This is a genomic window from Actinomadura geliboluensis (assembly GCF_043197915.1).
GTDB lineage: Bacteria > Actinomycetota > Actinomycetes > Streptosporangiales > Streptosporangiaceae > Spirillospora > Spirillospora geliboluensis.
In genome coordinates, this window is record NZ_JBICUA010000003.1 from 111,536 (window position 1) to 223,543 (window position 112,008).

The window sequence follows — 112,008 nt, forward strand, 5'->3', positions numbered from 1 at the left end:
CAGAAGGGAGCGGGGGGTGGAGTACGCGGCGCTGTGCGCGTGGATCCTCGCCGCCGCGGCGGGCGGCCACCTGCTGGTCATCTGGTTTCTGAACGGCGGTCGCTCGACGAAGGTGACGCGGTTCCCGGTCCTGGTCGTGGTGGGGCATCCGCTCGCGGCCGTGGCGGGCCTCGCCCTGTGGCTCGCCCATCTGGCCACCGGGGACGCCCGCTACGCGTGGGCCGCGTTCGCGGTGCTGCTGGTCGTCGTCCTGCAGGGCTTCGCGCTGTTCACCCGCTGGCTCGTCGGGCGGGGCGGGCGGCACGCGCGCGGCGCGGAGCAGGCGTTCCCGGCCGCCGCGGTCGCCGTCCACGGCGCGGTGGCGGTCACCACGGTCGTGCTGGTCTTCCTGGCCGCGCTCCAGGCCGCCGGCGCCTAGGGCCGCCTGGGGGCACCGCCTAGGGGAGCCTCCGCAGGACGAGGAGGGCGCGGTCGGTGACGCGCACGACGTCGCGGGCCTTGACCCGGGGGCGCTCGCCCACGGTGCCGGGCTCGGCGGTGTCGAGGGCGAACTCCCAGCGCTCGCCGTACTCGGCGCCGGGCAGGGTGAACTCGACCGGCTCCGACCCGGCGTTGACCAGCAGCAGGAACGAGTCGTCGCGGACGCGGCGGCCGCGCGGGTCGGGCTCGGTGATGGCGTCGCCGTTGAGGAACACCCCGAGCGACTTCGCGAAGCCGACGTTCCAGTCCTGGTCGGTCATGCTGTCGCCGGCCGGGGTGAGCCAGGCGATGTCGGCGGCGGCGCCGCTGCCCCGCCCGGTGAAGAACCGGCGGCGCCGGAACACCGGGTGGTCGTGCCGCAGCCGCGACAGGATCCGGACGAACTCCATGTCGTCGGAGTCCTCCCAGTGCACCCACGCGGTCTCGTTGTCCTGGCAGTAGGCGTTGTTGTTGCCCTTCTGCGTGCGGCCCAGCTCGTCGCCGTGGGAGAGCATCGGCACGCCCTGCGACAGGAACAGCGTCGCCAGGAAGTTGCGGCGCTGGCGCGCGCGCAGTTCCAGGACGGCGGGGTCGCGGGTCGGGCCCTCGGCGCCGCAGTTCCAGGAGCGGTTGTCGTCCGTCCCGTCCCGGTTGCCCTCGCCGTTGGCCTCGTTGTGCTTGTGGTCGTAGGAGACCAGGTCGGTGAGCGTGAACCCGTCGTGGCACGTCACGAAGTTGATGGACGCGAACGGCCGCCGCGCGCTGTGCTCGTACAGGTCCGACGACCCGGTCAGGCGGGACGCGAACTCCGGCATGGTCGCGTACGACCCGCGCCAGAAGTCGCGGACGGTGTCGCGGTACTTGCCGTTCCACTCCGTCCACAGCGGTGGGAAGTTCCCCACCTGGTAGCCGCCCTCGCCGACGTCCCACGGCTCGGCGATCAGCTTCACCTGCGACACGACCGGGTCCTGCTGGACGAGGTCGAAGAACGCGGCCAGCCGGTCGACGTCGTGCAGCTCGCGGGCCAGCGCCGAGGCCAGGTCGAACCGGAACCCGTCGACGTGCATCTCCAGGATCCAGTAGCGCAGCGAGTCCATGATGAGCTGCAGCGCGTGCGGGTTGCGGACGTTCAGCGAGTTGCCGCAGCCGGTGTAGTCGAGGTGGTAGCGCTTGTCGTCGTCGCGCAGCCGGTAGTAGGACGCGTTGTCGATGCCGCGGAACGACAGCGTCGGGCCCAGGTGGTCGCCCTCGGCGGTGTGGTTGTAGACGACGTCCAGGATCACCTCGATCCCGGCCTCGTGCAGGGCGCGGACCATCGCCTTGAACTCCAGCACCTGCTCCCCGGACTGCCCGGACGAGCTGTAGGCGTTGTGCGGCGCGAAGAACCCGATCGTGTTGTAGCCCCAGTAGTTGTCGAGGCCCCGCGCCACCAGCGCGTGCTCGGGCACCGACTGGTGCACCGGCATCAGCTCCACGGCCGTCACGCCGAGATCGAGCAGATGGTCGATCATCACCGGGTGCGCGAGGCCCGCGTACGTGCCGCGCTGCTCCTCCGGGATGCCCGGATGCAGCCGGGTCAGCCCCTTCACGTGCGCCTCGTAGATGACGCTCTCGTGGTAGGGGACCCGCGGCGGCCGGTCGTCAGCCCAGTCGAAGAACGGGTTGATGACGACGTTCTTCGGCATGTAGGGGGCGCTGTCGTCCTCGTTCAGCGCGTCGGGGTCGGCGAACCGGTAGGAGAACAGCGACTCGTGCCAGCGGACGCCGCCCTCCACGGCCTTGCCGTACGGGTCGAGCAGCAGCTTGGACGGGTTGCAGCGGTGCCCGTCCCGCGGGCTGAACGGGCCGTGCACCCGGTACCCGTACCGCTGCCCGGGCCCGACCCCCGGCAGGTAGCCGTGCCACACGAACCCGTCGACCTCCGGCAGCTCCCGCCGGGTCTCGGTGCCGTCGGCGTCGAACAGGCACAGCTCGACGCGCCGCGCCACCTCGGAGAACAGGGCGAAGTTGGTGCCCGTCCCGTCCCAGGTGGCGCCGAGCGGATAGGGGTCCCCGGGCCAGACCTCCCGCATGCTGTCCCCTTCCGGCCGGTGAATCCTGGTCCCGTCGATTGTCGCCTACCCCGCGCCGATCACTGTGTCACCCGCAGAGTGTCACCCGGGCGGGAGGCGCCAGACGAGTTCGTCGTCGCGGGTCTCGCCGGTCGCGACCATGCCGATCTTGGACGCGACGGCGGCGGAGGCGCGGTTGTCCGGGTGGACGGTCGCCACGATCTCGCCGACGCCGTGGGCGCGGAGCCAGTCCAGCACGGCGCGGGCGGCCTCGGTCGCGAAGCCGAAGCCCTGGTAGGGCATGCCGACGACCCAGGCGACGGACGCCAGGTGCCGGGGCGGGCCCGGCGTGACCGTCGACCCGGCGGAGGCGGGCCCCACGGTGAACCCCGGCGCGGCCGGCTGGACCGTCGCCTGGACGTAGCCGACGGCCTGCCCGTCCCGGACGCGGCGGACGATCCAGTTCAGCCACCACTCCTGGTGGAACGGCGCCGGGCCGGCGACCAGGTGCGCGTAGCGGGCGCGCAGCTCGTCCCGGGTGAGGGGCTCGCCGCCGATGTGGCGGTGCAGGCGCGGATCGTCCAGGACGGGCGCCATCTCGTCCGCGTGGTGGACCGCCAGCGGCTCCAGCAGGAGGCGCGGGGTCCGGATGGCGTCGGCGATCGGCCCGTACACCCGCCGATCGTATGCCGCCGGGCCGCCGCCGGCCCGGTTTCAGAGCCGCCGTGTCCAGACGCCGGCCGGGTGCTGCTTCGGGTCGAGCCACAGCCAGGGCTGGGCGTGCCGGAACGGCAGGTCGGTGCCGGGCTGCCAGGGGAACAGGCCGTCCCGGTTGGGCCAGACGACCTGGAGGATCGGCAGCGGCGGGCGCCGGTAGAACGCCACCGCCCCGCGGAACAGGCCGTCGTACCAGCGCGGGTCGACGTCCCGGAACGCGGCCTGCTGCCCCCGGACGACGCCGTCGCGGCGCTCGCCGTCCACCGGGACGCCGCCCTCGGCGGTCTGCCGGCCGAGCGCGTTGAGGACCTCCTCGGTCTCGTACACGTCGCCGCCGAACATCGCCAGCTCGGGCGCGCCGTGGCTGTGCCACAGGCCGATCGTGTACGCCCAGCCGGGCCCGTCGGCGTCGGGCTGCACGAGGACGACGCTCCACCCGTACTGGGTGATGTGGACGATGGTGCGCAGCTGGAAGTTGTCCAGGCGGTCGCGGTCGCCGTAGTCACGGCAGATCACGCAGGTGCACGAGGGGCGGTCGCCGGACATGACCCTCAGTTTACGATCAATCGACCCAGGGTCGGCGCCCGTCGCCCCCCTTTGCCGGTCATCACCGAAACGGCATGTGAGCGGCGCCTTTTCTACGACAGAATGCTCACCACGCGCGCATCGCGCGGGAAGGTCCGCCGCCGCGACCGAAGGGGAGCCCCCCATGACCGAATTCATCGACCCGGCCGCGCTCGACTCGGGGGTCCCGCACGCGGCGCGCATCTGGAACTACTGGATGGGCGGCAAGGACAACTACGCCGCCGACCGCGCCGCCGGCGACGCCGTGGCCGACGTGTACCCGCAGATCGTGACGATGGCGCGGCTGTCGCGGCGGTTCCTCATCCGGGCGGTCGGCCATCTCGCCGCCGAGTGCGGCGTCCGGCAGTTCATCGACATCGGCACCGGCCTTCCCACCATGCAGAACACGCATGAGGTCGCGCAGGGCATCGCGCCGGAGTCGCGCATCCTCTACGTCGACAACGACCCCCTCGTGCTCGTACACGCCCGCGCGCTGCTGGGCAGCACCACGGGGGAGGGCTCCACGACCTACGTCCACGCCGACTACCACGAGCCCGACCGGATCCTCGACGGGGCCCGCGAGACGCTCGACTTCGACCAGCCCATCGCCGTCATGTTCATGGGCGTGCTCGGCTACGAGCCCGACCTCGCGGTGGTCCGCGCCATCGTCGGCCGGGTGATGGACGCGGTGCCGTCCGGCAGCCACCTGGTCCTGTGGGACGGCACCGACACGGGCGCGGAGGTCGTCGACGGGGCCGAGAAGCTGGTGGAGAGCGGCGGCGTCCCGTACGTCCTGCGCAGCCCCGAGCAGCTCGCGCGGTGCTTCGAGGGCCTGGAGATGGCCGAGCCGGGGCTCGTCCCGATCAGCGAGTGGCGCCCGGACGTCACGCCCGCCCCCATCGACGCCTACGGCGCCGTGGCCCGCAAGCCCTGACGCCACCCTGGGGGTGGGCGGCGGCGGTGGCAGGGGTCAGTCGGCCGGCAGCCGGCCCAGGCCCGCGTACAGGGAGTCGGTCTGCGGGCCCGACGGGCCGTACTCCGGCCGCCACTTCCACGGCCGGGTCAGCCCCGGCTCGACCAGCTCGAAGCCCGCGAAGAACGACGCGATCCGCTCCGGGGGCCGGAACACGATCGGGCTGGTGGCCTTGCGGTACACCTCGACGACCCGCTCCAGCTCCTCGGCGGGCGTGCCGTCCGTGGTCAGGTGCGACAGCGCGAAGTACGAGCCGGGGGCCAGCCGCTCCCGGAAGGCCGCCACGATGCCGGCCGGGTCGTCGTCGTCCGGGATGAAGTGGAACAGCGCGATCGACAGGACCGCGACCGGCCGGGAGAAGTCGATGAGCGCGCGCAGGTCCGCGTGGCCGAGGATCGCCTCCGGATCCCGCGCGTCGGCGGTGATGACGGTCGTGGTGGCGTTGGTCGCCAGCAGCGCCCGCCCGTGCGCCAGCACGATCGGGTCGTTGTCGACGTAGACGACGTGGGCGTCCGGGACGACCTCCTGCGCGACCTCGTGCACGTTGCCCTGGGTGGGCAGGCCCGTGCCGAGGTCGACGAACTGGTCGATCCCCGCCTCGGCGAGGTGCCGGACGACCCGCTGCAGGAACCGGCGGTTCTCCCACACGGTGGCGTGGCACAGCACGTCGCCGACGGCCGCCTTGACCTGCTCGGCCGCCGCGCGGTCCGCGGCGTAGTTGTCCTTGCCGCCGAGGAAGTAGTCGTACATGCGCGCGGGCGAGGGCGTGCCCGTGTCATAGGAGGGGAGGACGCCGTCGCTGCCCATTCGAGCCACCTCGGTCGCGGAGCCGGAACGCCCCACATGATCGCACGCGGGCCCTCGGCTGCGAAGCCCTCGGGGACGGCGAAGATCCGGCCCGCCTCACGCCCGCCCGCCGGCGGCGCCGGCCGGTGAGGCGCTCCCGCCGTTCCCGTCCCCGTCCCCTCCCGCGCCGCTGGTCCCGCTCTCCAGGATGGAGACGATGGAGAACAGCGAGAAGCAGATGCAGCCGAGGCCCACCAGGACGCGGGCCGCGACGAGCACCGCGGGATCGGCCGACTCGAAGAGGAACGCCGAGAGGAAGAGGCAGAGCAGAGCCGTTCCGACCGGGATCAGCGGGACCCGGTTCGCCAGGGGGGCGTCGCGCCGCCAGACGAGCGCGAGCAGCAGCACCTTGCTGAGGATGCTCCAGCAGATGAGCCCCAGCCCGACCAGCACGTAGGCGGCGGCCAGTTGGGCGGACCGGGTGTGCACGGCGATGACGATCAGCGCCCACACGATGCCGATGGCCCCGAGGGCGGCGGCCGTTCCCGGCCAGAGCGTGCGCTCTCGCGGGGTGTAGGTGTTCTGGATCTGCCGCAGGATGCTGGCCACCAGTCCGATGAGGCAGGTGCAGACGAGCGCCAGACCGCTCATCACGTGCCCGGAGGTGAACCGCCCCGCCGCGGCTCCGCCGCCCCCGCCGGCGAGCAGGAGGAAGGCCCACGCCCAGGTGGCGAGGGCCGCGAGCACCGGCAGTGTCGTCAGGATCCGCGCGGTGAGCGGGCTGAACGGCGCCGGGGCGCGCGGCGGCGATCCCTCGGGCAGCGCCGAGTTCTCGCTGATCAGGAGGAAACGGGTGGAGACCGTGGCCACGCAGGAGACGCACGCGCAGACCATGCCGACGCCGAAGACCACATGCCCGGCGACGAAATCGGGCGGCGACGTCCGGGGGCCGCTGAGCAGGTAGAGCCCGTACCCCGTGGGGACGCAGCTGACCGCGAACCCGAACGCCGGGTAGAGCAGCCGGTCCAGCTCGGTGTAGCGGCCGATGAGCTGCCTGATGATCGTGGCCGCGGTGGCGAACAGGCAGAGGCAGATGGCCGCCAGGAAGATGAGCACCAGACCCGCGACGCGCGCGCTCGGACCGGATGCGTGCCCGAGCACGTAGCCGCCCAATCCCGCCGACACGGCACCCATGAGCACGGGTATGGCTCGGAACAGGACGCTGATTTCGTAGTTCATCAAGCCCCTGAGGAATGGTGGTGTGTCCCGGCCGAATACCCCGTGATTTCGCTACCGGTTTCGGGGTCTGGCGGCGAGTCGGCACCGACACGGTTCCCTGGGGCCGACCCGGCAAAAGGGCGTCCCGTCAAGGATCGATCAAGTTAGTGTCGGCTTCCATTTGCCGGGAATCCGCCGGCCTGCCTGGCCTGCGGCGTGCCTTGTCCGTTTGCGACATGCCCAGGTCGTCCTCTCGGGATCTCCTTCGCCGCCTGGAACAATTCACGGGTGCCCGAAGCCCGTGACCACGGACCGCTGCCTCCGTTGCTCGTCCTGCTCACGATCATGGCCGGGCTGGTCGACTCCGTCAGTTATCTGGTACTCGGCAATGTCTTCGTGGCGAATATGACCGGGAACATCATTTTTCTCGGTTTGGGGCTCGGCGGCGGCCAGGGCGTGGTGGGGAAGATCCTTTCGATCGCCCTGTCGGTCACGTGCTTCTGCGCCGGGGCCGCCACCGGCGGGCACGCGGCCTTCAACGGGATCACGCACCGCGGCCGCCTGCTCGGCGCGGCCACCGCCACGCAGGCGTGCGCCCTCGCCGCCACCGCGCTCATCGTCACCGGTCTCGACCATGTCGGCGATCCCCGCCGCCAGGTGGCCGTCGGCGTCCTGGCGGTCTCGATGGGCTGGCAGTACGCGATCGTCCGGCGACTCCAGGTGCCCGACTTCCGGACGGTCGTCGTCACCACGACGCTCACCTCGCTGGTCGCCGACAAGGCCGAGGCCAAGGAGCGGGTCGTGCGCCGGGGCCTGTCGGTCGCGGCCCTGCTCCTCGGCGCGGCCGTCGGCGCCGTGCTCGTCCAGAACGTCTCGATCGCGGCCCCGCTCTGGTGCGCGACCGGGGTGCTGGTCGTGGTCGCGTCGGCCGCCTTCATCACCGCGCGCCGGCCGAACGCCGACACGTGGCGGTGAAGGGCGTCGTAGCGGACGCGGGTCAACCGGCGATTCGTCCGGAGCGTCTCCTTTGTGGAGCCGTCGCGGGGGAGGCCATGGTCGCCGAACATCAGGTCGCGTTCTTCCTGCGGGAGCTGGATTCGCCCGATCCCGCGCGTCGCGCCGCCGCGGCGAAGGGGCTGAGCCGTGCCCCCGGGCATGCCGGGGAACTGCTCGCCCTCGTCACGGACCCCGCTCCGGAGGTCCGGGCTGCGGCGGCCCTGGGACTCGGCCGGCAGCGGGCGGCGGTACCGGCCGAGCCGCTGGTGGCGCTGTGCTCGGACCCCGACGCCGAGGTCCGGCGGCGCGCGGTCAACACGCTCGTCCAGCTCGGCGCGTCCGGGCCCGAGGTGGCCGCGGCGTTCGCCGGGCTGGTCGAGGACGCCGGACTGCGCAACCGGACGGTCGTCCTCGAGTGGCTGCTGCGGGCCGAGGTGCCCGTGCCCGCCGCGTCGCTGGTGCCGCTGCTCGGCCACCGCGACGACCTCATCTGGGCGCGCGCCCGGTTCCTGCTGCGGCTGCTCCCCGAAGCCGACGCGGTCTTCGCCGACCTGGCGCGGACCGCCTCGGGCAGGGTGCGCCACATTGCGCTGGACATGCTGGACACCCCGCAGGCAGGTGTCCCCGGCCTGAGCTACGGCGCCCCGGAAGAGGTGCACGTGGCGGCCTGGAAGCGGTTCTGGGAGCCTGAGCCGCGGGTCGTCCGGGCGCTGCTGGCCGCCCTCGCGGAGGAGACCGAGCCGAGAGCGCGGCACAACCTCTTCCGCGCGCTGGCCGGGCACCGCGTGCCGGACGCCGTCGGGCCGGCGGCGGCCTGGCTGGACGATCCCGCATGCGGTCCCGCCGCGGCTTCCGCGCTGGGCGCCGCCGGCACCACCGAGGGCATCGACGTGCTGCGGCGCTTCGCGGCGGGACGGCACGACGCCGCACTGCGCCGCGAGGCGCTGCGGGCACTGGGCGCGGCGGGCGGCATCGCGGAGGCCGAGTCGCTGCTCGGGCTGCTCGGCGCACGGTCCGAACCGGTGCGCCTGGGCGCGGCCGCCGGGCTGGCCGCCTTCTTCGAGCGGACCGGCGACTCCCCGCTCGGCCGGTTGGAGCGGTGGCGCGCCGGCCGCGTCCCCGGGGTGCCGGCCCCGCCCGCCGAGAACGCGGTCCGGGAGCTCGCGCGCCGGTCGGCCGTCCGACTGGTGCGCGAGCTCATCGCCGACGTGGAGCACACCGACGTCTATCACAGCGCACTGTGGTCGATCCCGGAGGTGCGCCCGATGCTGCCGCAGCTCCTCGAACACCGCGTCGGGCGTGTGCGTGCCACCGCGCTGTACCTCGCCCGTAGGTTCGGCGGCGTCGACCTCGCGACCAAGCTGCGGTTCTTGGACGATCCCCATCCGCATGTGCGCACGGAAGTGGTGTCCGACCTCCGGTCGCTGGCGGGGAGCCCGGACCTTTCGCCCGCCGATCGGCGTGCGGTGCGTGCCGGCCTCGAACGCGCGCGGGACGACGAGGATTCCTTCGTCCGCGATTGGGCGGCCGACGCCCTGGCGCGCCTCGACCAGTCCGCCGCCGGCCGGACGGCGTGATCGTCCGTTCTCAGTGCTCGCCGGGCCGGCCGTCGAGTCCCTGCCCGCGCAGCAGGAACCAGGCCGCGACGGCGGCGGCCAGGAGGACGGCCGCTCCGGCGCCGGCGGCGATGGCCAGTCCGTCGACGAAGGACTGGCGGGCGGCGTCCAGGAGCTGCGAACCGGCGCCGGGCGGCATGTGCGCGGCGGCGTCGACGGCCCCGCCCAGGGACTCGCGGGCGGCGTCCGGGGTGCCGGGCGGCCCGGTGAAGCCCCGGTAGGCGCCGGTCACCACGGAGCCGAGCAGTGCGATGCCGAGGGCGGCGCCGAGTTCGTAGGCGGTCTCGGACACCGCGGAGGCGGCGCCCGCCTGCTCCTTGGGGGCGCTGGAGAGGATCACGTCGGCGGTGACGGTGAACGAGAACCCGGCACCGAGGCCGACGACCAGCAGCGCGCCGCCGAGCACGGGGTAGCCGGTGGACTCGCTGATGGCGGTGAGCGCGGCGAGCGCCAGGGCGATGGCGGCCAGCCCGCCCGACACCACGGCGCGGACGGACAGGCGCCGGGCCGCGCGCCCGGCGATCAGCCCCGCCGCCACCGCGCCGGCGGCGGCGGGCAGCTCGGCCAGGCCGGCCTCCAGCGGCTGCCTGCCCTGGACCAGCTGCAGGTACTGGGAGAGGAAGAAGATCAGCCCGGACAGCCCCAGGACGGTCATCAGGTCGGCCAGCACCGCGCCGCTGAAGCCGCGGCTGCGGAAGAGCCGCAGGTCCAGCAGCGGGACCGGCAGGACCCGCTGCCGGCGGACGAACCCGTACAGGGCGGCGGCGCCGAGCAGGCCCGCCGCGAGCGGGCCCCATCCGAACCCGTGCGCGGCGGCCTCCTTGACCGCGTACACGGCACCGCCCATGCCGGCCAGCGACAGCACGACGCTGACCGGGTCCCACGGACCGGCGTCCGGGTTGCGCGACTCGGGCAGCAGCCTGGCGCCGACCACGACCAGGACGGCCATCACCGGCAGGTTGATCAGGAACACCGAGCCCCACCAGAAGTGCTCCAGCAGCAGGCCGCCCACGATCGGGCCGACCGCCATGCCGGCGGAGGCGGCGGCGCCCCAGACGCCGATGGCGAGGCTGCGCTCGCGCGGGTCGTGGAAGAGGTTGCGGATCAGGGCGAGGGTGGCGGGCATCAGGGTGGCGCCGGCGACGCCGAGCAGCGCGCGGGCCGCGATCATCAGTTCGGGCGTGGTCGCGTAGGCGTTGAGCACCGATACCGCGCCGAAGGCCGTGGACCCCACCAGCAGGATGCGCTTGCGGCCGATGCGGTCGCCGAGGCTGCCCATGGACACCAGCAGGCCGGCGATCACGAAGGAGTAGACGTCGCCGATCCACAGCAGCTGGGTGCCGGACGGCCGCAGGTCCTCGCTGAGGTAGGGGGTCGCCAGGCCGAGGACGGTCACGTCGACGGCCACCAGGAGCACGGCCAGGACGAGGACGGCGAGCGCCGCCCAGCGGCCGGGCCGCTTCACCGCCTCCGGCGTGCCGGGCGTGCCTGGCGTGCGCAGCGTCCCGGTCACGATCCCTCCTTCCGGGCGGCGCCGCCGAGCAGCAGCTCGACGATCATGTAGGTGATGTCGTTGCGGGCCACGCGGCCATCGCTCACCGCCCAGGCGCCGGAGGCCAGCAGCCCGTAGAGCGCCTCGGTGAGCCAGGCCGGGCTCAGGTCGAGGCGGAACTCGCCGTCCTCCTGGCCGCGGCGGAACAGCGCGGTCAGCCGGGCGTCGATGCGCTCCCAGCCCTGGTTCATCCCGTCGCCCTCGAAGAGCTGGTTCTCGGTGTAGAGGAAGGCGAGCAGGCCGGCGGACGGCTCGATCTCGCGGACCAGGCGGCGCACGGCGCCGGCCGCCGCGCCCTCGTCCAGGCGCGCCGCCGCCAGGGCGGCCTCGCACTCGGCGATGCCGAGCGCCTCCAGCGAGCGGATGAGGGCGTCCCGCCCGGGGAAGTGGCGGTTCAGCGTCGCCCGGCTGATCCCGGCGGCCCGCGCCACCTCGTCCATGGTCGCGGTGGACTTCCTGGTCAGCAGGGCAGCGGCGGCGCGCAGCACCTGGTCTCGATCGACAGCCATGAGACGAGTATATGTCAAATGAGACATCAATGTCTCAAACGATGCACCGACGGCTCATCCAGCGTCGTGCGGCAGAGGCACCGGCCCCGGTGAGCCTCCCTCGTCGCCGCCGCGTTCGCGGCCTGCCGCCCTCGAAGGCGGCAGGCCCGAAGCGGTTCAGTAGCCGGAGCCGCTGAGGAGGCCGCCGTCGACCAGGATCTCGGTGCCGGTGCAGTAGGCGGACTCGTCCGAGGCGAGGTACACGACGGCGCCGGCGACGTCGTCCGGCTCGCCCCAGCGGGGGATGGGCAGGGCCTTGAAGAAGGCGTCTCGATGGAGGAGGTGTTGACGATCGCGCCCCCGCCCGCGGCCTTCATCGGCTCGACGACCGCCTTGACGCCCGGCCACGGCCCGACGGTCCTACCGGCAGCACGCGGAGGGCGGCTTCCGTTGCGGGCGGCGGGTTCGTGGGCGACGGGTGGTGCGCGAGCCTCCCGCCGCGCCCCGGTCATCAGTAGTCGCGGCGCCAGAAGCGGCGTCCGGTGAGCAGGAGACCCGCGACTCCGCCCAGGGTGAGCCCGACCGTTCCGGTGATCATGGCGATGCCGGGGATGCTCCCGTCCCCATCGGACGAGTTCTCCGCCGCCGGTGCGGACTTCACGGTGGTGGCCGGCGTCGCCCGATGGTGGTCGTGGACGGCGGGTGCGCCGGCCGGGGCGGAAGCCGGCTTGTCGGCCCCGAGCTTCGCGGCGGGGTCGGACGGCCGTGTCGAGGGGGCCCCGGAGGCGGAGCCGGTTGCGGGCTTGGAGCGGGTGGAGGCGCCAGGGGCCGCCGCGGTGCCCTTCCCGCCGAAGACGACGTCGGAGCAGGAGTAGAACGCCTCCGGGCTGTCGCTGCGCTGCCAGATGGCGTAGATGAGATGGCGGCCCTTCTTCCCGGCGGGCAGCCGGCCCGGCAGCAGGTAGGTTCCGTCGGCGACCGCCGGGTCGCTCTTGGTCAGGAACGGCTTGCTCTCCAAGTCCGCCCAGGTGAGCGGCTTGCGGGGATCGTAGCCGTCCTTCGTGACGTAGAGCTGGAACGTTCCCCGGTGAGGCGCCGTCACCTTGTAGCGGAGCGTGCGGGCGGCGCCCGCCGCCAGTTCCGTGGCGGGCCAGTCGGCCCGGGGGAGGTCCAGCCCGCGGAAGGCGGGGGCGCCCGCACTGCACAGCCGGCCATCGGGGATGATCTGCCGGTGCCGCCCGGCCGCGTCGCCCAGCCGGACGCCGTTCCAGTCGTAGAACGCCTGGCGCCCGCTCGCCGACACGGCGGCCCGGCACGCCGCCGAACCGGGCGATTCGGGATTCTGCTGGTAGCAGGCGAAAACCCGGCTCACCGGCGACTGCATCGACCCGTGGGCCAGCGCCGGCGGCGCTGCCAGTGCCAGTGCCACCACGGGCACGGCGGTCACTCCGGCGGCGGTCGAGGCGCGACGGAGGGTCGCGGCGCAGGTCTTCATCGGGCTCCCATCGGAAAGTGTTGTTCGATGGGGGCAGACGCTACCGCCGCGAATGGCAGTCCATAACTCCTCTTCAGGCATTCTTAAGCGATGCATCAGCGAAATATAAAGTCGCCGCGCAAAATGGTCGTCCGTGTCGTTCGGACTTGCGGAAATCGGGCTTAGGGGGCTACTTTCCCGAGTGACTCGAATTCCGTGGCGCCGTGGGGGATATGTTGCTTGTTGCGAGGACGGGCGTGTTCCTTTTTCCAGTGTCCGGCCGGCTAGCGGCGGTGGCCGGCCCGATGCTTTCTCGACCGTCCCGAACGGCGGGGCGCGGACTTCTCGGCCGTGCGCAGCCACACCTGGATCTGCGCCCTGCCCAGGGGAGAGGTGCCGATCCGCAGCGAACCGCCGGTCGTCTCGGCGAGCCGGCGCGCGATGTCCAGGCCGAGGCCGGTGGAGCCCGCCCCGCTGGCCCCGCGCCGCAGCGCCGCCTCCGGTTCGGCGATGCCCGGCCCCGCGTCCCCGAACAGCAGGCCGGCGGCGTTCCGGCCGCGGTGGACGGTGACGGAGAAGGCCGTGCCGTGCGGGGTGTGCCGGAAGATGTTGCCCAGCAGGGCGTCGACCGCCGCGGCGAGGTCGGCGGCGGCCACCGGGACCGGCACCGGGTCGTCCGGCACGAGCACGTCGAGCGCGCGGTCCTGGTCGCCGGCCAGCGCCGACCAGAAGTCGAGCCGCTGCCGGACGACCTGCGCCGCGTCGCACCGCGCGGGGACGCGGTCCTGCCGCCGCGCGGCGTCGATGATCTCGTCGACGGCCTGCTCCAGCCGTCCGAGGGCGTCCTGGCTCTGGGCCATCCGCACCGGGTCCGCCGGGTTGGCGGCGAGGCCGCTGAGGTTCAGCCGCAGCGCGGTCAGGGGCGTGCGGAGCCGGTGCGACAGGTCGGCGGCGGCCTCGCGCTCGGCGGCCAGCAGCCGCGCGAGCTGGTCGGCCATGTGGTTGAACGCCTCGCCCGCCGCGCTCAGCTCGGCGGGGCCGGCGGGTTCGACGCGGGTCGTCAGGTCGCCGCCGGCGACCCGGGTGACCGCCTGCGCGAGCCGGTCGGCGACCTCGACCACGCGGACGGCGAGCCGGTCCGCCATGGCCACCGACACCAGGACCAGCGCCAGCGCCACGAGCACCAGGATCAGCCAGGACTTCAGCACGCCCCGGCTGAACTCCGCGTCCGGGACGAACACCTCGATCACCGCGTGCCGGCCGGGGCCCAGCGTGACCGGGCGCACCACGATGGTCCCCTCCCGCGCGGAGGTGGCGAAGGAGCGCTGCTGCGCACGGGCCCTGCGCAGGTCGTCGGCGGTCGCGCGGGGGACCCCGATCGGCGGCCCGGTGGGCAGGTGCAGGGCCATCGACCCCGCGGCGCCGGCCGCGGTCGACCCGACGGCCTCGTTCAGCGCCGCCGGATCGGTCGTGACCATCAGCGCCGGGACGAGGGACTCGGCCTGCCGCACCGCCGTGCTCAGGGCCCGGTCGCGGGCCATCTGACCGTTCAGCAGGCCCAGCGGCACCACGAACGACAGCGCGACCATCGCCGTCACGGCCGTGGCGATCCGCGCCAGCGCCCCTCTCATCCCCACCCCGTCCTGTTCTGTACCATCACGTCACCGGCGGCCGGTGTCCCTTTTAATTGCACTGGTCTGATAGAGAGCTGATAAATAGCGATGCGACGTATGCGGGTTCCGATTCGCTTCATTGCGGTCTGGGTCGCCGTCACCGCGACGGGCATGGCGATCAGCTGGGCCGGTGTGGGGGACGCCCTGCGCGGCACGGTGGTGGAGTCTCCCGATCTCGCCGCCGGAATTCCGGTCGAGACCGGGCGGCCGGCTGCCCTTCCGCCCGCGGCATCCGATACCGGGCCGTCCGTCGTCCCTCCTACGCGCGATCGGTCCACTCCCTCTCCCACTCCGTCAAGGCAGGCGGTGCGCCCTTCTTCTCCCGCCGCGTCGCCGGCGGAGAGAACGCGGACCTATGTGGTGAAGTCGGGACGTGTCATCTACGCGCTGAACGCCAAGACGGCACGCCTCGTCTCGGCCACACCCAAGGCCGGGTTCCAGACGAAGGTGTGGCGGACGTCCACCTGGATCCGGGTGGACCTGACCGACGGGACGCACGGCTCGACCGTGATCGCGGTCTGGAACGGCCACCCCCCGATCGTCCAGGTGAGCGAGTTCTGACGCGCGCGGGCACCGCCCCGCGCGGTCAGTCGACGCCCACTCCCGCGGGTTCGCTGAGCATCAGCCCGACGCCGCGCACCGTGTGCAGGTACCGGGGCGAGGCCGCGCTCTCGCCGAGCTTGCGGCGCAGCCACGACACGTGCACGTCGATGGTCTGGTCGTCCCCGTACGGCTGCTGCCACACCTCCGACAGCAGGTCGCGGCGCCGCACCACCCGGCCGGCGTTCTCCGCAAGGAAGGCCAGCAGGTCGAACTCGCGCCGCGACAACTGCAGCGGCACCCCGTTCAGCACGGCCTGCCGCCGCTCGACGTCGATCCGGAGCGCTCCGACGACCAGCGCCTCGCGGCGCGGCTGCGTCCGCATCCGCCGCAGCACCGCCAGCAGCCGCGCGTGCAGGTGCTCCGCGGAGAAGGGCTTGACCACGTAGTCGTCGGCGCCCGACTGGAGCAGCCGGATGATCTCCCGCTCGCCGTCGCGGGCGGTGGCCACCACGACGGGCACGTCGGAGACGGCCCGCAGCATCTTCAACGCCTCGCCGCCGTCCAGGTCGGGGAGCCCGAGATCGAGCACCACCACCTCGGGCGGATGGGACGTCACCTCGCGCAGTGCGTCCAGCGCCCGGCCCGCGCTCCGCACGGAATGCCCGAGCGCGGAAAGTTCCCGGACGAGCGCTCTCCGCACATGCTCGTCGTCTTCGACCATCAAAACACTGACCACGCGCCAACCATAAACCGTTCCGATGGCATTGCACCCGCACAAAACGTCCGACGCGGACGGCGGGGTTACGGCCGCGGAGTGCGTCAGCCCTCGTCACAGCCTCGCGGGCGGCATCTCTTAAGCAGATGTTAAGCGGACGCTGACGCGATTCTAAGGGGCTTGCGCCTACCGTCAACGCCATTCCGCATTCTCCGGAGACCGCCCGCCGAAGCCGGGGGCCCGGAGAAGTCTCTCTGTTCTCGGCGTGGCGCGACGCGCTCGTTGACCGTTGCCCGGAGGTCGTCATCGAAAGCAGCTCGGGAGGCCCTGACGCCGATGTCCGGGGCGCCGAGGACCGTCTGAACGCGTCCGCCGCGCGGCCGTGCGGGTTCTGCCGCCGGCCGGTTCCCCAGGCGCCGGGCGGGCCCCCGCGGCGCTTCTGCTCCGGCGGCACCGGTCCGTCGGCGTGCGAGACCGCCGCCGCGGAGCAGCGCGCCCGGGAGATCGGCGCCCCCGGACTCACCGGGAAGGTCGCCCTCACCCGGGACCTGGTCGAACGGCTGGAGGACGCGGCGGCCCGGCTCGCCACCGCGCTCGACGGCGAGCTCACGGTCGCCGGTGTCGAGGTACGGATCGCGCAGGTCCGCGCCGAGACCTCGGCGGTCGAGGCGGAGGCGCACCGGGCGACCGAGACGGCGCGGGCCCAGGCCAGGGAGGCGCTCGGCGCCGCCGACGCGCAGCGGCGGCGGGCGGAGGACGCCGAGGCGCAGAACGCCGAACTGCACGGCCGCCTCGACGAGTTGACGGCCCGCTACGAACGGACCAGCGGCGACCTCCGGCAACTCGCCCGCACCGCCGAGGAGACCAATGCCGCGCTGGCCGCGACTCGCCGCGACCGGGCGCAACTGGCGGACCAGGTCACCGAGTTGACCGGCTCGCTCCAGTCGAGCCTGGAGGAGGCCAAGCACCTGCGCGCCGCTCTCGTCACCGCGCAGGCCGCCGAGAAGGCCGTCCGCGACCAGGCCGCGACGATGGCCGCCGAACTGCGGCAGCAGCGCCTCCGCGCGGAGGAGGTCACGGCCGAGCGCGCCGCCGCCCTCCAGGACGCGAGCCGGGCACGCGCGGAGGCGCGGGCCGAGCACACCGCGCGCGTCAAGGCCGAGCAGCAGGCCCGCGACGCCCGCGACCAGATCAAGGACGCCCTGCTCCAGCGCGACCGGGCGCTGGAGAGCACCCGCTCCGCCCACGAGCGCCTCGACCAGACCAGGACGGCGCTGGCCGAACAGCAGGCGGAGGCTGCCCAGCAGGCCCGGCTCGCCGGCGAACTGCAGGGCAAGGTGAGCATGCTGATCGCCGAACGGGACGCCGCCCGCACGGAAGCCGAACGGGCCCGCCGAAGCATCGACCAGTTCATCACGGACCAGCGGCGGGGAGCCGAGGCCGCCGAGGGCGTCCAGCACCTCAGAGCGATCAGCCCCCAGACGCCCGGCAGCCAGGAGGGAGCAGGGCAGCCGGACGGCACCGTCTCGATCCTGCACCGCCGTCCACCGGCCGGAACCGGCGGCCCACCCCCCGCAGCCGCCGCCGACCACTAACCGCCCCTGCCTCCGCAGCCGTTGGCTCAGACCGTGCGGGCGTTCTCGGCGGCGCGGGTGATGCCGCGGCACATGCCGCCGAAGACGCGGTCGTGGAAGGGCCGGAACGCCCACCAGTAGGCGTGGCCGGCCAGCCCGCGCGGATGGAACAGCGCCCGCTGCTCCAGCACGCTGCGGCCGTCCTCCGCGCTCACCCTCAGTTCGAGCCAGGCCAGGCCGGGCAGCCGCATCTCGGCACGCAACCGCAGCAGCCGGCCCGTCTCGATCTCCTCGACGCGCCAGAAGTCCACCGTCTCCCCGATGCGCAGCCGGTGCGGGTCCCGGCGTCCGCGCCGCAGCCCGACGCCGCCCACCAGCCGGTCGAGGACGCCGCGCGCCCGCCAGGCGATCGGGAAGGAGTACCAGCCGCGTTCTCCGCCGATCCCTTCGATGACGTCCCACAACCGCTCCGGTGGAGCGTCCGCCCGGCACGATCGTTCGTCCGTGTAGAGGCTGCCGCCGGCCCAGTCCGGGTCCGTCGGCAGCGGGTCGCTCGGGGCGCCGGGGGTGCTGGCCGACGACCAGCGCGTGGCGACCTCGGCATCGCGGACCCGGCGCAGTGCCAGCTCGACCGAGCGGTCGAAGCCGGTCGGCCCGTCCGGCGGTGGAGGAACGTACCGGCTGATGTCGTTCTCGGTGCACACGACCTCATTGCGCAGCGACTCCACCAGCGGGCGCGCGAGCCCGCTGGGAACCGGGGTGATGGCACCCACCCACAGGCTCGACAGGGACGGGCTCAGCAGCGGGACCGGGATGATGATGCGCCGGTGGAGCCCGGCCACGGCGGCGTACCGGCGCATCATGCCGGCGTAGGTGAGCACGTCCGGCCCGCCGATGTCGAAGCCGCGGTTCACGTCGGCGGGCAGGTCAGCGGCCGCCACCAGGTAGTGCAGGACGTCCCGGATCGCGATCGGCTGGATCCGCGTATGCACCCACCGCGGCGTGACCATCACCGGGAGCCGCTCGGTGAGGTAGCGGAGCATCTCGAACGACGCCGACCCCGAGCCGATGATCACCGCGGCGCGCAGCCACACCGCGGGCACTCCGCTGTCGAGCATGATCTTGCCGACCTCGGCGCGGGACCGCAGATGCGGCGACGGTCTCTCCTTCGGGTCCATGCCGCCGAGGTAGACCAGCCGTCCCGCCCCCGCGTCCCGCGCCGCCCCGGCGAACGTGCGCGCCGCCCGGCGGTCGTTCTCGGCGAAGCCGCCCGCGCCGCCGATCGCGTGGATCAGGTAGTAGGCGACGTCGACACCGTCCAGCGCGCGCCGGGTCGCCTCCGGATCGGTGGCATCGGCCTCCACGATCTCCACTCGTTCGGCCCACGGGTGATCGCGCAGTCGCCGCGCCGAACGGGCCATGCACCGCACCCGGTGACCGGCGTCCAGCAGTTCGGGGACCAGCCGCCCCCCGATGTAGCCGCTGGCCCCCGTCACCAGGCACAACTTCCGGCGGTCCGCGCCCTGCCCGCGTCCAGGCACGGCCGACGCATCACCGCCGTTGGTCATTCTCCCCCCTCGGTCGGACGCTGCCTACCCAGGGGCTGACGCACACAACGCACAGTCACCGGATTTTGCCGTAGCCGGAGACGACGTCACCCCGGCCGGCGCCGGCCCGGTCCTGGAGGGGGTCGGCCGCAGGGCTGCCGGTGTACGCCCTGGCCGAGGCGGACGACGTGCTGGGGCCGCAAGTTTTGAAGCGGTTTGTCCCAGGGCACGGGTGTGTGCATGACCCCGCCCATGCCGCCGCCCGGACCCGCCGCCGAGGCGGGGCACCCGCGTCCCCGGCTCGCGGTGTCCAGCTGCCTGCTCGGCGCGCCGGTCCGCTACAACGGCGGCCACAGCCGCGACCGGTTCCTCACCGGCCCTCTGGCGCACCATGTCGACTGGGTCCCGGTCTGCCCGGAGATGGAGATCGGCCTCGGCGCGCCCCGGCCCACCCTGCGCCTGCTCTCCGACGGGCATATCGTCACCAAGGACGGTTCCGCCGATCACACAGGGGCGATCACGGCGCTGGCGGACGACCGGCTCTCCGACCTTGCGGACGTCGACGGCTACGTGTTCAAATCCCGTTCGCCCAGCTGCGGACTGATGAACCTGCCGCGCTACGCGTCCGGCAGGCCCGGCGAACGCACCGACGGGCAGCCGGTGGACCGCCGCGGCCGCGGCCTGTTCTCCGACCGCGTCATGAGCGCGCTCCCCGACCTGCCCGCCGAAGAGGACGGACGGCTCAACGACCCCATCCTGCGCGAGCACTTCATCGAGCGCGTCTTCGCCCAGGCGCGGCTCCGCGAGTTCTTCGAGCACGACTGGCGTCCGCGGGACCTCGTCGCCTTCCACACCAGGCACAAGCTCCAGATTCTCGCGCACGACCCGTCCGCCTACCGGAGTATGGGACGGATCGTGGCACGGGCGGGCACCGGCGACCGCGAAGATCTGGAATCGGAGTACCGCCATGCCTTCGCCGCCGCTCTCGCCATCCGTCCGAAGCGCGGCCGCAACGCCAACGCGCTCCTGCACGTCCTGGGTCCGCTGAGCGAGCACCTGAACCAGGCCAGGCGGCAAGACATCGTGGCCGCCGTCGAGTCCTACCGCCAGGGCGAAGCCCCGCTCAGCGTCCCGGTGGCGCTGCTGCGCCACCACGCCGAAGGCGAAGAGCTCGCCTACCTGGCCGAACAGACCTACTTGGACCCCTTCCCGGCCGACCTCGTCCTGCGCCACCACCTCTGAACCACCGCTCTCGGGTCCGTACCCGGTTTGTGCCCGTGGGTTATGTGGGACGACGGCGCCGGTGGGCGCGCTGGCGACAGGCCGGACCGCAATAGCGAGGCGGCCGCCCGGTGGAGCGGACACGCAGCCGCGCGCCGCATTCCATGCAGTACTTGAGGTCGGCGGTTTCGTGTCGCGAAGAGACCGAGTCACGGAACGTTTCGCCTTTCGTGACGACTCGGGGACGTAAGCCGTCCAGCAGTAGCCGCACCAGTTGCGTGCCGCGAGCCCTGTCCCGATGTGCCGAACGCACCGCGGCACCACCGATGGTCAGTGCAGAGATGTCGTCGGTCTGAACATCGGCGCGTATCGCACCGGCGTATTTGGCGTCGTGCACCAGGCGCTGCCCGATCGTCTTGCCGTAGCGCGCAACTCGGCGACGGCGCGTACTTCGGCGGCGGCTCCGCCTTCGCCAAGGCAAGCGAGGAGAAAGGCGCCGGGCTAGACCGTGTGCGCCAGTGGGCGTGTGCTGGGACGCGTCGGCTCACGCGTCCGATGTTTGGACGGTTCTGGGGCCACCTCGCGGGCGGTGGCGCGTGCCGCGCGGTGTTAGTCGGGCGCTTCAGTGAACTAGCGGCCGGTAGCGGCATGGTCAGCATCGCCGCATCCATTGCCGTGTTGCTGGAGGCCAGTTCCCCGACCAACGGGTCAGCGCCGAACGCCGGTACACCGTGCAGACCGCCGCTGCGGACCTATGTATGATCATATCTTCAGATGAGCAGGTGTGGACTGGACGGCCGCGCATCCGAGGCTTCGGTCTGTCCCTGGCGAACGTTGAGCAGAACGAGGTCAACGCCTCGGAGGGGAGATGCGATGGGCGCGGGACACGGGCATGGCCAAGTCGTCGGGCAGGCCGCCGGGCACGCCGGGGGCCGCCACCGGTGGCGCCTCGGCGCAGCGGCCGCGCTGGTCGGCTCGTTCTTCGTGGTCGAACTGGTCTACGGGCTGCTGTCGGGATCCCTGGCACTGCTGTCGGACGCGGGGCACATGGCCGCGGACGTGGTGACGCTGACCGCGGCACTGGTGGCGACCAAGATCGCGACACGGCCGGACGCCACCGGCCGCCGTACCTACGGGTCCTATCGCGCCGAAGTGTTCGCCTCAGGGTTCGCGGTGCTGGTGATGCTGGGCATGGCGGTCTATATCGGCGCCGAGGCCGTGTCCCGGATCGGCGGGGACGCGGAGGTGTCGTCCGGCCCGATGCTGATCGTTGGGGCGCTCGGTCTTGTGATCAACCTGATCGCTTTGGTCATGCTGCGTGCGGGGGCATCGGAGAGTCTGAACGTCAAGGGCGCCTATCTCGAGGTGATGGCCGACACGGCCGGTTCCGTCGGAGTGATCGTGGCGGGCGTCCTGGTCGCCGCGACCGGGCAGGTGCTCTTCGACACCGTCGTCGCCATCGCGATCGCCGTTTTCGTGGTCGTGCGCGCGGTCGCCCTGGGCCGGCAGGTGCTGGCCGTGCTCGGGCAGCACGCCCCCGAGGGCCTCGACGTCGACGCCGTGGCCGGTGAACTGGCCGCCATTGGCGGTGTCCGGAACGTCCACGACCTGCACCTGTGGACGCTGACGTCGGGCATGCACGTGGCCACCGCGCACCTGGTGACCGGAGAGAAGGCCGACAGCCACGCGGTCCTGGACCAGGCCCGCGACCTTCTGCGCGAGCGCCACGGCATCGCCCACGCCACCCTCCAGGTCGAGCCGGCGTCCCACACCGGATGCGACGAAGTCGGCTGGTGACGATCCCCCTGCTGTCCGGCCCCCGGCGGGGACAGCAGGGTGCTCCAGTACGAACCAGACGACCTCCGGAACGCTGAGCAGACCGGTGACGGACTGGACGAAGCGCCCTCCGGCGACCGGCCTCGCCAGCAGGACCATGCGACGCCGAACAGATCCGGCCACCGCCCAACATGGCGGACGCCCGACGTCCCGGTACCTGATCTTTTGCGCCAGGGCCACAGGGGAGTCGTCACGCCGGGTGTGGTGTGGCGGGGTTCAGGTACGGCGCGAGCAGTTCGTCAGCAAGGCGGCGGGCGGCGCGTTCGGTCAGGCCGTCCTCGATCATCCGGCTGAGGGTGTAGACGATCGACTGGACGAGTTCGGCGGTCCGGTCGGGGTCGCCTGCGCCGTGGTCGGCCAGGGCCGTGCGGAGCGGCGTCTGGAGTTCGTCGTGGAGTAGCCGGCTGGAGTTGGCCAGCGCGTCGGTGCGGCCGGTGGCCGCGAGGGCGCGGGCCAGCGCGTGGTCCCCGCGGGCGACCAGGCGGAGGTTGGCGTGGACATAGGCAAGCACCTGGTCGCCGGGGGTTCTGGCCTTTCCCATCCGCGCTCTGACGTAGGCGGACCAGCGCGGGAAGGTGTCGACGATGAGGGCGTCGAGGAGATCGTCGCGGGACGTGAAGTAGGCGTAGACGCTGGAGCGGGCGAGCCCCGCCCGGCGGGCGACCGCAGCCATGCTCGGGGCCCGCTCGGCCTCCTCGGACAGCAGGCTGCGTGCGGCGTCGAGCAGGGCCGCCCGCTGCGCGGCCCGATGCTCGGCCACGGTCGGCGCCTGGATCTTCGGCACGCGGCCCCCTTCCCCCGGCCCGCCGTACCCGCCGGACGGCCCGGCCGGGGCGTCAGGCGAATGCGGTGAGGCGCCCGTCGATCATCTCGTACACCGTGTCACAGTGTTCGAGGACGTCGTGGTCATGGGTCACCATGACGGCCGCCACGCCATGCTGCCGCGACTCGCGGGCGAGCAGCCGGACGATCTCGTGGCTGCGCGCGCGGTCCAGGGCGGCGGTGGGCTCGTCGACGAGCAGGACGCTCGGCTCGGTCACGAGGGCCCGGGCGATGCCGACCCGCTGACGCTCCCCGCCGGACATCTGGTGCGGGTGCCGACCGGCCTTGTCGGCCATCCCCACGTCCTCCAGCAGTGCGAGCGGGTCGCGGCCGGAGCGCGCGCGGCGCGGCCGGAACCGCAGCGGCAGCCGGAGCTGGTCGAGGGCGCTCAGCGCCGGGACCAGGTTGCCGGCCTGGAAGACGAATCCGATGTGCTCGCGCCGCAGCTTCGCCCTGGCCCGCGCGCCCGCGGCCGTGAGGTCGAGCCCCGCCACCGTGACCGTGCCCCGATCCGGGCGGGCGAGTCCGCCGGCGACCGCGAGCAGGCTCGATTTGCCGGCGCCGGACGGGCCGACGATGGCGGCCAGCTCTCCCGCGCGCACCGCGAGGTCGACGTTGTCGAGAGCCTGGACGGTCTCACCGCCGTCGCCGTGCCGGAGGCAGACGCCCTCCATGACCAGTCCCGGGCGCTCCGGCGCGGTCGTGCCGTCCTCGCGCGGCCCGGCGGCCGGTGCGGGCTGGTGGGTCATCGGTTTCCTCCAAGTGCGGTGGCCGGGTCGATGGACGCGATCCGGGCGACGGCGGTCCCGGCGCCGGCGAGCCCGAGCAGGACCAGCCCGGCGGCGGCGGTCGTGATGCTGGGCGCGCTGAGGGCGAACGGCGCCCCGCCGCCGGTGACGAGCGAGCCGAGGCCGACGCCGATACCCGCGCCGATCGCGACGGCGGCCAGCAGCAGGATGAACGCCTGGGTGAGCGCGTCGCGCAGCAGCCAGCTCCTGGACGCGCCCATGGCGCGCAGCACCGCGACCTCGTGCTTGCGCTGGATCGCCCAGACGGCGAAGAACGCCCCGACGACCAGGGCGGAGATGGCGTACAGGAACCCTTGGATGAGCTGCAGCGTGGACGTCTCGGCCGTGTAGCCGGGCGAGGCGCCGTAGGACTCCTCCAGGGTGAGGCTCTCGGTGCCGGCGGCCGCGTCCCCCGCGGTGAGATCGACCGAGGCGCCGGGCTCGGCGCGCACCGCCACCGCGGTGATGTCCCGGGTGGCGTGCGCAGGGATCGCGTCGCCCGGCGCCGCCCCGGCCTTGATCCGCTGCCAGGTGGGCAGCGGTACGTACGCCACGTCGACGTGCCCGAAGGTGTGCTGCCCCTCCATGGCGCCGATGACGCGCAGCTTCGTGCCGAGCCGGTCGACGGTGATCGTGTCGCCGAGGCGCAGGCCGGCGTCCAGGGCCGTGCCGCTGACGACGATGCCGTCCGCGCCGTTGAGCCGCGAGCCCTCGCTCACCTCGGGTGCGAGGAACGACTCCGGCGCCACTCCGAACAGCGCGAGGTCGATGTCCACGCCCCGGTCGCTCTTGGCGTTGATGAGCGTGTTGCCGTAGGGGGCTGCCTCCGCCACGCCCGGCCGGCTCCGCCAGGCGTCCACGGCGGACATCTCCACCACACTTCGGGAGAAGGCGGAGTCGTGCTGGACGCCGCGTTCGAGCGCGAAGGACGTGACCGGGAGCTTCTGCAGCCCGGACACCCCGTCCCTGACCAGCCCCACCGACAGTCCGGACAGCATGACCATGAGGACCGCGATCAAAGCGACGACGGCGCCCATCAGCCCGAACCTGACCTTGGCGAACCGCAGCTCGCGAACGGCGAGGAACATCAGCCCCACACCCGCGTTTTTGTCGACATCATGTCGACAACATACCAACACGGTGTCGCCAACTTGGCGCGGTCCCCAAGGTACGTCGTCTCGGTGCCGTGCTCCGGGAGTGGTCGTCTGGGCGTGGGTTGAGCGGGCGCTGCATCCCGTCGGGGTGCGTCGCCGGCGAACTCGGTCGGCGACCAGCCGTTATTGCGCTCCAGATCTCCCGGCGCGGCTGAAGCATTAAAGGGTAAATCGACATTTAGTTGCTCTTTATGCATGTGCCGGTTTTAAGTGACGCTCCGCGAGAATTACTGGCACGTCAGCCGTCCAAGAGGCCGACGCCGGGATTTAGGGGGCATCGTGAGTCAAGACGACAGGCGGGGCGCCGAGCAGGGCGCCACCGGGACGATGCGGAAGCGGGGCTCCGACGGGGGGTCGAGTGAACTCATCACCTCCGGCGGCAGTACCAGGATCGCCGACGCCGTCGTGGCGAAGATCGCCACCATGGCCGCCAGGCAGGTCGGTGGCGTGCACGAGATGGGCGCGGGCATGTCCAGGACGCTCGGATCGGTGCGGGAGCGCCTGCCCGGCATGACGGCCGACGACACCCAGGGCGTGGCCGTACAGGTCGGTGAACATCAGGCGGCCGTCGACATCGACCTCGTCGTGGAGTACGGGCTCTCCATCCCCGACTTGACCGCCGCCGTGCGCACCAACGTCGTCAATGAGGTCGAGCACATGTGCGGTCTCGAGGTCGTCGAGGTGAACATCACCGTCGACGATGTCCATGTGGAGGGCGAGGATTCGGAAACGCGGTCGGAGGAGCCCCGAGTTCGATGATTTCCGGGCCGGACATGGCGAACTCGTCCCACCATCAACTCTGGTCCGTTCCGGACGAGACACGGGATCCGGCCGGAGAAGGAGCGGGGGGTGAGCGGGACGCCTCCCGGGGATCGCGACCCAAGGGTGTGTCGGGCGAGAGAACCGACGCGGGGACGCCCCGGGAAGGCTCGGCGCCCAGCAGCCGGGAGCCACTCGCCGAACTGGCGGAGCGGGTCGGTGAGACGGCTCTGAAATGCCCGGACGTGCTGACACTGACGGCCGGTCCGCGCGGTTGGATCGCGACCTACCGCGCCGGACCCCCTTTCACGGGCGTCGCAGTGCGCAAGGCGGCGATCGAGGTGGGGGTGGTCGTCCGGTACGGACGGCCCTTCGCCGAGATCGCCGAGGACGTCCGGCGTCTGGTGCGCCCGCTGGCCGGCCGGCGGACGGTGGACGTGCTGATCGGGGACGTGGCCGATGACGGTTGAGCGTCCCGCGGAGCCGAGGGAGAGATCGGGATGGATGTGAGAGTGCCGTGGCCCGTGATCGGCCTGGCCTTCGGGGTGGCCTTGGGGTTCGCCGGAGCGTTCGGTGGCGCCGGCCCGTTCTTCCTCGTCCTGTTCCTCGGCGCGCTCGGCTACGTGGTCGGCCGTGTCATCGAGGGCAGTCTCGACCTTAGACAGATCTTCTCCTCAGGAGGCTCGGGGCGGCGGCCGCGATGACGAACACCGAGCGAGGCAGGACGACGATCCGGGACCGGGCCGTCGCGCGCATCGTCGCGAAGTCCGTGCAGGATGTCGAAGCGTCCGGCGGGCTCGGCCGGACGGTCCTCAGCGTGCCGGTGCCCGGGCGGCGTTCCGTTCGCACCGAGGTGCGGGTGGACGGGGACATCGTCACGGCCAGGGTGGCGCTGTCGGTGGCCTACCCGATGCCGGTGCGCGCGGTCGCCCGCCAGGTGCGCGAAAGCGTGCGCGAGCGGGTGACGGAGCTGACCGGCCTGACCGTCCGGCAGGTGGACGTCGATGTGGCCGAGTTCGCACGCCCGGGCGCGGGCGAAAGGACCGTGCTGTGACCGAGCAGGCCGGTGCCCGGCCCGCCGTGGAGCCGCGGGCGGCCGAGACTCGCAAGGCCGACCGCGCGGCCAGGCACGCGTTCCGTTCCCGCCGGAGGGTGCCGGCCGTTGCCGGCGCGCTGTTGATGGCGGCGGCCGGCGTGCTGACCGCGATCGAGGTCATCACCGCAGCGCTGGACCGCCCGGCGCACATCTTCCCGTACGGGTGGGTGCGGTCCGCGAACTGGGACGACTGGTACATACTCGCGATCTTCGCGGCGCTGGCACTGATCGGCGTCTGCTTCGTGCTGGCCGCCCTGCTGCCGGGCACGTCCCGGATCGTCCCGCTGCACGGACGGGATCCGAGCCTGTTGATGGGGGTGAGCCGACGCGGGCTCAAGCGTGCCGTCGCCAATGCGGCCGAAGGGGCGTCAGGGGTGTCGGGTGTCCAGCGGGTCCGGCTGGGCCGCCGGCGGGTCACGGTCGTCGCGGAGACGCCCGTGCGCGAGCCCGCGGGGCTGGACGAGGGAGTCACCGAGGCCGTACGCGATCGGCTCGACCGGCTTCGGCCGCTGCCCACTCGCTCCGTCGCGGTGCGAATGAAGCATAGGGAGGCGTGATGGACCGCCGTCCCGCGCACGTCAACCGTACTGGCCTGCTCCTGCTCGGCACTGTGCTCGCCGTCGCCGGGGGCGCCGGCTTCGCCCGCGGCGTGGGCGCCTTCGGCGACGCACGGTCCTCCTCTCCGGTGCTCACCGGGGAGGCGCGCCGCTTCGCCGATGAGAACAGCTGGTTCTGGCCGGCCGTGGCTGCGGCGGCCGTCGTCTTGGCGCTGCTGGGACTGGCATGGCTGCTCATGCAGCTCCGTTCCGGCAGGTCGCGGGGCTTCATGCTGGAGCCGGACGCCGAGGCCAGCAGGACGCGGGTGGAGGCGGGGGCCATTACGGGCGCGTTGGAGGCCGAGATCGGCGAGTACCCGGGCGTGCGCACCGTGCGGGCCCGGCTGATCAGTTCGTCCAAGGGGTCCGAGCTTCGGCTGAAGGTCGCCTACGGCTCAGCCGCGGACCCCGCCGAACTGCGGCGGCGCATCCAGGACGAGGCGATTCCGCGGCTCTGCGGCGCGCTCGAACGCGAGTCGATCCCCACCGTGGTGCGGCTGCACCCGCTGTCCCGAGAGCAGCCCGCGACCGTCATCTGACGCCCCGAGAGGAGCAAGGATGCCACCGACGAAGGACACCGCGACCGAGCTGCGCAGCCGGGAGTGGTGGGACAACGAGGGCAATCCCGAGATGACCGCTCTGTACCTGGAGCGTTTCCTCAACTACGGCCTCACCGCCGCGGAACTCCAGGGGGGCCGGCCGATCATCGGCATCGCCCAGACGGGCAACGACCTGGTTCCCTGCAACCGGCATCACCTCGCCCTCGCCGACCGGGTCAGGGACGGGATCCGGGACGCCGGCGGCGTCCCGCTGGAGTTCCCCGTCCATCCGCTGCAGGAGACGGGCAAGCGCCCCACCGCCGCGCTGGACCGCAACCTCGCCTACCTCGGGCTGGTCGAGGTGCTGTACGGATACCCGCTCGACGGGGTGGTCCTGACGACGGGCTGCGACAAGACCACCCCCGCGTGCCTGATGGCGGCGGCGACGGTGAACCTCCCGGCGATCGTCCTGTCCGGCGGGCCGATGCTGAACGGCTACCACGCCGGCATGCGGACGGGTTCGGGGCTGGTGATCTGGCGGTCGAAACGCCTCCTGGCCAGCGGGGAGATCGACTACGACGAGTACATGTCGCGGGTGTGCGCGTCCGCGCCCAGCATCGGGCACTGCAACACGATGGGCACCGCGCTGTCGATGAACAGCCTGGCCGAGGCGCTGGGGATGGCCCTGCCCGGCTGCGCCGCGATCCCGGCCCCCTACCGCGAGCGGGCGCAGATGGCCTACGACACGGGCCGCCGGGCGGTGGCCCTGGTGCGCGAGGACGCCACCCCGCGCAAGATCATGACCTTGCCGGCGTTCGAGAACGCGATCGCCGTCGCGTCCGCCATCGCCGCCTCCACCAACGTGCCCATCCACATCAACGCCATCGCGCGCCACGCCGGGGTGGAGCTGTCCAACCGGGACTGGCAGCGGGTCGGGGCCGACATCCCGGTGCTGGCGAACACCGCCCCGGCGGGGGAGTACCTCGGCGAGGACTTCTACCGGGCCGGCGGCGTCCCCGCCGTCATGCGGGCGCTGCTGGAGGCGGGGCATCTGCACGGCGACGCCATGACGGTCTCCGGCCGGACCGCCGCCGAGAACCTGGCCGACGCCCCGCCCGCCGACCCGGCGGTCATCCGCCCCGTCGACGACCCCGTCGCACCGCGCGGCGGACTCCTCGTCATGACCGGGAACCTGTTCGAGTCCGCGGTCATGAAGACGTCGGTCATCACCGACGAGTTCCGTGCCCGCTACCTGCCGCCGCCCGGCCGCCCGCAGACGTTCGACCTCCGCGCCGTCGTCTTCGACGGGCCGGAGGACTACCACGCCCGCATCGAGGACCCCGGGCTGGAGATCGACGAGCACTGCGTCCTCGTCATCCGCTACACCGGGCCGATCGGCTACCCGGGCTCGGCCGAGGTCGTCAACATGGAACTGCCCACTGGGTTGGCGCAGCAGGGCGTCATCGCGCTCCCCACGCTCGGCGACGGCCGGCAGAGCGGTACCTCGGACGCCCCGTCCATCCTCAACGCCAGCCCCGAGGCCGCGGCGGGCGGGAACCTCGCCGTCCTGCAAACCGGCGACCGGATCCGCGTCGACCTGGACGGCGCGCGCGTCGACGTCCTGCTGTCCGACGAGGAGATCGCCGCGCGGTGGGCCGAGTACGCGCCGCCGGCGCTGGACAACCAGACGCCGTGGCAGGAGATCTACCGCTCCACGGTCGGGCAGTTGGACAGCGGCGGCTGCATGGAGCTCGCCGTGGCGTACCAGGACATCGCACACACCAAGGGGATTCCACGTGACTCGCACTGACGGCCAGGGCACGATCCTGATCGCCGACTACGACTTCGGCGACGTGGACATCGAACGCGCGATCGTCGAGGGCGCCGGGTTCCGGCTCGTCGCCGCGCAGTGCAAGAGCGAGGACGAGGTGATCGAGCGGGGCCGGGACGCCGACGGCGTCCTGACCCAGTACGCGCGGGTCGGAGCCCGCGCCGTCGACGCGTTCACCCGCTGCCGGGTGATCGCCCGCTACGGCACCGGCGTGGACATCGTCGACGTCGACGCCGCGACCCGGCGGGGCATCCAGGTCACGAACGCGCCGAACGAATGGTGCGCCGAAGAGGTCGCCGACCACGCCGTCGCGCTCTGGCTCGCCGCCGCCCGAAAGATCTGCCGGTACGACCGGGCGACGCGGCAGGGCGAGTGGCACTGGAAGACCGGGCAGCCGATCTGGCGGCTGCGGGGACGGGTCCTGGGCCTGCTGTCCTTCGGCGCCATCGCGCGCCTCGTCGCCGAGCGGGCGAAGGCGTTCGGCGTCGAGGTCTGGGCGCACGACCCGTTCCTCGACGAGTCCGAGATGCGGTCCCGCGACGTGCGGCCGGTGTCCTTCGACGACCTCGTGGAAGGCGCCGACTACCTGGTGGTCCAGTCGCCGCTCACCCCGCAGACGCACCACACTTTCGACCGCGCGACACTCGGCAGGATGAAGCCGACCGCCGTCCTCGTCAACACCGCGCGCGGGCCCATCGTGGAGGACGCCGCGCTTCACCAGGCGCTCACCGAGGGATGGATCGCCGGCGCGGCGCTGGACGACCTCGAAGAGGAACCCGCGAAGCAGCGCGACTGGCGGCCGCGCAACGCCCTCCTCGAACTGCCCAACGTGATCGTCACGCCGCACGCCGCCTACTACTCCGAGGAGGCCGTCGGGGCGGTGCGGCGCATCGCCGCCGAAGAGGCCGTACGGGTCCTGACCGGGCGGCCGGCCCTCTCCCCGGTCAACGACGTGGCACCCGTCCCCTGATGGCCGCGAGCCCGCAAAATCTCGTCCAACCCGCGCATGGACCCTCGGACGGGATGGAACGGGCGCGGTGCGGACCGCGAGTCGGAGGAGGAGTTCGCCATGCTCGATCCGGATCCGTCGTTCCGGCCGGTCCGCCGCCGGGACGGCTACCTGCCGCTGGAGGACCTGGGCCTGATCGGGGACGGCGCGACGGCGGCCCTGGTGGGCCTGGACGGTTCGATCCCGTGGCTGTGCCTGCCCCGCTTCGACAGCGAACCGCTGCTGTGCGGCCTGCTGGACGGCGAGAACGGCGGCCACTTCGCCCTCACCGTCGAGGACCTGCGCGATGCCCGCCACTACTACGAACCGGACACCGCGGTGCTGGTGACCGAGATGCGCGGCCCGGCCGGCCTGGTCAGGATCACGGACGCGCTGGTGCTGCGCGCGGGCGCGGACCTGTCCGACGACGCGGGCGCGAGCCGGGGCGAGCTCGTCCGCTCCGCCGTCGTCCTCGACGGGACCGCCCGCCTGCGGGCCGAACTGCGGCCCCGCGGCGGCGCGCAGGCCCGGGCCCTGGCCAGCGGGCTGGAAGTGCAGGCGTCCGGGCGCCCGGACCTGCGGCTGCACCTGCGGTCCAACCATCCGCTGGACGGCCTGAGCACCGTCCACGACCTGCGGCAGGGCGATCGCTTCGACGCGACGCTGTCCTGGGGACGCGTCCACCGCCACCACCGTTTCGAACCCGAGGCGGTGCTGCGCGACACCGCGGCGGCATGGCGCCGCTGGATGCGGAACTTCACCTACGACGGCCCCCAGGAACCGCTCGTGCGGCGCGCCGCGATCACGCTGAAGCTGTGCGACGACTGGGTCAACGGGTCGCTGGTGGCCGCGCCCACCTCCTCGCTGCCCGCGCCGATCGGCGGAGTGCGCAACTGGGACTACCGCTACGCCTGGATCAGGGACGCGGCCTTCACCGTGTTCGCGCTGCGCCGCGTCGGGTTCGGCGGCGAGGCCGACGCCTTCCTCGGCTGGGTCCTGGACGCCTTCGAGAACAGCCGGCAGCCGCGGATCATGTACACCCTGCGCGGCGACCCCGTCCCCGAGGAGGTCCAGGACACCGGTCTGGAGGGCTACCGGCGCTCGGCTCCCGTGCGGTGGGGCAACGGCGCCGCCGACCAGCGCCAGCACGACATCTACGGCGAGGTCCTGGACTGCGCCGACCAGTGGCTGCGCACCGGCGGCGACCTCCACCCGGCGCTGTGGTCCAAGCTGGCGGAGCTGGCCCGCACCGCCGAGACCGCGTGGCGCGAGCCGGACCAGGGCATCTGGGAGGTGCGCAGCGAGGGCCGGGTCTTCACCTATTCCGCCGGGATGTGCCACGTGGCCCTGGACCGCGCGGCCGGCATCGGTGAGCGCCTCGGCCTGCCCGGACCGATCACCGCATGGCGCGCCGCGGCCGAGAAGTTGCACAAGCTCGTCCTGGAGCAGTCCTGGGACGAGGACGCGCAATGCCTCAGCGAGCACCTCGGCGGCGGCGGGAGCCTCGACGCCAGCCTGCTCGCACTCCCGCTGCGGAAGGTGGTCCCGGCGCGGCATCCGCGGATGGCGGCCACCACGGCGGCCGTGGCCGAACGCCTGTCGGCCGGGGACGGCCTGCTCTACCGCTACCTGCACGACACGTCGCCCGACGGGCTGCCCGGAGACGAGGGCGCGTTCCTGCTGTGCAGCTTCTGGCTGGTCGACAACCTCGCCCTGCAAGGCCACATCGAGCGAGCCGAGAGACTGTACGACTCGCTGTGCGCCCGGGCCAGCCCGCTCGGACTGCTACCGGAGCAGATCGACCCGTCGACGGGCACGTTCATGGGTAACTTCCCCCAGGCGTTCAGCCACATCGGCGTCATCGCCAGCGGCGTCACCCTCGCCCGAGCAAAGGCAGGCGGAACAACATGATCAACCGACTCGTCGTCTTCGGCGCCACCGGAGACCTCAACGCCCGCTACCTGCTTCCAGGCCTGGCCGCCCTGCGCGCGGCAGGGCATCTCGACGAAGGCTTCCAGCTGATCTGTGCCGACCGGAAGGGCCGGACGGACGAGGAGTTCCGCGACTGGGCGACCGAGCAACTCGACCGGCACGCGGCCTCCGCGCCCGCCGACGCGCGGCGGTGGGTCGCCGCGACCACCCGGTACCGGCGGGCGGACGCCACCGACCCCGCCGACCTCGCCTCCCTCATCGCGGGCGACGGCCCGGTCGCCCTCTACCTCGCCCTGCCCCCCGCGGTGTTCCCCGGCACCGTCACCGCCCTGCGCGGCGCCGACCTGCCGCCGGGAAGCCGGATCGTCCTGGAGAAACCGTTCGGCGAAGACCTGGACAGCGCCCGGGAGCTGAACCGGCTGCTGGCCGAGGTCGTCCCCGAGCAGGCGGTGTTCCGCGTCGACCACTTCCTGGCCATGACCACCGTCCAGAACCTGCTCGGCAGCCGCCTGGCCAACCGCGTGCTGGAACCCATCTGGAACAGCGCGCACATCTCCGAGATAGAGATCGTCTGGGACGAGTCCCTCGCCCTGGAAGGCAGAGCGGGCTACTACGACGGCGTCGGGGCCCTCAAGGACATGGTGCAGAACCACCTGTTCCAGGTGCTGTGCCTGGTGGCCATGGAACCGCCGCTCAGCCTCGGCGAGCGCGACCTCCGCGACCGCAAGATCGACGTGCTGCGCTCGATCCGCCCGTTCACCGACGAGGACGTCCTGCGCCACACCCGCCGGGCCCGCTATGCCGCCGGGCGCGTCGACGGCCGCGACGTCCCCGCCTACATCGACGAGGACGGCGTGGACCCGCACAGCCGCACCGAGACGTTCGCCGAGGTGGAACTGCACCTGGAAAGCTGGCGCTGGTCGGGCACCAGATTCCGGCTCCGCAGCGGCAAGGCGCTCGAAGCCGACCGCAAGGAGGTCAGGATCTTCTTCCGGCCCGTCCCCCACCTGCCCTTCGGGGAGGCCGTCCCCAACGTGCTCCGCTTCGGGCTCGACCCGGAGGACGTGACCCTGGACCTCACCGGCATCGGCTCCGGAGTGCGAACCCTCACGCCCCTCACCATGACCGCGCAGATGGAGCCGTCCGACCTGCCCGCCTACGGCCGGCTGCTGCTGGACGTCCTGCACGGAAACGCAGCCCTGTCCATCCGGGGTGACGAAGCCGAGCAAGCGTGGCGGGTCCTCGCGCCCGTCATGTCCGCCTGGTCCAGCGGTCGCGTGCCCCTCCAGGAGTACCCGGCCGGCTCCCGCGGCCCCGCCCCCGCAGGCGAGGAGACCTAAGGGCCGAGCCGACCCGCGTCCGAGGACGCGCCAGGGGAGCACGTGACACTGTTCGCCTCTGGGCCATGCCGATCAGGAGGTACGAGCGGCCCAGAGCAGGGCTTTGTTGGAATTCGAGAGGCAAACAAACCTGCCGACCTTTCGCAAACCATTTTATCTGGTTTTCTCGAATCAAACGATCTTTCATGATGGAAGACTAAAGTGCGGCCCAAATATACATGGTCCTCCCTGGAGGGTGAGCCGGATGTGCCGGGGTAAGTCCGGTCCCGGGGGAGGAGATGCCGTTCATGCTGGAGGCGATGGCCGGTGATTTGGCCTACTACTTTGGGACGGTCCAAAAGGTCTTGGTCTCGATCGGCTTTGTAGCGGTGGTGGCCGTGCTCGTGATCGCAAGGGTCGTCACGGTTCGGCGGCGCACCAAGAGACGTGGCCGGTAATGCTGCTGGGCCATGTTCGGGAACTGGCGGCGGGCGGTGACGCAGTCGGCGAGCCTCGCGGGCTTGGCGACTCACGTTGGGCAGCTCGGTAGCAGGTGACATAACCGGCGGCAGGCCGTCCTCGCCGAAGAACTGGCGCAGTAGCTGCGCTGCTCCCGCAGCATCTTCCACTGCGCAACCATCACGTCCAGCCGCCCCCTCCTCTCCAACCCGCTCACGAAATGTGTGCCTTACGCAGCGTGCCAAGCACCGACGCAGGTCACTGTCACACGAGCAGCGCCTCGAGTTGCGGAAGTCGACCGAACAGGTCGGGGAGGCCGCGCACCCCGTTACGCACGGACTCGTGCGACAGCGCGAGGTCGGGGCCGGTGCTCGCCTCGACACCTCAGCGCGGTCGAGCCGAGCTCACCGGACAGGTCGAGCATCCCCGAGAGCTCCCAGTCGAGCACCACCGGCCGACCTTCTCGAGCGAGCAGGTTCCACGGTTGGACGTCCCTGTGAGTCAGCACGACGGGGCCCGGCCGTTCGCAGGTGTCGACGAAGTGGGCGATCGCGAGGAACGTCTCGACGTGAGAGGCGAGCTCGTCGGCCCACGGCTGTCCGGTCGCCGCCGCCCGCACGGCGAGCTCGGGCCAGTCCCGTGACGTCGGCTCCTCGACCGGCACATGGGTCCGCGCGACGTCGAGCGCGTGGATGCGCGCGAGGATCTCACCGATCTCGAACGCGTACGCCGCCGGCACCGGCGCTTCGGGCACCTTCTCGCCCTCGACCCATCGGTGAACGAGCGTGTGGTGGCCGGCCGAGATCGGCTCTGGCATCGGAATGCCGGCGGCGAAGGCCGCCCGCTCGAACCTGAACACGTCTTCGGCGCGAATGCGAAAGCTCCACCCACGCACTCCAAACCAGGGTTAATTGGTGTTGGCGGGTGTGGTGTTGAGGGTGAGGCCTGTGTCGCTGCCGAGTGGTGGACGCCGGGGTTGTCCCAGATCAGTACGATCTTCCCGCCGGGTAACTGCTGGTGGGCCGCCTGCAGCAGCCGTTTGTACTCCGGGACGGTGAAGCCGGCGCGTTCGCCTTTGCGGCGGCGGTAGCGGTGCAGCCGGTAGATGATCCGGGAACGCATGCCGGGCCGGTAGCAGACCATTGCGGCGACCGATGCTCGTGAGCCGTGCTCGCCGCCGTGCACTGTCACCGGGGGCGGTGTTACCGGCGGCTCCGGGAGCGTCCTTTGGGCGGCCTGAGCCCTTGACCGGCTTGGTCTTCGAAGCAGATCCAGGCGCCAGGTCCGCCGCAGTGGTTCCACTTGCGGCCACACCTGCGACTTCCACACCTCGATCGCCTGGTCGTCGCGCTCGATCGAGCGTCCGGGACCTGCACCGACCAGCCGTTGCGGCGCAGCAGCAGCGACACCCCCGGCCGGGTGTAGCCGGTCCCGAACAGACGGCGGATCACCTCGGCGACCCGCTCCAGCGTCCACCGCTGGTCCTCGGCCCAGCCGTGGGCGACGGGGCCGCGGTTGAGGTCGGCCTCCAACCGCGCGAACTACGCCCGGTCCAACCGCGGCCGTCCGTGCGGCACCTTGGACCGCAGCGCCTCGGCCCCGCCCTGCCGCCAGGCCTGCCGCCACTTCTCCACCTGCGGCAGCCCGACCCGCAGATCGGCGGCGATCCGCGCGTTGGCGCGCCCTGCGGCGAACCACTGCGCGGCTTGCATCCGCACCCGTTCTCGCCTGTCACGGCCGGCGTCGGTCATCCCGCCGCCCTGGGGGTATCTGGCCATGCAACCGGCATACGCCCACACCACCGGCCCATTCACTCACCAAACCGCCATCACCCAATAACCCTGGTTAGTCACCGACACCTTCACCGCCATGCAAATCCCCACCGGCAATTGACAGCAAGTAAGTACATGAGCAGCGGAAGGGCGTCGGGCCTGCCGAAGGACACCGCCGATGCTCATCCGCGACCATGGCGAGGACGAGCCGCAGGATGGTCTGGAGCTCCAGTTCGCTGCCGAGCCGGTCAAGAAGGCCGGGGCCGGGGGGATGGCTGCCAACAGTGATGATGCTCGCCCAGCCAGGCGCGTTGCTGGTGGCTTCGCGCGGACCGCTCTCACGTTATCGGTGCTGGCTGGGTATGGCGGCGCTCGCTGCAGTAGGCGTCCGCGTGGGCCGTCCCTGGACGTTATGTATCATCCAAGCGTGATGTCAGTTCAAACTGATGTGTTGAGGTTGCTGGCCGACCCGCTGCGTGCGCAGATCGTGTCCCTGCTGGCTGAAGAGGCGTTGTGCAACTGCCACCTCGTTGAGGAGACGGGCGCCAAGCAGACCAACATCTCCAACCACCTGCGGGCGCTGCGCGAGGCCGGGCTCGTGGAAACCGAGCCCTTCGGACGGTTCACCTACTACCGGCTACGGCCCGAGGCGCTGGAGCACCTGGCCGCCGAACTCGGAGAACTGGCCGCCGCCGCCCGCGAGTCCCGGAATCTTCAGCGGAAGAGGCCGTGCACGTGACCAGTACGCAGGACTCCGGCGCCGCCGCGCGCCCGCAGGAATCGGGGGTGGTCGCCGGGCTGTCGACCCTCGACCGGTTCCTGCCGGTGTGGATCATTGCGGCGATGGTGCTCGGTCTCGGGCTGGGACAGGCCGTCCCCGGACTGGACGACGCGCTGGCCCGGGTCGTGGCCGGCGGGATCTCGCTGCCGATCGCACTCGGTCTGCTGGTGATGATGTACCCGGTGCTGGCCAAGGTCCGCTACGACCGGCTCGACACCGTCACCGGCGACCGCCGCCTCATGGTGGCTTCGCTGCTGCTCAACTGGGTGATCGGCCCGGCGGTGATGTTCGCGCTGGCCTGGATCTTCCTGCCGGACCTGCCCGAGTACCGCACCGGCCTGATCATCGTCGGGCTGGCCCGCTGCATCGCGATGGTCATCATCTGGAACGACCTGGCCTGCGGAGACCGGGAGGCCGCCGCCGTGCTGGTCGCGCTCAACTCCGTCTTCCAGGTCATCGCGTTCGGTGCGCTCGGCTGGTTCTACCTGCAGGTCCTGCCCGGGTGGCTGGGCCTGGCGACCGACGAAGTGGACTTCTCCGTCGGCAAGATCGTGGTGAACGTGCTGGTGTTCCTGGGCGTCCCGCTGGCGGCCGGCTACCTTACCCGCCGCCTGGGTGAGCGGGCCCGCGGCCGCGCCTGGTACGAGGAGCGGTTCCTGCCCCGGATCGGCCCCGTCGCGCTGTACGGGCTGCTGTTCACGATCGTCATCCTGTTCGCCCTCCAAGGCGACACCATCACCGGCCGGCCTGCCGACGTCGCCCGTATCGCGCTGCCGCTGCTGGCCTACTTCGCGCTCATGTGGGGCGGGTCCTTCGCCCTCGGACGCGCCGTCCGGCTGCCCTACCCGCGCACCGCGACGCTCGCCTTCACCGCCGCGGGGAACAACTTCGAGCTGGCCATCGCCGTCGCCATCGGTACCTTCGGCGTCACCTCCGGGCAGGCCCTGTCGGGGGTGGTCGGGCCGCTGATCGAGGTCCCGGTCCTGGTCGGGCTGGTGTATGTGTCGCTGTGGCTGCGTCGCCGATTCCAACCCGCCGGGCGGTGACACGACGATGACCGCCGCCTGTGAGGCTCGCGAACCGAGCTTCTTCACAAGCCGTACCAGGCGGGCCGGTCCGGTTCGAGCGGCGAGGAGGGGCCGCTGGCCGGTGACGGCCTTGAGCGTCGGCCTCCAGATGTGCAGGGGAGGCGAACGGTGACCTGCACACCAGGCGAGGCATTGTTCGATCGCATTGCGACGCGGCCGGCCGCCAGGTTCCAAGGCCTGGTCTCCGTCGAGACCGCACGCCGCCTGGTCACCGACTCCTACCGGCAACTGCACGCCACCGCCAGAGTCCACGCCCGCCTGGCGGTGCTGGCCGAACGGTTCGCTGCCGCGCGGCTCACCGCCCTCGCCCAAGCCGAGGGACGGCTCAACAAACCGGTCCCCGAGGTGCTGTTCGTCTGCGACGCCAACGCCGACCGGTCCCAGATGGCGGCCGCGCTCGCCATGGCCCGCGGGCGCGGACGCCTGCACGCCCGCTCGGCCGGCACCACGCCGGCGGCGGAACTGGAACTGGCCGTCGTCGACGTCATGGCCGAGATCGGGGTCGACCTCTCGGCTGAGTTCCCCAAACCGCTGACCGACGAACTGGTCGCCGCCGCCGACCTGGTGGTCACGCTGGGCTGCGGCGGCGCCTGCCCGCTCCTGCCGCACACTCGGTACCTGGACTGGGCCGTCCCCGACCCGGCCCATCAACCGTTGGCCGAGATCCGCCGCATTCGCGACGAACTCGACCTGCTCGTCACCGACCTGCTCACCACCCTCGACCAGCCCGGCCTCGAACAGCGAAGGAACGCCGATGCCTGATCAGGCTCGCTCTGCCAAGCCCAGTGTCCTGTTCGTCTGCGTGCACAATGCCGGACGCTCCCAGATGGCCGCCGCCTACATCACCCACCTGGCAGGTGACCGGATCGAAGTGCGCTCCGCCGGGTCCGCGCCCGCCGACCAGGTCAATCCGGCGGTGGTCGAGGCGATGGCGGAGGAGGGTATCGACATCTCCGCCGAGACCCCCAAGGTCCTCACGGTCGACGCCGTCCAGGCATCCGACGTGGTCATCACCATGGGATGCGGTGACACTTGCCCGGTCTTCCCCGGCAAGCGCTACCTGGACTGGACCCTCGACGACCCCGCCGGACAGGGCGTCGACGCCGTCCGCCCGATCCGCGACGAAATCCGCAAGCGCATCGAGAACCTGGTCAGCGGGCTCCTATCGGAGAAGTGAAGGAGAAGGGCAGAGCCGGTCCGTGCCGGACGTACGGTGACAGCCGCGCCAGGCGAAGGTGCTCGTTCCGTCCCGTGCGGTCAATCCGTCGAAGGGGGGCGAGCTGACCAGGCGACGGCGGGACGATCCGCCGGTGACTCGGCGGGCATGACTGCGGCGCGCTGGGGTCGGCGCAGCACGAACAACGCCAGGATGGCCAGGACCGCGCCGATCCACAGCACGCTTGTAGTGCCGGTGCCGTCGACGGCGAAGCCGCCGAAGAGCGCACCGAGCGCAATGGACAGGTTGAACGCGGAAACGTACAGCGAGGTGGCCGCCTCGGTGGCGTCCGGCGCGGCGTCGAGGATCCAGGTCTGGAAGGTGACCGGCACCGCGCCGTAGCCCAGGCCCCACAGGACCAGGATCGCGCCCGCGGTGAGGGTGCCCGTGTCGACGAGCGCGAGAGTGACCATGGCCGCGGTGAGGAGTACCGAGATTCCCATGACGCTCCGCCGGAGCCTGTTGGTGACGAGGGCTCCGGCGATGAAGTTGCCGCAGATGCCGGCGACTCCGAACGTCAGCAGCAGCACACTGATCGAGCCGTCGCCGACCCCGTCGCTCTGGAGGATCGGTCGGACGAACGTGTAGGCCAGGAAGTGGCCGGTGATGACCAGGAAGGTGAGGGCGATGCCGGTCCGGACACCGGCGTTGCTGCTGAAGACCTTCGGCAGGGCCGGGAGCGTGAGGGTCCGCTCGGCCGGCACCTTCGGCATCAGGAAGACCAGGCAGACCAGGGCGACCAGTCCGAGGGTGCCCACGGCGGCGAACGCCGTACGCCAGCCGCTGTGGTCGCCGATGAACGTCCCGGTGGGCACCCCGAGGACGGACGCGGTCTCCACGCCGCCGAAGATGACGGCGGTGGCCCGGGCGGTGTGCTTCGCCGGCACCAGCCGCAGCGCGATGCCGCCGGCGATGGACCAGAAGCCGCCGACGCCGATGCCGATCAGGAACCGGGCGGCCAGGACCACCGCGAAGCTGGTGGCGACGGCGGAGGCCAGGTTGGCCGCGCCCATCAGGCCGATCAGGACCGCCAGCACGATGCGGCGGTCGATGCGCCCGGTCGCCGCGGTGACCAGAGGCGCCGAGACGGCGGCGACCAGGCCGGGGACCGTCACCATCAGTCCCGCGGTGCCTTCGGAGACGACCAGGTCGGTGCCGATCGGGGTGAGCAGGCCCACGGGGAGTAGCTCGGAGGTCATCAGGGAGAAGATGCCCAGGGTCACCGCAAGCACGGCGAGCCAGCCCCTGACGGGTGAACGACCGGTGGCGGCGGACGCCTCGGTCTCCATGGTGGTCACGGCTTCGTCGGCCTTTCATCAGGGAAGAGGTCCATGGCATGCGGCGGGCGATGGCCGGCAGGGCGGCCACCGCCCGCGGACGATCAGTCGGTCACTCGGTGCCGGGCGTCTTGCGCGTGGTGACGTTCATGCGGTTCCACGCGTTGACGGTGAAGATGAGCGCGATGAGCTGGGCGAGCTCCTTCTCCTCGAAGTGCTTCGCGGCCTCCTCGTAAACCTCGTCCGGCACGCCCTGGGGCAGGAGGGTGACGGCCTCGGTGAGGGCCAGGGCCGACCGCTCTTTCGCTGTGAACAGGCTCGACTCCTCCCACGCGGAGAGCTGGTAGATCCGTTCTTCCGACTCCCTGGCCCCGCGAGCGTCAGACGTGTGGTAGTCGATGCAGTACGCACAGTGGTTGATCTGCGAGGCGCGGATCTGCACCAGTTCCAGCAGGACGGGGTCGAGTCCCTCGCGAGCTGCGGCGTCAAGGGCGAGGACGGCCTTGAAGACCTTGGGAGAGATGGTGGAGAAGTTCATTCGCTGAGGTACCTGAACCGTGGTCATGCATCGACCGTAAGCATCGAACCGGCCCAAGGTATGGTGCATTCTCATGGAGGAAACGTGGGCCAATGTTCTGGGGCCGGCGGGCCCGGAAATCGAGGCCGAGCAGTCCGCGGGCACCGACCTCCACCTCGAACTCTCCGGCGAGGGGAATCTGCGGAGCCGGCTCATGCATGCCTTGCGGGAGGCTGTCCGCTCCGGCCGGCTCGCGCCCGGAACGCGGCTGCCGCCGTACCGGAGCCTCGCCAACGACCTGGGCATCGCCCGCAACACCGTCGCCGCCGCCTACGCCGAACTCGCGGAGGAAGGATGGCTGTCCGCCCGCCAGGGTTCCGGCACCCGGGTCGCCAGAAGGACCGCACCACTCCACGCCGCCCAGGCGCGACGCCCGCAACGCCGGGCACCGCGTCGCGTCGTTCACGATCTGATGCCCAGTTCCCCGGATGCCGCTGCCTTCCCTCGGTCCGCCTGGGTCACCTCCGTCCGCGCGGCCATGGCCGCCGCACCCAACGATGCCTTCGGAGTGGGGGATCCACGCGGCCGGGTCGAACTGCGGGAAGCCCTAGCGGAGTACCTGGCCCGCGCCAGGGGCGTGCGCACCGGACCCGACCGGATCGTCATCTGCTCCGGTTTCGCCCACGCGCTGCGGCTACTGGGCGGCGTGCTGAATGGCCCGATCGCGGTGGAGTCGTACGGACTGGATTTCCACCGCGGCATCCTCGATGAGATGGGGCCGCGCACCGTGCCCCTGACGGTCGACTCCTACGGAGCCAGGATCGAGGAACTGCCGGGCACCGGCGCCGGGGCCGCGCTGCTCACGCCGGCGCACCAGTTCCCCATCGGCGGCCCGCTGCATCCGGAACGCCGGGCGGCGGTCATCGACTGGGCCCGTTCCAGCGGCGGGGTCCTGCTAGAGGACGACTATGACGGGGAGTTCCGCTACGACCGGCAGCCGGTCGGCGCGGTGCAAGGCCTCGACCCCGACCGGGTCGTCTACATCGGCTCGACGAGCAAGAGCCTGTCCCCGGCGCTGCGGCTCGGCTGGATGGCACTACCGGGATGGCTCGTCGACGACGTGCTCACCGCCAAGGGGCCCAGGGAGATGTGGTCCGGCGTCCTCGACCAGCTCACCCTCGCCGACTTCATCGCTCGCGGCGCCTACGACCGGCATCTGCGTCGTATGCGGAAGCATTACCGGCGGCGGCGCGACCTGCTGGCGAACGTGATCGCTGAACGCGCCCCGCACATCCGGGTCGGCGGCGTCGCGGCGGGACTGCACGCCGTCCTCGAACTGCCGGAGAACACCGAGCAAGCGGCTCTCCGCGCGGCCCGCCGGCAAGGACTGGCTCTCGACGGGCTGGGCCCCTACCGCCACCCCGACAGCGCCCTACCACAGCGCGAGGGCCTGGTCATCGGCTACGGCACCCCACCGGACCACGCATTCGCCGCAGCCCTGGACGCCCTATGCCTGGCACTGCCAGCTCCGCCGCACCCCGACCGGTAACGAAAGAGCCTGCGAGCAATCAGGCGCTCGGGCGATCAGGGGGCGGGTTGACCACAAGGTCCACTGGCCGTCGACGGGCGCGGAATGCCGCTGTCGATCGTGGTCACCGCCGGCGACGTCAACGACTGCACCGCCGTCCCCGACGTCCTCGCCGGGATGCGGGCGCCGCGCCTGGGGCGGGACGTCGGCGGTGCCGACCGGACCGGGTGTGATCGCAGACAAGGCCTACAGTTCGGCGGCGATCCGCCGGACCCTGCGCCAGCGGGGCATCGCCGTCACCATCCCCGAACGCGTCGACCAGAGGGCCGGACGCGCTCCGCGGCCCGCACGGCGGGCGGCCTCCGGTGTTCGACCCGGCTCTCTACCGGTGCCGCAATGTGGTCGAACGCGCGCCATCGCCACCCGGGCCGATAGCTCGCCCGCAACTACCGCGCAGGAATCGTCCTGGTCACAGCCCTGCTCTGGATCAACGCATGATCCACCGGACGCGACCTAGGGGGCTCAGTTGCCGGGTGGGCAGCAGGTGTGCAGGTAGGCGCGGAGTTCGGCCAGTGACCGGTCGACCGCGGCGGAGTCGATGCGGTAGAAGACCTGCTTGCCGTCCCTGCGCGAGGTGAGCAGGCCGCCGCGGCGCAGCAGCGCGAGCTGCTGCGAGGCGTTGGACTGGCCGACCCCGAGGCGCTCGGCGACCGTGCCGACGGTGAGTTCGACGCCGCCGGCGAACAGTTCGAGCATCTGCTGCCGCTGCTCGCTGGCCAGCGCCTTGAGGAACTCGCGTGCTCCGGCGCCGAGCTGAGCGGCCGGCACCGCCTCGCAACCGCCCGGTGCGGGAACCGTCTTCTCGACCGACTCGCCCATCGTGCTGGCTCCTCCCCGAGGTGTGCGCCCAGCATACGCCATATATCAACACTTCATTATTTTATGAAGTGTTGATATGTTGCCTTCATGCTCACTGCACCACTCCTCATCATCGGTGGCGGCCAGGCCGGTCTGGCCACCGCCCGCACCGCCCGGTCCCTCGGCCTGGCGCCCATCGTTCTGGAGGCGGCCGATCAGGCGGCCGGGTCCTGGCCCCACTACTACGACAGCCTCACCCTGTTCTCGCCGGCCCGGCGCAGCGCTCTGCCCGGAGCGGAGTTCCCCGGCGATCCGGACGGCTACCCCACACGGGACGAGGTCGTGGCCTACTTGACCGACTACGCCGCCCATCTGGACGCCGACATCCGCACCGGTCACCGAGTCGAAACGGTCCTGGCTGCCAAGGACGGCACACGACCGGGGTTCGAGGTGGTCACGACGAGCGATGAGGTCTTCGCCGCGCCGCTGCTGGTCGCCGCGACGGGCGGATTCGGCCGCCCCTACCGGCCGGACCTGCCGGGACTGGACGGCTTCCCCGGCACGGTGCTGCACTCGTCCGACTACCGCCGTCCCGGACCGTTCACCGGCCGGCGCGTCGTGGTCGTGGGAGGCGGGAACTCGGCCGTGCAGATCGCGATCGAACTGGCCGCCGTCGCCGACGTCACGCTGGCGACCCGGCACCCGCTCCGCTTCATGCCCCAGCGCGTGCTGGGCGTCGACATGCACATCTGGCTGCAGCGCACCGGCCTGGACGCCGCCGGGTGGGCGCGCCCGCTGCTGACCGGCGGCAAGGGCACCCCGGTGTTCGACACCGGCACCTACCGGGACGCCATCGCCGCCGGCAACCCGGACCGCCGCCCGATGTTCACCCACCTGGACGGCGACCAGGTCGTCTGGAGCGACGGGACCCGCGAACACGTCGACGTCGTGCTGCTGGCCACCGGGTTCCGGCCGGGCGTGGAGTACCTCGCCGAGCTGGGCGCACTCGACGGCGACGGGCAGCCTCGCCATCGGGGCGGAGTCTCGGCCACCCATCCGGGCCTGGGTTTCGTCGGGCTGGAGTGGCAGCGCTCCTTCGCCTCGGCCACCCTGCGCGGAGTCGCCGCCGACGCCCGGCACGTCCTCACTCGGCTGCGCAAGCAGACACGCACCCCCGACGGCGCGCTGACACCGACCCGATGACCACCTCCAGAGCGGGACAGCGTGTGGAATCAGGCCGGGACTAGAGCCGGCAGGGCGAACAGGCCCGACAGGCGGGTCAGCCTCTCCGGCACGACCCGGTAGTACACCCACGTGCCGCGCCGCTCGCCCTCGATGAGCCCGGTCTGGCGCAGCACCTTCAGGTGGTGGGAGATGGTCGGCGCGGTGAGGTCGAACGCGCCGGTCAGGTCGCACACGCACGCCTCGCCCCCGTCCACCGAGGCGATCATGTTCAGCAGGCGCAGCCGCACCGGGTCGGACAGCGCCTTGAACACCTTGGCCAGTTCAGTGGCCTCGGCCTCGCTCAATGCGGGACCGCTCAATGGTGCGCAGCAGGCGGGATCGGTCACGTCCTCAAGCTTCAGCATCTTAGACATGCATCTAATTTGACATCTATCTATCCAGTGATGCAAACTGGCGCCTGCTTAGACGGGCATCTAAACAAGGAGTCGGAGATGAAGACACTGCTCGCCCGGATCACCGCCCGCCGCGTCAAGGCCGCGTCCTTCTGCGAGACCTGCGGCCAGGTCTGCACGCCCGCATGCCGCTCTGCCGCACACATCGACCGCGTGACGACCGCCGCCTACCGCGCCCGCCTCTGATCACCTTCCCAACGCCCGACACCCCATGGCCGAACCGACAAGGAGTGATCGTGAACGACGAGACCGGACGATCGGAGCCCGAAGCGTCCCCGGACGCGTCAGCTAGCGCAAGCAACTGCTGCGGTGTCAGCGCGTGCTGCACCGATGCCGAGCAGGCCGTGGACCCTGGTGTCACCGTCCAGCAGGCCAAGACCGGCGCCGGCTGCGGCTGTGCCGGGCAGGGGGCGCTCGATGGGCTGCCGGTGGTGGTGATCGGTGCCGGGCCGGTCGGGCTGGCGGCCGCCGCCCATCTGGCCGAGCGCGACCAGGAGTTCCTCGTTCTGGAGGCCGGGGGAGAGGTGGGCGCGGCGGTCTCGGAGTGGGGGCATGTGCGGCTGTTCTCGCCGTGGCGGTACGACACCGACGCCGCCGCCCGGCGGCTTCTGGAGCCGACCGGGTGGCGTCTGCCCGACCCGGAGGCCCTGCCGACGGGTGCCGAACTCGTCCGCGACTACCTGGCACCGCTCGCTCAGGTTCCCGCGCTGGCCGGACGGATCCGCACCGGCACCCGCGTGGTGGCCGTGACCCGCCAGGGCGTGGACGTGACCCGCACGGTCGGGCGTGCGGAGCGTCCGCTGCTGGTCCGCGCCGTGGGCCCGGACGGTGCCGTGGACGACATCGCCGCCCGCGCGGTCATCGACGCGTCCGGCACCTGGGGGCGTGGCAACCCGCTGGGCCACTCCGGCCTGCCCGCGCCCGGCGAGGAACAGGCAGCCGCCCACATCACCGGCCCGCTGCCGGACGTGCTGGGCCGCGACCGGTCCCGCTTCGCGGGCCGCCACACCCTGGTGGTCGGGATGGGGCACTCGGCCGCCAACACCCTCCTCGCCTTGGCCGAACTCGCCAAGAACGAGCCCGGCACCCGCATCACCTGGGCGGTGCGCGGCGCATCGGTGGCCCGGCTTTACGGCGGGGGTGACGCTGACGGCCTTCCCGCGCGCGGCGCGCTGGGCACCCGCTTGAAGGCGGCTGTGGACAACGGTGAGATCGACCTGGTGCGCGGCTTCACCATCACCGGCGTCACTGCGACGGGCGATGAAGCCGCAGCGGGACCTGTCGAAGTTGAGGGCCAGACTCCCGACGGCTCTCGCGTCCTGTCGGCTGACACGGTGGTCGCCGCGACGGGGTTCCGGCCCGACCTGGACATGCTGCGCGAGGTGCGGGTCGAACTCGACCCCGCCACTGAGGCGCCGGTCAGGCTCGCCCCGCTGATCGACCCGAACTTCCACAGCTGTGGGACCGTCCCGCCGCACGGCGAACGCGACCTCGCCCACCCCGAACCCGGTCTCTACCTGGCCGGGATGAAGAGCTACGGCCGCGCCCCCACCTTCCTGATGGCCACCGGGTACGAGCAGGTCCGCTCCATCGTCGCCGCGCTCGCCGGCGACCGCGAAGCCGCCGACACCGTCCACCTCGACCTCCCCGAGACCGGCGTGTGCTCCACCAGCCTGGTCACCGACGACCTGCTACCGGGCGCCACCAACCAGAGCGCCCGCCAGGCTGACGGCTGCGGGACATCGTGCTCCACCGAGGCGACGCGCGCCCCTGCCGCCCAGTCCGAACCCGACGGCGGGTCATGCTGCGGCCCGGCGGCCCCCGAACCGATCAGCATCGGCATGGGCGCACCCGCTGGCCTGGGATTCGCAACCGGGCGCGTGCACGGCTACTCCGGCGAGGCCGAACACAGTGGCGCCTGACGGGGCGAGGACCTGATGAGCCGTGGCACTCCCGCGTCCCGCTGCTCGCCCTCTGCGTCACCGAGATCACCAGCTGGGGCGTGCTCTACTACGCCTTCCCCGTCCTCGCGCAGGACATCACCCGCGACACCGGCTGGTCCACCGCCGCCATGACCCCGTCGCCGCCGGACTCGGCGCATACCCCCGCATGTTCCTGGTACTGACCTTCGCCGCCGTCCTGGCCGCAGTACTCGCCACCGGTACCGCACCGGCCCGCACCACAGGACGCCGACCGTCGGCCGCACCATCGGCAGGACGCATGCCAGCTCCGCGCCTGGTACCGAGCAGGAAGGAGGAATGACACATGCGCACCAATGTTCTCGACGTCGCCGTCATCGGCGGCGGTCAGGCGGGTCTGGCCGCCGGTTTCTACCTGCGCCGCAGCGGCAGGGAGTTCGCGATCTTCGACGCACAGGAAGAGCCGGGCGGGGCTTGGCCACACATGTGGGAGTCGCTACGGCTGTTCTCACCCGCCCGCTACAGCTCGCTCCCAGGCTGGCCGATGCCGCCCTGGAACCACGGCTACCCACCCGGCGCCCACGTCGTCGACTACCTGACCGCCTACGAGAAGCGCTATGACCTGCCGATACACCGGCCAGTGCGCATCCAGGCGGTGCACCGCGACGGCGATCTCCTCCGTTTGGACAGCCCGACCGCGTCCTGGTGGGCCCGGCACGTCATCAGCGCGACGGGGACCTGGTGGCGCCCATACCTGCCCTACTACCCCGGACGCGGCGACTACCAGGGCCGTCAGCTCCACACCGCGCAGTACCGCACGCCCGATGACTTCCGGGGGCAGCGAGTCGTGGTGGTCGGCGCGGGCAACTCCGCCGCCCAGATCACGGCAGACCTGCACCCGCGGGCGACAACGATCTGGACGACCCTGCGCCCCCCGCGCTTCCTGCCCGACGACCTCGACGGACGTGCCCTCTTCGACCTGGCCACCCGCCGTATCCGCCAACTCCGCGACGGGCACGCCGACTCCGGCGGCATCGGCGGACTGGGCGACATCGTCGCCGTGCCCGCGGTACGGGACGCCCGGGACCGGGGCGTTCTGCGCGCCCAGCCGATGTTCGACCGCCTCACCCCAACCGGCGTGGCCTGGCCCGACGGCAGAACCGAGGACTGCGACGCGATCATCTGGTGCACCGGCTTCCGCCCGGCGCTGAGCCACCTCACGCCGCTCGGCCTGCGTGACGGGACGGGGCGCATACCGACCGGCGGTGGAACCCGGTCATTGGCTGAACCCCGGCTGCACCTGCTCGGCTACGGCGACTGGACGGGCCCCGGCTCGGCGACCCTGGTCGGCTCTGCCAGAACCGCCCGAGACGCCGTCCGCGACATCACCGCCCAACTCGACCTCGAATAGACCGCCGGCGCACCTCCCGGCCGTGTTCTCTGCGGGCAGGCTGGATCCAGTAGGTGCCAGAAGGCGCCTTTCCCGCCGGTGCCGTGGGACGTCCGGCAGGAGTGCTGGAGTCCACCGGGTTCGATGAAGTCCTTCAAGCCAGCGTGATCTTGGCTGGCAAGGAGGAGAATCACCGCGATGGCAGCACCACGCAAATACCCCCAGGAGCTCCGGGACCGGGCCGTGCGGCTGGCGCTGGAGTCCGATCGGCCGATCGCGCAGATCGCCGCCGATCTGGGCATTCACCGCGAAGCCCTGCGCACCTGGGTCCGCCAAGCTCAGGCCGACGCCGGAAAGCGCCCCGAGCAGCTGACCACCGCCGAGCGTGACGAGCTCAAGCGGCTGCGCCGTGAGAACACCGAACTCAAGCGGGCCAACGAGATATTGAAGGCCGCCAGCGCGCTTTTCGCCGCCGAGCTCGGCCAGCCCCGGACGAAGTAGTCATGCTGGTCGACCACCTGCGTGACCGCTTCGGGGTCGAGCCGGTCTGCCGGGTCCTGGACCTGTGCCCGGGCACCTACTACGGCCGCAAACGCCGCCCGCCCTCAGCCCGCGCCCAACGCGATGCTGTACTGACAGAGCATATCGAGGCCGTTCATCAGGCCAGTTATGGCACCTACGGTGCCTACCGCGTGCACAGGCAACTGCGCCGACAAGGCGTCCAGGTGGCGCGCTGCACGGTGGAACGGCTGATGCGCGCCCATGGCCTGCAGCGCGTGCACCGCCGCGACCGGCGGCGCACCACCACCCCTGACGAGTCTGCGCCTCGACCGCCGGACCTGGTCAATCGGCAGTTCACCGCCGACCGGCCGGACCGGTTGTGGCTGGCCGACATCACGTATGTGCGCACCTGGGAGGGGCGGGTGTACGTGGCGTTCGTGCTGGACGCCTTCTCCCGCAGGATCGTGGGCCGGCAACTGGCCGACCACCTGCGCACCGACCTGCCGCTGGACGCACTGGAGACGGCACCGTGGCAACGCGGCCGCGAACGGCCGGTGCAACCGGGCACCCTGATCCATCATTCCGACAGGGGCTGCCAATACGTCAGCTTCCGCTACACCACCCGGCTGGCCGACCTGGGCGTGACCGCCTCGGTCGGCTCGGTCGCCGATCCATATGACAATGCGATGGCCGAGTCGCTGAACGCCACCTTCGAGACCGAGCTGATCCACCGCCGCACCTGGTCTTCTGCCGGGGGAACGCGGCGGCCTTGATTCGGCGAACACGGCTATCAGGCCGTCAGCATGGAGGACATCGGTGCCGCCGCCGGCATCAGCGACGCCGGTATCTACAACCACGTGACCGCCAAGTCCGAACTCCTCGTCGCGGCCCTCACCCGACTTCTCCGGTCCTACATCGACCTGACCTTGACCTCCAGTCACCTCACCGGCGCACTGATCACCGAGGTCGTCCACCTTCCCGACGACCAGCGGCGCACGATACGCCGCCTGCAACACGACTACGTCGGCGAATGGGTCCACCTGCTCACCACCGAGACACCCGACCTCACCGAACCCGAAGCCCGCGTGATCACCCAGGCCGTCCTCGCCATCGTCAACGACCTGGCCCGCATCCAACACCTGCGCCGACGCCCCCACCTCAACAACGACCTCGCAGCCCTCGGCCAAGCCGTCCTCACATCACCACGACCAGCCACCCCCTGACCCGGGAGCAAGGTGCCGACGCTCGTTCGGAACATCGGCAGCTCACATTGGGGGGCTAGCAGCAGGCGCTGCCCGTCGTGCCCTTCTCAGGGGCTTCGCCGCCGATCGTGACCGGGACGGAACCGGTGGTCGAGGTCGTCTGAGGAGTGCAGCACGCCGATGCCTCGGCCTTCTCCAGGGTGTCGGCGTCGGCCTTGACCACGTAGACCTCCCACGGCTCCTTTCCGGGGCCGGTGACCCAGACCTTGTCCTGCAGCGCGTAGCAACAGGAAGTGTCGTTCTCCTCGAAGGTGGCCAGTCCTGCGGCAGCCAGGCGCTCAGCCGCATCGGTGACCAGGCCGGAATCTTCCACCTCCACTCCCAGGTGGTCCATGCGAGTGGCCTCCTCGTCCTTGCCCTCGATCAGGACGAGCTTGAGTGGAGGCTCGGCGACGGCGAAGTTGGCGTAGCCGGGACGACGCTTGGCCGGCTCGGTGCCGAACAGCTTGGAATAGAAGGCGATCGAGCCCTCCAGATCGGGGACGCGGAGCGCGAGCTGGACACGGGACATGAGCTTCCTCCTGGAGATGGACGGCTGCAGGATGGCCAGCTTGCGGAGGCGAACTCCTCCGCAAGCGCGGCGGATCTCCTGATTAGATATCTGTCTAATCATTCAGTCTCAGCATGCGCCTGAACATAGATGGGTGTCAACTTAGAGAGGCGTCTAATCAAGGTTCCTTGTCGCGACGGCGTCCGGACGCGCACCTCGACGAGGGCGGCGCCCACGTTCGTGTCCTGCTCGCGGAACTCCCGACCGCAGAGTCCCGGCGGGCCTCCGGCGTTGGCCCTTCCCTCCATCCTCTTCATCGTCTATCGTCGATGGACGATGAATGAGACCAGCAGGCCGCTCGAGCGGGCGGTCGCCATCGAGTACGCGTCCTGGTTCAAGGCGCTGGCCGACCCGACCCGTGTCCAGATCGTGTCGCTGCTCGCGCGGCGAGGACGGCCGATGAGCGTGGGGGAGATCGTCGACGCCGTGCACGTCGGGCAGTCGACCGTCTCGGCACATCTCAAAGTGCTGTCAGAGGTCCGGTTCGTCCTGGTCGACCGGCACGGGACCGCCCGCCACTACCGGATCAACCAGGCATGCGTGGCCTGCTTCCCCACCGCCGCCGACCTGGTCATGGGACGCCCCGCGCCGGCCACCCCGGCCTGCCCGCCCGAAGGAGGCACCTGATGCCCGACTCCAGTACCGGCGATCCCGCTGAACGCCGCCATCGTCCACGCCGTCAAACCCGCCGACTAGCAGGACGCACGCCATGCCATCCCATCAGCACCACGAGCACACCGGCGTCACCATCCGAGCCATGCGGCACCAGGACGCCGACCAGGTCCTGGCGATCTACCAGCAAGGCCTGGACACCGGACACGCCAGCTTCGAGACGACCGCCCCCACCTGGCAGGCGTTCGACACCGCCAAACTCGACCAGTACCGGTACGTCGCGACCGATGCCGCCGCGGACCCGGGAAAAACAGTGCTCGGCTGGATCGCCGCCAGCCCCGTCTCCGACCGCTGCTGCTACGCCGGAGTAGTCGAGCACAGCATCTACATCTGCCCCCACGCCCGCGGCCAAGGCATCGGGGCCGCGCTGCTGACCGCATTCATCGCCGCCACCGAAGCCAACGGCATCTGGACCGTCCAGACCGGCATCTTCCCCGAGAACACCCCCAGCCTCCGGCTCCACGCCAGGGCCGGCTTCCGCACCGTCGGCACCCGCCGACGCCTCGGCCGCCTCCACGGCCAATGGCGCGACGTCGTCCTCCTCGAACGCCGCAGCCCCATCGTGCTGTGACCTCGTGGCGCCCCAGCGCGCGGCGAGAGCCTAGACGCGGTCAACTCGCTGACGCGGTCTATCCCTGAGGCCAGGACAGGTCGGTCTTCGGGGCGCGGACGACGATCTTGGCGTCGGCGTGTGTCGCGATGGAGAACTCAACAAGTTGCTCGCCACGGTCGTTGCGGTACAACTCGGCATCCACGCACACGCCCTGGTCCACGCCGTCGACCAGCACCTCGACATCCGTACCGACCAGCGGGGTCCAGGTGTTCGGCTGGACGATCTGGAACTCGCTCATCCAGCAATTTTGCCGCGTCCCTCAGCATCAGTTGATCGGGGCCGGGCCGCGGCGGGCGTTGCCGGTAGCCCACGTGCGGGAGTGCTCAATGCTGCAGGACCTGGTACTGAAGGCGCCGCAAGGCAGGCCCGCAGCAGGACCGCACTGCGGGGCGACGTCGACGCCAGAGGAGACCCGCTTGGGCGCGTGTTCGCATACGAGCGAAGGTCGAGCAGTGTTGATGCGCCGTAACGGGGGCGTTATTGCAGGTGAACGGCTGCTGTGATCATCTAGCGGCGGCGCAGGGTGGTCGCGTGGAGGGGGTTGCCCTGGCATGACCGGCGAACTGTCGATCAACGAACGCTACCTTCTTGGGCAGATATCCGGATGCCTGATACCGGCAGGCTACCGGCGCCAACTCATGAGATGACGTCTTAGCGCGCGTACCGTGTCAGCTCGTCCAGGTGGCGCGCGACGACCAGCCTCGCCCGGTCGGGCGTGAGGGCGTCGGGCCGCATGGCGATGTGCACCGCGAGGCCGTCGAGCAGCGCGTGGAGGCGGTCGGTCTCCAACTCCACGTCCAGATCCGCCACCTGGCCGGCGAGCCCCTCGACCAGCCGGCGGCACCCGCCCCGCAGGACGTCGTAGCCCTGGTTGTGGACCGCCCGCAGTTCGGGGTCCACCTGCGCGCGCGCAGTGAAGGCCAGCCACACCTCGTTCTCAGCGGCGCGTTCGGGGTCCAGCGGCAGCAGTTCCAACAGGACGCGCTCGGCGCGGCGGCGCGGATCGGGTTCTGACGGCAACGCCGCGATCCGCGCCTCGATCCGTTCGATGACCGCGCGCAGGGTGAAGGACAGCAGCTCAGCCTGGGACGCGAAGTAGTGCCGCAGCGACCCCATCGACAGGCCGGCCTCCTGCGCCACGTTGCGGACCGAGGCCGCCGCCAGACCGTCGCGGCGGACGACCCGCCACACCGCCTCCACCACATCGGCCCTGCGCTGTTCGGGATCCACCTTCACCATCTCCCTTTTCTAGCACAGCCGTGCTACTTTGTGTTTTAGCACGACTGTGCTACCTAAGGAGGAAGAGCATGGCTCGTCTCCCCGCGGGCTCGCGCCCCGCCCGCATCACGCTCGCCGTCACCGCCGCCATCGTCGTGCCGGCCGGTGCCGTCCTCACCACGGGTGGCGCGCTCCAGGCGGACGCCGGCGGCCGCTTCGGCACCGCCGAGCACCGCTTCACCACGCCGACCGCGGCCCTGAAGACCGACGAGATCGATGTCCGCGCGGACACGGCCCGTCCGGCGGATCCCGAACCCGACGCAGGCGAACTGGCGCAGGTCCGGATCGTGGTGCGCCCCGCCGACCCGCGCACCCGGCTGTTCGTCGGCATCGGACCGAAGCAGGAGGTCGACGCCTACCTGCGCACCGTCGCGCACGACGAGTTCGCCTCCGCGGGCCTCTCTCCGTTCCGGGCGGCCTTCACCCGGCACCCGGGCGCCGCCCGCGCAGCATCCGCACCCGCGCACCAGCCGTTCTGGGTAGCCGCGTCCTCAGGAGCAGGCGTTCGGACGCTGAACTGGAACAAGACACACGGCACCTGGTCGGTCACAGTGATGCGCCTGGACGGCTACCCCGGCCTCGACGTCCACGCCTCCGTCGGGCTCCGCTTCGCCTTCCTCTTTCCGTCCGGCCTGACCCTCCTCGCCGCCGGAGCGCTGATGCTCCTCTACATCCCCCTATCCCGCCGCACCCCCCACCGGCCGCCGCCCAGTGCCCCGACCGCGAACGCTCCGGCCACCCCCGCCCGCCCACGGCACGACACCCACGACAACCTGTGACACCACTCCGCTGGACGCGACCGAGGCAGTCGCCTGCTGCCAGCGAGTTCACTAGCGGATGATCTTGCTCGGGGCGGTCGTGGTGGGGCTGGTGAGGTGGGCTTGGGGGTCGGGTCAGCCGAGTTTTGGGGTGGTGCGGTCGATGATCGGGGCGAGGTCGAGGCCGGGTGGGAGGGTGCCGAAGGCGGTGCCCCAGTCGCCGGCGAGGCGGGTGGTGCAGAAGGCGTCGGCGACGGCGGGGTGGCCGTGGCGGACGAGGAGGGATGCCTGCAGGGCCAGTGCCATGCGTTCGACGATGCGGCGGGCGCGGAGTTCGATGGTGTCCAGGTCGCCGAGGGACGTCTTGATCTCGCGCACGGCCGTGTCGAGGCGGGCGTCGGCGCCGGCGGCGCGTTCGACCTCGGCGAAGTACGCCTCGACGGTCTGCGGCTCCTTCGCCATGGCCCGCAGGACGTCCAGTGCCGCGACGTTGCCGGAGCCCTCCCAGGCTCAGCCGAGTTGTTGATTTTAAGATATAATCACTGGTAGTCATATCTTTCAATCACGCACGATGGTGGCTGATGCGGGGCTGTCTCAGGCAGTCCGCTAGCCGGTTCGCTAACTCGTTCTCTGGTCGAGAGGAGGAGTCGATGCGACAACCGTACGTAGTCAGGAAGGTCAGCAAGCGCACCGGGGCAACCCGGTACACAGGGATGTACTACGACACGACCGGGGCACCCCGGTCGGCCGGCACCTACGACGAGGAACTGGAAGCCCTGACTGCGGCGCGCCGGGAGCAGAGCAGGGGCGAGGGCGGCGTCCTGGGGGAGATGACGCTGGCGCAGAGGCGTGCGATGACGTTCGAGGAGTTCTGGCCGATCTTCCAGCGGCATCACCGGGTCGAGCCGAACACGATGCAGACCTACTTCGGGACTTGGATCAATCACGTCCGTCCTTACCTGAAGGCCGACCGGGTGGCGTCTTTCGACACTGGCCGCGCCATTCAGTACTTCACCTGGCTGACCGAGGCAGGGCGGACGGTGAACACGCGGCGGTCCTGCCGGAAGGTGCTCTCGGCGATGATCGGCCTGTCGATCCTGCTGGGCTATCGCAGCGACAACCCTGTCCGGGGGTTGAACGTCGGTAAGCAGTCTGCGCACAAGAACATCAAAGTGATCAACGAGACGGTGTTCTGGGAGCTGTGCAGCAAGCTGCCGCTGCCGACGCAGCGGTTGTTCGCCGAGTACATCATCTCCACCGGGGTTCGCTTCTGCGAGGCGATCTCCCTTCAGGAGGGGGATCTGGATTACGACACCGGCATGCTGAAGGTCTGTCGGTCGACTGTGGAGGTGGCGAAGCAGTTCCATCCGACCGGAGGCCGGTTCGTGACCCGCCCCTACACCAAGAACGGCGAGCACCGCCGATTCAAGGTCGGCAGGCCGCTGGTGGAGAAGATCCGGGCCCACGTCCAAGAACACGGGATGAAACCCGGTGACCTGGTCTTTCCGGTGCGGTTGTTCATGCCGGACACGGCTTGGGTCAACCTCCCGCGTTGCACCGAAGAGGAGATGCAGGCCGCCGCGATGACGACCTTCGTCTCACCGGTCACCGGTTCGCGGGTCACGCACACCAAGACCAGCACTTATCGCAAGCACGGCTGCCGGTGTAGGCCGTGCGTGCAGGCGTATCGGGACTACCGGTCGGCGTATCGGGTGCAGGCGATGGCCCGCAAAGGCAAGGTCGCTCGCCAGCGGGTCCGCCGGGACGGCAACGACTACCTGGCGCCCAGCGAATGGAGCACCATCTGGATCCCGGCCCGCGAGGCCGTCGGTGTCGATGTGACCCCGTACCAACTGCGCCACTCCCACGCCTCCCTCCTGCTGGCACACGGCGTTCCACTACCGGACGTTCAGGCCCGGCTGGGCCACAACGATCTGACCTCCACCACCCACTACGTATGGGCCCTGGCTGAGGAGAGCGAGGCCGCAGCAACCACAATGAACGTGCTGCTGGGCTACGAGGCCAAGCAACCCGACCCGCAAGAGGCGATGATGGCGCGCATGGAAGCCATGATGAACCGCATGCAAGCCATGATCGCCCCTCCCCTCGCCCGCCAGATCGCAGCCGAAAACTCCACAGCCCGTCCAGACCTACACCTAGTCACCGACACCCTCACCGCCATGCAAATCCCCACCGGCAATTGACAGCAAGCACATGAGCAGCGGAAGGGCGTCGGACCGCCTGCCGAAGCACACCGCCGATGCTCATCCGCGGCCCGGCGAGGGCGAGTCGCAGGATGGTCTGGAGGTCTAGTTCGCTGCCGAACTGGTCAAGAAGGCCAGGGTCGAGGGGTGGCTGCCAACAGTGATGATGCTCGCCCAGCCAGGCGCGTTGTTGGCGGCTCCGCGCGGACCGCTCTCACGTTGTCGGTGCTGGCTGGGTGTGGCGGCGCTTGCTGCAGTGGGCGTTCGAGCGGCCCGTCCCTGGACGTCATATCATCCAAGCGTGATGTCAGTTCAGACTGATGTGTTGGGGCTGCTGGCCGACCCGCTGCGTGCGCAGATCGTGGCGCTACTGGCTGAAGAGTCGTTGTGCAACTGCCACCTCGTTGAAAGCCACCATGAGGCGGCGGTCGCCGGTGACGGTGTCGAGCCGGGGTCGTAGCGGACCTTGGCCAGCACCGGGTACATCATCACCAGCAAGCCCAGCGCGATCGGCAGCGAGATCCCGCCGGCCTCGACCTCGGCCAGCGCATCGTCAAGGCCGGGGACGGCGCGTCCGAGCCCGAGGCCGAGTACCATCGCGGCGGTGATTCAGACCGGCAGGAACCGGTTGAGGGAACATCGTTGGAAATCGGGGGTGACCAGGCCCGATCCGTGCCCGCAAGCAAACATCGAGCAGACAGGGGGACAGAACGGGGCGAATCGGGCGGCCGGCAAACCGGGACGGTCTCGCTTTGTCCTGGTCAGGGGTGGTGGGTCGCGTGGGACTCGAACCCACAACCTACGGATTAAAGTCGGCTGCTCTCGTATCAGAACAGTGCTCTCTCCGCGCCTACCTCACCCGCTAATTGCTGCGCATCCCGCACCACTGCGACAGTCACTCACTTGGGACCGCGGCCGCGAGATGGCCGAGCACGCGGCGTTGGCCGCTGACACGGGAATGCGGTCTACTTCTGCCACAAACGCAGCCCCTGGGAACGCGGACCAACGAGAACACCAACCGGCTCCTGCGGCTGTACATGCCGAGGGACGCGACCTCCGGAAGCTGGATCAGACTGACCTGACCTGGATCGCCGCCGAACTCAACAACCGCCCACGGCGTACTCTGGGCTACTGGTCCCTGGCAGAGGTCTACGCTGACTTCCTGACCTGCGGTGATGTGCAGATCATTTGAGACCGCCATGGGTTCTCGACACCCGGGTTGCGGCGGAGGCTTCAGCGCGCTACGGCTTTACCACGGTGGTGAACCACAGTGAGATGGCCATGAGCACGCCGAGCGTCGCAGTGAAGGTTCCGAAGCCGTGCAGCACAGTTCTCCGCATGGGCGTGGCCGAGTCCTTGAAAATCATCGCTCCCGTGATGCCGCTGAGGATGCTGAAGAGCAGCATGAGTCCAAGCACCAGGAGCCCGGTAGTCGCGTCCACTGGCTTACCCTCTCTCTGGTCGAGAGGGCCATCGGCACGACTCAGCTCGACCAGGTTGTCGCCTGGTTGAACCGAGTTCGCCCACCCGGATCGAACGTCGATCGTGTACGCCAGGGTCTCGGCCACGAGTACCTCCCTGCCTCCGCTACCGGGTGGCATTTGGAGGAGGGTGCCCTTCTTTGGCGAACATCAGGATCGTACGCGTGCTGTGTGCACATTGGCCAGCGGATCTCGGCAGCCGTCTTCGCTGATCTGCCTTGGGCGTTCCGTGCTGCTCGGATCAAGCGTCGTTCTCGATAGGACACGGGTGTTCAGGCGCCGCCCCGGGTACCAGGTGGTGCCTCCTGGGCAGTGGGCCGTCGGCAGGCGATTTAGTACCGGCGGATTCCGGTGGACGGGGCGTCGTGCGGGCACGACGCCACAACGGATCGGGCGCCGGCCTGCGGCCGGCTACTGGCCCTCGCCGGTCGCGCATCGCGGGGCGGCGGCCAGGCGGTCCAGCACGGTCACAAGGGGTGCGGGCAGGCCGTCCCAGTCCAACTCAACGGCAGTCTTCGACGGTGTCGCGGACGGGAAGGCGGGCGGTGGCCCGCCATTCGGCGCGGCTGCCGCCGTAGGTCTCGCGGGTGATGGTCTCGGTGATCGGGCCGGTACCGGGTGCGGGACGGCAGCGAGTGCGACCTGCACGAGGCGGCCCCTGTGTGACCCCGGCGGGCGGCCGTCGACGCCTGAGCAGAGGAGGTGTAAGGGAACCTCACGTTCCTGGCTGATGTCAAGGGCGCTTATCGGCAGGCAGTACCGCGAGGGGATCTTCACGTTCTGGGCGACCCGCGGTGGCGATTGTGGTGGTGAGTGCTAGCGCGAGTTCTACCAGATCGGCGCCGTCCGGTCCTCGCGTCGTCGTCTAGTGCACCCCTTGATCATCCCTTGAGCTGTTGTGAACGTCGTCCTTCACGAGGATCGTCATCTCGGTCGCGGACGTCGCGGAACTCATGAAGCTCATCCTCTTGATACTGGTGGTCGTGCCGCTGATGGGCGCGATGGGCGCCGCGAACTTCTTCGTCGGGATGCTCGTGGTGCGCAGCGGCGTGGTGGACATCGTGAAGGTGCTTGGCAGTTACGTCCTGCCGGACGGCGCGGTGACGGTCCCGCCTCGTCGATATCTTCGCCGACATGACCGGCGACGGCCCGCTGGACCACCTGGTGGCCGCCGCTGTCGCGGCCTGCAGGGCGGCCAAGTCGTCGAGTTGCCCGGCAACTCGGCCACCACGGTGTCTCGACTGCTAACTAACTTGTGAAGGTTGGCGTGACTGCTGCTGGCCGTGGACGAGGCGCCAAGCCGTCGTCCAGCGGCGTTGCTCAGTCTTGTTTTCACCGCATCCTTTGATGATCCCGATTACGTAGGGGAGGCGAAGCGGCGTGCCCAGGTCACCGCAGAGAATCTCGGCGGCAGTGGCGTGGGAGAGTGCGCCGTCGGATTCCCGGGCGACCGTGTTCGGACCCCGGAAGTTGTGGCCTGCCCCCAGGATGTCAGCACGAGGCCCGGCCAGGTAGCTACTGGCCGGGCCTCGTTGCGTTACGGCAGCGGGTAGCTAGGCGGGGTGTCGCCGCGGCGAGGCTGGCGCAGGCACCAGTGAGTCGTGTGGGTCGGCCAGTTCGGCATTGGGCTTATCCGCCAGACAACTGGTCCAGGCACCAACGGATGCCAGCGGACACGATGCCCTGAAGGGCGTGGCCCGCCAGCATCCGCGTCCACGATCGACCCGGCTCACCTTCCGTCGCGACCGCGACCGCGTCCGCGGACGCGGACGCGACGGAGGACGAGATCGGGACGTCGTCCTGTACTGGCGCAGCGGAGGCCGGCTCCCGCCCTTGCCCGTGGTGCTCGCGGTACTCGGACTTGATGATCTCGATGCTAGTAGTCATCGGTTCCCAACCCGTCGATCTCCAGGGGCGCAGATTGGCCCTCCCGTCCACAGTCGGGAAGCGGCGGTTGTTGCCAGAAGAGGAAAGATGCTTCTTGCCATCAGTCGGCAAGAATGGGGCGAACGGGGGCTTGGCAACGGAGGTACCGATGGCATCAGTGAACGGCGGCTCGGCGTCTCGACGCGGCGGGCGGCGGCGCGAGCCCCTAGCGGTGTCGCTGCCGCCTCCGGTCGCCCGCTGGGCTACCGCCTTCCGCGAACTGATCGACCGGTTCGGCACCGATGCGACCGCGGCCGAAAAACTGCACTACACGCCTGGCACGATGTCGCGGTTCCTCAGCGGCAACCGCCTACCCCCGCGGGAACTGATCGACACGGTCCTCGGCAACCTCGCAGACCTCGGTCACTCCTTCGATGAGGACGAACGGGAGCACGTGCACAAGCTCTTCATGGCCGCGGCGCAGGCCAAGAACCCCACCACGTATGGGCGGTACGTCCTAGTGGACGAACGCAACATCGCCATCGACCGCGCCGACCGGCTGCATTCCCAGCGGGTGGAACTCGGGGTTGACCTAGCCGAGTTGGTCCAGGAACGAAACCGCCTGGAGACCGAGCTCGCGGCAATGCGGAATGCGCATGCCGCCGAACGCCAGGAGTGGCAGGACCGCGTCGTTACCGCGGACCGCGACGTCGGGAAGCTGCGAGAACAACTTTCCGAACTGGAGACGGTCCACCAACGCGTTCGCGCCGATATCCAACGCATGTCCACTCGGCTGCAGAACATGGCCGAAACAGAGATCGCCGAGCAGACCGGGCTGCAGCAGACAGTGCGGCGCCTGCACTCAGATCTGGCCCGCGAGCGGAGCTGGGCGGATTTCCTGGTCCGGCAAACGGCGATGCCCAGCAGCGGGGGCGGAGACTCCGCGTGTATCTGACTCCTGATGAACGTGATCATCATGTGGAATCGCCGTGCTTCCGGTCAGCGTAGTCCGACTACAGTTCGACGTTGCACATGGCGTTGTACCGCCACCGGTCCACCGCGCGGATGTAGCCCAGCAGCATTGGGAGAGGACTCGGCCCATCGGCCGTGCCGGGCGATGACCGAGACCGGGTCACCACAGCACCGCCACCAAGCTCTGCGCCCCCGCCGACGGAACCTTGAAAAGCTACCTCGACGTTCGTGCCACCTAGCTAGCCGATGCCGGCAGCCAGGCGTTGCTCACCGGGGTGCGGATGCCGAGGATGAACGCGGCGATGCCAGCGAGGACGTGTACATCACCGAGTTGCACGGCGGGTTGATGTCGCTGAGTTGGGCAGGCAGTGTCATTTGCGTCCTGGTACTCGAACTCGGTCTGATCGAAGCGGATGGTGGGCACTCCCAAGCCGCTGAGAGCCCGGCAGTTCTTGTCCAGCGTTTCCGCATGCGCTCGTGGGAGGACCTGGCGCCGGTCGCTAGATCCCAGGTCCTCACGGTGCCCGCCGGAGGCGGGCAACTGACAAACATCGTGCTCATTGTGACGTTCCCGCCGGACAATCCGGCCCAAGCGGACAGCGCCGCGTCGTCCAAGGGCGATGAGACAATGATCACCGAAGGGCACGCGGAGCCGGGTCCTCGCCCTTGTGATTCGGTCTCGACGATGGCGCGCTCGTGCCGTGCTAGACCCTGCGGTACGCCGGGCGGCACGCTGCCCGCTCGAAACCCAAGCGTCCGGGCCGACCACCGACCGTCCGCTCCATCCGGTTGCTGGTACTGCGCCTGGTGCGGGAGAACCCGAGCTGCGGCTATCGCCGGGTCGGTGAGTTGCTGGTGCTCGGTGTCAAGGTGGCCGCCTCCACCCTCTGGGAGATCCTCAAGGACGCCGGCATCGACCCGGCGGCCGAGCGTTCCGCCACCACCTGGGCCGGGTTCTTGCGCTCGCAGGCCGAGGCGCTGCTGGCGCGCGACTTCCTGGAGACCGTGACCCTCACCGGCGCCCGCATGTACGTGCTGGCGGTCATCGAACACCACACCCGCCGCACCCGGGTTCTGGGCGCCACCGCACACCCGACCGCAGCGTGGGTGACCCAGGCGGCCCGGAACCTGGTCATGGACCTGGAAGACACCGGCCGCCGGGCACGGTTCCTGATCCGCGACCGAGGACGGCAAGTTCCCCGACCTGTTCGACACTGTCTTGGCCGATACCGGAATCCAGACAGTGCTGAGCGGGGTACGGACGCCGAGGATGAACGCGGTGATGGAGCGGTGGGTGCAGACCTGCCGCCGTGAGCTCCTGGACCGCACGTTGATCTGGAACCAGCGGCACCTGCTTCACGCGCTCCGTGAGTGCGAGACCTTCTACAACGAGCATCGCCCGCATCAGGGCATCGCCAACGCCCGCCCGCTGAAGCCGCTGCCTCCACCGATCATCGAACCGGGTGAGATCTTTCGCCTGGAAATTCGAAGAAGGCAACGGCTGGGCGGAATCCTCAACGAGTACGAGCATGCTGCTTGACCTGCGCGGACGTAGTTTTCGGCAAGCGCAGCGCTGCCGCCATTCATAGAAGCCGGACCGGAAAACCCAGTCATTCGCACATTCGGATGATAGTGGGGTTGGAGCCGTCGACACGCACGGAAAGGTTGGCGTGCTCCGCGTCGATGAATTCGAACCCCGAGGTCACCGTTGCTCTTTGGTGAAGTATGTCGCCGCTTTTTTCAAGAAAGCGATCTCCAGTTGTAGCTCGCAGATCTCGCGTTCCTGCTCTTTTAGTCGGCCACGCTCATCCACGGTCAACTCGGGCTGATCAACGGCATGCGCACGCCGGTACGCCTTCACCCAATTCGCCAAAGTGCCCGCGTTGATCAGGAGATCCTTCGCTACCTGCGAGACCGGCCGCGAAGTCTCGATCACCAGCTTCACTGCTTCCTCCCGATATTCCAGGAGAAGCTCCTCTTGGACGAGCAAATCACCACCTTTCCAGACCACTCCATTGTAGTGGGGTAACTGTCCGGAATCCTCGGGGCGCTTCACGTTGAGCCAGGTCGGCGGCCGCCGGGGGACGGAGCGAGGCGGTCCTGTGCGAGGTTTCCGTTGCATCTTCCGGGTAAGGCCCTCAACTGTCCGTGTCTGGGGGGAGCGGGTTGGCCGACGACAGCGTGGTGCGCGTGGTGTTGCGTGCTGATCCCGGATTGCCGTTGGAGATCGTCCGGCAGATCGCCGAGTCGCTGGCCGACGACCTGCGGGAACGCTCGGCGGCACCGGTGGACTGGGAAGTCGACGCCGGGCCCGGGGCCTTGACGGCCGACGAGCAGGTGGAGGCGGAACGCCTGGCGGATGTCCTAGCCGGTCAGTTCCCAGATGGAGCCTACGACATTGCCGTGTTCGTGACCGATCTCCCGCGCCGTCGGGGAACTCAGCCGATTCTGGCGGAAGTGAGCAGAGGAGAAAAGCTTGCCTTGTTGTCGCTTCCCGCGCTTGGCTGGTTCCATCGGGCGAGTCGGGCTCGCCGCGGTGTGGTGGATCTGGTCACGCTGGTCTGCGACGGGACGCCGCCGAGGTTCGCACAGGAGTACACCGTCCAACGGGCTGATCCCGGTCATCGGTCTGAGCAGCGGTTCGTGACGCCGGGGTTGCTGGGCCGGTTCCGGCTGCTGGCCGGGATGATCCGAGCGAACCGGCCCTGGCGGCTCTTCGCTGGCTTGTCCAAGGCGCTGGCCGGAGTGTTGGCTACTGCGGCGTTCGCGGTGGTCAACGCCACCGTCTGGAAGATCACCGATGCGCTCGGTCCGATCCGGCAGGCGGTCCTGGCGGTGCTGGCGGTTGCGGCCTTGCTGGCGTGGCTGATCATCGACCATCGGTTGTGGGAACGCCCGGACGACGTCATCAATCGCCAGCGTGCCAAGCTGTACAACGCTGTCACTCTGGCTACGTTGCTGATCGGTGTGCTGTGCCTTTATGGGGCCGTTTTCGTGCTGACGATCGTGCTGGTGCCCGTGATACTGACCGGGAGCACGTTACGGTCCAGCCTTGACCACGGGGCCGAGTGGGGCTTCTATTTGTCGATGGCCTGGCTCACCACGTCCATGGCCACGGCCGGTGGTGCGCTCGGATCGGGGCTGGAGGACGAGTCGGCCGTGCGCGACTCCGCGTATGGGATCCGTCAACGCAGCCGCCTGGAACAGCAGAGGAAGGGTAACACCCCATGATGGGCAGGTGACGACCGCGGCGGCGAACAGAGCATGGCCGAGGTTGGCGCGGATCCGCGCTGGGAGGGGCCGCGTCCACGTGCGAGGCTCTACATCCCCCGACTGAACTTCTTGGACAGGCGGAGGCGGAATTTCCCTGTTCATTGCAGTAGGCCAGCATTGCCGTCGTCCGTGGGCGGTAGGCCGTGGTGATGGAGAGCCTGCCGATGTATCCGCCGATGCTGGCCGTGCTGGGGGGACTGCCGGCCAAGGAAGGCTGGGCGGCCGAGTTGAAGTGGGACGGAGTCCGCGCGGTCGCCTATGTCCGCGACGGGCGGTTGCAGTTGATGTCGCGCAACGACAAGGACATCACCGTCGCCTGGCCCGAACTCGCCCCGCTCGCCGCCGCGGTCGACGTGCCGGTGGTACTGGACGGGGAGATCGTGGCATTCGGACCGGACGGCAGGCCGTCCTTCAAGGCGCTCGGCCCGCGGATGCACTTGCGCCAGCCAGACCGCATCCAGGCTCTGGCCCGGTCCAACCCCGTCTCTTACATGATCTTCGATGTGCTGCACCGTGGCGATGAGTCGCAGATCGCCCTGCCCTACGCGGAGAGGCGCCGGGTTCTCCAGGGGCTCGGGCTGGACGGGCCGCGCTGGAAGACGACCGATTCCCACGACGACGTCGCGACGGCCTTCGCCGAGTCGTCCCGTCTCGGCATGGAGGGCGTGGTCTCCAAGCGCGTCGACTCCCCGTACCGGCCGGGGAAACGGCACCGGGACTGGACCAAGACGAAGAACTTCCGGACCCAGGAAGTGGTCGTCGTCGGCTGGAAGCCCGGGGAGGGCCGCCGCTCCGACCGGATCGGCGCGCTTCTGCTGGCCGTCAACGATGAGCGTGGACGGCTGAGATACGCCGGCCATGTCGGTACCGGCTTCACCGAGGCGATCTTGGACGACCTCGCCGAGCGCCTCGCGCCGCTGCGGCAGGACGACCCGCCGGTTTCCGACGTACCGCCTCAGCATGCGCGGGACGCCCGCTGGGTGCGGCCGGAGCTGGTCGGTGAGGTCGTCTTCGCGGAGTGGACCGGCGATGACCGGCTGCGGCACCCGAGCTGGCGGGGAGTCCGCACGGACAAGGACCCCGGCGAGGTCCGCCGCGAATAGGCCGGCGCGGCCGGACGGCGGTCACTCCGGGTTCTCGTAGCGGACGTTCAGCTCATCGTCGGCGACGGTGATGTGGATGGTCGCACCGTTCCGGACGTCACCTGCGATGAGCGCGCGACCGAGGCGGGTCTCGACCTCGCGGGCGATGAAGCGTCTGAGCGGGCGGGCGCCGTACACCGGATCGAAGCCCTGCTCGGCGATCAGCCGCCGGGCGTCCTCGTCGATCGACAGGCGCATCTGCCGGTCGGCGAGCCGGGCGCGGAGGTCATTGAACATGAGGTCGACTACCTGCTCGATCTGCGGCAGCGTGAGCGGCTTGAACAGGATGATGTCGTCGACCCGGTTGAGGAACTCGGGACGGAAATGTCGGCGCAGCTCGCCCATCACCCGGGCGCGGGCGTCCGGCTCGATGTCACCCTCCGGGGTGACGCCCTGCAGCAGATGCTCCGACCCGATGTTGGACGTCATGATGATCACGGTGTTGCGGAAGTCGACGGTGCGGCCTTGCGCGTCGGTCAGGCGGCCGTCGTCGAGAACTTGCAGCAGTGTGTTGAAGACGTCGCCGTGCGCTTTCTCGATCTCGTCGAACAGCACGACCGAGTAGGGCTTGCGCCGGACCGCCTCGGTGAGCTGGCCGCCCTCCTCGTATCCCACGTAGCCGGGGGGTGCGCCGACCAGTCGGCTGACGGTGTGCCGCTCCTGGTATTCGCTCATGTCGATACGGACCATGTTTTCCTCAGTGTCGAACAGGGCTGCGGCCAGAGTGCGGGCGAGTTCGGTCTTGCCGACGCCGGTGGGGCCGAGGAAGACGAACGAGCCGATGGGGCGGCGTGGGTCCTTGATGCCCGAGCGGGCGCGGATGATGGCGTCGGACACCAGCTGGACGGCCTCGTCCTGCCCGACCACGCGCTCGTGCAGAACCTTGTCGAGCCTGAGCAGCTTGTCCCGTTCGCCCTCCTGCAGACGGCTCAGCGGGATGCCGGTCCAGCGGGAGACGATCGCCGCGATCTCCTCCTCGGTCACGACCTCGCGCAGCAGCCGACTCCCGTTCTGCTTGTCGGCCAGCCGCTCCTCCTCGGCGCGCAGCCGCCGCTCCAGTTCGGGCAGCCGGCCGTGCCGCAGCTCCGCGGCACGGTTGAGGTCGTAGTCGCGCTCGGCCCGATCGGCTTCCTGCCTGACCTGTTCGATCTCCTGGCGCAGCGTCTGCACCTTGCGGAGCGTCTGGCGTTCGGCCTCCCACTGAGCGCGCATGGAGTCGGCCTCGGCACGCAGCCCGGTCAGTTCGTTGCGGAGTTTCTCCAGGCGGTCCTTGCTCGCCGCGTCCTCCTCCTTGGACAGCGCGGCCTCCTCGATCTCCAGCCGCATGACGCGGCGGGTGAGCTCGTCCAGCGGCGCTGGCATCGAGTCGATCTCGGTGCGCAGCATGGCGCACGCCTCGTCGACCAGGTCGATGGCCTTGTCCGGCAGGAACCGGTCGGAGATGTAGCGGTGGCTGAGCGTCACGGCGGCCACCAGTGCGGCGTCCTGGATCTTCACGCCGTGGAAGACCTCAAGGCGTTCGCGCAGGCCGCGCAGGATGGAGACGGTGTCCTCCACGGTCGGCTCGTCGACCAGGACGGGCTGGAAGCGGCGCTCCAGGGCCGCGTCCTTCTCGACGTGCTTGCGGTACTCCTCCACCGTGGTGGCGCCGATCATGTGGAGTTCGCCGCGGGCGAGCATCGGCTTGAGCATGTTGCCGGCGTCCATGGCCCCTTCGGTGGAGCCTGCGCCGACGACGTTGTGGAGCTCGTCGACGAACAGCAGGATCCGGCCCTCGGCCGCCTTGACCTCGTTGAGGACGGCGGTGAGGCGTTCCTCGAACTCGCCCCGGTACTTGGCGCCCGCGACGAGCGAGCCCATGTCCAGATTGAAGATCGTCTTGTCGCGGAGGCCCTCGGGGACGTCGCCGTCGGTGATGCGCCGGGCGAGTCCCTCGACGATGGCGGTCTTGCCGACGCCGGGATCGCCGATCAGCACCGGATTGTTCTTGGTCTTGCGGGACAGGATCTGGACGACACGGCGGATCTCGGAGTCGCGGCCGATGACGGGGTCGAGCTTGCCCGCCGCGGCGTCGGCCACCAGGTCCCGGCCGTACTTCTCCAGGGCCTCGTAGGCGACCTCGGGCATGGCGGACGTCACCCGCTGGTGGCCGCGGATCCGGGTGAGGGCCTCCAGGAAGGAGTCCCTGGTGACGCCCTGACGGTCCAGCAGTCGTCCCGCGGCCGTCGCCGAGCCCTCCTCCAGCAGGGCTATGACCAGGTGCTCGACGGAGACATAGTCGTCCTTCAGCCGTTCGGCCTCCTGCTGGGCGGTGTCGAGCAGACGGGAGAGCCTCTGGGTCACCAGGACCTTGCCGGGTTCGGTGCCCGGGCCGCTCACGCTCGGGCGGCGTCCCAGCTCGGCTTCTAGCGCCTCGCGCAGCCGTGCCGGATCGGCCTTCGCCTCGGTGAGCAGCCGCGGGACTAGCCCGCCGGCCTGGTCGAGCAGCGCGAGTAGCAGGTGCTCGCCGTCCACTTCGACGTGTCCGAAGCGCACGGCCTTGGTCTGGGCGTCGTGCAGGGCTTCTTGGGATTTCTGGGTCAGGCGGTTGGGATCCACGTTCGGCCTCCGGTGTGGTGTTGGGCGCGCAGTTCCCGCTCGAGTTCGGCGATGCGGTCGAGTAGTTCGACGACGAGTCCCAGCGCGGCGTAGTTGAGGCAGAGCCCCGTCCGCAGGCGCTCGAGGCGTGCGTACGCCTCGACTTGCGCGGGCGGGAACCAGAGTCGGCCGGATCGGTCGCGGTGGGGTTCCAGCAGGCCGAGACGCACCAGCCGGCGTACCAGTTCGGGATGGGCTCCCGCGGCATCGGCGAAGGTGTCGAGGTCCATCCACCGCGGACGGGTCGGGACGATGGCGTAAACCGTGCCGGGCATCAGATGCTCCATCACGATCTCCTCGGGTCGAACGGCGACGCCGAGGCGAGATCCTCGAACAGCCGGCGTTCCGTTTCGGACGGCTCAGGCGGCACCACGATCCGGACCTCGGCGAACAGGTCACCCGGGGCGCCGCGGGGGTTGGGCAGCCCGCGGCCGCGCAGCCGGAGCCGCCGCCCGCTGGACGTGCCCGGGGGCACCTTCACCTTGGCCTCGCCGCCAGGTGTCCGCAGTCCCACGGTGGTGCCGAGGGCGGCCTCCCATGGAGCGAGCGGGAGATCGGTGTACACATCACGCCCCTCGAGGCGGTAGCGGGGGTGCGGAGCGATCCGCACCACCAGGTATAGGTCCCCAGCGGTGTCCCCGCTCCCGCCCTGGCCGGCCACCCGGATGCGCTGCCCGTCGGTCACACCGGCGGGAACGGTGACGTCGAGGTTCCGCCTGCCCTCTGGTCGTTGGAGGGTGATGGTGCGTCTGGTCCCCTGGTACGCCTCCTCGACGCTGATCTCGATCTCGGCTTCCTGATCGGCGCCGCGCGAGGGCGACCAGGCGGACCAGCCGCCGCCCCGCCGGCGGCCGCCGAAGATTCCGCCGAAGAGCTCCTCCAGGTCGATGTCCTCGCCGAACCCGCCGGTGTAGCCGCCTGCCGTGGCGTAGGGCCCGGCACGGCCCGCGCCGGCGGCGGCACCCGCACGGGTGCGCGCCCACATGTCCGGGTCGACGTCCTCCGGAACCCGCCGGAAGTCGGGCCCGAAGGCGTCGTAGCGGCGGCGCTGCTCGGGATCGGACAGGATGGCGTAGGCCTCGGAGACGTCCTTGAACTTCTCTTCGGCTCCGGGGTCTTTGTTGATGTCGGGGTGATAGGCGCGGGCGAGTTTGCGGTAGGCGCGCTGGATCTCGTCCTGCTCGGCGTCCCGGGGGACGCCGAGCACCTCGTACGGATCTTGGACGGCCATCAGTCACCGGCCCTGGCCGATACCGACACCAGCGCCGGACGCAACTGGTTCTCGTCGTCGCCGTAGCCCGGCTGGTGCACCTCGACCACCGTGCCGGGGGGCACGTCGGTGTCGGTGCGCACGCCGACCGCCGAGTGCCGGGCCGGGTCGAACGGAGCTCCCACCTCATCGCGGCGCGGATAGCCAAGGTCGCGCAGCGTCGCCACCGCGCGGTCCCGGACGCTGCGAACACCCTCGATGACGCTCGCCGGGTCTGCCTCGGCGTGCTCGAGCGCGCGTTCCAGGTCGTCGAGAACGGGCAGCCACGCCGCGGTGACCTCGGCCCGCTGGGCACGGCGCTGCGCCTCCAGTTCACGCGTCATGCGCTTACGCAGGTTGTCGAGATCGGCGGCCGCGCGCCGCCAGAGGTCCTCGAGTTCCTCGACCCGCGCTCTGAGCCGCTCGACCTCTTCGGGTTCCGGGCCGGATGCCTCGGCGGCGCCTTCCCGTTCCGGATGCTCCAGTGGCCGGTCCTGGTCGGCCGACTGCCCGGTCTGCTCATTCCGTGGTGAATTCTGCGTCGATGACATCGTCGTCCGAGCCTTCCGTCTTGGCCCCAGCGGGACGCTCGCCGGCGCCCGCTCCAGTGGTCGTCCCCAGGCCGTGCAGGATCTGCTGGAGTTCGGAGGTGAGCGTGCGCAGCCGGTCCAGCGGCGCCTCCTCCTTGACGGCCTGCCGGGCGTCCTCCATCAGCCCCTCGGCCCGCGCCTTCTCGTGCACGGGGACCGTGTCACCGAGTTCGCCGAGCCGGCGTTCGACCTGGTAGACGGCGGAGTCCAGCTCGTTGCGCGCATCCACCTGCGCGCGCAGCCGGGCGTCCTCCTGCCGGTGCTGCTCCGCATCGGCGATCATGCGCTCGACCTCGCTCTCGTCGAGATTCGAGCTCTGGCTGATCGTGATGCGCTGCTCGGCGCCAGTGTCCTGGTCGCGCGCGGAGACGTTGAGGATGCCGTTGGCGTCGATGTCGAACGTCACCTCGATCTGCGGTTCGCCGCGCGGTGCGGGGCGGATGTTCTCCAGCCGGAAGCGGCCGAGCACCCGGTTGTCGGCGGCGCGTTCCCGTTCGCCCTGCAGGACCACGATGTCCACCGCGTTCTGATTGTCTTCGGCGGTGCTGAACGTCTCGGTCCGGCGGGCGGGGATGGTGGTGTTGCGCTCGATGATCTTGGTCATCACCCCGCCCATGGTCTCCACGCCGAGCGACAGGGGGGTGACGTCCAGCAGCAGGACGTCCTTGACCTCGCCCTTGAGGACGCCGGCCTGGATCGCGGCGCCCAGCGCCACGACCTCGTCGGGATTGACGGACATGTTGGGGTCCTTGCCGCCGGTCAGTCGGCGGACGAGGCTCTGCACGGCGGGGATCCGGGTGGACCCGCCCACCATGATGACCTCGTCGATGTCGTCGGCGGTGACCTTGGCATCGCTCATCGCCCGTTCCACCGGGCCGACGCAGCGCTCGATCAGGTCTGCGGTGATCTGCTCGAACACCGAGCGCATCAGCGAGGTGTTGAGGTGTTTCGGGCCGCTGGCGTCGGCCGTGATGAACGGCAGGCTGATCTGTGTCTGGGTCACCGTGGACAATTCGACCTTGGCCTTCTCGGCGGCCTCGAACAGCCGCTGCAGGGCCTGGGGGTCCGCGCGGAGGTCGATTCCGTTCTCCCGCTGGAAGTCGTCGGCGAGGTGGTCGACGATCCGGCGGTCGAAGTCGTCGCCGCCGAGGTGGCCGTCACCGGAGGTGGCGCGGACCTCCACCACGTCGCCCCCGATGTTCAGCAGGCTGACGTCGAACGTGCCGCCGCCCAGGTCGAAGACCAGCACGGTCTCGTCGGCCTTCTTGTCGAGACCGTAGGCCAGTGCCGCCGCCGTGGGCTCGTTGATGATGCGCAGGACCTCGAGCCCGGCGATCTTCCCCGCGTCGCTCGTCGCCTGCCGCTGGGCGTCGTTGAAGTAGGCGGGCACGGTGATGACCGCCTCGGTGACCTTCTCGCCGAGGGACTTTCCGGCGTCGTCCGCCAGTTTGCGCAGTACCTGGGCCGAGATCTCCTCCGGCGCGTACTGCTTGCCCCGCACGTCGAATCGGGCCGTCCCGTCCGGCCCGGCGACCACGTCGAAGGAGACGGCGTCCTTCTCGCTCTCGATCTCGTCGTAACGTCGCCCGATGAAGCGCTTCGCGGACGTGATGGTGCCTTTCGGGTTCAGGATCGCCTGCCGCCGGGCCAGCTGGCCGACCAACCTCTCGCCCTGTTCGGTGAAGGCCACCACGGACGGGGTGGTGCGTGCCCCTTCCGCGTTCGGGAGGACCCGGGGTTCGCCGCCTTCCGTCGCCGCGATGACCGAGTTGGTGGTGCCGAGGTCTATACCGACTGCTCTACCCATCAGTTTCCTTCCGATGGCTCTCACCGCGCGTTCCGGCGAGATGGCGTACACCGTTGCCGGAGGTGGGCAACGCCTTCACCACCGACGCTCCGTCATCAGTGGGCCCGGCACATCCACCGACCGTGTAGGTCCGCGCCCGCCGCCCGCTGCGGGGAGTCTGGGAGGCGCCGTGAACGGAAGGCGACCAGGCGGGCGGGCGGCACGCGGCTTCACACCCCGCCGGTGCGGGAGGGCCGCCTCGTGGCGCGAGCCGGGCCTGCAAGATCTGACGATGTGACGGTTCCCGCGGACGGCGAGGCTGCAAGGAGGTTCTTCCGCAGGGACGGGAGAGGACAGGGAAGGTGTTTCCATGGCCGTAATGGGGATCAGCAGGTTCGAGCGCTTCTTTCGTGCCGCCGCCGGGCTGGACGTCGATAAGAGTGATCTGCGGCGCTACCACGAGTTCCTCGACGCCAAGCTGTACGACCTCCTCCTCATCGGACAGGCGGCGGCGAAGGCGAGCGGGCGCGACATCATCGAGCCGTTCGACCTGCCGATCACGAAGGGCCTGCAGGAGAGCATCCATCGGTTCCGCCGGTTGGACGAGGAGATCCAGGTCGAGCCGATCCTGGAGTTGCTGGCGAGGCGGCCGCCGCTGGACCTCGCAGTTCGCGATGTCACGGATGAGAAGCTTCCCGAGATCGCGGGCGGTCTGTCCTACGCGCTGTCGCAGGCCTTCCGGATCGTGTTCCCGGACCGGCACAACCCGCAGACCGCGCAGTGGGAGCGGGTGCAGCGCATCTTCGACCTGCTCCTGTGATCCGGACCCCCAGCTCACCCGCCTTTGTCCAATCTTGACCTGACCGGCCCAAGACGGGGCGGAGTCGCGTCGACGCCCGCGCATCCCTGACGGGATCCGGGGCACTGTGCCTGCATGGACGGCAGGCCGCGGATGCGGGGCGCGACCTTCGGTCGCCAACCGGAACGAGCGAGCATCGATGAGTTGCTCACGCGTGCCGACGGCCCGAGAGCCATCCTCGTCGAGGGGGAGCCGGGCCTGGGGCGGACCCGCCTGCTGGAGGAGGCCGCGCGGAGGGCCGCCGACGAAGGCTTCGCTGTGGTGGTCGCGGACACGGCCCCTGAACTGCGCCGGTCCGCGAGCCTGGAGTCGCTGCTGTCGGCACTCCGCGAGCCCGGGCCGCCTCCGCGGCAGACCGGCGGGCAGGACCGCCCGGCCGAGCGGTTGTGGGCCGCGCTGGAGCGGCGGGCCCGCTCCACCTCGTTGCTGGTCGTACTGGACGATCTCCAATGGGCCGATCTCGCGACGCTTCACGCGCTGCAGACGCTGCCGATCCGGCTCGCCACCTCCCCCGTGCGCTGGATTCTCGCGCGCCGCAGCGGCTGCGGCGGGGCCGAACTCGACCGGCTGTTCCTCCGCTTGCAGGCCGGCGGCGCCGTCTTGCTCCAGCTCCGCTCACTGACCGGCGAGGCAGTCTCCGACCTGGTCACCGCCGCCTTGGGCGCGTCCCCGGACCCCGGCCTGCGCGCGCTGGCGGAGGGGGCGGGCGGCAATCCGCTGCTGCTCGTCGAGCTGACGAATGGACTGCTGGACGAGGGCGGGGTGGAGATCTCCCAGGGCCACGCTCGTCTCGTCACCTCCCGGCTGCCGGAGCGGGTCCATCTCGTCGTCCAGGGCCGCCTGGACGGCCTGGATCCGGCGGCCCGGCGGCTCCTTGAGCTTGCGGCGATGCTGGGGCCCGCGTTCCATCCCCTGGTCGCCGCCGATCTGCTCGGCACCACTCCCTCCGACCTCCTGCCGGCACTGGAGGCGATACTGGCGACCGGGGTGCTGGTAGCGCACGAAGAGGCACTGGTGTTCCGGCACGACCTGGTGCGCGAATCCGTGATCACGAGTATTCCCGCTCCCGTCCGGCAGGCGCTGCACGTGCAGATCGGCAGGACCCTGCTGGAGCACGGTGGCCGGGCGGAGGCCGCGGCGACCCACCTCATGGCTGGGGCCGTACCAGGCGTCCCGGAGGTCCTCCAGAGCCTGGACCGGGCGAGCGCAGAGTTGCTCGGCGCTTCCCCGACGGTCGCCGCAGAGCTGACCCGCCGGGCGCTGGACCTCACCGAACCCGCCGACCCGCGGCGGTTCGCGCGCACGATGACGGCGATGCGGACCCTGGTCGCCGCCGGTGACCTGCGGGGAGCCGCGGATCTCGCGGAGGCCGCGCTCGACCAGTGCGGGTCCGGTCCGTCCATCGCCGAACTGCTGACCGCGCTGTCCTTCGTACTGGTGCCGATGGGCCAGGCCGCCAGGGCGTCGGACACGGCCAAGGCCGTGCTGGACATGCCGGACCTGTCGGGCGAGGTACGCGACCGCGCCGAACTGGCCCTCCTGCAGGCCGAGGCCGGGCCGCGGATGGGCGAGGGGGTGCTGGACCGGGCGAAAGCGATCGTCAAGGCGGGCGACGAGCCCGGCTGCGGCCTGGTGACCGGGGCGCTCATCGTCCTCGCCATGAACGCCTGGGACGAGGGCGATCTGGCCGGTGCGCTCGAATTCACGCGGGCCGGCGTGCGGCAGGCGTTCAACGACGGCGTGGACGAGTGTCGGCTCCACCCCAGCCTGATCCTGGCCTCGTTCCTGGTGGACGTCAGGCACATGGACGAGGCACGACAGGCGATGCTGCCCGGGACCGGGGGGACGGACGGGATCGGGCGGGACGGCTGGGCGGCCGGGCCCGGGATCGTGCGATCACGCATCCACCTCGGGGAGGGGCGGCCGGAGGAGGCGATCCACGAGGCGAGATCGGCTCTGGAGTTGGCCGCTGCGGGCGGGGCGGACCTCCTGGCCGCCTGCGCCCGGTCCGAGTTGTCCATCGCGGCGCTGCGCTCCGGCGATCTCGGGACGGCCACCGAGCACGGCCTCGGCGGGGCGGGCGCGGGCGATCCGGCGCCCCCTCCCTTCAACCTGACCCGAAGCGAGTTGGTCCGGGCACAGGTGACCGAGGCGTGCGATGGCCCGCGGGCCGCCCTGCCCGGACTGAGCCGCCTCCTCGACGGTCTGGCGAAGCACAACCAGGTGCTGACCTGCGATCCGACGGCGGCGGCCTGGCTGGTTCGGACGGCGGTCGCGGCGGGTGAGCCCGGAGCGGCGGAGGATGTCGTCGCGGCGGCCGAGCGGCTCGCCGAGACGAACCCGGGGCTGCCCAGCCTGGCCGCCGCCGGCGAGCACGCCCGCGGGTTGCTGCACGGCGATCCGGATCTCCTGCGGAGCGCGGCCGCACAGCACGCCGACCGTTGGGCGCGCGCCTCCGCCTATGAGGACCTCGGCGTGCTGCTGGGCGGGGCGGACGGCTCGCGCGGCCGGACGATCCGATGTCTCGACGAGGCTCTCTCCTGTTACACGGCGGCCGGTGCCGAGCGCGACGCCGCCCGGATCCGCAAGCGCCTGCGGCGGATGGGGGAACGCCGGCGGCACTGGAACCACCGCAAGCGGACCGCGACAGGCTGGGGCAGCCTGACGGGAACCGAGCAGCGGATCTCCTTGCTCGTCGCCCAAGGGCTCACCAACCAGCGCGTCGCCGACCAGTTGTTCATCAGCGTCCACACGGTCGCGTTCCACCTGCGCCAGATCTTCCGAAAACTCAACGTCCGTTCGCGCGTCGAACTGGCACGGCAGGTCCTCGAACATGCCGACGGCCCTCCCCGAAGCGAACCCCAGAGATGATCCCGACGAGCGAACACAGACCGAGGCCCCTGTGGCCCGCAGACCGGCTAGACCGGAATGAGCGGACGCAGGTCCCGGGAGATGCTGGACTTGATGTCCTCCCATTCGCCTTCTGTGACATAGTGGCGCAGCGCCTGCAGGACGGTGGACACCAGCCGTTCCATGCCGCCGTCAGCCTCATAGGGGAAGCCGCGCCGAACGCTCTGCAGGAACCGTTCCCGGTCCATCTTCACCGGTACCCGGCTGGGGTCCCAGCCCTCGTAGTACACGCCGCGGACCAGCAACGGAAGCTGGGCGGCCAGATGGGCACATTCGTCCACGGTCAGCCGGTCCCGCAACGTGTGCATTACGGCTCGCAGCGCGTCATAGGACTTGGTCCGCTGATCCTTTGACCAGCCGTATGCATGCTCGATCTCTGCCAGCACGCGGTTCGTCTTGTCGATGGTCTTGTCGAAGGTCGAGAATCCCGTTGCGCTCATGTCGGCATACCTTCCGAATGAGGATGACTTTCGCAGAGAGTGTTGCTCGGGATCGGGTGATGACGCATCACCCTGTCCGGGTGGCTTCGGAACCGGGCCTCGTTTCACCTGGCATGGGCGATGCCTGCTCACCACTCTCACCGGATGCTGGCCGATAGCTGCGATCCGCCTATCAAGGGGGTGAGGACATGACGACCGCTGACGACCTGGGCACGATCCAGACCCGTGTGCCCGCTCGGCTGGACCGCCTGCCATGGTCGAGATTCCACTGGAGGATCGTGATCGGCCTCGGCACCGTCTGGGTGCTGGACGGGCTGGAGGTCACCATCGTGGGTTCCATCGCGGCCCGGATGACCGAGCCGGGCAGCGGAATCGACATCTCGAGCGGCGACATCGGCACGGCCGCGGCCTGCTACGTCGCCGGCGCATGCCTCGGCGCGCTGCTCTTCGGCCAGCTCACCGACCGCTTCGGACGCAAGAAGCTGTTCATGCTCACACTGGGGCTGTACCTGGTGGCGACCGTGGCGACGGCCTTCGCGACCGAGGCGTGGTACCTGTTCCTGTTCCGTTTCTTCACCGGGGCCGGTATCGGCGGTGAGTACGCGGCCATCAACTCGGCCATCGACGAGCTGATCCCCGCCCGCAACCGCGGCCGGGTGGACCTCGCCATCAACGGCAGTTACTGGCTGGGCGCGGCCATCGGCAGCCTGGGCAGCGTCCTGCTCCTCAACGACGCCCTGCTGTCGGCGGATCTCGGCTGGCGGCTGGCCTTCGCCATCGGCGGGGTCCTCGGGCTGGGGATCATGGTGGTGCGCCGGAGTGTCCCGGAGAGCCCCCGGTGGCTGTTCATCCACGGCCATGAGCAGGAGGCGGAACGGATCGTCGACCGCATCGAGCGGGAGGTGCAGACCGGTACGGGGAAGCCGCTGCCGCCTCCGGGCGAGAGCATCAGCGTCCGGCAGCGCAGGTCGATCAGTTTCCGCGAGATCGCGCGCGTGACGGTCAAGCGCTACCCCAACCGCACTGTCCTCGGGCTGTCGCTGTTCGTCGGGCAGGCCTTCATGTACAACGCGGTCACGTTCGACCTGGGCACGATCCTCAGTGACTTCTTCGGCGTCGCGTCCGGCACGGTGCCCTACTTCCTGGCCGCGTTCGCGCTCGGGAACCTGATGGGACCGCTGCTGCTCGGACGCCTCTTCGACACCGTCGGCCGCAAGCCGATGATCGCCGGCACCTATTTCGGCTCCGCGGTGCTCATCGCGGCGACTGCCGCCCTGCTCATGGCCGGCCTGCTGACCTCGACGACGTTCATCATCCTGGTCTCGGTGAGCTTCTTCGTCGCGTCGGCCGGGGCCAGCTCCGCCTACCTGACGGTCAGCGAGATCTTCCCGATGGAGACCCGCGCCCTGGCCATCGCCCTGTTCTTCGCGGTCGGCACCGCGGTGGGCGGAATCACCGGCCCGGCGCTCTTCGGCCAGTTCATCGGCAGCGGCCGGCGGGAACTCGTCGCCCTCGGGTTCTTCATCGGGTGCGGGGCCATGCTGCTGGGCGGGATCGCCGAGCTGATCTTCGGTGTCCGCGCCGAACAGCAGTCGCTGGAGAACATCGCCCGTCCGCTGACCGCGCAGGAGGCCGAGGCGACCACGCCACAGGAGCAGGAGAGCATCCGGCAGGCCGAACTGGAGCGGGAACTGCCGGCGGAGGACAGGCGGCTCGCCGCCGAACGCGATCGCCGCGCCGGGGAGCGTGCCGCCCGGCGCCGCAAGCGGGAGATGGCGATGCCGCAGCGCTTCCGTCCCGGGCCCGGAGGGTCGCAGACCTACTCACCGGGGATGATGGGAACGGCGGGGACGCCCAGCCGGGCGAGGGCGGTCTCCGAGCGCGAACTCGACCGTGAGATCGATGATCTCGTCCACGCGACCGGGGCCGGCCCCGTAGAGCGGCGAGACCTGGCGGAGCGGGTCGGCGCCCGAGGCTGGGGCCCCGGCCGGTTCGGGCACGCGCTGGGCGAGGCGGTCAGGGAGGGGCGGCTGCGGCGGCTGACGCGCAGCAGGTACGGCCCTGGAGGCTCAAGGGGGGACGAGAAGTGACGCTCGCCTGCCGTCTTCTCGGCCATCGTCCGCGGTTCACCACTGAAGGGAACACGCTGGTGTGGACCTGTCACCGGAAATGCGGGGCCGGAGGTGCCAAGGAGTACGAGACCGCCGCCGACGCCGCTCGTTACGCCCGTGCCTTCGACCGGGAGGATCGGGAGGATCTCGGCAGGCGCGCTCCGTTGATCGGCTTGTTCCCGCTCCGCCTGTTCCGCGCCTTCCGGAACCGTCACCGCGGCGGCGGATAAGAGAGCGGCAGCGCTCAGAGAATTTGAGCCTCCCGCGCCTTGCTCACCGCCTCCCGGCGACGGGAGGCGGTGAGCTTCCGGTAGATGTGGCGCATGTGCGTCTTCATGGTGTTGACCGAGACGTGCAGCTCGGCCGCGATCTCCTCCGTCGTCAGGACGCTTTGGAGATACCGCAGCACCGTCAGCTCCCGCTCGGTCAGCTGCGGTGCGGCAGGGCGGTCCGTCCGCTCGGCGGCGCACTCCATGATGTCCATGACGAACGGCCAGTATGCGGTCCCGGAGTCCAGATGGGCGCTCAGCAGCCGCCGGGCGGGTGGGCCCTCGCGGATGAACACACCCCGGAAACGCTCCTGATCAGCGAGTTGCAGGGCCTTTTCCAGGGTCGTGGACGCGTGCCGGTCCCGGCCGAGACGGTGGGCGGCCAGCGCTTCCAGGAGGCCCGCCTCCACCCTGGTGCCCAGCTCCATGTCCGGGGCTCCGGCGGCCGTTCGCATCGCCGCCTCCAGGTCGCCGTTCCTCAGCTGCATGCGCGCGAGGGCGACCGCCAGCGGGGCCGAGTCGCCCGGCGCACCCGCCTGGTCGGCCAGGAGTCTCGCGGCCGTGCGGGTGTCCCCGAAATTCGTCCGCAACGCGGCCTCGGCGGCGGTGGACCGGTCGGCGATGTATCCGGGCACCGCCCAGCCGGTGAGCAGGCGGCGGGTCTCGCGCAACACCCGGTCCGCTCCGGCCTGGGATCGGCCCGCCTGAAGCGACCACAGCCGGACGATGCTGATCAGGGCGGCGAGCACTTGGTCGCCGGTGCCGTCCGCGAGATCCAGGTACCGTGCCGCCTCGCCGGCTTCATCCCATTCGTGGTGCGTGATCGCCAGCGCTAGATGGGCGTATCCGCAAGCCGCGGGGGTCCCCACGAAACCGAGCGCATCCTGAGCGGTCTGCCCCGCGAGATGGAGTTCGCCGAGCAGCGCACGGACCACGGCGAGCCTGCTGAGGCACGCCGCCCTGACCTGTTCCAGGCCCGCTCGCTCGGCCGCGGCCAGCCCGTCGTCCAGTGCCCGCTCCGCCGTGTGCAGGTCGCCCGTGGCCAACTGCGCCGTGCCGAGTGCGGAAAGGGCGACAGAGCGGGTGCGATCGCCGTCATCACGGTGCGCGAGGAGCCGCGACGCCTGGGAGAACATCGCCGTGACGTCGCCCACCGCCACCGACCGCGCCAGATGGATCGCCGTGACCCTGTCGTCGTCGGCCCCGGTACGGTCGCGGGCGAGCCGCAGGTAACGCTCGGTTCCTCGCCGATCGCCGAGAATCTGCTGATTCAGCGCACAGGCCAGCGCAAGGTCCGGATTATCGCGAAGTACATCGACCGGCGGTGCGGGGTCGGACCCGCAAAGCGGCCGGTCCGAACACGACAGCACGAGATCGCGCCAGTGGTCGGCCAGCAGATCCGTGGCCATCCGCCAGTTCGAGGACAGGAGGGCGTGCTGCAGCGCGTCCGGGGACGAACCTCGCGCGGCGTACCAGGCGGCCGCGCGGCGATGCAGATCGGGAACCCGCCGTGGCGCCCGCCGGGCCAGCTCACGGCGCAGGAACTCGCCGAAAAGACCATGGCAGCGATAGGAGGAGTGCCGGTCGCCGACCGGGGCGAGGAAGGCGCCCGCGTCCCACAGTTCGGTCAGGATCCGTTCACCGTCCGACCGGCCGGTGAGGGCGTCCGCCAGGCCGCCGGTCAGCCGCTCCAGCACAGAGCCGCACAGAAGGACCTCCAGATGGCCGTCCTGCAGCCCGTCCAGCACTTCCGAGGTGAAATAGCGCGCGATGGTCTCGTGATCGCCGCTCAGCCCATCGACGAAGCGCAGCGGATCAGCGTGTTCCGCCATGGACATCGCCGCCAGCCGCAGGCCGGCCGGCCAGCCCTCGGTGCGCCGGAGCAGCATGCACGCGTACCGGTCAGGCAGGTCCAGGCCCAGTGCGGCCAACAGTTCCACGGTCTCCGCCATGGTGAAGGACAGCTCTGCGGCTTGCACGACGGTGACCGCCCCGGTGAGCCGCAAGCGCGTCAACGGAGGTCCCGGGCCACCGCGCGTCGTGATGACCATCCGCAGTGCCCGCCCGGCGTGCTGAACCAGATACTCCAGCCCCTTCAGGACCTGCGGGTCCCGTATGCGGTGGAAATCGTCTAGGACGACGCTCACGGGTTCGCGGAGGTCGGCGAGCACGGCCGCCAGCCGGGCCAGGAACACATCGTGCGGCACCTCGTCCGGCGACGGTAGGGCGTCTCCTGCGAACCTGCCCGCAGAGTTCAGCGCGGCCCGCAGATAGGACCAGAACCGGGGGTCGTCCCCGTCTTCGATGCCTAACCAGCCGGCACGAACGTCGGTCGCCCTCGTCCACCAGCTCAGCAGTACCGACTTCCCCCAGCCGGGTGGAGCGTTCACCAGTGTGATCGGGTCATGCCGCCCGGCGTCGAGGACGCGGCCGAGGCGCGGCCGCTCCACGAGCCCTGGTGGAGGGTCGGGAGGCTCCAGCTTCGAACCCAGCAGTGGTACCTCAGTCACGCCCAACACCCTGCGTGCGCCGCCGGGCCCCTCGTATCCCCAGTCCGGTAGCAGCCGCTGCCGAGCCGGCGCACTTGACGCGTCCGGGCAGCGGATCGCCGAGGATCCGTCCCGCTTGTGCGTATCGCTACCTGCTTGTTCGGCTGGACGGGGCCTCCCGGGGAAGACCGCGATCATGGATTCGGAATCCCTGGTCATCGTCGGCCTGGTCATCATGGCCGTGCTCCTGCTCTCTCGGGGCCTGTCCTCGCGCCTGGGGATACCCGACGCGGTCCTTCTCGTCGTCCTCGGCGCGGCGGCCGCGTTCCTGCCCGGCATCCCCGAGATCGAGCTGCCACCGGAACTGGTGCTGCTGGGCTTCCTGCCCCCGCTCGTCTACTACGCCGCGTTCTTCAGCTCCCCGCGCGAGGCGAAGGCGGACGCAGTGCCGATCACGACGCTGGCGATCGGCCTGACGACGGTGACCACCTTCGTCGTCGCCGCGGTCCTGCGCTGGGTCCTGCCCGACCTGGGCTGGGCGGCGGCCGTCGCCCTCGGGGCCGCCGTGGCCCCCACCGACCCCGTCGCCGCGATCTCGATCATGAAGCGGCTGAACGCACCGAACCGGATCGCGACCATCGTCGAAGGGGAGAACCTCATCAACGACGCCGTCGCGCTCACCGCCTTCGTGCTGGCCGTCGAGGCGCTGACGACACCCTTCACCGTCGGCCACGGCATCGCACGGCTGGCCGAGGTCGTCGCCGGCGGCGTGGCGTGCGGCCTGGCGGTGGGGTTCACCGCGTCCCGCCTCCGCCGCCGGATCCGCGATCCCGCGAGCCAGATCATCGTGTCCCTGCTGACGCCGTACCTCGCGTTCGTCCCGGCCGACGAACTCGGCTTCTCCGGTGTGCTCGCCACCGTCTGCGCGGGCTTCTACCTGGGCACCCGCGGAGATGGCATGCTCCAGCCGGCGTCCCGGCTCCCCGGCCATCTGTTCTGGCAGGTGCTGATCTTCTTCCTGGAGTCGGCGCTGTTCGTGCTGCTCGGTCTTGAGATTCCCGCCATCGGGCGCGAGTTGACCGGCTCGGCATGGCCGCCCGCGATCCTGGGCGCGGCCGCGGTCACGGCCGTCATCCTGGCACTGCGGCTGGCCTGGACCCAGTTCGTCTTCCCGCTCTCCCGGTACTTGCCCGGCCGGCACGTGGCCTTCGACCACCTGCACTGGCGCGAGCGACTCGCCATCGGCTGGAGCGGCATGCGAGGCGCGATCTCACTGGCGATCGTGCTGTCCTTGCCGGTGTCGGCGCCGGGCCTGGCGCCGGAACGACGCGGCGAGCGGCTCTTCGTGGCCGGCGCCGTCGTGTTCCTCACCCTGCTCGGGTGTGCGGCCACGCTGCCCGCCCTGCTGAGACGACTCGGCCTGGCCGAGTCCGACCAGGTCCGGATCCAGTACCAGGAGGCGCGGAAGGCAGTGGTGGAAGCAGCCCTGGCACGGCTGGACGAACTCATCGAGAACGGCGAGGTCGACGATCGCACCGGCAGGACCTTCCGCCAGCTGTACGAGGATCTTCTGGACCAGATTCGCAGCGGAATCGACGAGGACCCCGGCGAGGAGGTGACCGACTCCCTCGGCCTGCGCCGCGAACTGGTGCGGACGCAGCGTGAGAAGCTGCGTCGGCTCTACTCCAAAGGCAAGATCAGCGCAGAGACCCTGCGGGCCGTGGACCGGTGGCTCGATCTCGAGGACCCCGACATCCGGGAAGTCGGCTGACCGGGCGCCGCCCGTCCAGACCTGTCAACTCTGAGGATGTGCCCGACCGGCCGGACGGGGCAACGTCCTATGCAGGGAATGTCCCCAACGAGAGGATCAAGCCATGGCACTGCCCAGCATCCGCCGCCCCGGAGACACGATGCTCACCTCGAGGCCGCGGGCGTTCGACCCCCTCTACGAGCAGATGGAGCAGCTGGTGAACGCGGCCTTCGCCGGCACCACGGAGATGCCTTGGGCACCTGCGGCGGACGTGAGCGAGACCGACGACGCCTATGTGATCGAGGCCGAACTTCCCGGCCTGAAGAAGGACGAGATCGACGTATCACTGCACGATCGGGAGCTGGCCATCACGGGAGAGGTCAAGGAGCGGGAGGGCCGTGGGCTGCGGCATCGCAAGCAGCGGCGCAGCGGCCGATTCGAGTGCCGCGTGTACCTGCCCGCTGACATCGACGCCGAGCGGGTCGACGCGAGCCTCGGCGACGGCGTGCTCACCGTGACGGTCCCCAAGGCCACGACCGAGAAGGATCGCCACATCGAGGTCAAGGGCTGACCCCCACGGGCACTCCGCCCACACCCGCGGGGAGGGGCTGGTGATCATCCGTTGCGGGCACTGCGGTAAGAAGAACCGCGTGCCACCGGCCGCCGACGGCAATCCGGTCTGTGGCAACTGTCACCGGCCGCTCCCGTGGATCGCGGAGGCCGGAGACGAAGACTTCGCCGAGGTCGCCGAGCGCTCCCCGGTTCCGGTCCTCGTCGACCTGTGGGCGACCTGGTGTGCGCCGTGCCGCAGGGTCAGTCCGGTACTGGAGCGCATCGCCCGCGAGAAGGCCGGGCGCTTGAAGCTCGTCAAGATAGACATCGACCGGGCGCCGCACATTCAGCGGCGCTTCGCCGTGCGTGCCGTTCCCACACTGCTGCTGATGCGTGACGGGAAGGTGATCGACCAGAGAGCGGGCGCCGCACCCGCCGGTCCACTCCGAACGTGGGTGGAGGAGACCCTTGGAAGAGACACCTGACCTGAACGGCGCGTTTCCCCGCCTCGACCGGCGGCAGGTCGAGGCGGTCGCGGCATACGGGGAACGACGCCCGACTCGCCGTGGCGACGTCCTCTTCGCCGAAGGCGATCGCGACTACGGCTTCTTCCTGGTCCTGGCCGGGACGGTGGCGATTCTGGACAAGGGCGAAGTCATCCGCGTGCACGGTCCGGGACGCTTCCTCGGCGAACTGGGCCTGCTGACGGGGCAGCCCGCCTTCCTCACAGCCCGTGTCGCCGAGCCCGGCGCGGTGATCGAGCTGCCGCCCGGGCGGCTGCGCGAACTGGCCGGGCGGGAACCCTGGTTCGGCGACCTTGTCCTTCGCGCGTTCCTCATCCGCCGTTCCCTGCTCATCGAGCAGGGCGCCGGGCTGCGGATCATCGGCTCGCGGTTCTCTGCTCGCTGCTGGCGACTGCGCGACTTCGCCGCGCGCAACCGGCTGCCGCATCGATGGATCGACGTCGAGGACGACAAGGACGCCGAATCGCTGCTCAGGGGGCTCGGTATCCCGGCGTCGGAGACACCTGTCGTGATCGTGAACGGTGAGCGGGTACTGCGCAATCCCGGGGACGACGAACTGCCCCGGCTGCTCGGACTGCCGCCGCCGGCACCGGACTCCTCGGCGCACGACATGCTTGTGGTCGGCGCGGGCCCGGCAGGATTGGCCGCGGCCGTGTACGGCTCTTCCGACGGCCTTGACACGGTGGTCGTCGACGCCATCGCCACCGGAGGGCAGGCCGGCGCATCTTCCAAGATCGAGAACTACCTCGGCTTCCCCACCGGCATCTCCGGCGCGGAGTTGACCGATCGGGCGGTCGTCCAGGCAGGAAAATTCGGGGCGAAGTTCCACGTGCCCGGCCACGCCACGGGACTGCGGGTGCGCAACGACCGGTACACCGTCGACCTCGCCGGTGGCGGCGAGCTGTCGGGCCGCACGGTCATCATCGCGACCGGCGCCCGCTACCGCCGACTGGACGTCCCGCGTCTGGACGACTTCGACGGTGCCGGGGTGTACTACGCCGCGACCCAGGTTGAGGCGCTGCAATGCCGGCGTGTGCCGGTGGCCATTGTCGGCGGCGGCAACTCGGCGGGACAGGCGGCCGTATTCCTGGCCCGGCACGCCACACGCGTGCTGCTCTTCGTCCGGGGTACGGAGCTCGGTGAGAGCATGTCGCGCTACCTCGTCGATCGGATCGAGCGTTGTCCCGAAATCGAGGTATTCCTGCACATGGAAATCCGTGAACTGCACGGTCACGGTCGTCTGGAGGAGGTCGTCGCGGAGGACAACCGGACCGGTGAGGTCCGCCGGTTCGAGGCGCGCGCCTTGTTCGTCTTCATCGGAGCCGACCCCTGTGCCGGCTGGTTGTCGGGCACGGTCGCACTCGACGACAAGGGATACGTGCGCACCGGCGGCCCCCGGGCCCTGCCGCTGGAGACCGATCTCCCCGGGGTGCTGGCCGCGGGTGACGTGCGGAGCGGCTCGATCAAGCGCGTCGCCTCCGCGGTGGGAGAGGGAGCTATGGCCGTCCGCCTGGCGTTCGAGCGCCTGAGCTGATGACCGGCCGTCCGGGCATGAGGCTGAGCGGTGACAACCGTCTACGTTCGGTGGCGCGCACCGCCGTCACGCCGGTGCGGGTGCGACTGAAGCGGCTGCGCACGCAGCCCATGGCCGTCGTCATCGCGCGCCTCGCCGTGACCGCGGTCCTCTCGTTCCAGTTGGCGTCATGGCTGCCGGCTACCAGCCCAAGGCCCGTACTGGCTCCTCTGACCGCACTCCTCGTCGTCCAGGTCACGCTGTACCAGACAATTCGCCATGTCTGGCAACGCGTCGTCAGCGTCGTGGTCGGAGTGTTGGTCGCGGCACTGCTGTCGAACCTGTTGGGGTTCAGCTGGTGGAGCCTGGGCCTGGCCATCACGGCTGCGCTGATCTGCGGATTCGCGATGCGGCTCGGCAACTACGTCCTCGAGGTGCCGATCAGCGCCATGCTCATTCTGTCCCTCGGAACCGGCACCGCGGCCACGGGCCGGATCGTGGAGACCCTCGTCGGCGCGCTCACCGGTCTGGTCGCCGGGATCCTGACCTCGCCCATCAAGATCCAAGCAGCCGAGGAAGCGCTGGAGGATCTCAGCGGCACCATAGCCCGTCACCTCGACGACGTTGCCGACGCAGTGGAAGAACGCCCTGAGCCGCGCGCCTTCGATGAGGTGCTCTCCCGGGCCCGGTCCCTCACCCGGGAAGTTCAACGGGTGGACGGTGAACTCGGACACGCCGAGGAGAGCATCCGCCTCAATCCGCAGGGCCTCGGAATGCTGAAGTCCATGGTGGCGTTGCGCGAGACTCTGGTCACACTGGAGCATTGCGGAGTCACCATCCGCGGCCTCGCACGCTGCCTCGCCGACCACGCCAACGAACCTGAGCAGGGGCGCGAGGATCCCCTCTCCGAGAGCGACACCCGCGCCCTGCTGGCCACGACCATGAGACACCTGGCCTCGGCACTGGGCATCTACGGGCGAATGCGCCGACAACAGTTCGCCACAGGAAACACCGACCTCGAGGATCCGATCGCCTCCCACCTGAACGCCGCGCGGGAGGAGCGTGTCAAGCTGAGCGAGATGCTGCGGGCCGACAGCCCCGACTGGCCGCTCCATGGTGAGCTCCTCGTTCACCTGGACCGCTTGAGAAGCGAACTGGAGTCCGGGCGACGAACGCGAGGGCCAAGGCGCCCGAGTCGCCGACTCCGTATTCCCAAGCCTTCGCCGCCCGCCACACTAAGCCCGATCCGGCGGCGAACCGACCTTCGTCGAGCACACTCCTGAACCTGTGCTTGCCGAAAACGTCTTCCGTACAGGTCAAGCCGCATGTCGGTACTTGTTGAGGATGCTGCCCAAACGTTGACTTCTTCGGATGTTCAACTGGGCGATCTCGCCGAGTTCGGTGATTGGTGAAGACAGCGACTTCAGCGGGCGGGCGTTGGCTATGCCCAGGTGAGGCCGATGCTCGTTGTAGAGGGTCTCGAACTCGCGGAGGGAGTAGGTGCCGCTGGTTCCAGATCAGGGTCCGGTCGAGGAGTCCGCGGCAGCAGGTTTGCACACACCGTCCCATGACCGCCTTCATCCTCGGCATCCCCCGGTCAGCACCGTCTAGATGTCGGCATCGGCCAGAACGGTGTCGAAGAGCTCAGGGAACTTGCCGTCGCGGTCACGGATCAGGAACCGTGCCCGGCAGCCGGCGTCCTCCAGGTCCATGGCCAGGTTCCTGGCCGCCTGTGTCACCCACGACGCGGTCGGATGGGCGGTGGCGCCCAGAACGCGGATCCGGCGGCTGTGGTGCTCGATGACCGCCACCACGTACATCCGCGTGAGCGTGACGGTCTCTGGAAAGCCACACGCCGGGAGTGTCCCGGCCTGGGCGCGCAGGAAGTCGGCCCACGTGGTCGATGCACGCTCGGGCGCCGGATCGACGCCGGCGTCCTTGAGGATCTCCCAGACCGTGGAGGCGGCGACCTAGACGTCGAGCACCAGCAATTCGCCGTGCACCCGCCGGTAGCCCCGGCTTGGTTCTCCCGCGTCCAGGCGAAGGAGGAGAGCCCGGATGGAGCGGACGGTGGGCGGTCGGCTCGGCCGCTTGGGTTTGGATCGGGCGGCGTGTCGGCCCGCGGTCAGGTCCCGGTGCCAGCGCAGTACTGTGTCCGGCCGCACGAGCAGCTGCATCCGCCGCAGCTCCCCGGAAGGCGACCGGTGCAGCAGCCCCGCAAGCAGTGCTCGATCCGAATCGGCGAACAGCACGCTCGCCCCGTCCAACTGGCGCTCCAGCACCGCGATCTGATGCCGCAACACCAAGATCTCGACGTCCTTCTCCCGGTTGGTCATCGGGAAGCAGACGCAGCACTGCGAGGGCGTTCGCCAAGGTCAAGTAGGCCACCCGCAACAGCACAACCGCCTACCATCCCGAGGCGAGGGCGGTCTCGTGGTCTGTCTGTCCCGCGACAGTCCCCAGCCCTACGCCGCAATCCGCCGAACATCACCCCTCTCACCTGCACAGAGGTACTCTTCGGCAAGCACAGGTCGGCACCGGCGTTGCTGGGGGCGACATGACCGGCTTGGGCGGGTGAAGAGTACCCGGTTTCGAGGCGCTACCAGGGGTGACGCAGGGCCCGGATCGAGCCGCCGAGCCGCCGAGCTGCCACGGGGACGAACCGGGGCATGTCGGGCAGGGAACAAACCGGGGTGATCTAGCGTTTGCCCTGGTCAGGGATGGTGTATCGCGTGGGACCCGAACCCACAACCTACGGATTAAAAGTCCGCAGCCTCGCCTCTCCTACGCAACGCCTGTGATGTTCGTGAGCTTCAAGATGTAGCGGGTGTCTTGCTTAGGGCGGCTGACGTTGAATCTACAACGTAAAGAAAGACTTCCGTGATGGATGAAAATGTGGGCAGCCGGAGGAGCATGACTGATCTTCATTGGAATCGGCCGATTAGCGTTAGAGAGACGCCGCTGTGGTTCGTGATCGAGACGAAGAGCGCCGCAGCCTGAGGACTGTACAGGCAGGCGCACCGCCTATCGAGGGCTATATGAGGCTTCCTGGCGTTCGCTGATGATCTTCCGACGGTGCGGATGGTGCCGCGAGCCGGCCCGAGGCACGCGGGAGCGTCCGGAGGGCCGGCTGCGGCGACGTCGGTGATGCTCGAGTCGGTTTGGGGAGCCGGGCCCAACGCAATGTGGGCACTACGCCCAGACCGCCTCGACTCCGACTGCTGTGTGCCGCTGAGAGAACGGCAGTCTTGCTGGCCTCAGATGCCTGTGCGGCAGGTCTGTGGGGCAGCCGACTGCCCCACCAGCGGCTTACTCGCCCTGAAGACCTGGAAAGACTTGATCACAGAGATGAGTGGCGAGGGCGCCGCCCTTCTGGGGGTGCTTGGGTGAGGCCGTGCGGATCCAGGACACGCCGACCTTGCTGGTGAGTGCCTCGCTGAGGGCGGCGCGGAGACGCTCGCCCGCACCCAGAGCGATGGACCTGCGGCTCCGCGAGTCCTTGGGGGTGAGGTAGAAGCCTTCGCCCCCCTGGTGGTCGCGCCGGGAGGTGTCCACTGGCTTGGTTTCCGCGCATTCCAGTGGACCGTCGAGCGCTCGGCGGAAACTCATTGAGGTCGCGGCGAGGCCGTTGACGGTGCGCCTCTGTGGTCGGTGGCTTGCTCTCCTGGCATTGGTGCAGAGCAGTGCGTGCATGGAGTCCTCCAAGCGGTCTCTTTGCTGACGGGCCACAATGAAACCTGTCTGACGCGGTCCGGCTCGTGAGCGAAACGTGCGGTGATGAGAACTGCTCAGCGGTGCGATGCCGCCGTCCGCGGCTGATGGTGCTGAAACGACAATGCGGCGGGAGGATCAGGCCTCGCTGTCGTGGTTGGTGATTTCCGCTCATTGACCACGGACACTCATCGGCCGGTTGAGGGGGTCTGAGCGACGCAGGGTGTCCTGTCCGCCTCCAGTTGCTTTCGAACCCACCCTTCCGTAGTTAGGTCGTCCACGATGTGAGAGCCGGCCAGGGGTGTCCCTGGCCGACGCTCTCGTCTAGGGCCTGTTGCAAAGTGCGCTTGAGGAGTGGTATCGCGCCTGGGACGGTGGTTGAGGGCATCCCTCATCCGTCCCAGGCGGTATCGGCTTACAGCTTGGCGACGTCGTGCGCGGACAACTGCGGATACAGAAGAGCCGGGTCCTCGCCGAGCCGGGACTTCCACTGGGCCGTCCGCCCGTCGGCCAGTACTTCGAGGGAACCGGCCTCAAGGCCTTCCAGGGCCGTCCTGGCGATCACATCGGGGTCGGACTTCTCGTCTTCGATGCCGGCCATCATGTCGGTGTCGACGCTTGCCATGGCCAGCGCCGTGACCTGGGTGCCCTGACCGGCGAGTTCGTACCGGATGCCGTTGGTCAGCGCCCAGGCCGCGGCCTTGGACGCCCCGTAGCTGTTGGAGTGCTCGTACGCCATCCACGCCATGACCGACAGCACATTCAGCACGGCACCGCCGCCATTGGCGCTCAGGACCGGCGTGAAGGCACGCACCATGCGCAGGGTGCCGAAGAAGTTGGTCTCCATCTCCAGCCGGATGTCCTGCTCCGCGCCGTCGGTGAGCCGGGCGGAGGTCGACACTCCGGCGTTGTTGATGAGCAGTGTCGTGTCGTCGGCCATGGCCGCGGCCCGGGTCACGGACGCGTCATCGGTGACGTCCAGCATCAGCGGGACGACACCGGGCATCTCGGGGACGGTCTCCGGCCGGCGGGTGGCCGCGTAGACCTTGGCGACGCCCCTGCGCCGCAACTCGGTGACGAAGCTGTGCCCGATACCGCGGTTCGCGCCTGTGACCAGCGCAATCTCGTTTCGAATGTCCATGCCCGCTACGCTAGAACCTCACGTCAACGTGAGAGTCAAGCGCGGGGGAGAGGGGGATCGGGGTGTTGAAGATCGGAGAGGTTGCTCAGCGGGCCGGTGTGAGCGTGCGCGCGTTGCGCTACTACGAGGAACAAGGTCTGCTCAGCCCGGAGCGCACATCGTCGGGACAGCGCCGCTACACCGAGGACACCGTCGAGGTGGTACGCCTGTTCCAGCAGTTCTACGCGGCTGGCCTCAGCAGCCGTACCATCGCGACATTGCTGCCCTGCGTGAACAACGGGCGCACCACCGCCACCCAGCGCCGCATGCTGCGCGCCGAACGCGACCGCCTCGCGGCCAGGGTCGAGGAAATGACCCACACACTGCGCCGACTCGACCAGCTCATCACCGTCGCCGACCACCGCAGCAGGAAGGCTCACAGCCACTCGTCGAGGACTGCGACCAGCACAGTCGCCTCCTAGCGCACGGCGAACTCGTCGTACCTCGTGGCCACCGGACGGTGGCGCTTGAGGCGGTTGATGCCGCATCCACCGCATAGCGCTCTTTGGAGTCGGCCAGATCGACAGCGTTTCCAGTCAACCGCTGCTTTTCGACCTCAGGGAACCGCCACCCATGACGTCCTTGCCAGTCGTGCCCGGGGCCTCGGGCTCGGCGACCAGGCCTGGGAGCGTCCCCTGAGCGAACGCGACGCGGCGTTCCAACGGCTTCGGCAGCCCCTGTTGGGGGGCGGTTCCGAGTGCCGGTAGGCACCGGACGGCACCCTGGACGAGGTCATGGGACTGGAGTTGTGGGCCCTCGCACTGGGCTCCCCGGTGGTGTTCGGTATCGAAGAACCGGCTCCTACGGCGTCGGCCTGGCCTCCTACCCGCGGCGGCGCGGCCATCGCGTCGTCGAGGTGGTGCGTCCTAACCACCGGCAACGGCATCTGCGCGGAAAGACCGACCTCCTGGACGCCGAGAACGCCGCCCGGGCGGTCCTGGCCGGCACCGCAACCGCCGTGCCCAAGGCAGCAGACGGCTGCGTGGGAATGATCCGGCAGATCCAAATCGCCAAGGACACCGCAGTCAAATCCTGTAACCAGGCGATGGTCACGTTGAAAACCATCATCGTCAACGCGCTGGCCCCACTGCGAGAAGAACTGGAGAAGATTCCCGACCGCGGACTCATCGAGCATTGCGCAGAGTTGCCGTGGGATGCGGTGGCTACGACAGCAGATGCCGCCCGCTACACCTCGCGTACTCTAGCCCGCCGTCACCGCGAGCTCAGCAAGGAAATCGACATCCACGAACGGATCCTCCAGACCCTCACCGAACTTGTCACACCAACCCTGACCGGCCTGTTCGGAATCGGCGCCGACTTGGCCGCCGAACTGCTCATCGTGGCCAGTGAAAATCCCGAGCTAATCCGCAGTGAAGCGGCGTTCGTCAAAGTGTGCGGGGTCTGCCCCATTCCTGCCTCGTCGGGCAAAGATTCTGCGGTGCCGACTCTACCGCGGTGGACACTGCCAGGCCAACGCTGCGCTACACCGTATCGCCCTCATCCGCATGCGCTGTCACGAACCGACGATCGCCTACGTCACCCGCCGCGCCACCGAGAAAAGAGCAAATTCAAGATCATGCGATGTCGTAAAAGATTTATCGCCCGCGAGATCTACCACCTCCTCACAGCCGAGACCCTTCATGCGACGACGGCTGCCGCGCTTGACGGAGCATAGGAGCACCAGGGCAATGGTCGAATCGTTCCTCGAGGCGATGAAGAACGAGTGGATCAATCGTATGGTATTTGCCACGCGAGCCCAAAGCGCGTCGTGCGGTTGTGCTGTACATCGATGGCCTTCATAATCGATGCAGGCTTCATTTCGCGAAGGGGTACCGGAAACCGCTTGAGCTTCATACCGAGCACCTGAGCCAGCAGCAAGCAGGGTAGAGTTGCCCGCAGATCACCGATCAATAAGCTGCCCGGAAAACGCCTCCTCTAGATAGCCCCTCACTCAGGTCGGTTGGCCCGCTGTGCCTTTACTTGTTGAGCGATCACGGGCAGACTCACACATCATCCAATCCGGTCCGCCTGCCTCATCCTCTGACATCCCGGCCGCGTTCTCCGCACCCTGGCACACATGCCCCGCAGCCTCGTCACCAGGATCGAGGACCCGCTTGGAGTAGCGGGGAGGCCATGTGACCAGCACCCGCCGATCGCACAGCGAACAGGCCCACTCCTCAACTCCCGTCGCCGAGATCCCTATCTTCCTCATCTGGTGAACCCTCACAAGGAGCACCTCTCACAAGCGGGTCACCTAAACGCCTAACCCGTCAGCAACCAGACCAAACACCTCTACTCTCCAAGCCTCTCGTCGGACAGAACCGGGACTGATGCCCCTATGGATGTCAAGCCGCCATCGGCGCTGTGGTGCCTGGTGAGCGGTTGATGAGTTGGTAGATCTCCCGGGCGACATAGCGTTTGAGGCATCTGATGACTTCTGAGGTTCCCCCCGTAGCACGGACAGCTTGATGTTGCCCCGGTTTCACGGACTCGCAGGCGAGGAGATCAGGCTCGACGGGTGGGTGGTTTCGAACTGTATCGGGCTCATGTAATCGAGGGTGGAGTGGCGTCGGTGGCGGTTGTAGAACCCTTCGATGTACTCGAAGATCGCGTTGGCGAGTTCGACGCGGGTCCGCCAGCGCCGCCGGTCCAGGAGTTCGGTCTGCATGCGTGCCCAGAACGCCTCGGCCACGGCGTTGTCATACGGGTCGCCGACGGTTCCCAGGGAGGGCAGCAGCCCTGCCCGCCGTGCGCGTTCGGTGAAGGTCCACGAGGTGAACTGGGTGCCGTGATCGGCATGGATGATCCCGTTAGGGATCTGTCCGGCGGCGCCGCGGGAGTCGATCGCCATACCGAGGGCGGAGGTGGCCAGGTCGGCCCGCTGCCGCGAATCGATGGCCCAGCCGACCACACGGCGGGAGAAGGCGTCCAGGACCACGCAGCAGTAGAGCTTGCCTTCCCGGGTGGGATGCTCGGTGATATCGGTAACCCACAGCTGGTTCGGCCGGTCACGGTGGAAGTTACGTTTCACCAGGTCGGTGACCGTCGCCGATGCGGGGACCCGCTTCGCCCGACGGCGCAGGGGCAGCCCCGCCAGGCCGGCTCGCTGCATCAGCACCGCCACCGTCTTGCGGGATACGACCACACCCTGGCCCTGGACGAGCTCGGCGCGCACTCGGGGAGATCCATAGGTCTGTCGTGATGCCTGGTGGATGGCGGTGATCTGATCGGTCAGCCATGCCTGGCGGATGGCGCGCGCCGAGGGCGGGCGAGTACGGGCGTCGTAGAAGCCCGACCTCGACACTCCGAGCGCCAGACATGCCTGCTTGACCGGGACGCCCTCACCGGCCAGCTCGGCCACCAGGGCGAAGCGGGCTTTTGGGGGCACCACCTGCTCCACCGCAGCGGCGGCCTTCCGCAGAATCTTGACCTCGTTCTCCAGCTCGGCGATCCGTGCCCGGGCCTGCGCCAGGGCGACGGACTCGGCCTCTCCGGGGCTGGGTGACTTCAGGCCGCGGTCGATCAGGTCCCGCCGTTTCCAGCGGTGCAGGCACGACTCCGCGATGCCCAGCGACGCGGCCACATCCCGCACCGATCGCCCCGACTCCAGCAGATCCAGGGCACGCCGGCGGAACTCCGGCGGGTAAGGCTTCGGCACCAGAACGATCTCCTTCACAAGATCGCCGAACCCTACCTCTCTCAACATCCATGCCCGTCAAACAGGGGCAACATCAACCTGGGCGTCTGGTGGGCAGTCGTTTGATCGCTTCCTGTGGTGAGGGCAGGGGGAGTGGGGTGCTGGGCAAGGGGCGGGGGCCGGTTTCTTCGATCAGGTGGGTGGGGCCGTAGGGCCAGGGGCCGGATATGAGGGCAAGGAGGCTGGCGTCTGCCCAGTGGTGGAGTGTGGTGTGGACGATGTCGGCGTGTGGCCCCGGGGCCGCGAACCAGATGATCGCTGGGGTGTCGGTGGTCGGAACGCTGGTGGCGCTGATCATTTTGGCCATCTCGGCTTCGGCTTCGAGGTGTTCGATGGCGTCCTCAAGGCTGTCCACTATGCGTAGGCGTGGAGAGTGCGCGTTGATCAACGACTGGTCGAAGGCGCCGGCGAAGAGGCGATCGAGGTCGGTTTTGGTCGTGATGACCTGGGCGACCTCGTTGTCGATGGTGAGGGCCTCGGTGAAGACGGCGCGCAGCAGTGCGTCGGCGCCCGGCCCGATGAAGCCGACTCCATCGGGGTGTCCGAGCGCGCGGGCTAGAAGGTCCGGTAGCGTGCTCGTGTCTTCCGGCGAGGGTGTCGGTCGACCGGCGGGGGCGTCACGGCCAAGGGCACCGAAGATCGCGCGGGCGCGGGTGGCGATCGTCCGCAACGATGGCCTCAGGACGCGGCGACCGTTGGTGGTCATTGCTATGGCGATTCGTGGGCGGCGGAACTGGGGCGCGCTGCGGGTGGGCAGCCGGTCGCAGTTGTTGCGGGTCGGGGCGAAGATGCTCGTCATTGCGGCTCCTGGTCGGTTCGGTGCCTGTTGGTTGGGCCCTGATGTAACCGGGAGCCGTCGTGTGGGGCGGGTGAGCAAAACTCGCCCTGGGCACAAGTGATCAACTTTGCAGGCTGTCGATGGGATGGCAGGGGAGCTGTCGGCTCGATGCCGTAGCGGGGCCTTGGCGAGTGCTGAGGGTGATGATCACTTCTGCTCATTGAGGTGAAACACTCACCCGCCTGGTCATGTAACTCTTACGCCTCTGGTCGCTACTCTCTGTGTTCGGAGGTGGTGATGGTCGTTAAGGTCAAGGAGGCGGCTGTACGGCTGCTGAAGGACATCGTTCCCGATGAACTGCTGGTGGCGTATACCGGGCTGCTGGGGCAGGGCGGGTGTCTGCAAGGTGAGGCGGCTGATCTGCTGGGCGGTGCCGAGCAGGTCGAGGCGTTGATCGATGCGGGAATGGCGCACGTCCAATCGTCCGGGCCGGCGCTGCCGACACGGCTCGCGCCCGTCCCGCCGGACCTGGCCCTGCAGGGCACGCTCGCTGAGCTGACACGCAAGCTGGTGGCCGACCAGGAGCGGCTCCTGGCGGGGCAGCGGCGGATGGCTGAGACGCATCCTTGGGCCAGCCCGATGGTGGACGAGTCGAGCGACCGGCTGGTGCGGATCATCACCGATCGTGAGGAGATCGGGAACGTGTCGCGTTCGCTGATCACGGCCGCGCGGCACGACTGGATGACAATGGACAACCAGTCCGTCGAGCGGCCGATGGACGAGTTGACCGCCGTTCCGCCTCCTCCGTCCTTCGAGGGCCACGTCAGGTGCCGGGCCCTGTACGAGACGAGCTGCGCCGAACACCCCGTCGGCGTCAGGACGATCGAGATCGCCGTCGAAGCCGGCGAAGAGGCCCGGTTGCTGCCGAAGATCGGCATGAAGATGAAGCTGGCCGACGAGGCGATCGCCATGCTTCCGCTCACGCCCACCGGGATGTCGGGCGCCCTGCTCATCCGCTCGTCGGTCATCGTCGCGGCGCTGCGCGAGTACTTCGAGCTGCTGTGGGAGCGTGCGATCCCCTTCGGCGCCGCAAATCCTGAGAGCCCGCTCAAGCCGCGGGAGCAGCTGGTCTTGAGCATGCTCGCAGAGGGACTCACTGAGGCGAGCATCGCCAAGCGAGTCGGCGTGAGCGTCTCCACGGTGCGCCGGCACTCGGCCGCCATCCGGGAGAAGCTCGGCTTCGACCACCACCACTTCGCCGCCGGAGCTGCTGCTGTGCGGCGCGGCTGGATCCCTTAACCCCCTGACCTCATCGGAGAGGCGTGCATGCCTGACTACCGGGACTTCGTCCCTCGGCAGAGTTTCCAGCCCACGCTCGCCCTGTCACCGGACGCCAAGACGGTGGCGTACTCCAGTAACGCCGGCGGACGGTTCGACCTGTGGATCATCTCCGTCGCCGGCGGTGAGCCGCGCAGGCTCACCGATCTCGCCGATCAGGCCGTCCGGCAGATCGCCTGGGCATCGGATGGCAAGAGCCTGGTGTTCACTGCCGACCGCGAGGGCGACGAGCAGTACCGGCTCTACCGGATCGGCTTGGAGGACGACAGCCCGACCGAGATCAGTTCCGGCCCCGACTGCCAGCGGATATTGGCGACATCCCCCTTTGACGCCGACGGCCGGTATCTGGCCTACGCGGCCAACGACCGAGACGCGACCGTCCAGGACGTTCTCGTCCGCGACTCGGCCGATGACTCCGAGTGGCGCATCACACCGCCGCCAGGGGTGGTGTTCGAGCCGACGGGCATCTCCCCGGACGGGCGATGGCTGCTCACCGCAGGATTTCGATCCAACACCGAGGTCGCCGCCTACCTGATCGACCTGCAGGACTCCACCGCAGAGCCGGAATGCGTCACCGCGGCTCACGGCGACGGGCTCTTTGAACCAGGACCGTGGATGGCCGACTCCTCCGGCTTCTACCTGCGTACGAACGTGTGGGGCGAATACATCGCGGCTGCCCGATACCGCCTGGACGACCAGACCCTCGAACCCATCTCGACCCACGAGTGGGACGTCGAAGCCATCGAGGCCGCCGATGACACCCTGCTGTGGTCGGTCAATGTCGACGGACGCTCCCTTCTCCATGTCCGCCATGACGGCACCGTCCAGACGCTGCCTGACGTTCCGGCCGGTGTCGCTAGAGCACTCGCGCTCGCACCCGGTGCCGACCCGGTCGTCATGCTGCTCGACACAGCCACCCGTCCCACCGAGATCGCCGTCCTGGACGCGGCGAACGGCTTCCGGTACCTCACCGACGTCCGCCCGCCGGCGCTTCACATGGTCGAGCCCGTCGAGCCTGAATCGGTCATCTATCCCGCATCGGCCGGACGCAGCATCCATGCTCTGCTCTACCGGCCGCCTACGCCCGGCCCGCACCCGGTCCTGCTGTCCATCCACGGAGGGCCCGAGGCCCAAGAACGCCCCGCCTACCTGCGTTCGGGTCTCTACCAGCATCTGCTCGACCAGGGCATCGCGGTCTTCGCCCCCAATATCGCCGGCTCCACCGGCTACGGAGCCGCCCACCAGAAGCTCATCTACCGCAACTGGGGCGGCTGCGACCTGGACGACCTCGATCACGCCGCCCGCCACCTGCGCTCCACTCCAGGTATCGACGGCGACCGCATCGCCGTCATGGGCGGCTCGTACGGAGGCTTCGCCGCCCTCTCCTGCCTGGCGCGCCTTCCCTATCCATGGGCCGCCGGCGTCTCCATGTGCGGCCCCACGAACCTGGTCACTCTGGCGCGAGCATGTCCACCGACCTGGAAGCACTTCGTCTCCGCCGTCCTCGGTGACCCAGACACCGACGCCGAGTACCTCACCCAACGCTCACCCGTCACCTACGCCGACGCCATCAAGGCCCCGCTGTTCGTCCTGCAAGGAGCCCGCGACCCGCGCGTCCCACGCGCCGAGTCCGACCAACTCGTCACGCGTCTACGCGATCGGGGCGTCGACGTCCGCTACGACGTCTTCCCCGACGAAGGCCACGGCTTCACCAGCCGCAAGAACGAACTCCGCGCCCACGAACAGATCGCACAATTCCTTCGCGACCACCTACTCACTCAAAGCCGTTCGAAGTAAGGGCAGTCCCTGGTTAGGGTAAGGAAAGAAAAAGGGTGCGCAACTCTCAGTGCGCCGGACACTAGGTTGCGACGGTGCTCAAATTCCTCTCGCCTCTGAGCCTCTTCAAGAACCCCGAGACCGCGCCGCTGTTCATCGCGCGACTGGTCTCCAGCGCGGGCGCCGGCTTCGGGCAACTCGCCCTGGCCTGGGGCGTGATGGACCTCGGCTACGGACCAGGCGGCCTGTCGATCGTGCTGGCCTGCAACTCGGTCCCCGCCCTGCTGATCGTCCTGTGCGGCGTAGCCGGAGACCGCTTCCGACGCCACCATGTGCTGCTAGCGGCAGAGATCCTCACCAGTGTCGCGTGGCTGGCATTCGCAGTGTGCTTCTGGACCAGACAGGCCCCGCTGCCGCTGCTCTGCGCTCTCGCGACCTTGTCGGGCATTGCCACGGCGATGTTTCTGCCGACGATACGCGGCATCATCGCCGATCTCCTCGCGGGAAACAGTCGACTCGCAGGAAATGCTCTCATCAAACAAACTGATTCGATCGGCCTGCTGATCGGCTTCTCGGCATCAGGACTGGTCGTCAGCGTGGTCGGTCCCGGCTGGGCCGCCTCCACCCGCGGCCTTCTGTGCGCGGTCGGCGCGCTCGCCCTATGCCGCCTGCGGACTCCCAACTGGCGAGCCGAGAACCCCGACTTCTTCCGCGAACTCCGTGCGGGCTGGCGAGAGTTCGCGGCCCATCGCTGGGTCTGGATCATGACGCTGCAGTACACCGCAGTGATCATCGCTATGGTCTGCTACACCGACATCGCCGGCCCGATCTACATGGACGACGGTCACGGCGGCGCACGTGCATGGGGGATCGTCACCGCCTGCGAATACGTCGGCGCACTCGCAGGCGCCTTCATCGGTATCCGCTGGAGGCCGTCCCGACTGGTCCTATCCGCAGCGGCTCTACCGGCTGCCGGAGCGATCCCCATGTTCCTCATGGGAGTTCAGGCGCCCTGGATCGTCCTCGCGGTGGCGACCCTCATCCCGGGCGCCTGCACTGCGATCTATTACGTGCTCTGGACAACTGCCCTGCAGAACACTTTCGCCCCCGAGGTGCTGGTGCGGGTGAACAGTTGGAACATCATCGCCAGCTACGTGCTGATGCCGGTGACCGTCCTGACCGCCGGCCCCCTGGTCAATGGCCTCGGGCCCCAGGCCACCGTGCTCGGCGCGGGTGCCCTCACCGTTCTCGCTGTGGCGTGCTCGCTGGTCATCCTCCGGACCGTTCCGCGCGTCCCGCTGACCATGTCCAAGGCAGCCGAGGATGTCCCGGTGCCTTCATGACGAACCGCAACAGGTAATCGCCATCGCGTGGACGCTCTCCGCTGGCGGGCACGGCGGTGATGTTGCGGCGAGCCAGAAGCTCTGACACGCCGCCGATGAAGCTGGTGCTTGTTGCTTTTAGTTGACAGGGTGATGTGTGGGCAGCTTCGAAGCCCTGTGTGTAGTGAGTGCCGTCAATGAGAGGAGTGATGCATGGCCGAACCCATTGCGACCTTGGAGATCACCTCACGTGAACGATCACGAGACCCCTACCGACGAGCACATCGAGCGGCTCGCCGGCGAGCTGCATGAGCGCGTCCGATCCCTCAACCATCTGACGCAGGGCCCGCCGGGACTCACCGAGCCGGCCGCCGCGTACACGGTGCTCGGGAACCTGGCCCAGACGTCCTTCCGGATGGCGCAGACGGCCGAGCAGATCGATGTGTTCCTGACGCGGGAACTGGACGCCGGGCGGCTCGGCCACGACCAGGGCGACGACCTCGTCCCCGCCGTGACGGCGGTGCACAACGCACTGGCGCGTGCCGCCGAGCAGGCGGCCGATCTCGGCGACGGCTTCCGGCGAGCGGCAAGCGCGCTCGCGCCCATCCATGCCCTGGACGCCGACAAAGAGCCGTCCCTTGACCAGCACGCAACGGCGAACCTGGCCGAGCGGGAGGACGCCCAGGTAGGCCCCGCAGCCGAGGACTTCCCCAAAACGATCAGTGAGGTTCTCCCGAGCCCGGACCCGGCCGTGGATGTGCCTCCAGAGCTTCGCTCGCCACCACAACCTCCACATCCACGCCGCGGCCGGTGAGTAGACGTCGCGCCGGACCATGGGAGCGGGGGTAGGCGTCGCCATCGGCATGGCGCGCCAGGCCCTTCTGGTGCCGAGTCCGGCGCGGCGTTTCCTCCGGCCGGGTCCTACCAGAGCCTCGGCCTGCCAGCGTGAGCGAGTTGTTGCCGAGGAAGCATGACGGGGTCTGCGAGTTCTCCTGGTCGCAGTTGGAATGGCCGACTCCATAACGCCACGGACGGAAGCGGCGGTCGAACGTGAGGGGCTCCGTGATCCCGATGATGCTTGAGGCCCGCCCATCGTCCGCCATTACCGAGTCGCGGCATGAGCCGTCCGCCGGGCCCGGCTGGCGCGGAGCAAGAAATGGAAATCCTAAGGATTTGGTGTGTGGACCGAGCGCGGTCCACATGCCGGGAGCGGATCGAGCGCGATCCGGGCGGAGGCCGATGACAGAGGACGCAGGTAGCCCGGCGCCCAAGAAGGCGACCATACGAAACCGAAGGGCGCACCGTACGCCGCGGCGCGGTCGGGCGTTGTTCGTCGCGTTGTCCGATGACGAGCATGCAGCGCTGGTAGCGGCTGCGGGACGGGATCGGCTGGCGACGGGTGCCTGGGCGGCTCAGGTGCTGCTGGCTGCGGCGCGCGGCATTGAGCGGCCTCAGTACGTCGAATTGCGGGAGATGCTCGCGACGGTCATGCATGCGGCGGGCCAGGCCCGGCGGATCGGGGTGAACCTCAACCAGACGGTTGCGGCACTGCACTCCGACGAGCTCCCGCCGCAGTTGCAGTGGTATGCGGAGGCGGCGGCGCGGACGGTCGAGAAGCTGGACGACCTCGCTGACGAGCTGCGTCGACGCCTTCCCTAGCGCGGTCGGCGTGCGTTGATCGGGAAGGCGGTGCGGGGCAAGCGCGTGCAGGGGCTGGTCCGGTACCTGTATGGGCCCGGACGATGTGAGGAGCACCGCGATCCCCATATCGTGGCGGGGTTTCGGAGTCCGGCCGAGCTGGAGCCGGCGTTGCGGGCCGACGGCCGTCGGGACTTTCGTCGCCTGGACGGTCTGCTGACGCAGCCGCTTGCTCTGCTGGGGGAGCGGAACTACCGCAAGCCGGTGTGGCATGTGTCCGTCCGGGCGGCGCCGGAGGACCCGCTCCTCAGTGATGCCCAGTGGGCACAGGTCGCGCAGGAGGTGATGTCGCGGACCGGGCTGGCCTCGGGTGACGACGAGGACGCCGTCCGCTGGATCGCCGTCCGGCATGCAGATGACCACATCCACATCGTGGCCACGCTGGCGCGCGCGGATGGGGTGCGGCCGGAGGTGTGGAACGACGGGTACCGGATTCGGGACGCGTGCCGGGCGGTGGAGCGGCGGTTCGGACTGCGGTCCACAGCCCCGGCGGACCGGACGGCGGCGCGGCGACCCAAACGTGCCGAGACCGAAAAGGCCGCCTGCGCCGGACGGGAAGAGTCGGCCCGCAGCGTGTTGCGGCGGCATGTCGCCGTAGCTGCGGCGGGGGCCCGGACGGAGGCCGGATTCTTCGCTGCGTTAGGCGCTGAAGGCGTTCTGGTACGCAAGCGCTACAGCGCCCAGTACGCGGGACAGGTCACCGGTTATGCCGTCGCACTTCCCGTTGATGCGGGCCCGTCCGGACGGCCGGTCTGGTTCGGCGGCGGGAAGCTGGCCGCTGACCTGACCTTGCCTAAACTGCGGCGCCGTTGGGCCCAGGAGAGCGTCGGTCGTCCGGGGGCTCGTCCGCTGTCCGGACGGCATCTGTCAGAGCGGACGGCTCGGGCGGTCTTGCGGACGGTCGTCCGCCGCGCGGCGGACGACACGCGGACGGCCGCCGACTTCCTCGGCCGCCTTGAACAGGAAGGTCTGCTGCTTCGGCTGCGATTCAGCAGAGTCAACCCTGGGGAAGTGACCGGCTACGCCGTCGCGCTGCCCGACTCGCCCGACCCCTCCTGGTGCACCGGCGGCCAACTCGCAGACGACCTCACCTTGCCGAGCCTTCGAAGACGATGGGACGGCCTGACCCCGATCGAGGCTGCGATGGAGGACGACTTGACGCATGAGGAGCGTCAGGCGTTCTACGGCGATGCAGCCCGGGCCGCCGCCTACGCGACGTCCCAAATCCGTCGGCACCTGGCCACCGACCTCCATTCGGCCGCCGACGCGTGCTGGGCGGCATCGGATGCACTGCACGTGGCCGGCAAGGTCACCGGCAATCGGCACCTGCGTCGTGCTGCCGACGCTTACGATCGCGCGGCGCGAACTCCTTATGGCCGGATCCCGCGTCCGACCTCGGCGGGGAACGCCCTTCGCACTACGGCCCGCCTGCTGGCACTGGCGGGAGTTCAAGACCGCGCAACGGTATCCATCCTCATCCTGGTCAGCCGCCTGGTCACTCTGCTGGAGACGATCACGCAGCTCCGCCTGCTCCAGCAGCGTCAGGCGCAGGCCGATGCCGCACGCCGCGCGTGTCGGCACCTCGAGGACGCGCGGGCCGCCGAAGGCTGGCATCCCGGGCCTCCACGGCAGGAACAGCCGATGCCGTCGCAGGTTCGTCTGGCCATGGCGGGATTCCCGAGCCCATGGGCTCCTTCCCCGAGCGCGGTTCCAACCAGCCCGTCTCGCAACGCATGGCCTCCCTCTACGACCCGTCGCCGCACAACGTGATGACGTTCTTAGGCAACAACACGCCGTGTTGCATTCTGTAGTTGACCGACCTCTCAGTGTGATGCATCTTCCTGATCAAGGACTTTAGTTGATGGACGTGCCGGTCCATCGGCTGACGACACCGGGGGAGCGATGACCGTGCAGGGGACCACTACACAGACCGAGCTGGCGGAACGGCGTGCCCGCCTCCTCCGGCTCCACTACGAGCTGCGGCGCATCGGCGTCGGCGTCCGAGCCCGCAAACCGCGCAACGGACGCTGGCGCCTGCACATCCGCCACAACGGCTGGTCCGAAACCGTTCTGTGCGCCGGTGCCGACGGTGTCTACGCCTACGTCACCGCTCACGGTCGGCTGCTCGGCACCACCGATGAGGCGCGGTACGTCGCCCGGCTGCTGTTCTGGATGGCGGAGAGGCGTACCCGGTGACCAGCTCCGACCAACGTCAGGCAGCAGCCAAGCCGAGGAGCGGCGAGCGCCGGATGCCGCAGCCCTCAGCTGTGAAGTGGGTGACCGCCGGGGTCGCCCCACTCATCGCGGCGCTCGCGGTCCTCGGCGGGCTTGGATCGTTCACCACTCTCCGGCAGATGGCCGAGCCGCACTTCGGCAACCTGGCGTGGATCGTCCCGGTCGGCATGGACGTCGGCATCTTGATCCTGCTCGCCTGGGATCTGCTGATGGAGTACCTGGACCTACCGTGGCCGGTGCTGCGTTGGGTCGCCTGGGTCTACATCGCCGGGACCGTCCTCGTGAACGTGTCTGCTGCGCACGGGAGCCTGGCCGGAAGCGTCATGAACGCGGCCATGCCCGTTCTGTTCATCACGGTGGTCGAAGGTGTCCGTCACCTGATCCGCCGATGGGTCGGACTCACCTCCACCAGCCGCATCGAACGGATTCCGACCACCCGATGGCTCCTCGCGCCCATCTCCAGCCTGCTGCTGTGGCGCCGCATGATCCTCTGGCACATCACCGAATACCGGCAAGGCCTCGACCTGGAGCATCGCCACCTGCTTGCCGTCTCTCAACTCCAGCAGGACTACGGCAGATGGTCGTGGCGCTGGCGGTCCCCGCTGGCCGACCGGCTTGCCCTCAACCGCCTGCCCGCTCAGCCTCCGCCCCCGCCGGTCGCGAACTTGGACCCTCCCGAGGAGACGCGGCAGGACGATCAGATGATGGCCATCGCGCGGCAACTCCACCGCGAAGTGGAACGTGAAGGCGGCCAGTTCAGCCGGGACCGGCTCGGCCACCGCCTGCGCGAGCGCGGCTTCGCGATCGCCAACTACCGGCTCGCTGAGATGATCGCCGCCGTTCGTGAAGAGTCGGCCAGGCGAGACTCGTCATGACAGCGTCGTCCGAGCACCCAGACCTTGCTCAGGCAGAGGATCAGCAGCGTCGGCTCGCCGTCCTCCAGGGGATAGCCGGTCATGCCGTCGCCGCCCTCGCCGACGGGCGCCTGCCATGGAGGACCTGGCTGGAGCACGCCGGCAAGCATGGACGGTACGGATTCACCAACACGCTGCTGATACCGGCCCAGCGTGCCTCGGCGACCGACGTCCGCTCGTACGACGCATGGCAGAAGCAGGGGCGACAGGTCCGCCGCGGCGAATCCGGTATCCGCATCCTCTCCACGCGTGGCAAGCCGCGCACCGTCTTCGACGTCGAGCAGACCGATGGCCAGGCGATCGAGATCAGCGAATGCACCCCGGCCGAGGGACTGCAACGGCTCTCCCGACTCGCCGCCGACCTCGGCTTCTACCTTGACCGCGGACAAGGCTGGACTTACCTCGGACGTCCGGACCGGCGAATCCCCGTCTCTCCGGAGCTGGACGATACGGCAGCTGCGTCGTTGCTCGCTCACCAGCTCGCCCACGCGCTGCGGCCTAGCGGAAACATCGACACGGTCAGCACCCACGCTGCTTCGTGCCATGGTGCGCGTCGTGTCATGGCGGACTCGGTCGCCTACCTAGTCCTGAACGAACTCGGACTGAAGACCGCGAGCTCGTCGTTCCTGTCACCGCAGCAATGGGCGGGCAATGACGCTCGTGTAGATGCGGCAGCCGCAGTCCGCGCAGTCGGAGACCAGGTCGTTCGGACGAGCGCGAGGATCAGACGCCGCCTCGCAGAAGCCGCCGCGAGCAGTAGCCGTCCGGCGCCCGCCTCCGCTGCGGCCACCCCCGAGCGAGTCGCGTCACCCAGAGGCGAGCCCTCCACAGTCAGGACCGTGCGGCGACACGTCGCGGCATCGCATCTCCATGGTGCCCTCGCGGACGCGCATCACTTCTATCGGCGGAATCTGCCTGGAAGCTGGGGAGCCCGGTACCTCTCACGCCGCGGCTTCACCCGGGCCATGCAGGAGCACTGGGAGATAGGCCATGCGCCCAGCGGTCGCCAGCCATTGCTCCGGCACCTACGCGATCGCGGTCATCGAGACGAGACACTCATCGAAGCCGGTCTGGCCAAGCCGGGGAGGAACGGAGAATTCTTCGACCTCTTCCGGAGCCGGGTCGTGTTCCCGCTCCGCGACCAGGACGGAAAGATCGTCGGCTTCATCGGCCGCCGCCGCGACGATGCCCCTGGTCCGAAGTACCTCAACACGCCCGAGACAGAGCTCTTCCACAAGGGCGAGATCCTCTACGGACTCCACGAAGCGGGCCCTCAACTCGCGCGAGCCGTACGGCCATTGCTGGTCGAAGGGCCCCTCGACGCGATCGCCGTCAACGCAACCCTCCCTGACACCTACGCTGCCGTCGCACCTTGCGGGACAGCGATCACCTCCTCCCACATCGAAGCGATCGGCGTCCAGGTCGACCTCGCGGAGTCCGGGCTGGTCATCGCGCTCGACGGCGATCCCGCTGGACGAGCCGGAGCCATCAGGGCATGGCGCACACTCCGCGAGGTCGCCGGGCCAGTCGACGCGGCCGTCCTCCCCGAGGGGCAAGACCCGGCTGAACTCCTCTCCAGCACGGGAGGCCCCAGTGTCCGCGACTCGCTACTTTCTGTGATTCCCCTCGCTGACCTGCTGGTAGATGAGAGAATTCAGAGGTCCGGGGGAGCGCTGGAGTTCGTCGAATCACGGATCACCGCCGCCAGAGCGGCCGCCGCGCTGATCGCCGAACTCCAGCCCGACCAGATCGCCCGCCAGGTCACCCGCGTCGCCGCCAGTACCGGCATGGACCCGACCGAGATCACCTCCCTCGTCGCCTCAGCGATCAGCCCGGATCCGGCACCGGACGTCTCGTTACCCCCGCTCCCTGCCTCCGGGCAGCGGGCCTCCGAGCTCACCACCTCTCGTGACAGAGCCCGCCCCAACAGTCCTGACCAGCATCGGAGGACGCCATGAGCCAGCAATACCCGGACCCGATCACCGAAGGCCTCCAGCACAGCGGGCAGCGCTTCGTCCAGATCGTGTCCGCAGCCGTCGGAGTGCAGCAAAGCCTCGCCCAACGCCGAAGCCGCTCCAAGGCCGCCCGTCGGGCCCAGGAGGAGAAGGTCGACCGAGCCCAAGCCCAGCTGCGGCGAGCGGCACTGGCGGAAGCCCGCTCGCGGTGGGGACGCGCCCACGACCGCAAATGGCTTCGCCAAGCAACCCTGTTGGACGTCGCCGAAGCGTGGGGAGCCGCCGTCCCGTACGCCGATGGCAACGCATCAGCTGCCCTTGCCGTCCGCAAATGCGAAGAGCAGCTCCGCCGCCTCCATCCACACGCGATGACGCACTACGACCGATTCCGCGCCGAAGGGGCGGACGCCCTTCAAGCGATGAAGCAGGCCATGCCCTTCTTCGCCCGAGACCCCGACGTCAGGACCGGTGACCCGGCACCCGCATCTGCTGAACTGCACGAGGGCACCGGTACCGAGTGGGCCGCGCGTGTCCACGGCCCCGACCGCGGCGAGTGGGAAGAGGTCCGCCAAGAACACCGCGCGACTCTCATCGCGGATGAGCTACGGACCAAGCTCCGCGCTCAGGGACGGGAACCGCAGCCCGAAGAGTTGCGGATGGTCCTCGAAGTCACCACGAACCTGCCCGAGAGCATCATCGCCAAAGCCGTCCCGGAGGGCCCTCGTCAGCGACCCACCCGAGACGTCGAACGGGCTGCCGACGACTTTCCGATCCCCATCAACGAGGCGCTGGAGATGAGCGCGAGCAGGTTCTCTGAAGTACCGACTCAACGCCGGACGTCGCCCAAGGTCCCCGACCGGAACCGCCGACGCAACCTCTAAACGAAAGGCCACGACGAAGATGACCGCCGTCCAGCACAGCCCGTTCTTCTGCCTCGCACTGATCGGCATCCTTGCCATCCTCGCGGTGCTGCCGACGCTCATCGCGCTCGCGCGCGGGGCAGACGACATTGGCTACATCATCCTGGTCAACCTGATCTGTGCTGCCACCGTTTTCGGCTGGCCCATCGCACTGATCGCCGCCATCGCATGGCCCCGTCGGCATCCGCGCGGACCCCGCAGCCCTCTGCCGAGACTGCATCAGTCCTGGGGTCACTCCCACCAGCGAGGGCCGTATGCGTGATGCCACGAACGCCGGTGAACCGTCCGGCCCGAAGTGTCAGACGATCCGACTGAAGTCCCGCTCCCGGGCACCTCGACCTACGCGGCCGATGCGATGAACCCCGCCCATCGTCAACTGCGCCCCCTCTTCGGCCGCGCAGTCGGACAGATCGTCCGGAGAGCCTGAACGATCAATCGCAATCGACTGCGGCTCCGCACCTCGCCGTCAGAGGTCGAGCTCCCCGCCGCGCGCCCGCTCGGCCAGGCGACGCCACTGATCGCGGCGGAACATGAGCATGGGGCCCTCCGGGTCTTTGGAGTCGCGCGCTGCGATCAACCCTGAGAGCGGGGCCAGTTCGACGCAGCCCTGGCTTCCCTGGCTGGCCGTCGCCTTGCGCCACTTCAAGGGGGAGGGGTCGGTCATTCCATCTCCTCTTCGATACCGCGAAGGAAGGACGCCGTCTCGCGGGGGTCGAGTGCCGAAGCCACCAGCAGGTTGAACTTGGTGTTCATGCGGCTCACCTGGTGCGGTTGCTCCAGGTAGGCGTTGCCGGCCTGGCTTTCGACATACACGACGTCCGGGTCGGTGGGATCGGGGAAACCGAGCAGTGAGAACGGCCCGTCGAGCCCAACGTGTGCACCCTTACCGAAGGGTAGAACCTGCACGGTGATATTGGGAGCGTCGATCGCTTCGAGTAGTCGCCGAACCTGCTCGCGCATCACCCGAGCGTCTCCGATCGTCCTGCGCAGCACGTTCTCATCCAAGATCACCCACAGCGAGAACTGCGGGGCCGCCCGATCGAGGATCTGCTGCCGGGCGAGGCGGAGTTCCAGCAGGCGGTCGATCGTCTTGGGCGCCTCGGCGGGCAACGTCGCACGCAGCACCTCACGCGCGTACTCAGGGGTCTGCAGCAGCCCGTGGACGAGCTGGTTGTCGAAGTGCCGCAGCTCGGCGGCCTCACTCTCCAGCCCGATGTAGGAGCCGAAGTGGGGCGGGAAGACGTCCTCGAACTCGCTGTACCAGCCCGGCTGCGCCGCCTCCCTGGCCAGTCGTAGAAGAGCATCCCGGACGCGGTCGTCCGTCGCGCCGAACAACTCCAGCAGGTCGCGGATCTCCCGCTGCTTGGGCGGTTGAGCCTTGCCCGTCTCGATGCGACTCACCCGTGAAGGCGAGCACTCCAGGTGCTCGGCGACCTGCTCGATCGTGTAGCCGGCGTTGTCCCTCAGCTTGCGGAGCTCCGAACCGAGCCGGCGCATCCGGACCGTCGTGACTCGAGGTTGCGGCATCGAAATCCCCCTCCCATGCTCGGCACAAATTACTCCGCACAACTCTCGCTCGTCGGCAAGGACATCGCGTCCCACCCTCACCCGTCCAGACATATCAGACAGAGCGGCAGATATCGTTGTCATTTCCTTCGGCACACTTGTGCGGCACAGATACGCGGTGCATGCTGAGCTGTGTTCGCTTGAGCGCTGAGAGCCACGAAGTGGCACTTGATCAGCCCCTACTCGGCGCTCTCATCCGCAACCCAGTCAAAGGCCCCTGGAAGAAGAAGCGGCCCCGGACGCGGTGCGCCAACACCGGCCGGGACCTTGATCGGAAGCAGGAGTTCCGACCCATGCATGATCGTACGAACCCACCTCCCATCCAGGCGATGTCACCCGTCGCACAGCGCGCTCCCCACCACAGACGAGAGCGAGTCCAGAAACCGCCACCCCCGACCATGACCCCGGCACCTTGGGAGTCAAGCGGCGTCGACCCCGACCGGGCCATCGCCGACCTCGGCAGTCGGTTCCCTCGCGCCACGATCTGGTTCGGCGATTTCACGGGAAGCTACTGGGCCCTGATCCGTACCGAGGACGGCGCGAGCCGACTGCTCGAAGGCGCCACGGCCGAAGACCTGAGTCAGCGACTCGACTCCAACGAGCTGCGCACACCACAGGACTACCGGCTGCAGCCGCCTCCACCCGCCGCGGCGCACCGGAACTCCTCCACGCTCAACCCCCGCCGAGCCACGCCACTCTCGTCCCCCCGGGGAACCTCCCGTGGACGCGGCAGGTGTCGGAGCCGCCACTCCCGGCCACGGGCGTTGAGGAGGAGCGGCCGGTGCTAACCGTCGACCCCGCCGCAGTCCCCGCCGGTGGAGCCTGCGTCTTCCAACTCCCGGGTGACCCGAGTGCCGCCTCTCACGCCCGCTCAGCCGTCTCCTCCACCATGCGCCAGCTGGGCTTCGCCGTCGACCAGGTCGACGACGCCAAGCTCGCGGTGTCCGAGCTGGCGACCAACGCGCTCACGCACGCGTCCTCGATGACGCGGCCCGAGCTGTGGATGTGGGCCCGCACCCGCCCTAGCCTCGAACTCGTCATCTCGGTCTTCGACGGCCACCGCAACAGCTGGCCGAGCATCACGCACGCTGACCTGCTCGACGAGCACGGCAAGGGCTTGTCCATTGTCGTGGCCTTGGCCACCCGCACTGGTACGAGCTTCACTCGCTCCCGACTGGCCCTATCGACAGGCAAGCGAGTCTGGTTCACTCTCGCGCTGCCGGCACCATGGTCGGCCGCAGACCGCGTCATCGCCCCGCGCTCCGCAGCGAACAGGCTCTCCGAGGCTCTCGCGGCCCGCGGAATCCCCACCACGTGCCGCAGTGACGACAAAGGCATCTCCGTCATCACCGCAGGGACCTTGCACGTCTGGGTAGAGCCGAAGGCGTTCTGCTGGCGTGACGGCCAGGGCTACACCCGCCAGCCGCTGATCGACCTACAAGAGACTGCCGAACGCATCGTCAACCACCACGAATCACACGCATCGAGGACCTCGACCTGACAACCCGTCCCGGCAGCCCAGCCGGGCCTCCGTGCCCGGGGACGCGGTGCGCCACCTCCCGTCCACCGCGTCCCCGGCCGTCGTCGCAACCCAACAGGACAGATCTCCGTGCACGCTGCCACAGACCGCCTCGCCCACCTCCTCCAAGGCGTCGAGAACATCCGAAGGCTCGCGGAACGAGCCGACCCCGATGTCATCGAGAGCCTCCTCGCTCAACCGGCGGCCGGCCACCTCGACGACCACACCCTCGACTTCCTACGCAGAGCCCGCGACCTGGTCTTCATCACCACGCAAACCCTGAGCATGATGCTCAGAACCGCAGACCCGTTCACCACGCGCGGCTGTCGGGAGGAAGAGACCTCCACTACCGACAGTCGCTTCACATCTCCGCCGGCTTGGCAGCCCTCGACGCCCCTCGACGCCGCCGAGGCCTGGCGTCGCGCACGCCTTCACTTCGCCCACCACCATGAGGACTCGATCTTGGTTCACATCGAGGAATTCGAGGAGGGTTACCGGGCCATACCAATCGTGGCGTCCGTTCCCGAGCCGCCATCTATTCCCACTATCGAGACTCCGACCACCCTGGTCATTGACAAGGCCACCGGCGCTGCAACCCTCTGGCCGTTGCTTCGCCTGGAAGTCCTAGCCAGGCACTACCGCAGTTACAAGCGCCAGACACCCATAAGCTTCGACAACCACTCCCGATGACAAACGTGCTCGCCGCGGCACGGATACCATTGCGCGAGTTGCCCGCGCCCCCGAGCCGGGGATGAGATCAACGGCTCGGCAGGGATCCAGAACGAAGGACCAGCGCCGCCCACCGTCTCTGTCCGATTCGTCTGAATCTGCGAAAGTGCTCCAAACCGCCTTCGTGCTGTCTAACCTCCCAGGTCAGCGAGTGTGCTCCCCGCGCACGCGGGGATGGTCCCGTCACCACGCAGCGGTACACCACCGACCTGGCGTGCTCCCCGCGCACGCGGGGATGGTCCCCGGGGCACGCAGGTCCACAAGATGGGCGAGCGGTGCTCCCCGCGCACGCGGGGATGGTCCCAGGCTCAACTCTCGATCCTCTCCACGAACAGCGTGCTCCCCGCGCACGCGGGGATGGTCCCATGTCGGCCCAGCGGTCGCGGTAGGTCAGCACGTGCTCCCGCGCGCAGGGATGGTCCCGAGACCAGCGGGTGGACGCTCTACGACGTCATGTGCTCCCCGCGCATGCGGGGAATGTCCCGTCACCGTCAAAGCGCCACTACGGACCGTTGAGTGTTCCGCGCGCACGCGGGGTGGTCCTACCCCACCCCGTCCCTGCGCTCTCGGAGGCGGGACCCCGCGTACGCGGGGTCCCGGCCAGTTGAGCCTGATCAACTGCTTCAGTGCGTGCTTCCCGCGCATGCGGAGGGTTGCTCCGCCGCGACGGGGTCCGGGTGCCGGGACCATCCCCGCGTGCGCGGGGAGCACTCCTCCTCCTCCGGCTCCGGCACCGGCGGAACGGGACCATCCCCGCGTGCGCGGGGAGCACTGGTGCACACCCCCGCGCGGTGCTGGAGCCCCCGGGACCATCCCCGCGTGCGCGGGGAGCACCTGCACGAGTCCGGCGAGTGCCTGACGGGCGAGGGACCATCCCCGCGTGCGCGGGGAGCACACGCTCGCCGCGAACGCCACCTACTTCATCGAGGGACCATCCCCGCGTGCGCGGGGAGCACGACCGGCTGAACACGCTCGCGCTGCGGTGGGCGGGACCATCCCCGCGTGCGCGGGGAGCACGACGGCGAAGTCGCCCTCCTCATGGACGACGCGGGACCATCCCCGCGTGCGCGGGGAGCACTGGCAGGACTATCTCGACGCGTGGGCTGCGAAGGGACCATCCCCGCGTGCGCGGGGAGCACACGTCGCCCTCGGCCCGGAACTCGCCCTCATAGGGACCATCCCCGCGTGCGCAGGGAGCACATCTTCCCGAGCCACCGGTTGTACTTGACGTTGGGACCATCCCCGCGTGCGCGGGGAGCACCGGGCCCGGCTCCGGCGCCCGGTACCCGTGCTGGGACCATCCCCGCGTGCGCGGGGAGCACTTCCACCTGTCCTTCCTTGCCCCGGCGATCAAGGGACCATCCCCGCGTGCGCGGGGAGCACTGCCTGGCCCTTCCAACGGCAGTCGTATCCCGGGGACCATCCCCGCGTGCGCGGGGAGCACGCCGACTCGATCGCGTCGCTGCCGCTGCAGACGGGACCATCCCCGCGTGCGCGGGGAGCACTACGACCTGGTGACGGGCCGCGAGGTAGAGGAGGGACGCTCCCCGCGTGCGCGGGGAGCACATGAGGGTTCGCAACTCCATCTGTACCCACACGGGACCATCCCCGCGTGCGCGGGGAGCACACCGCCGGAGCCAACGGCGCGCTCACGCTGCGGGGACCATCCCCGCGTGCGCGGGGAGCACACGCCGACCGAGTTCGCCCTTCTCAGATCGGAGGGACCATCCCCGCGTGCGCGGGGAGCACACCTGTCGCCGCTGGACGGCGACCGGGAACTCGGGACCATCCCCGCGTGCGCGGGGAGCACTGCTTCGGGCTCAACGACCCCGACGACGTGAAGGGACCATCCCCGCGTGCGCGGGGAGCACCCAGTGGCGGGTACAGTGTGATCCACTGAGACGGGACCATCCCCGCGTGCGCGGGGAGCACCACGACGAATGGCTCTTGCCCGCGAGGCCCTGGGGACCATCCCCGCGTGCGCGGGGAGCACGGGTCCGCCGTGGCGTCGGCGGCGACGTGGCTGGGACCATCCCCGCGTGCGCGGGGAGCACCTGCGGTCTCTGCGCCACGCCGACTTGGAGTTGGGACCATCCCCGCGTGCGCGGGGAGCACTCTTGCTGACCTGCAGGTTTATCAGCCGTCGGTGC

Annotated in this window: 108 protein-coding genes and 2 pseudogenes; 66 read left to right on the plus strand and 44 right to left on the minus strand. The window is 69.7% G+C overall.

What is annotated here, in order from left to right; all coding sequences use genetic code 11:
* Positions 1–16 precede the first annotated feature (16 nt).
* Positions 17–418, plus strand: a complete 402-nt coding sequence (locus ACGFI1_RS10965; RefSeq protein WP_387077499.1) for a hypothetical protein — start codon at positions 17–19, stop codon at positions 416–418.
* A 19-nt stretch (positions 419–437) separates the two neighbouring features.
* On the opposite strand, the gene glgX is transcribed toward ACGFI1_RS10965, so the two are convergent.
* The 3 genes from glgX to ACGFI1_RS10980 all read right to left on the minus strand — a co-directional run bounded on the left by glgX (position 438) and on the right by ACGFI1_RS10980 (position 3,773).
* Positions 438–2,531 carry a glycogen debranching protein GlgX gene (glgX, locus tag ACGFI1_RS10970; protein ID WP_138635433.1) on the minus strand — a complete coding sequence of 698 codons (2,094 nt, stop codon included), beginning with the start codon at positions 2,529–2,531 and terminating at the stop codon, positions 438–440.
* A gap of 81 nt (positions 2,532–2,612) precedes the next feature.
* On the minus strand, positions 2,613–3,185 hold the full coding sequence (locus tag ACGFI1_RS10975; RefSeq protein ID WP_386871629.1) for a GNAT family N-acetyltransferase: 573 nt from the start codon (positions 3,183–3,185) through the stop codon (positions 2,613–2,615).
* Positions 3,186–3,224: 39 nt separating this feature from the next.
* Positions 3,225–3,773: a DUF4262 domain-containing protein gene (locus ACGFI1_RS10980; protein ID WP_386871631.1), complete on the minus strand. Its 549-nt coding sequence runs from the start codon at positions 3,771–3,773 to the stop codon at positions 3,225–3,227.
* A gap of 163 nt (positions 3,774–3,936) precedes the next feature.
* On the opposite strand from ACGFI1_RS10980, the gene ACGFI1_RS10985 reads away from it, so the two are divergent.
* Positions 3,937–4,725 carry an SAM-dependent methyltransferase gene (locus ACGFI1_RS10985; RefSeq protein ID WP_392784703.1) on the plus strand — a complete coding sequence of 263 codons (789 nt, stop codon included), beginning with the start codon at positions 3,937–3,939 and terminating at the stop codon, positions 4,723–4,725.
* Between the two features lie 36 nt (positions 4,726–4,761).
* On the opposite strand, the gene ACGFI1_RS10990 is transcribed toward ACGFI1_RS10985, so the two are convergent.
* Together ACGFI1_RS10990 and ACGFI1_RS10995 are read right to left on the minus strand one after the other, a co-directional pair.
* Positions 4,762–5,571 carry an SAM-dependent methyltransferase gene (locus ACGFI1_RS10990; protein WP_392784705.1) on the minus strand — a complete coding sequence of 270 codons (810 nt, stop codon included), beginning with the start codon at positions 5,569–5,571 and terminating at the stop codon, positions 4,762–4,764.
* Positions 5,572–5,667: 96 nt separating this feature from the next.
* Complete coding sequence (locus ACGFI1_RS10995; protein WP_392784707.1) at positions 5,668–6,789, minus strand: DUF2776 family protein; 1,122 nt, start codon at positions 6,787–6,789, stop codon at positions 5,668–5,670.
* A 267-nt stretch (positions 6,790–7,056) separates the two neighbouring features.
* On the opposite strand from ACGFI1_RS10995, the gene ACGFI1_RS11000 reads away from it, so the two are divergent.
* Positions 7,057–7,743 carry a YoaK family protein gene (locus ACGFI1_RS11000; protein ID WP_392784709.1) on the plus strand — a complete coding sequence of 229 codons (687 nt, stop codon included), beginning with the start codon at positions 7,057–7,059 and terminating at the stop codon, positions 7,741–7,743.
* 77 nt (positions 7,744–7,820) lie between these two features.
* Positions 7,821–9,341, plus strand: coding sequence for a HEAT repeat domain-containing protein (locus ACGFI1_RS11005; RefSeq protein ID WP_392784711.1), 1,521 nt, complete (start codon positions 7,821–7,823; stop codon positions 9,339–9,341).
* Positions 9,342–9,351: 10 nt separating this feature from the next.
* On the opposite strand, the gene ACGFI1_RS11010 is transcribed toward ACGFI1_RS11005, so the two are convergent.
* The 5 genes from ACGFI1_RS11010 to ACGFI1_RS11030 form a co-directional block, all read right to left on the minus strand.
* On the minus strand, positions 9,352–10,881 hold the full coding sequence (locus ACGFI1_RS11010) for an MFS transporter (protein WP_392785516.1): 1,530 nt from the start codon (positions 10,879–10,881) through the stop codon (positions 9,352–9,354).
* A gap of 8 nt (positions 10,882–10,889) precedes the next feature.
* Positions 10,890–11,441: a TetR/AcrR family transcriptional regulator gene (locus ACGFI1_RS11015; RefSeq protein ID WP_387077515.1), complete on the minus strand. Its 552-nt coding sequence runs from the start codon at positions 11,439–11,441 to the stop codon at positions 10,890–10,892.
* Between the two features lie 156 nt (positions 11,442–11,597).
* Positions 11,598–11,828, minus strand: coding sequence for an SDR family oxidoreductase (locus ACGFI1_RS11020; protein ID WP_392784713.1), 231 nt, complete (start codon positions 11,826–11,828; stop codon positions 11,598–11,600).
* A 103-nt stretch (positions 11,829–11,931) separates the two neighbouring features.
* Positions 11,932–12,915 (minus strand): lytic polysaccharide monooxygenase auxiliary activity family 9 protein, encoded by a 984-nt coding sequence (locus tag ACGFI1_RS11025; protein ID WP_392784715.1) that lies wholly within the window; start codon positions 12,913–12,915, stop codon positions 11,932–11,934.
* Positions 12,916–13,178: 263 nt separating this feature from the next.
* Complete coding sequence (locus ACGFI1_RS11030; protein ID WP_392784717.1) at positions 13,179–14,525, minus strand: sensor histidine kinase; 1,347 nt, start codon at positions 14,523–14,525, stop codon at positions 13,179–13,181.
* Positions 14,526–14,927: 402 nt separating this feature from the next.
* Here ACGFI1_RS11030 and ACGFI1_RS11035 point away from each other — a divergent pair, with 402 nt between their 5' ends.
* Entirely contained in the window at positions 14,928–15,128 is a 201-nt protein-coding gene (locus ACGFI1_RS11035) for a hypothetical protein (RefSeq protein WP_392784720.1), read from the plus strand.
* A gap of 25 nt (positions 15,129–15,153) precedes the next feature.
* Here ACGFI1_RS11035 and ACGFI1_RS11040 read toward each other — a convergent pair whose 3' ends face one another.
* The gene (locus tag ACGFI1_RS11040; protein ID WP_205719515.1) at positions 15,154–15,846 is read right to left on the minus strand and encodes a response regulator transcription factor; all 693 of its coding nucleotides are present in this window, start codon (positions 15,844–15,846) and stop codon (positions 15,154–15,156) included.
* Between the two features lie 779 nt (positions 15,847–16,625).
* Between ACGFI1_RS11040 and ACGFI1_RS11045 the strand changes: the two genes are divergently transcribed.
* Positions 16,626–17,420 carry a hypothetical protein gene (locus ACGFI1_RS11045; protein ID WP_392784722.1) on the plus strand — a complete coding sequence of 265 codons (795 nt, stop codon included), beginning with the start codon at positions 16,626–16,628 and terminating at the stop codon, positions 17,418–17,420.
* Between the two features lie 26 nt (positions 17,421–17,446).
* Here ACGFI1_RS11045 and ACGFI1_RS11050 read toward each other — a convergent pair whose 3' ends face one another.
* Positions 17,447–18,967 (minus strand): SDR family oxidoreductase, encoded by a 1,521-nt coding sequence (locus ACGFI1_RS11050; protein WP_392784724.1) that lies wholly within the window; start codon positions 18,965–18,967, stop codon positions 17,447–17,449.
* 219 nt (positions 18,968–19,186) lie between these two features.
* On the opposite strand from ACGFI1_RS11050, the gene ACGFI1_RS11055 reads away from it, so the two are divergent.
* Positions 19,187–20,188: a YbgA family protein gene (locus tag ACGFI1_RS11055; RefSeq protein ID WP_392784726.1), complete on the plus strand. Its 1,002-nt coding sequence runs from the start codon at positions 19,187–19,189 to the stop codon at positions 20,186–20,188.
* A 40-nt stretch (positions 20,189–20,228) separates the two neighbouring features.
* Here ACGFI1_RS11055 and ACGFI1_RS11060 read toward each other — a convergent pair whose 3' ends face one another.
* Positions 20,229–20,648 carry an SbtR family transcriptional regulator gene (locus ACGFI1_RS11060; protein WP_392784728.1) on the minus strand — a complete coding sequence of 140 codons (420 nt, stop codon included), beginning with the start codon at positions 20,646–20,648 and terminating at the stop codon, positions 20,229–20,231.
* 392 nt (positions 20,649–21,040) lie between these two features.
* Between ACGFI1_RS11060 and ACGFI1_RS11065 the strand changes: the two genes are divergently transcribed.
* The gene (locus tag ACGFI1_RS11065) at positions 21,041–21,964 is read left to right on the plus strand and encodes a cation diffusion facilitator family transporter (protein WP_392784730.1); all 924 of its coding nucleotides are present in this window, start codon (positions 21,041–21,043) and stop codon (positions 21,962–21,964) included.
* Between the two features lie 229 nt (positions 21,965–22,193).
* Here ACGFI1_RS11065 and ACGFI1_RS11070 read toward each other — a convergent pair whose 3' ends face one another.
* From ACGFI1_RS11070 to ACGFI1_RS11080, 3 genes are read right to left on the minus strand one after another with little or no spacing between them, the layout of a single operon-like run.
* Complete coding sequence (locus ACGFI1_RS11070; RefSeq protein WP_392784732.1) at positions 22,194–22,787, minus strand: TetR/AcrR family transcriptional regulator; 594 nt, start codon at positions 22,785–22,787, stop codon at positions 22,194–22,196.
* A 52-nt stretch (positions 22,788–22,839) separates the two neighbouring features.
* On the minus strand, positions 22,840–23,574 hold the full coding sequence (locus tag ACGFI1_RS11075; protein WP_392784735.1) for an ABC transporter ATP-binding protein: 735 nt from the start codon (positions 23,572–23,574) through the stop codon (positions 22,840–22,842).
* Positions 23,571–24,701, minus strand: a complete 1,131-nt coding sequence (locus ACGFI1_RS11080; protein WP_392784736.1) for an ABC transporter permease — start codon at positions 24,699–24,701, stop codon at positions 23,571–23,573. Before ACGFI1_RS11080 ends, ACGFI1_RS11075 begins: the two co-directional genes overlap by 4 nt.
* Before the next feature lie 471 nt (positions 24,702–25,172).
* On the opposite strand from ACGFI1_RS11080, the gene ACGFI1_RS11085 reads away from it, so the two are divergent.
* The 11 genes from ACGFI1_RS11085 to ACGFI1_RS11135 all read left to right on the plus strand — a co-directional run bounded on the left by ACGFI1_RS11085 (position 25,173) and on the right by ACGFI1_RS11135 (position 34,285).
* Positions 25,173–25,526 (plus strand): Asp23/Gls24 family envelope stress response protein, encoded by a 354-nt coding sequence (locus ACGFI1_RS11085; RefSeq protein WP_386871668.1) that lies wholly within the window; start codon positions 25,173–25,175, stop codon positions 25,524–25,526.
* Between the two features lie 245 nt (positions 25,527–25,771).
* Entirely contained in the window at positions 25,772–25,996 is a 225-nt protein-coding gene (locus ACGFI1_RS11090; RefSeq protein ID WP_392784738.1) for a hypothetical protein, read from the plus strand.
* Between the two features lie 30 nt (positions 25,997–26,026).
* Positions 26,027–26,230, plus strand: coding sequence for a hypothetical protein (locus ACGFI1_RS11095; RefSeq protein WP_138637991.1), 204 nt, complete (start codon positions 26,027–26,029; stop codon positions 26,228–26,230).
* Positions 26,227–26,580, plus strand: coding sequence for an Asp23/Gls24 family envelope stress response protein (locus ACGFI1_RS11100; protein WP_386871672.1), 354 nt, complete (start codon positions 26,227–26,229; stop codon positions 26,578–26,580). The genes ACGFI1_RS11095 and ACGFI1_RS11100 overlap by 4 nt, the downstream gene beginning before the upstream one ends.
* Positions 26,577–27,179 carry a DUF6286 domain-containing protein gene (locus ACGFI1_RS11105; protein WP_392784740.1) on the plus strand — a complete coding sequence of 201 codons (603 nt, stop codon included), beginning with the start codon at positions 26,577–26,579 and terminating at the stop codon, positions 27,177–27,179. Before ACGFI1_RS11100 ends, ACGFI1_RS11105 begins: the two co-directional genes overlap by 4 nt.
* On the plus strand, positions 27,179–27,757 hold the full coding sequence (locus ACGFI1_RS11110) for an alkaline shock response membrane anchor protein AmaP (protein WP_386871676.1): 579 nt from the start codon (positions 27,179–27,181) through the stop codon (positions 27,755–27,757). Before ACGFI1_RS11105 ends, ACGFI1_RS11110 begins: the two co-directional genes overlap by 1 nt.
* A gap of 19 nt (positions 27,758–27,776) precedes the next feature.
* Positions 27,777–29,567: an IlvD/Edd family dehydratase gene (locus ACGFI1_RS11115; protein WP_392784742.1), complete on the plus strand. Its 1,791-nt coding sequence runs from the start codon at positions 27,777–27,779 to the stop codon at positions 29,565–29,567.
* Positions 29,554–30,558: a C-terminal binding protein gene (locus ACGFI1_RS11120; protein ID WP_392784744.1), complete on the plus strand. Its 1,005-nt coding sequence runs from the start codon at positions 29,554–29,556 to the stop codon at positions 30,556–30,558. Before ACGFI1_RS11115 ends, ACGFI1_RS11120 begins: the two co-directional genes overlap by 14 nt.
* Positions 30,559–30,657: 99 nt before the next feature.
* On the plus strand, positions 30,658–32,487 hold the full coding sequence (locus ACGFI1_RS11125; RefSeq protein ID WP_392784746.1) for a glycoside hydrolase family 15 protein: 1,830 nt from the start codon (positions 30,658–30,660) through the stop codon (positions 32,485–32,487).
* Positions 32,484–33,848, plus strand: a complete 1,365-nt coding sequence (locus ACGFI1_RS11130) for a glucose-6-phosphate dehydrogenase (protein ID WP_392784748.1) — start codon at positions 32,484–32,486, stop codon at positions 33,846–33,848. Before ACGFI1_RS11125 ends, ACGFI1_RS11130 begins: the two co-directional genes overlap by 4 nt.
* 287 nt (positions 33,849–34,135) lie before the next feature.
* Positions 34,136–34,285, plus strand: a complete 150-nt coding sequence (locus tag ACGFI1_RS11135; protein WP_392784749.1) for a hypothetical protein — start codon at positions 34,136–34,138, stop codon at positions 34,283–34,285.
* 329 nt (positions 34,286–34,614) lie between these two features.
* Here the strand turns inward: ACGFI1_RS11135 and ACGFI1_RS11140 are convergent, their stop codons facing one another.
* The 3 genes from ACGFI1_RS11140 to ACGFI1_RS11150 form a co-directional block, all read right to left on the minus strand.
* Positions 34,615–35,145, minus strand: a complete 531-nt coding sequence (locus tag ACGFI1_RS11140; RefSeq protein ID WP_392784751.1) for a phosphotransferase family protein — start codon at positions 35,143–35,145, stop codon at positions 34,615–34,617.
* 343 nt (positions 35,146–35,488) lie between these two features.
* Positions 35,489–35,818 carry a helix-turn-helix domain-containing protein gene (locus tag ACGFI1_RS11145; RefSeq protein WP_386871690.1) on the minus strand — a complete coding sequence of 110 codons (330 nt, stop codon included), beginning with the start codon at positions 35,816–35,818 and terminating at the stop codon, positions 35,489–35,491.
* Between the two features lie 9 nt (positions 35,819–35,827).
* Positions 35,828–36,064 (minus strand): helix-turn-helix domain-containing protein, encoded by a 237-nt coding sequence (locus ACGFI1_RS11150; RefSeq protein ID WP_392784753.1) that lies wholly within the window; start codon positions 36,062–36,064, stop codon positions 35,828–35,830.
* A gap of 445 nt (positions 36,065–36,509) precedes the next feature.
* Between ACGFI1_RS11150 and ACGFI1_RS11155 the strand changes: the two genes are divergently transcribed.
* The 4 genes from ACGFI1_RS11155 (at position 36,510) to ACGFI1_RS11170 (ending at position 39,104) form a co-directional block, all read left to right on the plus strand.
* On the plus strand, positions 36,510–36,797 hold the full coding sequence (locus ACGFI1_RS11155) for an ArsR/SmtB family transcription factor (RefSeq protein WP_392784755.1): 288 nt from the start codon (positions 36,510–36,512) through the stop codon (positions 36,795–36,797).
* A 104-nt stretch (positions 36,798–36,901) separates the two neighbouring features.
* Positions 36,902–37,885, plus strand: coding sequence for an ACR3 family arsenite efflux transporter (arsB, locus tag ACGFI1_RS11160; protein WP_392785520.1), 984 nt, complete (start codon positions 36,902–36,904; stop codon positions 37,883–37,885).
* A 174-nt stretch (positions 37,886–38,059) separates the two neighbouring features.
* On the plus strand, positions 38,060–38,689 hold the full coding sequence (locus ACGFI1_RS11165; RefSeq protein WP_392784757.1) for an arsenate reductase/protein-tyrosine-phosphatase family protein: 630 nt from the start codon (positions 38,060–38,062) through the stop codon (positions 38,687–38,689).
* Positions 38,682–39,104, plus strand: a complete 423-nt coding sequence (locus tag ACGFI1_RS11170; RefSeq protein WP_392784759.1) for an arsenate reductase ArsC — start codon at positions 38,682–38,684, stop codon at positions 39,102–39,104. Before ACGFI1_RS11165 ends, ACGFI1_RS11170 begins: the two co-directional genes overlap by 8 nt.
* An 80-nt stretch (positions 39,105–39,184) precedes the next feature.
* Here ACGFI1_RS11170 and ACGFI1_RS11175 read toward each other — a convergent pair whose 3' ends face one another.
* Together ACGFI1_RS11175 and ACGFI1_RS11180 are read right to left on the minus strand one after the other, a co-directional pair.
* Positions 39,185–40,432: an MFS transporter gene (locus tag ACGFI1_RS11175; protein ID WP_392785522.1), complete on the minus strand. Its 1,248-nt coding sequence runs from the start codon at positions 40,430–40,432 to the stop codon at positions 39,185–39,187.
* A gap of 100 nt (positions 40,433–40,532) precedes the next feature.
* Positions 40,533–40,985 (minus strand): carboxymuconolactone decarboxylase family protein, encoded by a 453-nt coding sequence (locus ACGFI1_RS11180; RefSeq protein WP_392784761.1) that lies wholly within the window; start codon positions 40,983–40,985, stop codon positions 40,533–40,535.
* A gap of 46 nt (positions 40,986–41,031) precedes the next feature.
* Between ACGFI1_RS11180 and pdxR the strand changes: the two genes are divergently transcribed.
* A complete protein-coding gene (pdxR, locus tag ACGFI1_RS11185) occupies positions 41,032–42,486 on the plus strand; it encodes a MocR-like pyridoxine biosynthesis transcription factor PdxR (RefSeq protein ID WP_386871704.1) in 1,455 nt (484 codons plus the stop codon).
* A 501-nt stretch (positions 42,487–42,987) separates the two neighbouring features.
* Here pdxR and ACGFI1_RS11190 read toward each other — a convergent pair.
* Positions 42,988–43,344: an ArsR/SmtB family transcription factor gene (locus ACGFI1_RS11190; protein ID WP_392784764.1), complete on the minus strand. Its 357-nt coding sequence runs from the start codon at positions 43,342–43,344 to the stop codon at positions 42,988–42,990.
* An 87-nt stretch (positions 43,345–43,431) separates the two neighbouring features.
* Between ACGFI1_RS11190 and ACGFI1_RS11195 the strand changes: the two genes are divergently transcribed.
* A complete protein-coding gene (locus ACGFI1_RS11195) occupies positions 43,432–44,526 on the plus strand; it encodes a flavin-containing monooxygenase (protein WP_392784766.1) in 1,095 nt (364 codons plus the stop codon).
* A gap of 29 nt (positions 44,527–44,555) precedes the next feature.
* Here the strand turns inward: ACGFI1_RS11195 and ACGFI1_RS11200 are convergent, their stop codons facing one another.
* Positions 44,556–44,921, minus strand: coding sequence for an ArsR/SmtB family transcription factor (locus ACGFI1_RS11200; RefSeq protein ID WP_386868263.1), 366 nt, complete (start codon positions 44,919–44,921; stop codon positions 44,556–44,558).
* 78 nt (positions 44,922–44,999) lie between these two features.
* Here ACGFI1_RS11200 and ACGFI1_RS11205 point away from each other — a divergent pair, with 78 nt between their 5' ends.
* The 8 genes and pseudogenes from ACGFI1_RS11205 to ACGFI1_RS11240 all read left to right on the plus strand — a co-directional run bounded on the left by ACGFI1_RS11205 (position 45,000) and on the right by ACGFI1_RS11240 (position 49,993).
* The gene (locus ACGFI1_RS11205) at positions 45,000–45,146 is read left to right on the plus strand and encodes a hypothetical protein (protein WP_386871710.1); all 147 of its coding nucleotides are present in this window, start codon (positions 45,000–45,002) and stop codon (positions 45,144–45,146) included.
* A gap of 50 nt (positions 45,147–45,196) precedes the next feature.
* Positions 45,197–46,882, plus strand: a complete 1,686-nt coding sequence (locus ACGFI1_RS11210; RefSeq protein ID WP_392784768.1) for an FAD-dependent oxidoreductase — start codon at positions 45,197–45,199, stop codon at positions 46,880–46,882.
* 80 nt (positions 46,883–46,962) lie between these two features.
* Entirely contained in the window at positions 46,963–47,085 is a 123-nt protein-coding gene (locus ACGFI1_RS11215) for a hypothetical protein (RefSeq protein WP_392784770.1), read from the plus strand.
* A gap of 140 nt (positions 47,086–47,225) precedes the next feature.
* Entirely contained in the window at positions 47,226–48,290 is a 1,065-nt protein-coding gene (locus ACGFI1_RS11220; protein ID WP_392784772.1) for an ArsO family NAD(P)H-dependent flavin-containing monooxygenase, read from the plus strand.
* Between the two features lie 177 nt (positions 48,291–48,467).
* The gene (locus tag ACGFI1_RS11225) at positions 48,468–48,770 is read left to right on the plus strand and encodes a transposase (protein WP_392784774.1); all 303 of its coding nucleotides are present in this window, start codon (positions 48,468–48,470) and stop codon (positions 48,768–48,770) included.
* 2 nt (positions 48,771–48,772) lie between these two features.
* Positions 48,773–49,543 (plus strand): IS3 family transposase, encoded by a 771-nt coding sequence (locus ACGFI1_RS11230; protein ID WP_392784776.1) that lies wholly within the window; start codon positions 48,773–48,775, stop codon positions 49,541–49,543.
* Between the two features lie 12 nt (positions 49,544–49,555).
* A pseudogene (locus ACGFI1_RS11235) lies at positions 49,556–49,648 on the plus strand (TetR/AcrR family transcriptional regulator); the annotation flags it as partial.
* Positions 49,628–49,993, plus strand: a complete 366-nt coding sequence (locus ACGFI1_RS11240) for a hypothetical protein (protein WP_392785524.1) — start codon at positions 49,628–49,630, stop codon at positions 49,991–49,993. The pseudogene ACGFI1_RS11235 and the gene ACGFI1_RS11240, both read left to right, overlap by 21 nt.
* Before the next feature lie 55 nt (positions 49,994–50,048).
* Here ACGFI1_RS11240 and ACGFI1_RS11245 read toward each other — a convergent pair whose 3' ends face one another.
* The gene (locus ACGFI1_RS11245) at positions 50,049–50,543 is read right to left on the minus strand and encodes an ArsI/CadI family heavy metal resistance metalloenzyme (RefSeq protein WP_392784778.1); all 495 of its coding nucleotides are present in this window, start codon (positions 50,541–50,543) and stop codon (positions 50,049–50,051) included.
* 315 nt (positions 50,544–50,858) lie between these two features.
* On the opposite strand from ACGFI1_RS11245, the gene ACGFI1_RS11250 reads away from it, so the two are divergent.
* Positions 50,859–51,209 carry an ArsR/SmtB family transcription factor gene (locus tag ACGFI1_RS11250; RefSeq protein WP_386869930.1) on the plus strand — a complete coding sequence of 117 codons (351 nt, stop codon included), beginning with the start codon at positions 50,859–50,861 and terminating at the stop codon, positions 51,207–51,209.
* A gap of 82 nt (positions 51,210–51,291) precedes the next feature.
* Positions 51,292–51,825 (plus strand): GNAT family N-acetyltransferase, encoded by a 534-nt coding sequence (locus ACGFI1_RS11255; protein ID WP_392784780.1) that lies wholly within the window; start codon positions 51,292–51,294, stop codon positions 51,823–51,825.
* A 58-nt stretch (positions 51,826–51,883) separates the two neighbouring features.
* On the opposite strand, the gene ACGFI1_RS11260 is transcribed toward ACGFI1_RS11255, so the two are convergent.
* Entirely contained in the window at positions 51,884–52,105 is a 222-nt protein-coding gene (locus ACGFI1_RS11260; protein WP_387079102.1) for a hypothetical protein, read from the minus strand.
* Between the two features lie 413 nt (positions 52,106–52,518).
* Positions 52,519–53,106 (minus strand): TetR/AcrR family transcriptional regulator, encoded by a 588-nt coding sequence (locus ACGFI1_RS11265; RefSeq protein ID WP_392784783.1) that lies wholly within the window; start codon positions 53,104–53,106, stop codon positions 52,519–52,521.
* Positions 53,107–53,174: 68 nt separating this feature from the next.
* Between ACGFI1_RS11265 and ACGFI1_RS11270 the strand changes: the two genes are divergently transcribed.
* A complete protein-coding gene (locus ACGFI1_RS11270) occupies positions 53,175–53,924 on the plus strand; it encodes a hypothetical protein (protein ID WP_387079098.1) in 750 nt (249 codons plus the stop codon).
* Positions 53,925–54,038: 114 nt separating this feature from the next.
* On the opposite strand, the gene ACGFI1_RS11275 is transcribed toward ACGFI1_RS11270, so the two are convergent.
* Entirely contained in the window at positions 54,039–54,365 is a 327-nt protein-coding gene (locus ACGFI1_RS11275) for a hypothetical protein (RefSeq protein ID WP_392784784.1), read from the minus strand.
* A gap of 188 nt (positions 54,366–54,553) precedes the next feature.
* On the opposite strand from ACGFI1_RS11275, the gene ACGFI1_RS11280 reads away from it, so the two are divergent.
* Positions 54,554–56,107, plus strand: coding sequence for a tyrosine-type recombinase/integrase (locus ACGFI1_RS11280; RefSeq protein ID WP_392784786.1), 1,554 nt, complete (start codon positions 54,554–54,556; stop codon positions 56,105–56,107).
* Positions 56,108–56,516: 409 nt separating this feature from the next.
* Here ACGFI1_RS11280 and ACGFI1_RS11285 read toward each other — a convergent pair.
* Both ACGFI1_RS11285 and ACGFI1_RS11290 read right to left on the minus strand, forming a co-directional pair.
* Positions 56,517–56,704 (minus strand): annotated as a pseudogene (locus tag ACGFI1_RS11285) (ACR3 family arsenite efflux transporter); the annotation flags it as partial.
* 644 nt (positions 56,705–57,348) lie between these two features.
* A complete protein-coding gene (locus tag ACGFI1_RS11290; RefSeq protein WP_392784788.1) occupies positions 57,349–57,675 on the minus strand; it encodes a hypothetical protein in 327 nt (108 codons plus the stop codon).
* Positions 57,676–58,541: 866 nt separating this feature from the next.
* Between ACGFI1_RS11290 and ACGFI1_RS11295 the strand changes: the two genes are divergently transcribed.
* The 4 genes from ACGFI1_RS11295 (at position 58,542) to ACGFI1_RS11310 (ending at position 61,966) form a co-directional block, all read left to right on the plus strand.
* Positions 58,542–58,847, plus strand: coding sequence for a hypothetical protein (locus ACGFI1_RS11295; RefSeq protein WP_392784790.1), 306 nt, complete (start codon positions 58,542–58,544; stop codon positions 58,845–58,847).
* A gap of 776 nt (positions 58,848–59,623) precedes the next feature.
* Positions 59,624–60,409: a hypothetical protein gene (locus tag ACGFI1_RS11300; protein WP_392784792.1), complete on the plus strand. Its 786-nt coding sequence runs from the start codon at positions 59,624–59,626 to the stop codon at positions 60,407–60,409.
* Between the two features lie 806 nt (positions 60,410–61,215).
* Positions 61,216–61,740: a hypothetical protein gene (locus ACGFI1_RS11305; protein ID WP_392784794.1), complete on the plus strand. Its 525-nt coding sequence runs from the start codon at positions 61,216–61,218 to the stop codon at positions 61,738–61,740.
* Positions 61,697–61,966 carry an integrase core domain-containing protein gene (locus tag ACGFI1_RS11310; RefSeq protein ID WP_392784796.1) on the plus strand — a complete coding sequence of 90 codons (270 nt, stop codon included), beginning with the start codon at positions 61,697–61,699 and terminating at the stop codon, positions 61,964–61,966. Before ACGFI1_RS11305 ends, ACGFI1_RS11310 begins: the two co-directional genes overlap by 44 nt.
* Before the next feature lie 162 nt (positions 61,967–62,128).
* Here ACGFI1_RS11310 and ACGFI1_RS11315 read toward each other — a convergent pair whose 3' ends face one another.
* On the minus strand, positions 62,129–62,482 hold the full coding sequence (locus ACGFI1_RS11315; RefSeq protein ID WP_392784798.1) for a transposase: 354 nt from the start codon (positions 62,480–62,482) through the stop codon (positions 62,129–62,131).
* 110 nt (positions 62,483–62,592) lie between these two features.
* Between ACGFI1_RS11315 and ACGFI1_RS11320 the strand changes: the two genes are divergently transcribed.
* Together ACGFI1_RS11320 and ligD are read left to right on the plus strand one after the other, a co-directional pair.
* Positions 62,593–63,657, plus strand: a complete 1,065-nt coding sequence (locus ACGFI1_RS11320) for a hypothetical protein (protein ID WP_392784800.1) — start codon at positions 62,593–62,595, stop codon at positions 63,655–63,657.
* Positions 63,658–63,848: 191 nt separating this feature from the next.
* Complete coding sequence (gene ligD, locus ACGFI1_RS11325) at positions 63,849–64,802, plus strand: non-homologous end-joining DNA ligase (protein ID WP_392784802.1); 954 nt, start codon at positions 63,849–63,851, stop codon at positions 64,800–64,802.
* A gap of 21 nt (positions 64,803–64,823) precedes the next feature.
* On the opposite strand, the gene clpB is transcribed toward ligD, so the two are convergent.
* Genes clpB through dnaK form a run of 5 tightly spaced genes read right to left on the minus strand, consistent with a single transcriptional unit; the run spans position 64,824 to position 71,124 of the window.
* Positions 64,824–67,439, minus strand: a complete 2,616-nt coding sequence (gene clpB, locus ACGFI1_RS11330; RefSeq protein ID WP_392784804.1) for an ATP-dependent chaperone ClpB — start codon at positions 67,437–67,439, stop codon at positions 64,824–64,826.
* Positions 67,421–67,765, minus strand: coding sequence for a chaperone modulator CbpM (locus tag ACGFI1_RS11335; RefSeq protein WP_392784806.1), 345 nt, complete (start codon positions 67,763–67,765; stop codon positions 67,421–67,423). Before ACGFI1_RS11335 ends, clpB begins: the two co-directional genes overlap by 19 nt.
* Positions 67,765–68,709 carry a DnaJ C-terminal domain-containing protein gene (locus tag ACGFI1_RS11340; RefSeq protein ID WP_392784808.1) on the minus strand — a complete coding sequence of 315 codons (945 nt, stop codon included), beginning with the start codon at positions 68,707–68,709 and terminating at the stop codon, positions 67,765–67,767. The genes ACGFI1_RS11335 and ACGFI1_RS11340 overlap by 1 nt, the downstream gene beginning before the upstream one ends.
* On the minus strand, positions 68,709–69,278 hold the full coding sequence (locus tag ACGFI1_RS11345; protein WP_392784810.1) for a nucleotide exchange factor GrpE: 570 nt from the start codon (positions 69,276–69,278) through the stop codon (positions 68,709–68,711). Before ACGFI1_RS11345 ends, ACGFI1_RS11340 begins: the two co-directional genes overlap by 1 nt.
* On the minus strand, positions 69,247–71,124 hold the full coding sequence (dnaK, locus tag ACGFI1_RS11350; RefSeq protein ID WP_392784812.1) for a molecular chaperone DnaK: 1,878 nt from the start codon (positions 71,122–71,124) through the stop codon (positions 69,247–69,249). The genes ACGFI1_RS11345 and dnaK overlap by 32 nt, the downstream gene beginning before the upstream one ends.
* A gap of 349 nt (positions 71,125–71,473) precedes the next feature.
* On the opposite strand from dnaK, the gene ACGFI1_RS11355 reads away from it, so the two are divergent.
* Together ACGFI1_RS11355 and ACGFI1_RS11360 are read left to right on the plus strand one after the other, a co-directional pair.
* Positions 71,474–71,923, plus strand: coding sequence for a DUF1931 family protein (locus tag ACGFI1_RS11355; RefSeq protein WP_392784814.1), 450 nt, complete (start codon positions 71,474–71,476; stop codon positions 71,921–71,923).
* Between the two features lie 132 nt (positions 71,924–72,055).
* Positions 72,056–74,833 carry an ATP-binding protein gene (locus ACGFI1_RS11360; RefSeq protein ID WP_392785526.1) on the plus strand — a complete coding sequence of 926 codons (2,778 nt, stop codon included), beginning with the start codon at positions 72,056–72,058 and terminating at the stop codon, positions 74,831–74,833.
* Between the two features lie 47 nt (positions 74,834–74,880).
* Here ACGFI1_RS11360 and ACGFI1_RS11365 read toward each other — a convergent pair whose 3' ends face one another.
* Positions 74,881–75,312, minus strand: a complete 432-nt coding sequence (locus ACGFI1_RS11365) for a DUF2267 domain-containing protein (RefSeq protein WP_392784816.1) — start codon at positions 75,310–75,312, stop codon at positions 74,881–74,883.
* A 188-nt stretch (positions 75,313–75,500) separates the two neighbouring features.
* On the opposite strand from ACGFI1_RS11365, the gene ACGFI1_RS11370 reads away from it, so the two are divergent.
* Positions 75,501–77,402 carry an MFS transporter gene (locus tag ACGFI1_RS11370; protein ID WP_392784818.1) on the plus strand — a complete coding sequence of 634 codons (1,902 nt, stop codon included), beginning with the start codon at positions 75,501–75,503 and terminating at the stop codon, positions 77,400–77,402.
* Between the two features lie 265 nt (positions 77,403–77,667).
* On the opposite strand, the gene ACGFI1_RS11375 is transcribed toward ACGFI1_RS11370, so the two are convergent.
* Entirely contained in the window at positions 77,668–80,202 is a 2,535-nt protein-coding gene (locus ACGFI1_RS11375; protein WP_392784820.1) for a LuxR C-terminal-related transcriptional regulator, read from the minus strand.
* A gap of 175 nt (positions 80,203–80,377) precedes the next feature.
* On the opposite strand from ACGFI1_RS11375, the gene ACGFI1_RS11380 reads away from it, so the two are divergent.
* The 5 genes from ACGFI1_RS11380 (at position 80,378) to ACGFI1_RS11400 (ending at position 85,803) form a co-directional block, all read left to right on the plus strand.
* Positions 80,378–81,952, plus strand: coding sequence for a Na+/H+ antiporter (locus ACGFI1_RS11380; protein ID WP_392784822.1), 1,575 nt, complete (start codon positions 80,378–80,380; stop codon positions 81,950–81,952).
* A 103-nt stretch (positions 81,953–82,055) separates the two neighbouring features.
* The gene (locus tag ACGFI1_RS11385) at positions 82,056–82,502 is read left to right on the plus strand and encodes an Hsp20/alpha crystallin family protein (RefSeq protein WP_392784824.1); all 447 of its coding nucleotides are present in this window, start codon (positions 82,056–82,058) and stop codon (positions 82,500–82,502) included.
* A gap of 40 nt (positions 82,503–82,542) precedes the next feature.
* Positions 82,543–82,968 carry a thioredoxin gene (gene trxA / locus ACGFI1_RS11390; RefSeq protein ID WP_392784826.1) on the plus strand — a complete coding sequence of 142 codons (426 nt, stop codon included), beginning with the start codon at positions 82,543–82,545 and terminating at the stop codon, positions 82,966–82,968.
* Positions 82,952–84,541 (plus strand): FAD-dependent oxidoreductase, encoded by a 1,590-nt coding sequence (locus ACGFI1_RS11395; protein WP_392784828.1) that lies wholly within the window; start codon positions 82,952–82,954, stop codon positions 84,539–84,541. The genes trxA and ACGFI1_RS11395 overlap by 17 nt, the downstream gene beginning before the upstream one ends.
* Positions 84,541–85,803 (plus strand): FUSC family protein, encoded by a 1,263-nt coding sequence (locus ACGFI1_RS11400; protein WP_392784830.1) that lies wholly within the window; start codon positions 84,541–84,543, stop codon positions 85,801–85,803. The genes ACGFI1_RS11395 and ACGFI1_RS11400 overlap by 1 nt, the downstream gene beginning before the upstream one ends.
* Before the next feature lie 324 nt (positions 85,804–86,127).
* On the opposite strand, the gene ACGFI1_RS11405 is transcribed toward ACGFI1_RS11400, so the two are convergent.
* The 3 genes from ACGFI1_RS11405 to ACGFI1_RS11415 form a co-directional block, all read right to left on the minus strand.
* Entirely contained in the window at positions 86,128–86,340 is a 213-nt protein-coding gene (locus ACGFI1_RS11405; protein WP_392784832.1) for a hypothetical protein, read from the minus strand.
* A 150-nt stretch (positions 86,341–86,490) separates the two neighbouring features.
* Positions 86,491–86,856, minus strand: coding sequence for a hypothetical protein (locus tag ACGFI1_RS11410; protein ID WP_392784834.1), 366 nt, complete (start codon positions 86,854–86,856; stop codon positions 86,491–86,493).
* Between the two features lie 1,790 nt (positions 86,857–88,646).
* Entirely contained in the window at positions 88,647–89,372 is a 726-nt protein-coding gene (locus tag ACGFI1_RS11415) for an SDR family oxidoreductase (protein ID WP_392784836.1), read from the minus strand.
* Between the two features lie 62 nt (positions 89,373–89,434).
* Here ACGFI1_RS11415 and ACGFI1_RS11420 point away from each other — a divergent pair, with 62 nt between their 5' ends.
* Positions 89,435–89,833, plus strand: a complete 399-nt coding sequence (locus ACGFI1_RS11420) for a MerR family transcriptional regulator (RefSeq protein WP_392784838.1) — start codon at positions 89,435–89,437, stop codon at positions 89,831–89,833.
* 434 nt (positions 89,834–90,267) lie between these two features.
* A complete protein-coding gene (locus ACGFI1_RS11425) occupies positions 90,268–91,086 on the plus strand; it encodes a transposase (protein WP_392784841.1) in 819 nt (272 codons plus the stop codon).
* An 807-nt stretch (positions 91,087–91,893) separates the two neighbouring features.
* Here ACGFI1_RS11425 and ACGFI1_RS11430 read toward each other — a convergent pair.
* Positions 91,894–93,069: an IS3 family transposase gene (locus tag ACGFI1_RS11430; protein WP_386869940.1), complete on the minus strand. Its 1,176-nt coding sequence runs from the start codon at positions 93,067–93,069 to the stop codon at positions 91,894–91,896.
* A 73-nt stretch (positions 93,070–93,142) separates the two neighbouring features.
* The gene (locus tag ACGFI1_RS11435) at positions 93,143–93,907 is read right to left on the minus strand and encodes a hypothetical protein (RefSeq protein WP_392784843.1); all 765 of its coding nucleotides are present in this window, start codon (positions 93,905–93,907) and stop codon (positions 93,143–93,145) included.
* Between the two features lie 276 nt (positions 93,908–94,183).
* Here ACGFI1_RS11435 and ACGFI1_RS11440 point away from each other — a divergent pair, with 276 nt between their 5' ends.
* From ACGFI1_RS11440 to ACGFI1_RS11490, 11 genes are all read left to right on the plus strand, one after another.
* Positions 94,184–95,185, plus strand: coding sequence for a helix-turn-helix transcriptional regulator (locus ACGFI1_RS11440; protein ID WP_392784845.1), 1,002 nt, complete (start codon positions 94,184–94,186; stop codon positions 95,183–95,185).
* 27 nt (positions 95,186–95,212) lie between these two features.
* Entirely contained in the window at positions 95,213–97,021 is a 1,809-nt protein-coding gene (locus ACGFI1_RS11445) for a S9 family peptidase (RefSeq protein ID WP_392784847.1), read from the plus strand.
* Between the two features lie 74 nt (positions 97,022–97,095).
* Entirely contained in the window at positions 97,096–98,343 is a 1,248-nt protein-coding gene (locus ACGFI1_RS11450; protein WP_392784849.1) for an MFS transporter, read from the plus strand.
* 229 nt (positions 98,344–98,572) lie between these two features.
* Positions 98,573–99,136, plus strand: coding sequence for a hypothetical protein (locus ACGFI1_RS11455; protein WP_392784851.1), 564 nt, complete (start codon positions 98,573–98,575; stop codon positions 99,134–99,136).
* Positions 99,137–99,648: 512 nt separating this feature from the next.
* Positions 99,649–99,981 carry a hypothetical protein gene (locus ACGFI1_RS11460; RefSeq protein ID WP_392784853.1) on the plus strand — a complete coding sequence of 111 codons (333 nt, stop codon included), beginning with the start codon at positions 99,649–99,651 and terminating at the stop codon, positions 99,979–99,981.
* A gap of 15 nt (positions 99,982–99,996) precedes the next feature.
* The gene (locus tag ACGFI1_RS11465; RefSeq protein ID WP_392784854.1) at positions 99,997–101,790 is read left to right on the plus strand and encodes a relaxase/mobilization nuclease domain-containing protein; all 1,794 of its coding nucleotides are present in this window, start codon (positions 99,997–99,999) and stop codon (positions 101,788–101,790) included.
* A 132-nt stretch (positions 101,791–101,922) separates the two neighbouring features.
* Positions 101,923–102,216, plus strand: a complete 294-nt coding sequence (locus ACGFI1_RS11470) for a hypothetical protein (RefSeq protein ID WP_392784856.1) — start codon at positions 101,923–101,925, stop codon at positions 102,214–102,216.
* Entirely contained in the window at positions 102,213–103,130 is a 918-nt protein-coding gene (locus ACGFI1_RS11475) for a DUF2637 domain-containing protein (RefSeq protein WP_392784858.1), read from the plus strand. Before ACGFI1_RS11470 ends, ACGFI1_RS11475 begins: the two co-directional genes overlap by 4 nt.
* Positions 103,127–105,127 (plus strand): toprim domain-containing protein, encoded by a 2,001-nt coding sequence (locus ACGFI1_RS11480; RefSeq protein WP_392784860.1) that lies wholly within the window; start codon positions 103,127–103,129, stop codon positions 105,125–105,127. Before ACGFI1_RS11475 ends, ACGFI1_RS11480 begins: the two co-directional genes overlap by 4 nt.
* The gene (locus ACGFI1_RS11485) at positions 105,124–106,005 is read left to right on the plus strand and encodes a hypothetical protein (RefSeq protein ID WP_392784862.1); all 882 of its coding nucleotides are present in this window, start codon (positions 105,124–105,126) and stop codon (positions 106,003–106,005) included. The genes ACGFI1_RS11480 and ACGFI1_RS11485 overlap by 4 nt, the downstream gene beginning before the upstream one ends.
* Positions 106,006–106,024: 19 nt before the next feature.
* On the plus strand, positions 106,025–106,306 hold the full coding sequence (locus tag ACGFI1_RS11490; protein WP_392784863.1) for a superinfection immunity protein: 282 nt from the start codon (positions 106,025–106,027) through the stop codon (positions 106,304–106,306).
* Between the two features lie 204 nt (positions 106,307–106,510).
* Here ACGFI1_RS11490 and ACGFI1_RS11495 read toward each other — a convergent pair whose 3' ends face one another.
* The gene (locus ACGFI1_RS11495) at positions 106,511–106,708 is read right to left on the minus strand and encodes a DUF397 domain-containing protein (RefSeq protein WP_392784864.1); all 198 of its coding nucleotides are present in this window, start codon (positions 106,706–106,708) and stop codon (positions 106,511–106,513) included.
* Complete coding sequence (locus ACGFI1_RS11500) at positions 106,705–107,571, minus strand: helix-turn-helix domain-containing protein (protein WP_392784866.1); 867 nt, start codon at positions 107,569–107,571, stop codon at positions 106,705–106,707. Before ACGFI1_RS11500 ends, ACGFI1_RS11495 begins: the two co-directional genes overlap by 4 nt.
* Before the next feature lie 820 nt (positions 107,572–108,391).
* Between ACGFI1_RS11500 and ACGFI1_RS11505 the strand changes: the two genes are divergently transcribed.
* Positions 108,392–109,111 carry an ATP-binding protein gene (locus ACGFI1_RS11505; protein ID WP_392784868.1) on the plus strand — a complete coding sequence of 240 codons (720 nt, stop codon included), beginning with the start codon at positions 108,392–108,394 and terminating at the stop codon, positions 109,109–109,111.
* A gap of 108 nt (positions 109,112–109,219) precedes the next feature.
* Positions 109,220–109,819: a hypothetical protein gene (locus ACGFI1_RS11510; protein ID WP_392784870.1), complete on the plus strand. Its 600-nt coding sequence runs from the start codon at positions 109,220–109,222 to the stop codon at positions 109,817–109,819.
* Positions 109,820–112,008 lie beyond the last annotated feature (2,189 nt).

Bases quoted from the DNA above. Each gene is read 5' to 3' on its own strand.
- glgX (WP_138635433.1), bottom strand. From the start codon at position 2,531: ATGCGGGAGGTCTGGCCCGGGGACCCCTATCCGCTCGGCGCCACCTGG.
- ACGFI1_RS10980 (WP_386871631.1), bottom strand. From the start codon at position 3,773: ATGTCCGGCGACCGCCCCTCGTGCACCTGCGTGATCTGCCGTGACTAC.
- ACGFI1_RS10985 (WP_392784703.1), top strand. From the start codon at position 3,937: ATGACCGAATTCATCGACCCGGCCGCGCTCGACTCGGGGGTCCCGCAC.
- ACGFI1_RS10990 (WP_392784705.1), bottom strand. From the start codon at position 5,571: ATGGGCAGCGACGGCGTCCTCCCCTCCTATGACACGGGCACGCCCTCG.
- ACGFI1_RS10995 (WP_392784707.1), bottom strand. From the start codon at position 6,789: ATGAACTACGAAATCAGCGTCCTGTTCCGAGCCATACCCGTGCTCATG.
- ACGFI1_RS11005 (WP_392784711.1), top strand. From the start codon at position 7,821: ATGGTCGCCGAACATCAGGTCGCGTTCTTCCTGCGGGAGCTGGATTCG.
- ACGFI1_RS11015 (WP_387077515.1), bottom strand. From the start codon at position 11,441: ATGGCTGTCGATCGAGACCAGGTGCTGCGCGCCGCCGCTGCCCTGCTG.
- ACGFI1_RS11025 (WP_392784715.1), bottom strand. From the start codon at position 12,915: ATGAAGACCTGCGCCGCGACCCTCCGTCGCGCCTCGACCGCCGCCGGA.
- ACGFI1_RS11030 (WP_392784717.1), bottom strand. From the start codon at position 14,525: ATGAGAGGGGCGCTGGCGCGGATCGCCACGGCCGTGACGGCGATGGTC.
- ACGFI1_RS11050 (WP_392784724.1), bottom strand. From the start codon at position 18,967: ATGACCAACGGCGGTGATGCGTCGGCCGTGCCTGGACGCGGGCAGGGC.
- ACGFI1_RS11055 (WP_392784726.1), top strand. From the start codon at position 19,187: ATGACCCCGCCCATGCCGCCGCCCGGACCCGCCGCCGAGGCGGGGCAC.
- ACGFI1_RS11065 (WP_392784730.1), top strand. From the start codon at position 21,041: ATGGGCGCGGGACACGGGCATGGCCAAGTCGTCGGGCAGGCCGCCGGG.
- ACGFI1_RS11075 (WP_392784735.1), bottom strand. From the start codon at position 23,574: ATGACCCACCAGCCCGCACCGGCCGCCGGGCCGCGCGAGGACGGCACG.
- ACGFI1_RS11080 (WP_392784736.1), bottom strand. From the start codon at position 24,701: ATGTTCCTCGCCGTTCGCGAGCTGCGGTTCGCCAAGGTCAGGTTCGGG.
- ACGFI1_RS11095 (WP_138637991.1), top strand. From the start codon at position 26,027: ATGGATGTGAGAGTGCCGTGGCCCGTGATCGGCCTGGCCTTCGGGGTG.
- ACGFI1_RS11100 (WP_386871672.1), top strand. From the start codon at position 26,227: ATGACGAACACCGAGCGAGGCAGGACGACGATCCGGGACCGGGCCGTC.
- ACGFI1_RS11110 (WP_386871676.1), top strand. From the start codon at position 27,179: ATGGACCGCCGTCCCGCGCACGTCAACCGTACTGGCCTGCTCCTGCTC.
- ACGFI1_RS11115 (WP_392784742.1), top strand. From the start codon at position 27,777: ATGCCACCGACGAAGGACACCGCGACCGAGCTGCGCAGCCGGGAGTGG.
- ACGFI1_RS11125 (WP_392784746.1), top strand. From the start codon at position 30,658: ATGCTCGATCCGGATCCGTCGTTCCGGCCGGTCCGCCGCCGGGACGGC.
- ACGFI1_RS11130 (WP_392784748.1), top strand. From the start codon at position 32,484: ATGATCAACCGACTCGTCGTCTTCGGCGCCACCGGAGACCTCAACGCC.
- ACGFI1_RS11135 (WP_392784749.1), top strand. From the start codon at position 34,136: ATGCTGGAGGCGATGGCCGGTGATTTGGCCTACTACTTTGGGACGGTC.
- ACGFI1_RS11150 (WP_392784753.1), bottom strand. From the start codon at position 36,064: ATGGCCAGATACCCCCAGGGCGGCGGGATGACCGACGCCGGCCGTGAC.
- arsB (WP_392785520.1), top strand. From the start codon at position 36,902: ATGGTGCTCGGTCTCGGGCTGGGACAGGCCGTCCCCGGACTGGACGAC.
- ACGFI1_RS11170 (WP_392784759.1), top strand. From the start codon at position 38,682: ATGCCTGATCAGGCTCGCTCTGCCAAGCCCAGTGTCCTGTTCGTCTGC.
- ACGFI1_RS11175 (WP_392785522.1), bottom strand. From the start codon at position 40,432: ATGGAGACCGAGGCGTCCGCCGCCACCGGTCGTTCACCCGTCAGGGGC.
- ACGFI1_RS11180 (WP_392784761.1), bottom strand. From the start codon at position 40,985: ATGACCACGGTTCAGGTACCTCAGCGAATGAACTTCTCCACCATCTCT.
- pdxR (WP_386871704.1), top strand. From the start codon at position 41,032: ATGGAGGAAACGTGGGCCAATGTTCTGGGGCCGGCGGGCCCGGAAATC.
- ACGFI1_RS11190 (WP_392784764.1), bottom strand. From the start codon at position 43,344: ATGGGCGAGTCGGTCGAGAAGACGGTTCCCGCACCGGGCGGTTGCGAG.
- ACGFI1_RS11195 (WP_392784766.1), top strand. From the start codon at position 43,432: ATGCTCACTGCACCACTCCTCATCATCGGTGGCGGCCAGGCCGGTCTG.
- ACGFI1_RS11200 (WP_386868263.1), bottom strand. From the start codon at position 44,921: ATGTCTAAGATGCTGAAGCTTGAGGACGTGACCGATCCCGCCTGCTGC.
- ACGFI1_RS11205 (WP_386871710.1), top strand. From the start codon at position 45,000: ATGAAGACACTGCTCGCCCGGATCACCGCCCGCCGCGTCAAGGCCGCG.
- ACGFI1_RS11220 (WP_392784772.1), top strand. From the start codon at position 47,226: ATGCGCACCAATGTTCTCGACGTCGCCGTCATCGGCGGCGGTCAGGCG.
- ACGFI1_RS11225 (WP_392784774.1), top strand. From the start codon at position 48,468: ATGGCAGCACCACGCAAATACCCCCAGGAGCTCCGGGACCGGGCCGTG.
- ACGFI1_RS11230 (WP_392784776.1), top strand. From the start codon at position 48,773: ATGCTGGTCGACCACCTGCGTGACCGCTTCGGGGTCGAGCCGGTCTGC.
- ACGFI1_RS11245 (WP_392784778.1), bottom strand. From the start codon at position 50,543: ATGTCCCGTGTCCAGCTCGCGCTCCGCGTCCCCGATCTGGAGGGCTCG.
- ACGFI1_RS11250 (WP_386869930.1), top strand. From the start codon at position 50,859: ATGAATGAGACCAGCAGGCCGCTCGAGCGGGCGGTCGCCATCGAGTAC.
- ACGFI1_RS11255 (WP_392784780.1), top strand. From the start codon at position 51,292: ATGCCATCCCATCAGCACCACGAGCACACCGGCGTCACCATCCGAGCC.
- ACGFI1_RS11260 (WP_387079102.1), bottom strand. From the start codon at position 52,105: ATGAGCGAGTTCCAGATCGTCCAGCCGAACACCTGGACCCCGCTGGTC.
- ACGFI1_RS11265 (WP_392784783.1), bottom strand. From the start codon at position 53,106: ATGGTGAAGGTGGATCCCGAACAGCGCAGGGCCGATGTGGTGGAGGCG.
- ACGFI1_RS11270 (WP_387079098.1), top strand. From the start codon at position 53,175: ATGGCTCGTCTCCCCGCGGGCTCGCGCCCCGCCCGCATCACGCTCGCC.
- ACGFI1_RS11275 (WP_392784784.1), bottom strand. From the start codon at position 54,365: ATGGCGAAGGAGCCGCAGACCGTCGAGGCGTACTTCGCCGAGGTCGAA.
- ACGFI1_RS11280 (WP_392784786.1), top strand. From the start codon at position 54,554: ATGCGACAACCGTACGTAGTCAGGAAGGTCAGCAAGCGCACCGGGGCA.
- ACGFI1_RS11295 (WP_392784790.1), top strand. From the start codon at position 58,542: ATGAAGCTCATCCTCTTGATACTGGTGGTCGTGCCGCTGATGGGCGCG.
- ACGFI1_RS11300 (WP_392784792.1), top strand. From the start codon at position 59,624: ATGGCATCAGTGAACGGCGGCTCGGCGTCTCGACGCGGCGGGCGGCGG.
- ACGFI1_RS11310 (WP_392784796.1), top strand. From the start codon at position 61,697: ATGAACGCGGTGATGGAGCGGTGGGTGCAGACCTGCCGCCGTGAGCTC.
- ligD (WP_392784802.1), top strand. From the start codon at position 63,849: ATGGAGAGCCTGCCGATGTATCCGCCGATGCTGGCCGTGCTGGGGGGA.
- ACGFI1_RS11335 (WP_392784806.1), bottom strand. From the start codon at position 67,765: ATGGAGCATCTGATGCCCGGCACGGTTTACGCCATCGTCCCGACCCGT.
- ACGFI1_RS11340 (WP_392784808.1), bottom strand. From the start codon at position 68,709: ATGGCCGTCCAAGATCCGTACGAGGTGCTCGGCGTCCCCCGGGACGCC.
- ACGFI1_RS11345 (WP_392784810.1), bottom strand. From the start codon at position 69,278: ATGTCATCGACGCAGAATTCACCACGGAATGAGCAGACCGGGCAGTCG.
- dnaK (WP_392784812.1), bottom strand. From the start codon at position 71,124: ATGGGTAGAGCAGTCGGTATAGACCTCGGCACCACCAACTCGGTCATC.
- ACGFI1_RS11355 (WP_392784814.1), top strand. From the start codon at position 71,474: ATGGCCGTAATGGGGATCAGCAGGTTCGAGCGCTTCTTTCGTGCCGCC.
- ACGFI1_RS11360 (WP_392785526.1), top strand. From the start codon at position 72,056: ATGCGGGGCGCGACCTTCGGTCGCCAACCGGAACGAGCGAGCATCGAT.
- ACGFI1_RS11365 (WP_392784816.1), bottom strand. From the start codon at position 75,312: ATGAGCGCAACGGGATTCTCGACCTTCGACAAGACCATCGACAAGACG.
- ACGFI1_RS11370 (WP_392784818.1), top strand. From the start codon at position 75,501: ATGACGACCGCTGACGACCTGGGCACGATCCAGACCCGTGTGCCCGCT.
- ACGFI1_RS11380 (WP_392784822.1), top strand. From the start codon at position 80,378: ATGGATTCGGAATCCCTGGTCATCGTCGGCCTGGTCATCATGGCCGTG.
- ACGFI1_RS11385 (WP_392784824.1), top strand. From the start codon at position 82,056: ATGGCACTGCCCAGCATCCGCCGCCCCGGAGACACGATGCTCACCTCG.
- ACGFI1_RS11400 (WP_392784830.1), top strand. From the start codon at position 84,541: ATGACCGGCCGTCCGGGCATGAGGCTGAGCGGTGACAACCGTCTACGT.
- ACGFI1_RS11405 (WP_392784832.1), bottom strand. From the start codon at position 86,340: ATGTACGTGGTGGCGGTCATCGAGCACCACAGCCGCCGGATCCGCGTT.
- ACGFI1_RS11410 (WP_392784834.1), bottom strand. From the start codon at position 86,856: ATGACCAACCGGGAGAAGGACGTCGAGATCTTGGTGTTGCGGCATCAG.
- ACGFI1_RS11415 (WP_392784836.1), bottom strand. From the start codon at position 89,372: ATGGACATTCGAAACGAGATTGCGCTGGTCACAGGCGCGAACCGCGGT.
- ACGFI1_RS11435 (WP_392784843.1), bottom strand. From the start codon at position 93,907: ATGACGAGCATCTTCGCCCCGACCCGCAACAACTGCGACCGGCTGCCC.
- ACGFI1_RS11440 (WP_392784845.1), top strand. From the start codon at position 94,184: ATGGTCGTTAAGGTCAAGGAGGCGGCTGTACGGCTGCTGAAGGACATC.
- ACGFI1_RS11445 (WP_392784847.1), top strand. From the start codon at position 95,213: ATGCCTGACTACCGGGACTTCGTCCCTCGGCAGAGTTTCCAGCCCACG.
- ACGFI1_RS11470 (WP_392784856.1), top strand. From the start codon at position 101,923: ATGACCGTGCAGGGGACCACTACACAGACCGAGCTGGCGGAACGGCGT.
- ACGFI1_RS11480 (WP_392784860.1), top strand. From the start codon at position 103,127: ATGACAGCGTCGTCCGAGCACCCAGACCTTGCTCAGGCAGAGGATCAG.
- ACGFI1_RS11485 (WP_392784862.1), top strand. From the start codon at position 105,124: ATGAGCCAGCAATACCCGGACCCGATCACCGAAGGCCTCCAGCACAGC.
- ACGFI1_RS11490 (WP_392784863.1), top strand. From the start codon at position 106,025: ATGACCGCCGTCCAGCACAGCCCGTTCTTCTGCCTCGCACTGATCGGC.
- ACGFI1_RS11495 (WP_392784864.1), bottom strand. From the start codon at position 106,708: ATGACCGACCCCTCCCCCTTGAAGTGGCGCAAGGCGACGGCCAGCCAG.
- ACGFI1_RS11500 (WP_392784866.1), bottom strand. From the start codon at position 107,571: ATGCCGCAACCTCGAGTCACGACGGTCCGGATGCGCCGGCTCGGTTCG.